This window comes from Flavobacterium sp. SORGH_AS_0622, assembly GCF_030818825.1.
Lineage (GTDB): Bacteria > Bacteroidota > Bacteroidia > Flavobacteriales > Flavobacteriaceae > Flavobacterium.
This window is the reverse complement of the sequence record NZ_JAUTAX010000001.1, coordinates 57,672-173,014: the sequence shown is the minus strand read 5'-3', so window position 1 is coordinate 173,014 and position 115,343 is coordinate 57,672. Positions and strand designations below refer to the sequence as shown.

At 33.4% G+C, this 115,343-nt stretch carries 98 protein-coding genes, 1 tRNA gene and 1 pseudogene (1 of these 100 only partly in view); 61 read left to right on the top strand and 39 right to left on the bottom strand.

The features are described from left to right. Positions 1–61 precede the first annotated feature (61 nt). From QE431_RS00770 to QE431_RS00755, 4 genes are all read right to left on the bottom strand, one after another. Positions 62–265 (bottom strand): hypothetical protein, encoded by a 204-nt coding sequence (locus tag QE431_RS00770; RefSeq protein ID WP_128414932.1) that lies wholly within the window; start codon positions 263–265, stop codon positions 62–64. 51 nt (positions 266–316) lie between these two features. Then, on the bottom strand, positions 317–451 hold the full coding sequence (locus QE431_RS00765) for a hypothetical protein (RefSeq protein ID WP_262487361.1): 135 nt from the start codon (positions 449–451) through the stop codon (positions 317–319). A gap of 68 nt (positions 452–519) precedes the next feature. Then, on the bottom strand, positions 520–702 hold the full coding sequence (locus tag QE431_RS00760; protein WP_057115824.1) for a hypothetical protein: 183 nt from the start codon (positions 700–702) through the stop codon (positions 520–522). A 58-nt stretch (positions 703–760) separates the two neighbouring features. Then, entirely contained in the window at positions 761–2,242 is a 1,482-nt protein-coding gene (locus tag QE431_RS00755; protein WP_241774322.1) for a vitamin K epoxide reductase family protein, read from the bottom strand. Positions 2,243–2,904: 662 nt separating this feature from the next. Between QE431_RS00755 and QE431_RS00750 the strand changes: the two genes are divergently transcribed. From QE431_RS00750 to QE431_RS00735, 4 genes are all read left to right on the top strand, one after another. Beyond that, on the top strand, positions 2,905–3,063 hold the full coding sequence (locus QE431_RS00750; protein ID WP_128414931.1) for an rSAM-modified peptide: 159 nt from the start codon (positions 2,905–2,907) through the stop codon (positions 3,061–3,063). A gap of 63 nt (positions 3,064–3,126) precedes the next feature. Next, positions 3,127–3,273: a hypothetical protein gene (locus QE431_RS00745; RefSeq protein WP_166669260.1), complete on the top strand. Its 147-nt coding sequence runs from the start codon at positions 3,127–3,129 to the stop codon at positions 3,271–3,273. Between the two features lie 44 nt (positions 3,274–3,317). Further along, the gene (locus QE431_RS00740) at positions 3,318–3,464 is read left to right on the top strand and encodes a hypothetical protein (protein WP_157848499.1); all 147 of its coding nucleotides are present in this window, start codon (positions 3,318–3,320) and stop codon (positions 3,462–3,464) included. 43 nt (positions 3,465–3,507) lie between these two features. Next, entirely contained in the window at positions 3,508–3,654 is a 147-nt protein-coding gene (locus tag QE431_RS00735; RefSeq protein ID WP_128414930.1) for an rSAM-modified peptide, read from the top strand. A gap of 10 nt (positions 3,655–3,664) precedes the next feature. Here the strand turns inward: QE431_RS00735 and QE431_RS00730 are convergent, their stop codons facing one another. Continuing rightward, positions 3,665–5,440: a helix-turn-helix domain-containing protein gene (locus QE431_RS00730; protein ID WP_307291673.1), complete on the bottom strand. Its 1,776-nt coding sequence runs from the start codon at positions 5,438–5,440 to the stop codon at positions 3,665–3,667. A 165-nt stretch (positions 5,441–5,605) separates the two neighbouring features. On the opposite strand from QE431_RS00730, the gene QE431_RS00725 reads away from it, so the two are divergent. The 6 genes from QE431_RS00725 (at position 5,606) to QE431_RS00700 (ending at position 11,135) form a co-directional block, all read left to right on the top strand. Further along, positions 5,606–6,784 carry an acyl-CoA dehydrogenase family protein gene (locus QE431_RS00725; RefSeq protein ID WP_057115817.1) on the top strand — a complete coding sequence of 393 codons (1,179 nt, stop codon included), beginning with the start codon at positions 5,606–5,608 and terminating at the stop codon, positions 6,782–6,784. Between the two features lie 91 nt (positions 6,785–6,875). Further along, on the top strand, positions 6,876–7,658 hold the full coding sequence (locus tag QE431_RS00720; RefSeq protein WP_307291671.1) for a DUF3050 domain-containing protein: 783 nt from the start codon (positions 6,876–6,878) through the stop codon (positions 7,656–7,658). Between the two features lie 71 nt (positions 7,659–7,729). Further along, entirely contained in the window at positions 7,730–8,485 is a 756-nt protein-coding gene (locus QE431_RS00715; RefSeq protein ID WP_134139022.1) for an SGNH/GDSL hydrolase family protein, read from the top strand. Between the two features lie 181 nt (positions 8,486–8,666). Continuing rightward, positions 8,667–9,521 (top strand): helix-turn-helix domain-containing protein, encoded by an 855-nt coding sequence (locus QE431_RS00710; RefSeq protein WP_307291669.1) that lies wholly within the window; start codon positions 8,667–8,669, stop codon positions 9,519–9,521. Positions 9,522–9,590: 69 nt separating this feature from the next. Then, complete coding sequence (locus tag QE431_RS00705) at positions 9,591–10,556, top strand: nitrilase family protein (RefSeq protein ID WP_307291667.1); 966 nt, start codon at positions 9,591–9,593, stop codon at positions 10,554–10,556. A gap of 72 nt (positions 10,557–10,628) precedes the next feature. Continuing rightward, a complete protein-coding gene (locus QE431_RS00700) occupies positions 10,629–11,135 on the top strand; it encodes a GNAT family N-acetyltransferase (protein ID WP_307291665.1) in 507 nt (168 codons plus the stop codon). 2 nt (positions 11,136–11,137) lie between these two features. Here the strand turns inward: QE431_RS00700 and QE431_RS00695 are convergent, their stop codons facing one another. The 8 genes from QE431_RS00695 to QE431_RS00660 form a co-directional block, all read right to left on the bottom strand. Beyond that, positions 11,138–12,157 (bottom strand): hypothetical protein, encoded by a 1,020-nt coding sequence (locus QE431_RS00695; protein ID WP_307291664.1) that lies wholly within the window; start codon positions 12,155–12,157, stop codon positions 11,138–11,140. Next, positions 12,135–13,763 (bottom strand): NAD(P)/FAD-dependent oxidoreductase, encoded by a 1,629-nt coding sequence (locus QE431_RS00690; RefSeq protein WP_307291663.1) that lies wholly within the window; start codon positions 13,761–13,763, stop codon positions 12,135–12,137. The genes QE431_RS00695 and QE431_RS00690 overlap by 23 nt, the downstream gene beginning before the upstream one ends. Beyond that, positions 13,738–15,258: a polyamine aminopropyltransferase gene (locus QE431_RS00685; RefSeq protein WP_307291661.1), complete on the bottom strand. Its 1,521-nt coding sequence runs from the start codon at positions 15,256–15,258 to the stop codon at positions 13,738–13,740. Before QE431_RS00685 ends, QE431_RS00690 begins: the two co-directional genes overlap by 26 nt. Further along, positions 15,251–15,466: a DUF350 domain-containing protein gene (locus tag QE431_RS00680; RefSeq protein WP_057115800.1), complete on the bottom strand. Its 216-nt coding sequence runs from the start codon at positions 15,464–15,466 to the stop codon at positions 15,251–15,253. The genes QE431_RS00685 and QE431_RS00680 overlap by 8 nt, the downstream gene beginning before the upstream one ends. A gap of 198 nt (positions 15,467–15,664) precedes the next feature. Further along, positions 15,665–16,894 carry a DUF4178 domain-containing protein gene (locus QE431_RS00675; RefSeq protein WP_307291657.1) on the bottom strand — a complete coding sequence of 410 codons (1,230 nt, stop codon included), beginning with the start codon at positions 16,892–16,894 and terminating at the stop codon, positions 15,665–15,667. A 3-nt stretch (positions 16,895–16,897) separates the two neighbouring features. Further along, the gene (locus tag QE431_RS00670) at positions 16,898–17,260 is read right to left on the bottom strand and encodes an S-adenosylmethionine decarboxylase family protein (RefSeq protein ID WP_307291656.1); all 363 of its coding nucleotides are present in this window, start codon (positions 17,258–17,260) and stop codon (positions 16,898–16,900) included. 200 nt (positions 17,261–17,460) lie between these two features. Continuing rightward, positions 17,461–17,547: transfer RNA gene (locus tag QE431_RS00665), tRNA-Ser, on the bottom strand. Between the two features lie 61 nt (positions 17,548–17,608). Then, on the bottom strand, positions 17,609–18,478 hold the full coding sequence (locus tag QE431_RS00660) for a LysR substrate-binding domain-containing protein (RefSeq protein ID WP_307291653.1): 870 nt from the start codon (positions 18,476–18,478) through the stop codon (positions 17,609–17,611). A gap of 91 nt (positions 18,479–18,569) precedes the next feature. On the opposite strand from QE431_RS00660, the gene QE431_RS00655 reads away from it, so the two are divergent. Next, positions 18,570–19,811: an MFS transporter gene (locus tag QE431_RS00655; protein WP_307291651.1), complete on the top strand. Its 1,242-nt coding sequence runs from the start codon at positions 18,570–18,572 to the stop codon at positions 19,809–19,811. 264 nt (positions 19,812–20,075) lie between these two features. Here the strand turns inward: QE431_RS00655 and QE431_RS00650 are convergent, their stop codons facing one another. The 6 genes from QE431_RS00650 to QE431_RS00625 form a co-directional block, all read right to left on the bottom strand. Next, the gene (locus tag QE431_RS00650; RefSeq protein ID WP_281867167.1) at positions 20,076–21,104 is read right to left on the bottom strand and encodes an asparaginase; all 1,029 of its coding nucleotides are present in this window, start codon (positions 21,102–21,104) and stop codon (positions 20,076–20,078) included. Further along, the gene (locus QE431_RS00645) at positions 21,094–22,230 is read right to left on the bottom strand and encodes a 1-acyl-sn-glycerol-3-phosphate acyltransferase (RefSeq protein WP_057115783.1); all 1,137 of its coding nucleotides are present in this window, start codon (positions 22,228–22,230) and stop codon (positions 21,094–21,096) included. The genes QE431_RS00650 and QE431_RS00645 overlap by 11 nt, the downstream gene beginning before the upstream one ends. Before the next feature lie 64 nt (positions 22,231–22,294). After that, positions 22,295–23,074 carry a TatD family hydrolase gene (locus tag QE431_RS00640; protein ID WP_307291648.1) on the bottom strand — a complete coding sequence of 260 codons (780 nt, stop codon included), beginning with the start codon at positions 23,072–23,074 and terminating at the stop codon, positions 22,295–22,297. 236 nt (positions 23,075–23,310) lie between these two features. Next, on the bottom strand, positions 23,311–24,975 hold the full coding sequence (locus QE431_RS00635) for a S41 family peptidase (RefSeq protein WP_307291647.1): 1,665 nt from the start codon (positions 24,973–24,975) through the stop codon (positions 23,311–23,313). Between the two features lie 150 nt (positions 24,976–25,125). After that, positions 25,126–25,851 carry a tetratricopeptide repeat protein gene (locus QE431_RS00630; protein ID WP_307291644.1) on the bottom strand — a complete coding sequence of 242 codons (726 nt, stop codon included), beginning with the start codon at positions 25,849–25,851 and terminating at the stop codon, positions 25,126–25,128. A gap of 2 nt (positions 25,852–25,853) precedes the next feature. Further along, positions 25,854–26,438: an RNA polymerase sigma factor gene (locus QE431_RS00625; RefSeq protein ID WP_281867162.1), complete on the bottom strand. Its 585-nt coding sequence runs from the start codon at positions 26,436–26,438 to the stop codon at positions 25,854–25,856. A 129-nt stretch (positions 26,439–26,567) separates the two neighbouring features. Here QE431_RS00625 and QE431_RS00620 point away from each other — a divergent pair, with 129 nt between their 5' ends. The 5 genes from QE431_RS00620 to QE431_RS00600 all read left to right on the top strand — a co-directional run bounded on the left by QE431_RS00620 (position 26,568) and on the right by QE431_RS00600 (position 33,265). Further along, positions 26,568–26,867 carry a hypothetical protein gene (locus tag QE431_RS00620; RefSeq protein WP_057115994.1) on the top strand — a complete coding sequence of 100 codons (300 nt, stop codon included), beginning with the start codon at positions 26,568–26,570 and terminating at the stop codon, positions 26,865–26,867. 182 nt (positions 26,868–27,049) lie between these two features. Further along, positions 27,050–28,033 carry a hypothetical protein gene (locus QE431_RS00615; protein WP_307291641.1) on the top strand — a complete coding sequence of 328 codons (984 nt, stop codon included), beginning with the start codon at positions 27,050–27,052 and terminating at the stop codon, positions 28,031–28,033. Between the two features lie 111 nt (positions 28,034–28,144). Continuing rightward, positions 28,145–30,097 carry a PKD domain-containing protein gene (locus QE431_RS00610; protein WP_281867160.1) on the top strand — a complete coding sequence of 651 codons (1,953 nt, stop codon included), beginning with the start codon at positions 28,145–28,147 and terminating at the stop codon, positions 30,095–30,097. A gap of 119 nt (positions 30,098–30,216) precedes the next feature. Then, a complete protein-coding gene (locus QE431_RS00605; RefSeq protein WP_307291638.1) occupies positions 30,217–32,892 on the top strand; it encodes a CHAT domain-containing protein in 2,676 nt (891 codons plus the stop codon). Continuing rightward, a complete protein-coding gene (locus QE431_RS00600) occupies positions 32,828–33,265 on the top strand; it encodes a retropepsin-like aspartic protease (protein WP_057115763.1) in 438 nt (145 codons plus the stop codon). Before QE431_RS00605 ends, QE431_RS00600 begins: the two co-directional genes overlap by 65 nt. Positions 33,266–33,349: 84 nt before the next feature. Here QE431_RS00600 and QE431_RS00595 read toward each other — a convergent pair whose 3' ends face one another. The 6 genes from QE431_RS00595 to QE431_RS00570 all read right to left on the bottom strand — a co-directional run bounded on the left by QE431_RS00595 (position 33,350) and on the right by QE431_RS00570 (position 41,867). Further along, the gene (locus QE431_RS00595; RefSeq protein WP_307291636.1) at positions 33,350–34,600 is read right to left on the bottom strand and encodes a TCR/Tet family MFS transporter; all 1,251 of its coding nucleotides are present in this window, start codon (positions 34,598–34,600) and stop codon (positions 33,350–33,352) included. Positions 34,601–34,861: 261 nt separating this feature from the next. Continuing rightward, entirely contained in the window at positions 34,862–38,038 is a 3,177-nt protein-coding gene (locus QE431_RS00590) for an efflux RND transporter permease subunit (protein ID WP_057115758.1), read from the bottom strand. 91 nt (positions 38,039–38,129) lie between these two features. Beyond that, a complete protein-coding gene (locus QE431_RS00585) occupies positions 38,130–39,197 on the bottom strand; it encodes an efflux RND transporter periplasmic adaptor subunit (RefSeq protein ID WP_057115756.1) in 1,068 nt (355 codons plus the stop codon). A 9-nt stretch (positions 39,198–39,206) separates the two neighbouring features. Further along, entirely contained in the window at positions 39,207–40,541 is a 1,335-nt protein-coding gene (locus QE431_RS00580) for a TolC family protein (protein ID WP_281867156.1), read from the bottom strand. Between the two features lie 95 nt (positions 40,542–40,636). Then, complete coding sequence (locus QE431_RS00575) at positions 40,637–41,236, bottom strand: TetR/AcrR family transcriptional regulator (protein ID WP_057115993.1); 600 nt, start codon at positions 41,234–41,236, stop codon at positions 40,637–40,639. 109 nt (positions 41,237–41,345) lie between these two features. Continuing rightward, positions 41,346–41,867, bottom strand: a complete 522-nt coding sequence (locus QE431_RS00570; protein WP_057115752.1) for a YceI family protein — start codon at positions 41,865–41,867, stop codon at positions 41,346–41,348. Positions 41,868–42,133: 266 nt separating this feature from the next. On the opposite strand from QE431_RS00570, the gene QE431_RS00565 reads away from it, so the two are divergent. Together QE431_RS00565 and QE431_RS00560 are read left to right on the top strand one after the other, a co-directional pair. After that, entirely contained in the window at positions 42,134–43,108 is a 975-nt protein-coding gene (locus tag QE431_RS00565; protein WP_307291627.1) for a polyprenyl synthetase family protein, read from the top strand. Positions 43,109–43,158: 50 nt separating this feature from the next. Then, positions 43,159–43,512 (top strand): hypothetical protein, encoded by a 354-nt coding sequence (locus tag QE431_RS00560; protein ID WP_281867154.1) that lies wholly within the window; start codon positions 43,159–43,161, stop codon positions 43,510–43,512. A 13-nt stretch (positions 43,513–43,525) separates the two neighbouring features. Here the strand turns inward: QE431_RS00560 and QE431_RS00555 are convergent, their stop codons facing one another. Together QE431_RS00555 and QE431_RS00550 are read right to left on the bottom strand one after the other, a co-directional pair. Beyond that, complete coding sequence (locus tag QE431_RS00555) at positions 43,526–44,011, bottom strand: hypothetical protein (protein ID WP_307291626.1); 486 nt, start codon at positions 44,009–44,011, stop codon at positions 43,526–43,528. 200 nt (positions 44,012–44,211) lie between these two features. Then, on the bottom strand, positions 44,212–44,763 hold the full coding sequence (locus tag QE431_RS00550) for a hypothetical protein (RefSeq protein WP_057115741.1): 552 nt from the start codon (positions 44,761–44,763) through the stop codon (positions 44,212–44,214). A 116-nt stretch (positions 44,764–44,879) separates the two neighbouring features. Between QE431_RS00550 and QE431_RS00545 the strand changes: the two genes are divergently transcribed. The 8 genes from QE431_RS00545 (at position 44,880) to QE431_RS00510 (ending at position 55,282) form a co-directional block, all read left to right on the top strand. Then, the gene (locus QE431_RS00545) at positions 44,880–47,654 is read left to right on the top strand and encodes a 2-oxoglutarate dehydrogenase E1 component (protein ID WP_057115738.1); all 2,775 of its coding nucleotides are present in this window, start codon (positions 44,880–44,882) and stop codon (positions 47,652–47,654) included. 72 nt (positions 47,655–47,726) lie between these two features. Beyond that, positions 47,727–48,974, top strand: coding sequence for a 2-oxoglutarate dehydrogenase complex dihydrolipoyllysine-residue succinyltransferase (gene odhB, locus QE431_RS00540; RefSeq protein ID WP_057115736.1), 1,248 nt, complete (start codon positions 47,727–47,729; stop codon positions 48,972–48,974). Between the two features lie 216 nt (positions 48,975–49,190). Beyond that, entirely contained in the window at positions 49,191–50,045 is an 855-nt protein-coding gene (locus QE431_RS00535) for a carboxypeptidase-like regulatory domain-containing protein (RefSeq protein WP_307291623.1), read from the top strand. Next, complete coding sequence (locus QE431_RS00530; RefSeq protein ID WP_307291621.1) at positions 50,008–51,675, top strand: TonB-dependent siderophore receptor; 1,668 nt, start codon at positions 50,008–50,010, stop codon at positions 51,673–51,675. The genes QE431_RS00535 and QE431_RS00530 overlap by 38 nt, the downstream gene beginning before the upstream one ends. Before the next feature lie 58 nt (positions 51,676–51,733). After that, positions 51,734–52,066, top strand: a complete 333-nt coding sequence (locus QE431_RS00525; protein ID WP_134138992.1) for a hypothetical protein — start codon at positions 51,734–51,736, stop codon at positions 52,064–52,066. A gap of 20 nt (positions 52,067–52,086) precedes the next feature. Continuing rightward, a complete protein-coding gene (locus tag QE431_RS00520) occupies positions 52,087–52,389 on the top strand; it encodes a hypothetical protein (RefSeq protein WP_307291619.1) in 303 nt (100 codons plus the stop codon). Between the two features lie 5 nt (positions 52,390–52,394). Continuing rightward, a complete protein-coding gene (locus QE431_RS00515) occupies positions 52,395–53,945 on the top strand; it encodes a PepSY domain-containing protein (protein ID WP_307291618.1) in 1,551 nt (516 codons plus the stop codon). 224 nt (positions 53,946–54,169) lie between these two features. Further along, positions 54,170–55,282 carry a PepSY domain-containing protein gene (locus QE431_RS00510; RefSeq protein ID WP_307291617.1) on the top strand — a complete coding sequence of 371 codons (1,113 nt, stop codon included), beginning with the start codon at positions 54,170–54,172 and terminating at the stop codon, positions 55,280–55,282. A gap of 51 nt (positions 55,283–55,333) precedes the next feature. Here QE431_RS00510 and QE431_RS00505 read toward each other — a convergent pair whose 3' ends face one another. Beyond that, positions 55,334–55,681 (bottom strand): toxin-antitoxin system YwqK family antitoxin, encoded by a 348-nt coding sequence (locus QE431_RS00505; RefSeq protein WP_057115722.1) that lies wholly within the window; start codon positions 55,679–55,681, stop codon positions 55,334–55,336. A 221-nt stretch (positions 55,682–55,902) separates the two neighbouring features. Beyond that, positions 55,903–56,898: a TlpA disulfide reductase family protein gene (locus QE431_RS00500; protein WP_307291615.1), complete on the bottom strand. Its 996-nt coding sequence runs from the start codon at positions 56,896–56,898 to the stop codon at positions 55,903–55,905. A gap of 157 nt (positions 56,899–57,055) precedes the next feature. Here QE431_RS00500 and aspS point away from each other — a divergent pair, with 157 nt between their 5' ends. From aspS to QE431_RS00410, 18 genes are all read left to right on the top strand, one after another. Next, positions 57,056–58,807, top strand: a complete 1,752-nt coding sequence (gene aspS, locus QE431_RS00495; protein WP_307291613.1) for an aspartate--tRNA ligase — start codon at positions 57,056–57,058, stop codon at positions 58,805–58,807. Positions 58,808–59,108: 301 nt separating this feature from the next. Continuing rightward, positions 59,109–59,303: a cold-shock protein gene (locus QE431_RS00490; protein WP_007137066.1), complete on the top strand. Its 195-nt coding sequence runs from the start codon at positions 59,109–59,111 to the stop codon at positions 59,301–59,303. Positions 59,304–59,546: 243 nt separating this feature from the next. Further along, the gene (locus QE431_RS00485) at positions 59,547–59,912 is read left to right on the top strand and encodes an NADH-quinone oxidoreductase subunit A (protein WP_057115716.1); all 366 of its coding nucleotides are present in this window, start codon (positions 59,547–59,549) and stop codon (positions 59,910–59,912) included. Between the two features lie 159 nt (positions 59,913–60,071). Further along, a complete protein-coding gene (locus tag QE431_RS00480) occupies positions 60,072–60,620 on the top strand; it encodes an NADH-quinone oxidoreductase subunit B (RefSeq protein WP_035646217.1) in 549 nt (182 codons plus the stop codon). Position 60,621: 1 nt separating this feature from the next. Next, on the top strand, positions 60,622–61,143 hold the full coding sequence (locus QE431_RS00475) for an NADH-quinone oxidoreductase subunit C (protein ID WP_057115713.1): 522 nt from the start codon (positions 60,622–60,624) through the stop codon (positions 61,141–61,143). Positions 61,144–61,168: 25 nt separating this feature from the next. Then, positions 61,169–62,407, top strand: a complete 1,239-nt coding sequence (locus QE431_RS00470; RefSeq protein ID WP_057115711.1) for an NADH-quinone oxidoreductase subunit D — start codon at positions 61,169–61,171, stop codon at positions 62,405–62,407. A 187-nt stretch (positions 62,408–62,594) separates the two neighbouring features. Then, positions 62,595–63,125, top strand: coding sequence for an NAD(P)H-dependent oxidoreductase subunit E (locus QE431_RS00465; protein WP_057115709.1), 531 nt, complete (start codon positions 62,595–62,597; stop codon positions 63,123–63,125). A 1-nt stretch (position 63,126) separates the two neighbouring features. Further along, entirely contained in the window at positions 63,127–64,494 is a 1,368-nt protein-coding gene (gene nuoF / locus QE431_RS00460) for an NADH-quinone oxidoreductase subunit NuoF (RefSeq protein WP_057115706.1), read from the top strand. Positions 64,495–64,576: 82 nt separating this feature from the next. Then, positions 64,577–65,608, top strand: coding sequence for a 2Fe-2S iron-sulfur cluster-binding protein (locus QE431_RS00455; RefSeq protein ID WP_281867149.1), 1,032 nt, complete (start codon positions 64,577–64,579; stop codon positions 65,606–65,608). Between the two features lie 2 nt (positions 65,609–65,610). Continuing rightward, a complete protein-coding gene (gene nuoH, locus QE431_RS00450) occupies positions 65,611–66,666 on the top strand; it encodes an NADH-quinone oxidoreductase subunit NuoH (protein WP_134138984.1) in 1,056 nt (351 codons plus the stop codon). A 152-nt stretch (positions 66,667–66,818) separates the two neighbouring features. Then, a complete protein-coding gene (locus tag QE431_RS00445; protein WP_057115699.1) occupies positions 66,819–67,364 on the top strand; it encodes an NADH-quinone oxidoreductase subunit I in 546 nt (181 codons plus the stop codon). A gap of 2 nt (positions 67,365–67,366) precedes the next feature. Next, entirely contained in the window at positions 67,367–67,909 is a 543-nt protein-coding gene (locus tag QE431_RS00440; RefSeq protein ID WP_307291550.1) for an NADH-quinone oxidoreductase subunit J, read from the top strand. Beyond that, complete coding sequence (gene nuoK / locus QE431_RS00435) at positions 67,909–68,229, top strand: NADH-quinone oxidoreductase subunit NuoK (RefSeq protein ID WP_008466103.1); 321 nt, start codon at positions 67,909–67,911, stop codon at positions 68,227–68,229. The genes QE431_RS00440 and nuoK overlap by 1 nt, the downstream gene beginning before the upstream one ends. 6 nt (positions 68,230–68,235) lie before the next feature. After that, complete coding sequence (gene nuoL, locus QE431_RS00430) at positions 68,236–70,119, top strand: NADH-quinone oxidoreductase subunit L (protein WP_307291548.1); 1,884 nt, start codon at positions 68,236–68,238, stop codon at positions 70,117–70,119. Between the two features lie 10 nt (positions 70,120–70,129). Then, positions 70,130–71,569, top strand: coding sequence for a NuoM family protein (locus QE431_RS00425; protein ID WP_307291546.1), 1,440 nt, complete (start codon positions 70,130–70,132; stop codon positions 71,567–71,569). A 66-nt stretch (positions 71,570–71,635) separates the two neighbouring features. After that, the gene (locus tag QE431_RS00420) at positions 71,636–73,027 is read left to right on the top strand and encodes an NADH-quinone oxidoreductase subunit N (RefSeq protein ID WP_281867144.1); all 1,392 of its coding nucleotides are present in this window, start codon (positions 71,636–71,638) and stop codon (positions 73,025–73,027) included. 168 nt (positions 73,028–73,195) lie between these two features. Beyond that, entirely contained in the window at positions 73,196–73,966 is a 771-nt protein-coding gene (locus tag QE431_RS00415; RefSeq protein WP_307291544.1) for a Bax inhibitor-1/YccA family protein, read from the top strand. Between the two features lie 483 nt (positions 73,967–74,449). Next, positions 74,450–77,305 carry a T9SS type A sorting domain-containing protein gene (locus QE431_RS00410; protein ID WP_307291542.1) on the top strand — a complete coding sequence of 952 codons (2,856 nt, stop codon included), beginning with the start codon at positions 74,450–74,452 and terminating at the stop codon, positions 77,303–77,305. A gap of 56 nt (positions 77,306–77,361) precedes the next feature. Here the strand turns inward: QE431_RS00410 and QE431_RS00405 are convergent, their stop codons facing one another. After that, positions 77,362–78,915, bottom strand: coding sequence for an aldehyde dehydrogenase family protein (locus QE431_RS00405; protein WP_307291541.1), 1,554 nt, complete (start codon positions 78,913–78,915; stop codon positions 77,362–77,364). A gap of 183 nt (positions 78,916–79,098) precedes the next feature. Here QE431_RS00405 and QE431_RS00400 point away from each other — a divergent pair, with 183 nt between their 5' ends. Next, positions 79,099–80,058, top strand: coding sequence for an MBL fold metallo-hydrolase (locus QE431_RS00400; protein ID WP_307291540.1), 960 nt, complete (start codon positions 79,099–79,101; stop codon positions 80,056–80,058). Positions 80,059–80,400: 342 nt separating this feature from the next. Here QE431_RS00400 and QE431_RS00395 read toward each other — a convergent pair whose 3' ends face one another. The 3 genes from QE431_RS00395 to QE431_RS00385 all read right to left on the bottom strand — a co-directional run bounded on the left by QE431_RS00395 (position 80,401) and on the right by QE431_RS00385 (position 82,554). After that, positions 80,401–80,712 carry a hypothetical protein gene (locus tag QE431_RS00395; protein WP_307291539.1) on the bottom strand — a complete coding sequence of 104 codons (312 nt, stop codon included), beginning with the start codon at positions 80,710–80,712 and terminating at the stop codon, positions 80,401–80,403. Between the two features lie 81 nt (positions 80,713–80,793). After that, positions 80,794–81,333, bottom strand: a complete 540-nt coding sequence (locus QE431_RS00390) for a 3-hydroxyanthranilate 3,4-dioxygenase (protein ID WP_057115670.1) — start codon at positions 81,331–81,333, stop codon at positions 80,794–80,796. Positions 81,334–81,456: 123 nt separating this feature from the next. Then, a complete protein-coding gene (locus QE431_RS00385; protein ID WP_307291536.1) occupies positions 81,457–82,554 on the bottom strand; it encodes an endonuclease/exonuclease/phosphatase family protein in 1,098 nt (365 codons plus the stop codon). Positions 82,555–82,690: 136 nt separating this feature from the next. On the opposite strand from QE431_RS00385, the gene QE431_RS00380 reads away from it, so the two are divergent. The 12 genes from QE431_RS00380 (at position 82,691) to QE431_RS00325 (ending at position 101,833) form a co-directional block, all read left to right on the top strand. Next, entirely contained in the window at positions 82,691–83,779 is a 1,089-nt protein-coding gene (locus tag QE431_RS00380) for a serine hydrolase (protein ID WP_307291535.1), read from the top strand. Positions 83,780–83,926: 147 nt separating this feature from the next. Beyond that, on the top strand, positions 83,927–84,826 hold the full coding sequence (locus QE431_RS00375; protein ID WP_307291532.1) for an LD-carboxypeptidase: 900 nt from the start codon (positions 83,927–83,929) through the stop codon (positions 84,824–84,826). A gap of 145 nt (positions 84,827–84,971) precedes the next feature. Continuing rightward, a complete protein-coding gene (locus QE431_RS00370; RefSeq protein ID WP_281867136.1) occupies positions 84,972–85,343 on the top strand; it encodes a YraN family protein in 372 nt (123 codons plus the stop codon). Positions 85,344–85,461: 118 nt separating this feature from the next. Continuing rightward, a complete protein-coding gene (locus QE431_RS00365) occupies positions 85,462–86,118 on the top strand; it encodes a hypothetical protein (protein WP_008466087.1) in 657 nt (218 codons plus the stop codon). A gap of 387 nt (positions 86,119–86,505) precedes the next feature. Then, a complete protein-coding gene (locus tag QE431_RS00360) occupies positions 86,506–87,069 on the top strand; it encodes an RNA polymerase sigma factor (RefSeq protein ID WP_281867135.1) in 564 nt (187 codons plus the stop codon). A gap of 497 nt (positions 87,070–87,566) precedes the next feature. Continuing rightward, positions 87,567–88,745 carry a FecR family protein gene (locus QE431_RS00355; protein WP_307291510.1) on the top strand — a complete coding sequence of 393 codons (1,179 nt, stop codon included), beginning with the start codon at positions 87,567–87,569 and terminating at the stop codon, positions 88,743–88,745. 190 nt (positions 88,746–88,935) lie between these two features. Beyond that, the gene (locus QE431_RS00350) at positions 88,936–92,148 is read left to right on the top strand and encodes a TonB-dependent receptor (protein WP_307291509.1); all 3,213 of its coding nucleotides are present in this window, start codon (positions 88,936–88,938) and stop codon (positions 92,146–92,148) included. 8 nt (positions 92,149–92,156) lie between these two features. Then, positions 92,157–93,665, top strand: coding sequence for a RagB/SusD family nutrient uptake outer membrane protein (locus QE431_RS00345; RefSeq protein ID WP_307291508.1), 1,509 nt, complete (start codon positions 92,157–92,159; stop codon positions 93,663–93,665). 14 nt (positions 93,666–93,679) lie between these two features. Then, positions 93,680–94,762 carry a SusE domain-containing protein gene (locus QE431_RS00340; protein WP_057115657.1) on the top strand — a complete coding sequence of 361 codons (1,083 nt, stop codon included), beginning with the start codon at positions 93,680–93,682 and terminating at the stop codon, positions 94,760–94,762. 95 nt (positions 94,763–94,857) lie between these two features. Then, positions 94,858–96,240 (top strand): alpha-amylase family glycosyl hydrolase, encoded by a 1,383-nt coding sequence (locus QE431_RS00335; RefSeq protein ID WP_307291506.1) that lies wholly within the window; start codon positions 94,858–94,860, stop codon positions 96,238–96,240. A gap of 47 nt (positions 96,241–96,287) precedes the next feature. Further along, the gene (locus tag QE431_RS00330) at positions 96,288–98,468 is read left to right on the top strand and encodes a glycoside hydrolase family 97 protein (protein WP_134138956.1); all 2,181 of its coding nucleotides are present in this window, start codon (positions 96,288–96,290) and stop codon (positions 98,466–98,468) included. 248 nt (positions 98,469–98,716) lie between these two features. Further along, complete coding sequence (locus tag QE431_RS00325) at positions 98,717–101,833, top strand: Ig-like domain-containing protein (protein ID WP_307291504.1); 3,117 nt, start codon at positions 98,717–98,719, stop codon at positions 101,831–101,833. Positions 101,834–101,896: 63 nt separating this feature from the next. On the opposite strand, the gene QE431_RS00320 is transcribed toward QE431_RS00325, so the two are convergent. After that, entirely contained in the window at positions 101,897–102,451 is a 555-nt protein-coding gene (locus QE431_RS00320) for a DUF5683 domain-containing protein (RefSeq protein WP_307291502.1), read from the bottom strand. Positions 102,452–102,630: 179 nt separating this feature from the next. Between QE431_RS00320 and QE431_RS00315 the strand changes: the two genes are divergently transcribed. Both QE431_RS00315 and QE431_RS00310 read left to right on the top strand, forming a co-directional pair. Further along, complete coding sequence (locus tag QE431_RS00315; protein ID WP_307291501.1) at positions 102,631–102,780, top strand: hypothetical protein; 150 nt, start codon at positions 102,631–102,633, stop codon at positions 102,778–102,780. Beyond that, the gene (locus QE431_RS00310) at positions 102,764–103,270 is read left to right on the top strand and encodes a DUF6169 family protein (protein ID WP_307291499.1); all 507 of its coding nucleotides are present in this window, start codon (positions 102,764–102,766) and stop codon (positions 103,268–103,270) included. The genes QE431_RS00315 and QE431_RS00310 overlap by 17 nt, the downstream gene beginning before the upstream one ends. 64 nt (positions 103,271–103,334) lie before the next feature. Here QE431_RS00310 and mfd read toward each other — a convergent pair whose 3' ends face one another. Then, entirely contained in the window at positions 103,335–106,700 is a 3,366-nt protein-coding gene (gene mfd / locus QE431_RS00305; protein WP_307291497.1) for a transcription-repair coupling factor, read from the bottom strand. After that, on the bottom strand, positions 106,693–107,301 hold the full coding sequence (locus tag QE431_RS00300; protein WP_307291494.1) for a hypothetical protein: 609 nt from the start codon (positions 107,299–107,301) through the stop codon (positions 106,693–106,695). The genes mfd and QE431_RS00300 overlap by 8 nt, the downstream gene beginning before the upstream one ends. Positions 107,302–107,613: 312 nt before the next feature. Here QE431_RS00300 and QE431_RS00295 point away from each other — a divergent pair, with 312 nt between their 5' ends. Then, positions 107,614–108,552, top strand: a complete 939-nt coding sequence (locus tag QE431_RS00295) for an L-threonine 3-dehydrogenase (protein WP_057115643.1) — start codon at positions 107,614–107,616, stop codon at positions 108,550–108,552. 73 nt (positions 108,553–108,625) lie between these two features. Here the strand turns inward: QE431_RS00295 and QE431_RS00290 are convergent, their stop codons facing one another. From QE431_RS00290 to QE431_RS00280, 3 genes and pseudogenes are all read right to left on the bottom strand, one after another. After that, a complete protein-coding gene (locus QE431_RS00290; RefSeq protein WP_134138945.1) occupies positions 108,626–110,506 on the bottom strand; it encodes a M1 family metallopeptidase in 1,881 nt (626 codons plus the stop codon). A 64-nt stretch (positions 110,507–110,570) separates the two neighbouring features. Continuing rightward, positions 110,571–112,208 (bottom strand): S8 family peptidase, encoded by a 1,638-nt coding sequence (locus QE431_RS00285; protein WP_307291491.1) that lies wholly within the window; start codon positions 112,206–112,208, stop codon positions 110,571–110,573. A gap of 307 nt (positions 112,209–112,515) precedes the next feature. After that, a pseudogene (locus QE431_RS00280) lies at positions 112,516–112,626 on the bottom strand (MBL fold metallo-hydrolase); the annotation flags it as partial. A gap of 219 nt (positions 112,627–112,845) precedes the next feature. Between QE431_RS00280 and QE431_RS00275 the strand changes: the two are divergent. After that, positions 112,846–115,343, top strand: partial view of a leucine-rich repeat domain-containing protein gene (locus QE431_RS00275; RefSeq protein ID WP_307291490.1) — the 5' portion only. Its footprint extends 109 nt past the window's final position; only the first 2,498 of its 2,607 coding nucleotides appear in the window; its start codon is at positions 112,846–112,848; its stop codon lies beyond the right edge, outside the window.

Sequence of the window (115,343 nt, the reverse complement as noted above, 5' to 3'; positions counted from 1 at the left end):
AAAAACATGACTAAATTCTAAATAAGGCTATATCGTATTACTTCTAAAAAAGTTAAAAAAATCAACAACAAAGACGACTTGTATCGCAAATACCTGATGTGGTATTTAAAGGACAAGTTTCGTCTGATGAAATTAAAATGCATCCAGCTTCTAAGGCATAAATCCAGCACTCAGGAATTCCTCCTCTCATGGTTTTCTGCTCATTTTTATTAATACTTTGAGCACCGTTCAGATTTAAAATTTTCTTTAACATCTTTAATCTCATTTTTAATAGTAACAGAGTTTTTTGGTCTCTGTTACTATTTAAATATTCAAATTAGCAAGCATAATATTTTTCGTCAGCAGGATTATTACAATTTGGTTCTAGTGCATATTCACCTGCCAAAATGTTTTTCTGCTCTTTTTTTGTCAGCTTTTTAGTTTCTTTACTTTTTAAAATTTTTTCTAACATAATTGGTTATTTACGTTTTCTGGGTATAAGCCTCAAATCTGTAAAAAACTTGATGCTTAAAAATTTCCTTAACAACTTCCGACATAATTATTTGGCACACAATCCCAATATGATGATACTGTTCCAAATTCTGTACATCTTTTAGCTTTAAATCCGTCATCACAAATAGGAGCGTTACTTCCGTTTATTGTTTTTTGCTCATTAGCAGATAATTCTACTGCACCTTTCAACTTCAAAATATTCTTTAACATAACTGCAGGTTTTAGGGGTTATTATTTCTATTTAAACAGTTTAAATTCTGTTTTCACTTTATGCTGTTTTTTCTAAAATTTGAACTTCATCGACAAAATCGTTCAAGAAGTATTTTAACTCATTCAGCTCATATTCATTTGGAAATAACCTTTCGTTTACAATTTTAACTGGTGTGTAATTAAAATTATTCATTGAACACCAATCATATTGTTTTTGAATTTCCTGACTAATCATCATACTCACTGACTCAACAGGCCATTTTTTAAGCCATTTTTTATGAACCATTCTCTTAATGTACCAATCAGAAATTGCCTCTACTGTTTTTCCAGGCGTTGTTCTATTAATAGTTAAAAGTCTTTCAACAACTGCCTTATAAGGATTGTCGTTGTTTTCTGGATTAATATTAAAAAGAACGTTCAAATATATTTTATCTGGAAACTTCAATACTAAATCAAAAGCTTCTTGAAAAGTTTTATAACAGTGTCCGCAGCTTGGGCTTAGTATAATAGAAAGCTTTACGGCTGCATTTTTATTTCCAAAGTTCAACCCTCTTAAATCTTCAAATCCTTTTGTGTATTTTACTTTCTTAGACAAGAAGTTTAATAAAGAATAATTTCTTTTGAACTTTTTAAGTTCTTTTAATGAACTTTCATTATCAAGCATTTTTCTAATCATCACTTTAACTGCTGCCCAAATCGGGATTAAAAGCAATAAAGAAAATACATAAGGAAAAATAGCACTTAAACTAAAGCTCAATGTAAATAGGTCTGATGAAAACCATAAAACACTTTGAACTACAATTAAAAATGATACTGCTAAACACATAACACACCATTTTTGAATTTCAAATTTCTGAATCCAAATAGAACAAACTACTACTGGAATTGCCAACAGACTTAAAAACCCAACAAAAACTGCTGAACTCAATGGCTGTACCAAAATTGCAATAATGCTTGAACTAAAGAAAAGCAATGGTAAATCTGAAAAGCTTAACCATCTATTTGCTATATCGTCATTAAAACTAATTACTGAGTGACAAGAAGAGTTAGAACTTAAATTACAAAATTTTGAAATTACAGTGTTTTTAACACCCCATTTCTCCTGAACAATAAATATGCTCACGATTAAACCCAAAATTGATGTTACTAAAAAAATAGTACTAAATAAATCAAAGCCGTTATAGAAAAAAGATAATCCTGTAAGAAGGGCAAGAGGCAGAAAATATTTTAACCAATTATATTCTACTTTTAAATTATCTCTCGAAACTACATTATTTGGCTCAATAGCAACAATTACTCCATTCCAGTCCAAAAGAAATTTATCATAAGATAACTTTTGAGTTCCTTTTTTGTTAGTCGTAATTCGAACACCACTTTTAGTCTTTTCAACCAATATCAATTCATCTTTAAAATACGCCAAAAAATTAGACGGTAAATCTACAATTTGCTCTTTCGAAACTCTTACTGCTGCATTCTCTACAGAAAGCAAATCAAATGAATCTGTAATCGCAAATAAACTCGGATAATTGGGATGAGACAAAAACAGATCCTTGAACTCATTTTTTATATCTGAGTATCGATTAATTTGTAGAAATTTTTGGACCAGTTTCAACATCGCTTTTGATCGTTTTTAAATCATAATTACACTGCAAATATTGTAGTTTTTATTGATAAAAATCGCATGCATATATACAATTTATTAATTATACCACATACAATTTATAAATTATACCAAGTATAGTACACAACATAAATTACTGTAAAACAATATATTATGATTGATTATCTAGTATAAAAAGCTCAGAAAGGCTATTTTCGATTAACGGCTTTACTTTTTGCCTAGTTTTGGAAAAGCAATAATCTAAATACCGAAAAACATGAAAAACATGGTATCAAAATCGAATGGTTTTGAAGAAGAAAAAACAAAATAGAAGAGATTAAAATGACTCAAAAAAAGTCTAAAATCAACCTCAAATTCGCAGCAAAAATCCCCCCAAAAAAGCAATGCTTAAAAATAATTTGACAAGATTTAACTTATAAATAAAGTTCAATTTTATTGCTTTTTTTAAGTAAAATAACAACCCAAAATTCTTAACGTAAACCAATTTTTAGCGCTTTTTCATCGCAATATGACAAAAATTGCTTAAAAATTTTATGAAAGATTAATCGTATTAAATTTAAATCCAAAAAAAATTAAAAGACATGAAAAATTCAGCATTCACATTAGAAAATTTTGAAACAGAAACAATTTCTAAACAACAACAGCAAGCTATTAAAGGCGGAGGTAATGACAGCCAAACACCACCACCTACTGACACAAACAATCCTGTAAAAGGTACTGGAGGAAACGGAAATGGTTAATTCTTTCTACAAAATTAAAATACATAGTAAATAGTATAAAAAGCAATCCAAAAAAAAAGAAACATGAAAAATAATTCACTGAAAATCAAAGATTTTGAAATAGAAAAAATAAGCACAGAAGCACAAAAAGTTATAAAAGGCGGTGATGGAGAATCTGTGGATCCGCAGAACAATCCAGCTAAAGGTACTGGAGGAAACGGAAATGGTTAACTCTCATTTATAATAGTGTAAATAATAATTAAAAAACATACGACATGAAAAATATAAAATTGGCAATTAAAGATTTTCAATTAGAAAAAATAAATAAAGAAGCTCAAAAAGTTATAAAAGGCGGTGATGGAGAAGATGTCGATCCGCAGAACAATCCAGCTAAAGGTACTGGAGGAAACGGAAATGGTTAACCTCATTTATAATAGTGTAAATAATAATTAAAAAACATACGACATGAAAAATATAAAATTGACATTTGAAGACTTTCAATTAGAAAAAATAAATAAAGAAGCTCAAAAAGTTATCCGAGGCGGTGATGGAGAAGATGTTGATCCAAAAAACAATCCTGCTAAAGGTACTGGAGGAAACGGAAATGGTTAATAGTACAGCTTTAAATATTGTTCGCAAATTGAGCTGGAGATACTCCAGTTCTTTTGCGAAACGATTTTGCAAATGAAACCGCATTCTTAAACCCAACACTTTCTGCAATTGCCTGTGTTGAATATTTACGATATAAGTGGTTTGTAATCATTTGATTAATAACATAATTAATTTTTAACTCATTAGAATATTCTCCAAAAGATTTACCAAATCGTTTATTTACAACATAAGACAAATAAGTTGTATTAGTTTTGATTTTTTTGGCAACATAAGACAATGTAAAATCAGGATTTAGGTATTCTAATTTTTCTTCTAATGCTAATAATTTTTCTACAATTTTATTTTCTTTAGCTTCATCAATACTAAGGTTTGCATTTTCCTTTTTAAGTAATGTATCTTCTAGTTCTGGAGTTTCAACAAGTATATTTTGTTCTGCAGCTGCTTTTTCGATTTCAGCTTTTTCAATTTCTTTTTTCTCCAGATTAGCTTTAAATTCTTCAATTAAAGCATTCATTTTTTTCTGTGCTTTATTTTTGTCCCGAATATTTTTAATTAGGAAAAACACAATTCCAACAACTAAAATAACATATAAAACTTTAAGGGCTTTATTCCATAAAACCTCGTACTTATACTTTTCTTGAATGCTTATCATCTCATCGCTAAGATTCGCCGTACCTAATTTGTAATTGACTTCTAAAGCTTCTTCTCTTAATTCTCCTTCGTACTTTTCATAAGAATCTAAATACATTTTAGAATATTTGAAAGCTAATTCGGGTTCATTTTTTGCACTATAAATTTTAGCCTGAAGATAATTGGACTGAAAAGAAATTCTATCTGTTTTTTTTTCTTTAACAGACATAGAATCAACCTTCTTTAAAAATACCAAAGCTTTATCATAATTTTTTAATGAATGATAAAGGTCTCCTAAATTATAATTTGCAATCCTATAATAATAATCATCATTATTTTGCTTAGCATACATCGAAATATCGAAGTAGGTTCTTTCTGCATTTTTAAAATCTTTTTTGTATAGATAAATATTTCCTAAACTAAGAGTAGAAGTAATTTTATTGTCTAAATAATTTTGCGAATAATTGATTGCTCTTTTATAAAAGTATTCGGCAGAATCTAATAAAAATAATTTACCTCGAGCTTTCATGAAATAGCCTTCATAGACATTTCCTAAATTGGTATAAATATTACTTTTACTATTTTGAAATTGATCTTTTTCGTATAGACTTTCATTTTTATCTAAAAAAATACTATTCTGCCTTAGATTTCTAATAGCAAGTTCATAATTCCCTACTTCTTCATTAACTAAAGCTATATTGCTTTTAAACTTAACGATCTGTATAACATCTAATGTTTTGGTAGAAAGTTTTATTCCTTCCTGGTAATTACTTAAAGCATTACTGAAATTTTTTCTTTTCCATTCCGTTAATCCTCTATAATTATATAAGTAGGCGCGAAGATTTATTTTTTGAACAGATTCGGGAATTCTATTATAATATTCTAGTGCTTTTTTATACCATTCATCACACTTAGCTCTATTGTTCTTTAGTTGATATAAATAAGATCCTGATCCATAAGCAAAAGCTAAATGTTCATTATTATTAGATTTTTGTAATTCAGCAGCATACTTAAGTCCCTCATCAAAATTACCGTTCATGCTGAAACGAATTTTATCCTGCAATTCTAAATACTCTTGTTCAGTAAGCTCTTTTTTAGGTTGAGCCACAGTAGTATTAAGTATCAATAAAAATAAAAAAGAGATGATCAGCCTCATTTAATTAGTTTTTGGTATTCAAAAATAGTCTATAAATTATCAATAAACTACAATTAATTTGCCAAATTCCTATTAATTTTATTTTTGCCTTAAAAAAATATAACAATTTAAGCGTTATTTGTTATATTTTTATTACGTAAATTTGTTTAAGTAAAATTAAAAAACATGAAACCAGACTTATTTCAATCTCCAGATTATTATAACCTAGATGATTTACTAACCGACGAACATAAATTAGTTCGAGAATCTGCTCGTGCATGGGTAAAAAAGGAAGTTTCTCCTATAATAGAAGAATATGCTCAAAAAGCAGAATTTCCTAAACAAATTATTAAAGGACTTGGAGAAATTGGCGGTTTCGGACCTTATATTCCTGTAGAATATGGCGGAGCGGGATTAGATCAAATCTCTTACGGCTTAATCATGCAGGAAATTGAAAGAGGCGATTCTGGCGTAAGATCTACCTCATCTGTTCAATCTTCTTTAGTAATGTATCCTATTTGGAAATATGGTAATGAAGAACAGCGAATGAAATATCTTCCGAAGCTAGCAACTGGTGAATTTATAGGATGTTTTGGTTTGACCGAACCAGATCACGGTTCTGATCCTGGAAGTATGATTACCAATTTTAAAGACATGGGAGATCATTATCTTTTAAATGGTGCCAAAATGTGGATTTCAAATGCTCCTTTTGCTGATATTGCTATTGTTTGGGCAAAAAATGAAGAAGGAAGAATTCATGGTTTAATTGTAGAACGAGGAATGGAAGGTTTTACAACTCCAGAAACGCATAATAAATGGTCGCTTCGTGCATCTGCAACTGGAGAGTTGATTTTTGATAACGTAAAAGTTCCTAAAGAAAATCTTTTACCTAATAAATCTGGTTTAGGAGCTCCGCTTGGCTGTTTAGATTCAGCTCGTTACGGAATTGCCTGGGGAGCAATCGGAGCAGCGATGGACTGTTACGATACGGCATTAAGATATTCTAAAGAAAGAATTCAGTTTGGAAAACCAATTGGAGGTACTCAATTACAGCAAAAGAAATTAGCCGAAATGATTACTGAAATCACAAAAGCGCAATTATTAACCTGGCGTTTAGGTGTTTTAAGAAATGAAGGAAAAGCTACTACAGCACAAATTTCGATGGCAAAACGTAATAATGTTAACATGGCAATTACCATTGCAAGAGAAGCTAGACAAATGCTTGGAGGTATGGGAATCACTGGTGAATACTCTATTATGCGTCACATGATGAATCTTGAAAGTGTAATTACTTATGAAGGAACTCATGACATCCATTTACTAATAACTGGAATGGATGTGACTGGAATTCCAGCATTTAAATAGTAGACAACTATTAAAATATATACAAAATCGATCTAAAAAGCTTCTTCTAACAAAGAAGCTTTTTATCTTTGCACCAAAATTTTTTCCAAAAATGAATATTGAAGCAATAAACAAAAGCATACAACCACAAAAAGACCAACTGTTAAAACATTCTTTATATAATAAGATTCAGAACATAGATGACTTACATAGTTTTTTAGAAAGTCATGTTTTTGCTGTTTGGGATTTTATGTCGTTATTGAAAGCTTTACAAGCCAAACTTACCTGCACAACAACGCCTTGGTTTGCTACTAAAAATCCAGAAGCTCGTTATTTAATCAATGAAATTGTTCTTGCCGAAGAAACAGATTTAACGCTTGACGGAAGAAGACAAAGTCACTACGAAATGTATTTGGAAGCAATGGAAGCTTGTGGCGCTGACACAACTGGTATTTTAAATTTCCTATCAGAAGTAAGTTCGCTTCACAATATATTTGTTGCTATTAAACAAAGTCAGCTGCAGCCGAATGTGAAAGCTTTCTTAGATTTTACTTTCAGAGTAATCGAAGAAGGAAAACCGCATGAAATTGCTGCTGCATTTACTTTTGGAAGAGAAGATTTAATTCCGAGTATGTTTACCGAAATCCTAAAAAATTTCCAAAAGAATCTTCCCGAAGTTGATTTGACTAAATTGCTTTACTATTTTGAAAGACATATCGAATTGGATGCCGACGAACACGGACCAATGGCCATGCAGATGATTACAGAATTATGCGAAGATGATGCTCAAAAATGGAAAGAAGTAGAAGAAGTTTCTATTCTAGCCTTAGAAAGACGTATCGGACTTTGGAATGCAATCGAAGAAGATATTGTGATGAAAACCGAAATGGTTTAATAAATCCAAACCCGCATATTTAACGTAACTATTTGTTTAAAACGACCTCAAGATTTAAATTTAAACAAATTATGAAACCACATTTTAAACAAATAGTTACCATTATACTTTCAGTATTTCTTCTAAGCTGCAGCTCATCAGAAGAATCTGCTCCTATCACAACTACACCGCCAGTTGTAACCCCTCCCAAAACCCCAGAGCCACCAATTGCGAGTTCGATCAATTATTTAGCATTAGGCGACAGTTACACAATCGGGCAGAGTGTTTGTGCTACATGTCGTTTTCCAGAACAATTAAAGACCAGTTTAAACGCGATGTATTCCAGTACAATTTCGCTAAAAATAATTGCTACAACAGGCTGGACAACATCCAATTTACTTTCAGCAATAAACACACAAAATCCAGAAGCCAATTACGATTTGGTGACGCTTTTAATTGGTGTAAACAATCAATATCAACACAGAAATTTTTCGGTTTACGAAAAAGAATTTCCAGAATTGGTAACCAAAGCAATCATGCTTGCCAAAGGTGACCGAAAAAATGTTGTAGTCATTTCTATTCCAGATTATGCATATACACCTTACGGAAAAAGTCTCGCCGGTGATCAAACCTCAACGATTTCTGCCGAAATTGACCAATACAATTCTTTTGCCGAGAAATATTGTGCCAATAATCAAGTGGCTTTTGTTTCCATTACAGACATTACACGACAAGGACTCAACAGTCCCAATCTTGTTGCTTCAGATGGTTTACACCCTTCAGAATCAGCCTATAAATTATTTGTGGACAAAATGATGCCGGAGGTAAAAAAAGCTTTGCAGAATTAATATTTTTATTTCCAGAAGCAGAAAATTCATTTTCATTACACCTTTAGTCCCGCTATTCACTATATCTTTTGCGGCGAACCCCGCCGCAAAAGGATATCGTTTCTATCGGGGCTAGATTAGATACTAAAAGTTTTTCAAGAAAAATATCCCTAATTTTGCTAAACTCATAATTACTTGCAAAATGACATTTCAATTTGCATTCAAATCAATTAGAGTTATGCAGATTTCGCCATCAAAAGAATTATCACCTTATATCAAACATTATCTGTTTTTAGATAATGCAGAAACTGCTGTCCAAAAGTTTCGTTTGTTTTCTGATGGTAATACTGGTATTGTATTTTCTGTAAAAAGTAAACTCATTTCTGAAATCGGCGAAGTAAAAGATTATTTACCAGCTTCATTTTTGTATGGACAGCTTAACGGTTTTAAAGATCTATATTCTGAGAATAAAATAACATTAATAATTGTCGTTTTCCAACCCAACGGAATTCATCAATTATTAGGAATTCCTGCCCATGAATTTCACGATTCTATTATTCCGGTAGAAGATGTGTTTGACCAAAAAATTATTGAGCTCCAAGAAAAATTATTAGAACAAAATAATCAGGCTCGTGTTAATCTTTTAAATCATTTCTTCAGATCAATCATTGCTTCTAAACCGTCTTCAAATCAGTTCCTAATAAATGATTCCCTAAATTTTATCATTGACAAAAAAGGTATCTTTTCTATAAAACAATTGGTTGAATATACTGGGTATACCGAAAGACATTTGGAAAGAAAATTCAAAGAATGCATTGGATTAAATCCGAAGAAATTTGGGAATGTTATACGAATCCATCATTTTTTGAAATTATTAAAAAACAAACCTGACGACACCAATCTAACCACAATTTGTTATGATGCTGGATTTTCAGATCAGTCGCATTTAATAAAAGAATTTAGAAAACATACTGGAATTACTCCAACGGAATATGTCTGCACCACGGGAAAACTAACCAATAATCTTATAAAAAGATTTCCCGCATCAACATTCTAAAATGTCGGTTTTATACAATTTATAACGTATTGCTCACACTAATTTTGACCCTAATTAATAGTGACCAATATGAAAAATCTAAAAATAGCTACAGCTCAATTTGAAAACAAAAGCGGCAATAAAAACTATAATTTATCTGTAATTGAAAAGCTTTCGAAAAAGGCATCTGAAGAAGGTTGCGATGTAATTTCGTTTCACGAATGTTCAATAACAGGATATACATTCGCAAGAAATCTATCCAAAGAGCAAATGCTAGACTTGGCAGAATTAATTCCGAGTGGAAAAAGCATTTTAAAATTGACTCAAATTGCTAAAAACAACAACATTGTAATATTGGCAGGGCTTTTTGAGAAAGATGAAAATGATAATTTATTCAAAGCCTATGCATGTGTTGATAAAAATGGTCTAGTTGCCAAATATCGAAAATTACATCCTTTTATAAATCCATATTTAACCGCTGGAGATCGTTATTGTGTTTTTGAAATTGCAGGATGGAAATGCGGTATCTTAATTTGTTACGACAATAATATTATAGAAAATGTCCGCGCCACAAAGCTTCTAGGAGCCGATATTATTTTTATGCCTCATGTAACAATGTGCACACCTTCTACCCGACCGGGCGCTGGTTTTGTTGCTCCGCAGCTTTGGGAAAACCGAGAAGCTGATCCAACATCGTTACGATTAGAATTTGATGGGATGAAAGGCCTTGACTGGCTTATGAAATGGCTTCCGGCAAGAGCTTATGACAATGCGGTTTATACCATATTTTCAAACCCGATTGGTATGGATGATGACCAGCTCAAAAATGGCTGTTCTATGATTATTGATCCGTTTGGAGATATATTGGCAGAATGCAGAACTTTTGATGATTCTTTTGCAACTGCTATAATTACTCCCGAAAAATGCATTCAAGCAGGAGGAAATCGTTATATAAAAGCTAGAAGACCAGAATTGTACAAAGATATTATTGGACAAGATCACAATTCTGAACAAAACGTCGTTTGGTTAAGCTCTGATAAAAAAAGCATAAATTAAACATTTCACCCGTGTAAAGCTGTTGAAAGATTTATCTTTGAAGATTCATTAATTTACAGAATTAGCCCAATAATGGAATTTTTTAAAACTACAACTCAAGATATCGACGCTGTTTTCGATATTTACAATCAAGCTACATCGTATCAAAAAACAGTCAATAATAAAAGCTGGAGAGGTTTTGAAAGAGCATTAATAGAAAAAGAAATTGCTGAGAATCGTCATTTTATAATCAAAGAAGGAGATGAAGTTGCTTGTACATTTGTAATTACTTTTAATGATGAAATTATTTGGAAAGAAGCCAGCAAAGATCCTGCGGTATATTTGCATCGTATTGCTACGAATCCAAAATTCAGAGGGCATTCTTACGTCAAAAAAATCATACAATGGACTAAAGAATATGCCAAAGAAAATGGTAAAGACTACATTCGGCTTGACACCCACAGCGGTAACGAAAGAATTAATAAATATTACACCAGCTGTGGTTTTACTTACAAAGGAATCAGCACCATAGAATGGACCAATGAATTGCCAGAGCATTATAAAGAAGGTTCTTTTAGTTTGTTTGAGATTAAGCTTTAGATTTATTTTTTAGATTTCCAGATAAAGCCATCCAGCAGATAATGTGTAAACTGTGGAACACTCAACAAAGGAACTAATAAAATCTGCCAGCTCGAAAAATCAAAATTGGTTATACTTATGTTTTCATTCCAAATAAAAAGTTCCCAAAGAAATTCTTCTGAAAAGGCAATTAAAACTAAGATACCAACGTAAACAAGAATGCCTTTATATTGTTTTAAAAAAGACAGACGACCCAATTCTGATTTCGATTTACCGTCAATTTCTTTAAAATAAATCAAAGCCATATATGGAATTCCGTGCGAAACGACGTTTAATAAAGTAAAAATCAAATCGTCATTAAAATACACTATTCCGAAATACCAAGAAAGTGCTGTTCCTAGAATAATGCTGTTTTTCGGAATATTAAAAAAGTGATTTCGAATTGATTTTATGGCAGTATAAAAGACATACAAAATCAAAATTCCGATATAAATCCAAAATAGGATTTCTAAGATTGTTTGGCTTTCAAACCTAAAAAATTCATTTTCTACAAACCAGTTGAACTTTCGCTTAGACGAAAAAAACCAATACAACATTGGATATCCAGTTGAAGCATAAATTGCCAGATTATCAATCCAAACCGATATTTTAGTTTTGGTTTCTTTTCTGGCGTACAATCTCATAAAACCATACTGCTGTCTGATAAAATGAAAGACAGCAACATAAGCCAAAAACGACCAGAAAACTAAACTGCCAAAAGAAAAAAGTACAATTCCTGTCAAAAAACAAATAATCGGTAAAAGAATCAATCTTTGTTTTTGTTTCTTGAATTCATCGGCAACAAAATAGGTTTTGAATAATGTTGCATAAACGTGTGCTACATCAATAAAAACAATTAAAAAAAGCCAACTATAAAAAGAATAATTTTCTTCAATTCTCGTAATATAACCTTGAAAAATAAAAATTATGGCCAGCACAAAAAATGACGGACCTATAATGAATGCTAAATCTGTTTTTGCCTTATGAATCCACGGTTGTTCCATCTAAAATCTCATTTACAACATTAATTCCTTGGTGAAAAGCTTCTTCAAAAATCGAAATTCCTGATAAATCGCTATGTGCAAAATAAACAGCATTCTGAATATTCTGTTTGGCTAGTTTCTTCGATTCTCCAAAAATAAACCCCGGCGCAGGCGAAATCATGCCGTGCCCTAATAGAAAAACTTCAATGTCTTCTGTATATTCTTCAATATCAGGATGTGCAATTTTTAAATCATTCAAAACAAACTGTTTCCAATATTCTTTGTCTTTTTTATACAGCTCTTTTCTCGTTTTTCTTAAATCTGCAGAAGAAAAACTAAAGTAATACGTAATTACTTTTTTCTCCTGAACCTGATTTAAATTCTGATGCTGATCGTAAACATAACCCAAACCTTTGGAACCGTAAATTACATTGTCCCAAGCCAGTGGAAAACTGAAATTATCAGGCAAATCCTCTACAACCAAAGTTGCCAAAAGCCAAGGTGTATAATGAAAATCTTGGGTAAACGTTTTTCTGTCTTTGATCAAATACTGATTTACAAATTGCGGAGAAGCTAATATCACTTTATCTGCAATGATTTCAACAGCTGTTTTGCTGACATCATCAAAAGCTTTTGCGATTACTTTATTATTCTCGATTTTGATTTCATAAACCAAATGATTTTTTAAAGCTTTGTCTTTTGTATACTTTTTTAAATGATTGGCAAGACGTGAATTTCCTTCGGGCCAAGTTAAAACGCTGTCGTGTTTTTCGGCTGTGCTGTCTTGTTTTCTACCTGCAAAATAATGAATTCCTGCCCAAGCCGAAACAAATTCAATTCCTAAACCAAAGTCATCTTTACAGCAGTAATCGATATAATTGAATAAAGGTTCAGAGGTAAAATGATTATCTCTAAACCATTTCTTCATTGTAATTTTATCTAAAGCTCTCGTCTTTTCATCTGACGATGAAAGATAAAGCGGAATATCAAATAAGTATTTCTGATCTTGTCCTTTTGCTGTTCTAAAAATATCCATTTCTTTGAAGAATTTCTGAAACTCCAAGTCATCATAAACCATGTTTCCCTCTTTTGGAACAACGCCTTCCTGCCAATTATTTTTATAAAACAAACGCTCATCTGGTGCAAAAGTCAATTGTAATTCGTCGAAAACAGGAAAACCTTTTGGATCGTAACCCAGAATTATTTTTTCTTCTTCGAGAAAACCAAGCAATTCTTTATCTTGAAAATTAGGGAGCGGCAGATAATGCGCACCCAAAGGATATTTGGAATATTTGTTTTCTCCGTTTGAAGAATTTCCTCCCAAATGATTATCTAATTCTACGATTAAAAAATCTGTTATTCCTCTTTTTTGAAATTGTCGTGCTGCACTTAAGCCAGCAATACCTCCTCCGACAATTAGATACGGAATCTCAATTTGTTTGGTTGGTTTAGGAAAATCTTTGATCCACAAACGATGTCCGAGCAAATGTTTGGTGCCGGATAAACGAATCATTAGTACCGCAATTTTATCAGAACAAAACTGCAGAAACGGAATCAGCAGCAACGAGGCGCCGACACCTTTTATAAAATTCCTTCTGGATTTATTGCAGTCTTCCCCACTCTTCATCAAAATAGCGTACTAAAATCTGGTTATCTAAACGATTGATTTCGATTTGATTTGAAATCATATCGTTGGTAAAATAATTAAAACGGTCAAACTGGTAATTGTAAAATTTTAGTCCGTCAGCTTTTCGGTTTACGGTATTAAAAGTTGTTCCAAAACCATTTATAGCGATGGTATAACCCCACTCTCCAAACGACGGAACATAGGCATGATACGCATCGACTTGCGGAAAAACCTGCATTACCGTTTTATTGATACACCAAAAAGATTTTGGCGCAAAATAAGGCGAAGTAGTTTGTATAACAACCGCAGCGTCTGGCTGCAAAATGGTTTTTATGGTTTGATAGAAATTAACCGAGTACAATTTCCCTAAACTATAATTGGACGGATCTGGAAAATCGATTATCACAGCATCGAATTTCTCTTTACAGCTTTTCGCCCAAATATAAGCATCGGTATTAATAACGGTAACTTTAGGGTTATTAAGCGAATTTTTATTGAAATTGGTCAATACCGTATTGGTTTTAAACAGTTTTGTCATTCCCTCATCTAAATCAACCAAAGTCACTTTTTGCACTTCTTTGTATTTCAATATCTCGCGAACTGCCAAACCGTCTCCGCCCCCCAAAACCAAAACGTTTTTTACACTTTTTGCCATCGACATAACCGGATGAACCAAAGCTTCGTGATAACGATATTCGTCTGCCGAACTGAATTGCAGGTTATTATTTAAATAAAGCCTATAATCGCTTTTATTGTGCGTTAAAACAATACGCTGATAAGGTGTCGAATTGGTATAAATAATATTTTCTCCGTACAATTTCCCTTCTGAATAAGCTAGAATATCATTCGAAAAAACAAAAACAGTCAGCAATAATAAAAATGAAAAAACGGCTTTTGCACGCAGTAAAGCGGGTTTCTTTAGTTCTCTTTTCAATAAAAAACATAAAGCAATAGCAATACTTACATTAATCATTCCGAAGAAAAGAGAGGTTCCCATAATTCCCAATTTTGGCACTAAAACCAACGGAAATAAAATTGAAGCCAATAATGCTCCGATATAATCAAATGTAAAAACATTCGAAACCAGATCTTTAAACTCAACTCTGTCTTTTAAAATATTCATTAAAAGTGGAATTTCTAAACCAACCAAAAAACCGGTTACGAAAACAAATAAATATAAGATGAATTGAAAAGAGCCCACACTTTCAAACAGTAAAAACAAAACTACCGAACTCAGACCTCCAATAAGTCCAACCAGTATTTCTATTTCTACAAAAGTGTTAAGCAGATTCTTGTGAAAAAACTTTGAAAAAAAAGAACCTATACCCATAGAAAACAGGTACACGCCAATAATAAATGAAAACTGTTTTACCGAATCGCCTAATAAATAACTCGCCAGAGTTCCTGCAACCAACTCATAAATAAGTCCGCAAGTGGCAATTATAAATACGGCAAAGAGTAAAAGAAATTCAAACCTAAGAAACTTTTTACCCATGAATTGCGGCGCTAATAATCATTGAAATTCCAATGATAAATGCTGCTAAAACAATGGCAACAGCAATATTATTCTTTTCTACAACTTCTTTCCAAGTATTTTCTGGAGTAAGTTTCTCAATAATATAATAACCGATTAATAAAATGATAATGCCTAAAAAAGAATAAATAATTGAATTTACTATTGGCTGCGCGTGAATTAATTCCATATTGTTTGAGTTTTTATTTGTGGTAAAAATGATTATAAGAGGAACGGCTTCCTGGTCGGTTTGTAATTTTCTGTGGTTTCACAATCGCAGATTCTGTTTCCTGCTAGAGCAAAATAAATATAAACTCCAAAGCAAAAGAATCCAATTGCTAATGGCGCCCAATTATTGACAAAGAAATCTGAAATTCTTTTCATATTATTATTCGTAAGTCGAGTAGGAACTGTCTGACCATCTCTGTTTTTCAAATTGATTTTTAAAATATCGTATTACGAAATAAATCACAACCATACCGATGATAACCAGCCATAGATTTCTATTCGAAGGCTGATTCCAAACCACATTAACATTCATTTCACTATTATTAGCATCTTCAGGAGCTTTCATTGGTGTTATTAGAAGATGGTATTTACCTGCTTTTACGCCACAGATATTAAACTTCTCAGACTGACTCCCTTCTGTCCAAGATTCTCCATCAGAATAACCGTAATAGTATTCTATATCTTTGTTGGCATAAATCTCGTCGCCATTATCTTCATTAATTAAAGCAACATTCAAATTTGCCCATGAATTATTAACCCCTGTTGAAACCTTAATCGTCATAGGAGCAGAAGCGCCATTGAGCACAAACGATGGACTGGTAATTTCTTTATTATCAAATTCGCTAAATTTAATAGCACTATTGAAAACGTTTTGCTCCACCTGATCTTTATAAATATACCAGTTTGCCATTATAATCAATAAGGCGAAAAGACAGAAAATAATGGCTGTATTTCTAAGGTCAAATCGAGATGGCTGAATCATATTAACACCAGACTGATATGGCATTGTTCTTTTTGGAAAAGCTTTCTGAATGACACTTTTGCTTACATATTCACCATAATATGCCGTTTGTACGTTATTCATCTTTTCAACAGAAATGATGTTAGGCGGATTTATAAATTCAGCAAGATGAATTAATTTGTTTTGAGGAAGTTCAAAATCAAAAAAACCTTGTGCATCTATAATCTCAGCATCCGAATGTTCAAACAGATCATAATCTACATCATCATGCTTTAGAACTTTAATACCTTTTTTTAGTTCTTTAATACTTTCCATTTCGGTAAGCATCATCCAATGTCCATTAGAAACAGAAAGATATAGAAATTCTTTAGCGTCATTCTGTAGAATAAACTCTGTCCATGTATAATTAGGATGTACATTTTTCCTTAATAAGCCTGTAACTTTGTATTCACTCCCTTTCAGAAATCCTACATCGCCAATTTCTAGCGGATAATCTCTGAGAACGTTTCTATATTTGGATCTTCTTCGAAACTTTCCCTCTTTGTCAATAGCATATAAACTCTGACATTTCGGACAGACAAAATTGATTACTTCAAAACCAACCTCTAATTCGGTTTCTGTATTACAATCGTAACAAGGAATCTTCATATCTTATCGGTTAATTTCAAAATCCTTAATAATTTCTGCATCAAAATAGGCAATATAGTCGGTCATGATAGCGCGTACTTTTTGCGAATTATCCTGAAGATAATTGCACAAATAAACATCCAAAGTTAACTGATTGTATTCTGGCCAAGTGTGTATACAAATATGCGATTCTTTAAGGCAGTACGAGATTGTAAAACTCTCATTATCGAAATCATGCACCACAACGCCAACTTTCTCAAGTTCATATTTTTCTAAAATGGAATTGGTAACTCCAACAAAGCCTTTGCTATTGGTAAGCTTAGAAATTTCGTCGACATGTAAAGTAACCAGTTTATGCAATCCTGGCGAATAAGGAGGTAAATCCATTAAGTTATTTATATTACACAGGGGCCAAATATATAATAATTTCTGTAATAAAATAATCTAAAGAAAAGCATTTTAAACACAACTTTTCAGGACTACATGTTTCTTTTTTTTGTTTTTTTTTTGAAAGGTGAAGTTTTGTTCTGTAAGACACAAAAAAATCCGCAATTTCATTTTATGAAACTACGGACCTTAACTTTTCGCAGAAAGGAAGGGATTCGAACCCTCGATACAGTTACCCATATACTAGCTTTCCAGGCTAGCTCCTTAAACCACTCGGACACCTTTCTATTATTCGTCTGCAAAGAACACAAAAAAATCTGAGTTACAAAAACAAAATGCAAGTTTACTTTAAATGCTTTTTCTAAATTCTTCCATAAATAGTTTTACAGCTTTCTTTTGGTAACTTCCAAGCGTAAGCATATACGAATCTCGTTTAGTGACAACTCCTGTAATTTGAATAGCTTTGAGATCGTCCCAATCTTTTAGAGCCATCTCGGCAACAATTGTTGCCCAATCGCTATTTTCTACCATTTGCAATAATGCGTGAATAGACTGGAGCTCTATTGAAATTTTAGGTTTCATATTAAACTTTTTAAATAGTTCTTCGACATATTCTCGCGAATTGGATCCTTTCCCTGGCAATATCAGCGGAATCTCTTCTATTTTCTTAAAAGCGATCTTATCCAAATTGGCTAAAGCATGATTTTTAGAAACCACCATAACCATATTTGAAGTAAATAATGGTACTTTCTGAATCGGCATTTCAATTTCGTGTGACGAAATAACGAATACTAAATCTAATTCGTTATCAAGTAATTTCTGTTCTAAAACCTCGGTAGTTCCATACTCGACAATAATTTTGAGATTTTGGTATTTCTTGGCAAATGCATTTACAACGGGCAATATTAAAAGACCAAAAATATAGGTTACGCCAATTCGAAGTTCGCCGCCAATCATTTCGTTTAAATCCTCAATTGCCTGTTTTCCGTTTTCTACATTTTCAACTACTTTTTTAGCATGAATTAAAAAAACCGAACCAGCTTCTGTCAATTGTACTTTTTTCCCAATTCGCTTAAACAAAGGCATTCCGAGCTCTTCTTCCAGCTTTTTAATTTGCTGCGAAAGTCCCGATTGGGTTACAAAACACAATTCGGCAGCTTTGGTAAAATGCAAAACCTCAGCTGTTTTGATAAAATACTGCAGTTGATAAATTTCCATATTGATAAGTTTTACTACTTATTATAAGTAAAATTATTAATTTTTCTAATGAAATCATAATACCGACCTTTGTATCAAATATTTCAAGGTTATGTTTAAAGCGTTAAAATCAAAAAATTTCAAGTTATTCTTTTATGGTCAATCTGTTTCTGTAATTGGAACCTGGCTGCAAAAAACCGCCGTAAGCTGGATGGTTTACAGTATAACAGGATCTGTTTTTCTATTGGGATTAGCGACTTTTTTAAGCATGATTCCGTCACTCTTTTTAGCTCCTTTGGCAGGAAGCATGATCGGACGTTACGATAAACACCGCGCCATGATTGTTTTACAGTCTCTTGCAATGCTTCAGGCTGGAACTTTAGCTTTGCTTATTTACCTGAAAATTTACAATATCAACTTTATTCTGGCTTTGAGTCTTATTCAGGGAATAATCAATGCTTTTGATATGACCTGCCGTCAAACGATGATGATCGATATTGTTGATAAAAGAGAAGATCTACCAAACGCAGTAGCGCTTAATTCAACAATGAACAATTTTGCTCGTATCGCAGGACCTGCACTTGCGGGAATTATTCTGCACCAATACGGAGAGGATATTTGTTTTATCGGGAACTTCATTAGTTATGTTCCGGTTTTGATTTCATTGCTGATGATGAAAATTACTCCGCACATTAAAGCCGAAAATAAGTTAAATATGCTCGAAGATCTTATTGAAGGTTTAGATTATGTAAAAAAAGAAACCGAAATGGCGAGAATGCTTCTTATGCTTACCTGCAGCAGTTTGTTTGTTATTTCTTTTAATACTTTGATGCCAGTTTTTGCTAAAGATATTTTTAGCGGAAATGCACAAACTTTCAGCTGGTTTGAAAGTGCTGCCGGAATTGGTTCTGTATTATCTGCCATCTATTTGGCCAATTTAAAATCTGCTGAAAATATGAGCAAATTAATGATCTCTGCAAGTTTACTTCTTGGTTTCAGCGTCATTATTCTAGCCCTTTCAAGCAGTATTACAATTGCTCTTATCTGTATGACTTTAAGCGGAATAGGAATGATGGGACAAACTTCTTCTATCAACATCTACATTCAGACTCATAGTACTATCAATATGCGCTCAAGAAGCATTAGCTACTACATGATGGCTTATCAAGGGATGATTCCTGTTGGAAGTTTAATTATTGGCTATGTTTCCCACTTTTTAGGTGTTAGAGCAACAGTGGCTATTCAGGGAATTATCTGTATTATTTCTGTAATTGTTTATTTGTATTACAAAAAACATAGAGCTATCGAAGATTTGGAAACTTGTCCGGTTCCTTATAAAAATTCCAAGTTTTAAATTGCTTCGTCTGTTCGCTGTCGCTAGAGTCCAATATTCTATAATGTTGTCATTTCGATCCCGAGGCTTCGGAAGAGAAATCTTCGCGAGAAGCTCGACAAAGTTTGGTATATATTGGAACGGAGTTACTTGAGAAGTTTTCTCTCCCGAAGCCTCGGGATCGAAATGACAAACTGCGCGGTTAAACGAAATTTTAAATAAAAAAAATCCCAAATTCCAACTTTAGATTTTGGAATTTGGGATTTTAAATATTGTAATTTAATTTTACGATATTTCCCCGCGCAAAGCAGTTTCAAAAATATCTTTAAATTCGTTTTGTGGAATATTATGACCAAGCAGATACATTAATTTTGTAATTGCTGCTTCGGTAGTAATGTCTTTTCCTGAAATAACTCCAAGAGATTTTAAGGCTGTACTGGTTTCGTATTGTCCCATGTTTACGCTTCCGCCAGAGCATTGCGTAACATTTACAATATGCAATCCTGATTGAATTGCTTTCTCAATTAAATTTAAAAACCAATCTTCTGTCGGAGCATTTCCTGAGCCGTAGGTTTCTAAAACAATTCCTCTTAAATCTGGAATAGCAAGAATTGAAGCCAAAACTACTTCGCTCATTCCTGGAAACATTTTGATTATCGCTACATGATTATTCAGATTTTTGTGAACGATCAAATCGGCGTTTTTATTTATAGGAAGAAATAAATGTCTGTTTAGTTTTAAGTGAACACCAGATTCTACTAATTCAGGATAATTTGGTGCTGTAAAAGCTCTAAAATGTTCTGCATTTACTTTAGAAGTTCGGTTGCCGCGGTACAATTTGTATTCAAAATACAAGCAGACTTCGGTAATAACTGGTTTTCCGTTTTCTTGAAGTGAAGCAATCTGAATCGCTGTAATCAGGTTTTCTTTTGCATCAGTACGTAAATCTCCAATAGGAAGCTGAGAACCTGTAAACACAACCGGTTTAGTTAAATTCTCGAGCATAAAACTCAATGCAGAAGCCGAATATGACATTGTATCTGATCCGTGAAGCACCACGAATCCGTCATAAGCAGCGTAATTTTCCTCGATAATTGTGGCAATTTTTGTCCACATTTCGGGATTCATATTAGAAGAATCAATTGGGTGTTCGAATGAAATAGATTCGATTTCACAGTCCAACTGCTTAATTTCTGGAATCTTTTGTATTAATTTACCAAAATTGAAGGCTTTAAGTGCCCCTGTTTCAAAGTCTTTGCTCATACCGATTGTTCCTCCGGTATAAATCAATAATATTTTTGCTTTAGATGACATCTTGGTATTTTAATTTATTGACAACAGGATTGGCATACATTGCCAAAAATCCTTGTCTGGTAACAGGATTATCGCTTCCGATACGCATTTCTAAACGACGCTCAAAAAGCGATTTTTCGCTCTCTTTGTACTTGTGAGCAAATTTATCGGTTTCGTTTAAAATATCGTATGCAATAAAATTGGTCGGCCATAATTGGTAGTTTTTCAAAACAACATCATCAATAGTTTGTGCCAAAGCCTGAACTTGCTTGTTAACATTGTCATTTTCAGCCACAATCTGATCGATTTCTTTGTCTAAAACATCTCCAACAGAAATATGGATTCTCTTTTTAGTTCCCATGATACCGCTTAAAATGGTCATGAAATCTTCGTTTTTATCTTTAACGTAAACTTCGTTATTTGCTTCTGCCATTAATTGCGGCATTTTCAAAACATCTGTTGGGTCGTATTCATAAGAGATCGAAACTGGAACGATTTTTAATTTCTTAAAATAATCCATCAAGTTTTCTTCATCAGAACCCATTCCGATCATTTTTAAAACTCCTGGATTGGTTTCGTCGTTTCCATCTTTAGTTCTTCCTTCTCTTTGGGCAATCCAAACCGAACGATTTTCGCGAAGCAGCAATTGTCCGATATATTCGGCTAATAATTTTGAACTTTGAAGCATTTCACGAGGTGTTAATCCTCTTAAAACTAAAAAGTTTCTATTCAGTTTTGCCAAAGTAGCTAAGAAAGCTTTTTTAACCAGATTATCTCCAATTGCCGATGCCGTCATGACCAAACCATGTTCGAAAAGGCAGACATTTAATAATGTTGTATCTAAAAGAATATCTCTGTGATTTGAGATAAACAAATAAGAAGTGTTTTTTTCCAGTTTCTCAAAACCCGAAGTTGTAAGTCCTTCAGAACTTTTTTCTAAAACCTTTTGTATCGTATTATAAATAAAGTTGCATTGAAAATCACGAATCGAATGTGTCTTCTTCAATTGATCCTTCCAAACCTCATCTTCTACTTCCGGAAAAGTAAAGTTCATCATGGTTTTCATCATCGGATGGTTTACCACATCATGAAGTGCTTCATTTATTTCGGAATCATAAAACGGTCGAATGGCGTCAAATTTCTGCATTATTTTTATCGATTTTAAGTGGGCAAAAGAACAAAAAAAAAATTAGATTAAAGTAACGATTATATTAAATCCCAAAAACGTCTTTGGAGTTTTGAGTTGTGACTGCTGCAATCTCTTCTTCAGAAACATCATATAACGCTGCCAGTTTAGAAATTACATTGACTAAATAGCTGCTTTCATTTCTTTTTCCTCTGTAAGGAATTGGCGCTAAATAAGGCGAATCTGTCTCCAAAACAATATGTTTTAAATCAATTTGATTTAAAAACTGATCAATTTTTCCGTTCTTGAATGTTACCACACCACCAATTCCTAATTTCATATTATAGGAAATTGCCTGCTGTGCTTGTACTAAAGTTCCGGAAAAACAATGAAAAATCCCAAACAAATCTTCAGATTTTTCTTCTTCTAAGATTTCGAAGATCTCGTCAAAAGCTTCTCGACAATGAATTACGATTGGAAGTTTGTATTGTTTTGCCAGTTGAATTTGCGTCTTAAAAGCGATTTGCTGTTCTTTAAGATGTGTGTTGTCCCAGTACAAATCGATCCCAATTTCACCAATTGCATAGAACTTTCTTTTAGCTAATTCAGTTTCTACATGTGCTAATTCGTCCAGATAATTATCTTTCACGTAAGTAGGATGCAGCCCCATCATCAGGAATATATTTTCAGGATAATTTTTCTCTAAATCGTACATAGACTGCGTCGCAGCCGCATCGATTGCCGGAATAAAAAAACGAGTAATGCCGGCATCAATAGCGCGCTGAATCATTTCGTCGCGATCCTGATCAAATTCTTCAGAATATAAATGCGTGTGTGTATCTGTAATTATAGGTTTCAAATTCAAGGGTATAATTTTAAAGCTGTCAAAATTACGACAATATTAAAAGAATAGCAATTTTGTAGAATTTGTATAGAAACACGAAGACCTTTGTCAAGTTGTGAGCTTTGACAAAGGTCTGCTGATTTTAATCTTTTATTTTGTCATACTGAGCGAAGTCGAAGTAAGCAAAGAAAAGCCCCCAATTCTTTTCGAAATGCTTATTGAGCCTTCGACTTCTCTCAAGATGACATTTATTTTAATTATTTTCCTGTTTCAATAAAAAGCAAAGCACGATCTAAAACCTCATCTTTTCCTTCCTGAATTCCTTTTATGGTTGGTTTTACTTCAATATCAGGAATGATGCCAATTCTTTGGGTTTCGCGGCCATCAGGATAATAAACTCCAATTCCTGAGAACTGTGTATTAAATCCTTCGAAATCAAATATTGAAACATTTCCGTCTGCACCAGAAGTCTGACTTCCAACAATTGTTGTATTTACGGCCGTTTGAAAACACATCGCAGTCCATTCTGCCTGACTTTGTGCTTTTTCATTCAGTAACAGAACCACTTTACCTTTATAATAATCCTTATTATCAAAACCTATTGAAGTTCCTTCGCTCCATTTATATCGTCCTGGATAGCTTAAATCTGGATGTGTGTAAATTGCAAATTTCTTTTCTTGTGGATTTAAAAAATTTCCTATTGCTTCAAAAGTTCCTTTAGGATAATTTCTCATATCAAAAACAATTGCTTTAGTGTTTTTTAGTGCTTCAATCATATCTGGAATATTTTTAACGCCAATAACCCCCATATCAACATAACCGATATTATGATCTAAGAGCTTAAATTTTTCCTTCTTTTTTCGTGCTCCCTTTTTAAATTCATTTCTGTGCGAATCATGATAATTATACCAAACCATTGTTTTTGTCTCATAATTATCGTTTTTAAAAAACTCTATTTTTATTTTCTCATCAGTATAACTTCTTAAAATTTTCTCTGCCAGTTTATCTAAATATTTAGGTTCATTTGAAGCACAAATCAAATCTCTATTCTCTGCAATAAGCTCCTTTATTGTTTTATCGTTTATTTTTGTAATTACGGTACCAACTTTTATATCATCTGCCTGAGCCAGACTATCAGCCAAAATTTCTATAACTATAAGTTTATCATCAATGATCTTACCGTTGCCTGGAAAGTAGTTTCTTATTTTTGGCGTTGCTGCATTTAGATAAGCATAAAACTCCGTATGACTGTCATTAATTTTTGATACCAATTTTCTCATTACTTCATAAAAATCATCCTGATTATCTGCTTTAATTACAATTGGTATGATTTTTTCTAAAGTAATATCCCATTTCTGATCCATTAAATATTTATCAGGAAAAAAATATTCTACTAAATTCCAATACATAAATACCATTCGAAGTTTTGAATTCTTATATGTAAAATCTGGATGCTTAAGATTTTCATTTCTCAAACCAACATTCCCAGCATTTTCTACTCCGTATATGTAAAATTGCTCGCCTTGAAATCTATTTTGCTCTATAAATCTCAATTTCTTCGAAAGCTTTTTCGATAGTAACTTATTGCTATTTATCCAAGATAAATCAAAGTTTTTATCAAAATAATCTACATCTTTTGGCACTGCAATGGGCGCTATTTCTTTTATTGGTCCGAGATCGTCGATCCAGTTTTCCAATATTAATGAAAACTCTTCTTTTGTTTTCGCGTTTTCTATTTTTGGCAGTTTTTCTAATAATTGATTGTCCCAATTAACTTCTCCTCCAGCAATTTTTGGATGATAATACTTTAAAAATCCCCAAACTTTGCAAGTGGCAAAAAGCTTTTCGGCTTCTGTAATTTTAGCAGCACTAAAAATGGTTTGAGAAAAAATGATAAAAAGAAACAATGTGATTTTTTTCATCGAATTGGGTTGGTTAGTTTTTGGTTGTTTTGGTGGCAATTCTTATAAAAACAAAATCGAATTTAGAACTAAAAATCTAAATTCGATTGAGGTTTCACGTAAAAGCAGGAAAATTTTTAATTTATTTTCAAATTTGCTTTTTATTTTAAATTAATTCAACTCATCTAAAAGCTGTTCTACTTCATCATAATCTTCATAATCCTGAGAAATAGTCTGAAGAATCTCTTTGCAGGCTTTATAGTCTTTTTGTTTTAATTTGGATAATGCCAGATTCCATTTTGCTTTTTCTTTGTAAGCAGAGTTCCCTGCTTGCAATTCTTTAAAAATAGTATCTGCTTTATCGTACTGACTTTCTTCAACCAAAGAAATACCATAAAAATATTGAATTTCCGGAGATGTATTTTCTTTTAAAATTGCTTCAAAAAGCGGAATTGCTTTTGCATATCTTTTTCCATTAAAATTATCTTCTGCTTGTTTTAAAGTTTCTTCAGAGACACCTCTTTCTGTAAAATAAGCGCTTTCTGGATGATTATAATCATCAAACGAAGGATTCTCGTTATAATCAAAGAAAAACAATCCGAATAAAATAACTGCCGACGCTGCCGCGACGTAATACCAAGGTTTAAGGGAAGCTACTTTTCCTTTATTTTTATTAAAATATTTATCTGAAATTCGGCTTAGGTTTTCTTTAAAAATTTCTCGATCCTGCTCTTGTCCGAATTTATTTTCCAATTGAAAATGCATTTCTTTGAAACTCTCCAATGCCGATGCCAATTCTGGATCTTCAGTCAATTGTTTCTCAAAATTAGCTCTTTCATCAACGGTCAGTTCGCCTTGAAGATATTGATCAAATAAGATATAGCGTTCTTCGTTCATGATTACTTGTTTTTTAAAGAGTTAAAATTTTTCGCTTCCTGAATCCATTGCGTTAACTGCCCAACACATAACGATTTCTTTTTCCGAACATAGCCGTAAGTTACATTGAGTTTTTCGGCCACTTCTTCCATTGATTTTAAAGTAAAACTGAGTTTTAAAACTTCTTGGCATTTTTCTCCCAATTTCTGAAACATGGTGTCAAAAAGCTTTTGTTTTTCGTCAAATTCTTCCGTTTGTGCAATCAAGTCATGCGCAGATTCATTGATAGATAAAACATCTTCTAGAATTGTTACCCCTTTATTCGATGATTTTTTCAGCTCGTTGAGCCAGCGTCTTTTGCATAATAAGAAAAAGTAAGCATCAAACGGACAAGTCAATTGAAGCGCATTGGCTTTCGCCTGATTAAAAAGCAGTATCATAATTTCCTGAATCACATCCTGCGCCTGATCCTTATCTCCAGAATTGTTGGTTATAAACAAAACTACTTTTGGAGCGAACTTTTTATATATCATTTCAATAACCACCGAATCATTTGCGGCAAGTCCATCGATATATTTTTGGTCAGGATGAATTTTATTTTGATCCATAGAAAGCTATTTTAATACTAATGTAAAAAAAGAATCTCATAAAACTTCAAAACAAAGGGTAACAATAATGCAATGAATTGTATTTATGAAAACAAAAGTCTTTTAAAAACCTTTAAAAAATTAAAAGAAATGGAAAGTTACCAATTTGTAAACGAAAAAAACACAGATCGATTCTACGAGATAATCGCAGCCAAAACTCGCAGCGGTTTTGTAATTACAGAACATAATGAGAAACTGCCTTATGTGGTTTTATCTAAAGAAAAAAAAGCCATAAATCATTCCCTTCATTTATTTATCAGTTGTATGACTTTAGGTTTCTGGATAATTGTCTGGATTTATCTCATATTAAATTTCTCTCAAAAGAAAGATATTCTCGTAGCTGTTGACGAAGACGGAAATCTATTTGAAGATAAATGCCTTTCTGCCTAAATAAAAAAACAAATAAATGGGTAACAAATTTTAAAGCCAATTGATATAACCATATAAGCTTAAAAAATAATTCAAAACTGAGGGTAACAAAATTAAACCCGAATTGATTTAACTATAAAATTAATAACCAGAATCTGAAAACCACTTGAAACAATCAAGCCAGATTTATAAAACTAGAAATTATGAAAACAAATTTTAAAAAAATCGGTCTTTTAATAATAGCAATGACAACTTTCGCCAGCTGCGATAACAGCGACGGAGATGATATTAAACTTTCACCTCCAACTTCGGCAGCGTTTAAAAGCATTAATGAAAAAGGTGTAAAAAGAAATACTCAAAATTTTACCATGACCGCGGGAAATGGAGTGGTAACTTTAACTTCCGCAAAGGGTGTGAAGCTTTACATTAACGGAGATTGTTTGACCAAAAACGGAAATCCCGTAACTGGACAAGTAGATATTGAATATATCGAACTCTTTGACAAAGGAAATATGCTGGTTACCAATAAACCAACAATGGGAATTACTTCTGATGGAAAGAAAAATTTATTAATCTCTGGCGGTGAATTCTTTATTAAAGCAACGCAGGGCGGTGTAGAACTTCAAACTTCTTGTTCATTAAATATGATTGTTCCAACAGCTTTAACTGACGGTTTTGACAATTTAATGACTTTGTGGACTGGTGTTATTGATGAAGCTGGAGAATTGGCTTGGAGAGAAGCTAAACCAAACGCTGACGGAACTGGAGGAAAAGGCGGCGTACAAGGCGAAGGAAACAATTATTATGTAACATTCGGAAACTTTGGATGGACAAACGTTGACCGTTTTTACAGCGATCCCAGACCAAAAACAACAATTTTAGCCCAAGCGCCAGATGGTTATGATAATAATAACAGTGCCATTTACCTTTCTTACGACGGCGAAGGAACAAATGCACTTGCCAAACTTGATACTTTTACTCCTGCAGGTTTATTTAGCGAACATTATGGACAAATTCCTATTGGATTAGCTTGTCATGTGATTTTTGTGACTGAAGACAATGGCCAATGGAGATATGCGATAAAACCCGTAACCGTTGCTGCCAATGACGTTTACACTTTTACCATTGCCGAAACAACAGTCGGTACCGAAGCTCAGCTGGTTGCTGCAATTAATGCCATTCAGTAACTTACAAATGCTTTTTTAAGAAAAAGTGGTGATTTGCTCATCACTTTTTTTTACATTTAATCCTGTTTTAAGATTGATTCTGATGATTTTAAGACCCAAAACTGTCTAGTTATGAAACCACAACTGTCTATTTTCTTTATTCTATTCAGCATTTATTCTATTGGACAAACAAAAGTTAAAGACACCATAACCCGAAGAGCCAATATTGGTTTTACACAAAACGGAAATCAGGTTATTTTTAAACCTGAAACACCGCCTTTGATTCCGATTGCTGGTGCACCAAAACCAAGTTATTCTTATTTATGGGAACTTGGCGACGGACATTACAGTAAAGAAGCAGAACCCAAACATGTGTACAAAAAGAAAGGAAATTACACCACAAGACTTGCTGTAACAAACAATTATGACAACGGGAAACCTCCTGCAACCCGCCCGAAAAAAGTCGCAGTAAATGATATTACGGATACGAATTTTAACGATATCGCTTCGATTGCCGATCAGAATGGGTTTGCGATTATTAAGAATTGTGATCCTATTCCAGATCAGGAAATGGTAGTCGTAGTAAGTTATCAAAATCTGGAAAATTATGTTTCTAACGGAAAGCTTTATTTATTTTATAATGAAAAGCAATTCAAACACAACAATTTCGAATTAAGCGACTTTAGAACTTATGCAGGCGAACGTGAAATAAAAGAAAACTTAGTTGCTGCGGTTGATGATCTTAACGATTCGAATAATTTTATGGCTTCCGCCGAAGGAAATTTCAAAACCAAAAAATACCGAAATACAACTACAGAAGAAGATTTGGATGCCTCGTTATTAGACGCCAATAAAACATATCATAATGTTTCTATTTTAGAATTTGATGATGCTAATCCAGGAGAAACGCGAAATGTTTTTTATACTTTCAAAACTACTCCTGAAATGATTAAGGACACGAGTGCAACGGTTACGATGCGAGGTATTTTTGTTCCGAATCGAAGTTATAAAAACCATAAAGTAAAAAATCTGGAAATGGAAATCGTAACTTCTCACGATCCAAACAAAATGGGATCTAACGGAAGGTTTATGAATTATAGATTGGTGCGTTTTAAAAGGGTAAATTTTAAAACCCGTTTTCAGAATAACGGAGAAGGTCCCGCTCGAAAAATTCGCTTGGAAACTGATATTCCTGATATGTTTGACAAGAAAACTTTTCAGATTGAAAGTATGTATCCCGAATGTCCAATTTGCCCTAAAGGCGAAGAACCAACTATAAGCTGTCTAGACACGATTATCAAACAGAAACAAATCATTTTTACCTTCAAAAACATTTATCTTCCAGGAAGCGAACAGAAAAATGTGCACGAAAAAGATTCTACAAAAGGTTTTGTAAAATATTCGATGAAGTTTGGAGAAGATTTTCATAAAGTAAAAACCAAAAGCAGAACCGCCATTATTTTTGACAAGAATGAACCGATAATTACCAATTATGCCACTACTCGATTTTTGCCTGGAATTTCGATTGGTGCCAAAGCGGGTTACAATTTATATCCAGATTTAGAAAATTCGACCAGTTATTTTGTTGGCGCTACAATTTCGCCTTTTAAATCGTATCGCTTTTATTGGCAGGTTGAGTGGGAAAATGCATTAAATAAATACGACAGCGACATTTCTGTACTAACTGAAACTGTATTGAATCCTAACGGACAAAAACAATTGCAGCGTGTTACGACCTCAACAGAAAACAAAAATGTCAATTGGGAAGTTCCTGTTTTAATTCGTTACAACATTAATAATTACTTTGGAGTCGGGGCTGGAATTCAGGCTAATTTTGATGTTTCATCCCAACAAAATTACAATCGAACAATAGATCTTTTTGAAGGCGACAGTGATAAATATATTATTAATACCCGTTCAGAATCGAGTTCGTCTAAAGAATCTTTTACCAATTTTAAAACTGGATTACTGCTTGATCTTACAGCTGGTTTTGCCAGAATTGGTCCGAGTTTGGGCGCGCGATATGTGATTAATTTTGAACAGAATTTCAATTATTTTCAGTTTTATGGAATTTGGAAGTTTTAGAGATTGTGCCGCAGAGATACGCAAAGTTTTTTCGCAAAGATTTACAAAGTAAATAAACGTATTTTGTGCCTCTCTGAGTTCTATTTGCGAATCTCTGTGAAATAAAAAAAAAGCTTAATATGAACTTATATCGCTTATATGGTTTTATTTTCCTTTTCCTGAGTCTAAATGTTTTTGGACAAAATCAGGCTGAGAAAATTTATAATGCGATTGATGGTTTTACGGCTCATCCATCCGCGGAAGCGTTACAAAATTTAAGAAATATTGAAAGTGATTTTTGGAAAAGCGCTAAACCTAAAACCAAAGATGAATTACTGGCCATAGTGATTTTAAACTGCAATAAAGCATATTATGAAAATCAGTTTGGGCAGACTCAAAATGCGATTTCGAGTTATGAAAAAGCGTGGCAAATCTATCAAAAATATAAACTAAGCGATTACGACATTATTGAGTTCTGCTTAAAACCTTTGGGAAATTTATATACCGTTTTAGGCGACTATGACAGTGCAGAAAATACCATAAAACAATACTTTTTTATCGTAAATTCTTCTAAAAATTATCCTGAAGCACAAAAACAAAAGTTTGCCGCAATTCTTAATTTATCAAATGTTTATCAGAGTTCAGGCAAAATTTCTTTGGCTATTGAACTTTTAGAAAAGACTTTAAAAACGGAGAAATTATCCAATTTGCAAAAGGGAATTTTATGGAATAATCTGGGGAATAATTATCTGCTAAATTCTACAGGAGATTTAATGAGACCAGAAACTCATCGAAACGCTACGAAAGCATTTGAATCTTCGATAAAATATCTTCAAACCGAAAAAAATCAATCGGAAACCTTATCGAATTCTTATCGAAATCTTGCTGCTCTTAATCGTCAAAGACAAAATTTTGATGCTGCAAAATCTTATTTAGAAAAAGCTGAAAAATTATTTTTGCAGACAGCAAATCAGCAGCCTAGAAAACTAGCTAAACTTTATTATGAAAAAGCTTTACTGCTTTTTGATGAAGAAAAATATGAAGAAAGTACAAAGCAAATTGCTGTCGTTTTTAAAACATTGATTCCAAATTACAATTCAAAAAATGTTCTTCCAGCGAAAAATCAATTGTATGCAGAAACAGTCTTGGTTGATGCGCTCGATCTTCAGGCCGAAATTTTAAGGATAAATCAGCCCAAAAAGGCACTTATAGCTTTTGATATGTCTTTTTATATCGAAGATTTAATGATGAATAGTTTGATTTATGAAAATTCTAAAATCCTGATGCAGCTGCGATCTCGAAATCGTACCGAAAAATGCATTTCTATTTGTAATGAATTGTTTAAAAAAGAAGGCAAAACTTCATATTTGGAAAAGGCTTTTCAATTGGCTGAAAATACAAAAGCTGGAATTTTAAAAAGTTATCACTCTACTATTAAAAATGCTTCGACAGAAGAAAAACAACTTTTATACAAACTTCAAAATCTAAATAATAATATTATAAAAGAACAGCAAAAAGGAGATTCTGCTGATATTTTGAAGATCAATCAATTTATAAAAAAGCAAAATGAATTGATGATTTCACTAAAAAAAATCCAATCTGAAAACCCAGATTACATTCCTGAAAAATGTGATTTGAAAGCATTATTTAAGAAATTGGAAAATGATAAAGCGATGATGGTTTATTATCTTATGGGATCCGAAAATCTCTATTTCTTCATTTTACAAAACAACCGAATTGCTTTAAACCATATTAATATTACTGATATTGCAATTCCAAAAATTGTTCAATTCATAAACTATTTTAATAGTCCTGAAGCAATTACAAATGATATTTCAGGTTATAATCATTATGCTAAAATAGCTTATGATGTATTGAAATTGCCTACGAATCATGTTAATCAAAACCTTATTATTGTTCCTGACGGAATCTTAAATTTTCTTCCTTTTGAAGCTTTAATTACTCGAGAATCAAATACGACGAATTTTAGCAAAATGAATTATTTATTGAACGATTTCAAGATCGCTTACAATACGTCGGCAAATATTTACCTCAACTCAAAACCAATTTCTAACTCGAAAAAAATGGTTTTAGGAATTTTTCCTGTTTTTGAGAAATCGGCTTTTGAACTTCGTTACTCCAAGAAAGAAATGGAATCCATTCGAAGTAATTTTAGCGGAAAATATTTAGAAAATTCAAATGCAAGTTTCACTAATTTTAAAAACAATGCCTCTCATTATTCCATGCTTCATTTGAGCACACATGCATCTTCTGGCGATATTGAAACTCCTGCAAGTATTAAATTTTCCGATCAGGAAATTCTGTATTCTGAATTGTATAATCTTCATATCAATCCAGATTTAGTGGTTTTAAGTGCCTGCGAAACCGGTATTGGTAAATTGTATAAAGCAGAGGGCGCAATGAGTATTGCTAGAGGTTTTCAATTTGCAGGAGCACAAAATTTATTATTTTCTTTATGGAAAGTAAATGATTTTACGACTTCGGTTTTTATGTCGGATTTTTATAAAAACATTCAAAAAGATGTTCCTTATTTTGAAGCGAATACCAATGCAAAACTGGATTATTTAAATAATAAATCAATTCCAAATGCGAAAAAATCGCCTTATTACTGGAGCGCTTTCGTGTATTATGGAACTATTGAAGAAGCAGAAAAACCAACAAATTATATCTTCTATATCATTAGTTTTTTGGCTGTAATTGGCTTATTTTTGGTTTTCAATCATTACAGAAATGGAAAATCTTCACGAAATTCTCAAAACAGAGAATTACAAAAAAATAAAATTCAAGATAACTAAAACGCAGCATTTACAGATAAAAGCCAAAATTAATGGTGTTTCTGGCAATTTCATTTTAGATACCGGCGCATCTAATACCTGCGTGGGTTTTGAAAGTATTGAACTTTTTGAATTGGCTGCAAAAAATTCAAAAACAAAAGCATCTGGAGCAGGCGGAAGCGGCATGAAAACGCAGATTTCGTCTCAAAATAAATTGCAGTTAGGATCTTGGAAAAACAAGGATTTCAGTATTGTTATTTTTGATCTTTCTCATGTAAACGAAGCTCTAGAATCTTTTAAAGCTAAACCTGTTCATGGTATTATTGGTGCCGATGTTTTATTGGAAGGAAAAGCTATAATTGATTATTTTAACCATTATTTGTACCTTAAATAGAAAAATTCCAAATTCCAAATTCCAAATTCCAAATTCCAAATTCCAAATAAAAAAGTCTCCATTAGAATGAAGACTTTTTTAGTTTTATATTGTTTCTTGATTATCAATTTCTATTTTGGGAACAGCATGTTTTTTCAACGAAAAATAAGCTACAACTGTACTTAGTAGCATTAAAGCTCCACCCAAAATAAATGGCGCTCCGGCAAATTTAAAAGGTGCATCACTATGTGTAAAAAAATAAAAGGTATTCGCCATCATAGGGGGACCAATGATTGAAGACGCGCTCATTAAACTGGTCAAAGTTCCTTGAATTCCTCCTTGTTCGCTTGGCGCAACTTTACTCGCCACAACAGATTGTAGAGCTGGACCAGCAATTCCGCCAAGACAATATGGAATTAAAAATACGAACATCATCCAGCTTTCTGTTGCAAAAGCAAACAACAGCATTCCAATTGTATATAACGCCAAACCAATGTAAATACTTTTTTCGTTTCCTATTCTCGGGTTGATAAAACGAACCAATCCACCTTGCACAACTCCAACTAAAAGACCAATTATTCCTAATGAAATTCCGATCATTCGTTCATCCCAATTGAACTGATAAATGGTGAAAAAACTCCAATTACTTTGTACGGCATGAGAACCAACGTATAATAAAAATATAGCTGCTATTAAGCCAATTAAAGTTGGATGTTTTCTTAAACCTAAAATAGCTCCAACAGGATTAGCACGTTTCCAGTCAAAAGGTCTGCGGTTTTCTTTTTTAAGTGATTCTGGTAAAATGAAAAATCCGTAAAGAAAATTGACCATACACAAAACTGCTGCTGCGTAGAAAGGAACTCTTGATCCGTATTGTCCTAATAATCCGCCAATAACGGGACCAATAATAAATCCTAGTCCAAAAGCGGCACCAATCAATCCAAAGTTTTTAGCTCTGTTTTCTGCCGTACTGACATCTGCAATATATGCGGAAGCAGTTGTAATACTGGCGCCCGTAATTCCTGCAATAATTCTTCCTATAAAAAGCCAGATAATTGTAGGCGAAAAAGCCAGTAAAATATAATCTAAAGAAAATCCGAAAAGTGAAATTAATATAATTGGTCTTCTTCCGAATTTATCACTTAAGTTTCCAATTACTGGAGCAAAAACAAATTGTGTGATCGCATACGCGAAAGTTAACCAGCCGCCAATTTTTGCGGCTTCGCTGATATCTCCATGAATCAATTCTTCAATCAATTTTGGAATTACAGGAATTATAATTCCCCATCCTGTAATATCAATTAACATGGTTATGAAAATAAAACCAATTGCTGCAGATTTATCTTTTTGTAGCATAGTAAGTTTAGTAAGGTGATGCAAATAAACATATTTTTAAATTAACAATAGAAAAATTCCAAATCTCAAGGTTAAAATTCCAATACTAAAATTCCAAATTCCAATTTGAATGAACTTGAATTTCATTATTGAATGATTTAAAATTATCTCTATATTTTTCAAGAATCAAAAAAATCCCAAATTCCTAATTGAAGGAACTTGGGATTTTAATGGGGAAATTCCAATTTCGGACTTTGGAATTTCTATTGAAAATCAAAACTATTAATGAGTATGTTTCGGATTAAAACCGTCTTCGCTTAATTCTGTATGCTCGTAATCGGCAACCATTTCAGCTTCGTAATCGATTTTTTCTCCTTTAGAGAATTTTCTAATGATTTTCTCCATGATATCATAGATTACAGGAACTACAATTAACGTTAGGAATAATGAAGAAATCAAACCTCCAATAATTACCCAAGCTAATCCGTTTTTCCATTCTGCTCCAGCTCCAGAGGCTAATGCAATTGGGAACATACCAAATACCATCGCAATTGTTGTCATCAAGATCGGACGTAAACGTGCGTGGTTTGCTTGGATTAATGCTGTTCTGATCGATTCTCCAGCAGCTCTTCGCTGATTGGTATAATCGACAAGCATGATCGCATTCTTACACACCAGACCAATCAACATGATGACCCCTAAGATTGTAAAGATATTTAATGTGTTGTTTGTTAATGCCAGTGCAAATAATACTCCAATAAATGAAAGCGGAATTGCAAACAATACAACAAACGGGTGAACGAAACTATCATATAAACCAACCATTACAAGGTAAACCAAAATAATAGCCGCTAATAATGCGATTCCTAATGTACCAAAACCTTCTGATTGGTTTTCTTGGTCACCACCCCAGATGTAGTTAACACCTGTTGGTTTTTGTAATTTATCTAATTTTTCCTGCCATTGTGTTACAATTGTTCCGGCTGGCACCCCAACGTTCTGACCTTGTACGGTTACAGAAGCTGTTTTATCTCTACGCTCTAATTTACTTGGTCCAGAGCCTTCTGTAATTGTAGCAAACTGATTTAATTTTATTTGCTGACCTGCGTTGTTTATAAAAATCAAATTACTAACATCGGTAATGTTTTTTCTATCAAATTCGTTGTATTTGATATTGATGTCGTATTCGTATTCACCTGCTCTAAATTTACCGTCAGTATTACCGCTGTAAGCTGTCTGCATTGTTAAACCTACCGTTTGAAGTGTAAGTCCTAAAGCAGCCATTTTATCTCTATCAACCTGAACGTTAATCTCTGGGTTTCCGTCTTCAACTGTTAATTTGATCTCAGTTGTTCCAGGAATTGTACGTAATTCAGCTTCAGCTAATTTTGCAAATTTCATGGCACTTTCTACGTTTGGACCTGTAACGATCAAACCTAAAGTTGCATCCTCAGCAGTACCTAAGATACCTACAGGAACTGTTTTTACTTTAGCTCCAACTAAGATTTTCTCCAGCTTACGTTTTGTTTTAGCAGCATAAACGTTTGCATCATCTGTACGATCTTTTTGCTCGATCATTTTAACATCGATCTCAGCTTTGTAAGCAGTTGCCTGAGCAGCTCCTAAACCTTCACTGGTTTGTCCTACAGTTGTAATTTGACTAAAAACATACTTCTCTCCTTTTAAGAAAGCTTCTGCTTTTTGCGTCATAAAGTTAGTCTGCTCTAACGAAGCATCTTTTGGCATCTCGATTTGTACTAAGAATTCACCACTATCAGATGATGCGAAGAACTCTCCTCCAATATATCCACCTCCCATTAACCAGAAGATAGAACCAAAGAACATTACTAATACAATTACAATTGTTTTAACATAATGATCTAAACACCAGTTTAGTAAGTTTGATACCCAGTTAGTAAAACGAGTTAAGTAGCTTTCAAATCCAAGGATAACTTTACCGAAAAGATTTTTACCTTCAATATGCTCTAATTTTCCAAAACGTGAAGATAACCACGGAATAATAGTAAATGAAGCCAACAATGAGAACATTGTAGATATAATTACCGTAACACAGAATTGCGTAATAATGTTTGATACCAATCCTGTACTCATTGCGATTGGCAAGAACACCACCACAATTACTAATGTAATCGAGGTTACTGTACCGCCAATTTCGGCAGTTCCGTCGTAAGACGCACGAATTCGGCTTTTACCCATCTCCATGTGTCGGTAAATATTCTCCAATACCACGATGGCGTCATCCACAAGAATACCAACAACAAGAGATAAACCAAGTAAACTCATTAAGTTAAGGGTATAACCTAATAAATAGATTCCAATAAATGTAGCGATCAAAGAGGCAGGAATAGATACCATTACAATCAATGAGTTTCTAATACTGTGCAAGAAGAACAACATTACAAATGCTACCAGAATAACCGCAATTAATAAATCGTGTACAACAGAATCTGCTGCTTCAAGTGTAAATATAGTACTGTCTTTTGCGACATCTAACTTCAATTGAGCTGATTTGTAATCGCTCTCTAAGGTTTTGATTGTTTTAACCAACTGCTCACTTACCGCAACGGCATTTGCATCTGATTGTTTTACAATTTGAAGTACAATTGCACTTTTTTGATCAACACGCGCAATTTTTTCCGCGATTTTTTGTGTATCCTGAACATCAGCAATATCTCCTAAACGAACTTGAATTCCGTTTTGTGAAGAAACTACTAAATTTCTTAATTCATCAACATTTTTATATTTACCCGCTAAACGAATTAATATTTTTTGGTTACGAGTTTGGATGTTACCTGTAGGGAAATCCAGATTCGAAGTTAAAATTGTCTGCTGTACTTGAGGAACAGAAAGTCCGTAACCCTGCATTTTAACAGCATCAAGATTTACCTGAATCTCACGTTCCTGCCCACCAATAATGTTTACCTGGGCAACACCTTGCACACGAGATAAAACTGGAGCAATCTTTTTATCAATCAAATCATAAAAAGCAGCTTCGTCCATTTTACCATTCGCACCAAGCGTCATAATTGGTAAATCACTCAAAGAGAATTTGGTTAACGACGGCGGATCAGCATCATCTGGTAAATCACTCAAAATCGCATTAATTTTTCGCTGCGCATCATTCATCGAAATATCAACATTTGCAGTAGAAAGCAATGTAATTGACACTACAGATAAACTCTCATAAGATTTCGAGTCAATTTTTTTGATATTTTCCAAAGATGCAATCGCGTCCTCAATTTTCTTTGTTACGGTATTTTCAACCTCACTTGGAGAAGCACCCGGATAAACAGTTGAAACCGTAATAACATTGGTTTCGAATTTTGGGATCAGCTCGTAGCCTAATTGGCTGTAACTGAACAATCCACCAAGAATCAGAATTGTAAACAATACAATTACTAACGACGGACGTTTTATGGATATTTCGGCTAATTTCATATATGTTGTTTTTTGCTGTAGGCTATACGCTGTAGGCTTTAGGCTTTTATTAAAGGCTTAAAGCTTATTGCTTACGGCTTAAAGCGTACAATTACTTAATAATTTCTACTGTATTTCCGTCTTGTAAATTGATTTGACCTGTAACAATTACAGTATCTCCGTCATTCAAACCATTGATGATTTCAACCTTGTCTCCTAAGATTCTTCCAGCAACCACTTTTTTCAATTTTGCCACGTTATTTTCAACTACGAAAATTTCGTTGCTGCTTACACTTCCAACAAATGCATTTCTAGGAACCACTTTCAAGTTTTGTTTTTGGTTGTTTGAACCAAAGTTTGCAGTTCCATACATACCTGCTTTTAAGTCGTTATTAGCATTGTTTGTGATTTCAATTTCAACTGGGAAGTTTAAAGAAGCATCTGCTTTTGAAGCAATGAAAGTGATTTTTCCAGAGAATGTTTTATCAGGATAAACACTTGCTGTAATGTTTACTGTATTTCCTAATTTTAAACTTGCTACTTGGCTTTCGTTTACTGTAACTGCCAATTTTAATTTAGAAACGTTTACGATATCAAACAAAGCAGTTGCAGGCATTCCAGCTAAAATAGAACCTGGCTCAATATATTTTTTATTGATGTAACCATTAATTGGTGCTTTTACTTTAGTATCTCCAACATTAATATTTGCTTGTGTCAAATTAGACTGAGCATTTGTCAAAGCCAATTTTGCCTGATCTAATTGTTGTTTTGTAACACCACCTGTTTTAAAAGCATTTTCGTATCTCGCATAATCAGATTTTGCATTTTGATAAACTGCCTGAGCTTGTTGCGCGTTTACATTAATAACATCACCTCTTACTGTTAAAAGTGTTTGTCCTACTCTTACGTAGTCACCTTCTTTTGCTAAAACACTAATTACTTTTCCAGATTTTTCTGCAGAGAAAGTTAATTCCTGAATTGGTGCAAAGTTTCCGTTTGCAGTAAAACCAAGATTAACATCTTCTGTTTTAACTGTTGCAACTTTTACAGAAACAGCAGCATTTTTCTCTGCTACGATTGCAGTTTTACCTTCGTTTTCTTTCTTATTTTTATTTAATATGTAGCTAATCCCGAAAAATGCTACGGCTATGATTACGATTGTTATAATTATTTTCTTCATTGTAATTAGTTATTTAATAAGAGATTTAAGTTCGCCTTTCGATTTGATTAGAGATATTTCGGCAATTTTATAATTTAAAACTGCTCTTGTATAATTGTTTTGAGCTTCAAGTGATGCATTTTCAGCGTCTAACAAATCGGTTAAAGATGCTAAACCTTGAAGGTAATTGTTTTTAGTATTGCTAAGGATCTCAGATGCCAAACGCATGTTTTCTTTTTGATTTTCGATTGTTACCAAATTATTATTGATTTGTGTAATGGCGTTTCTATAATCTAAATCAAGTGAAAGTTTGGTGTCTTTAATATCTTCCTGAAGTTCTCTAATTTGAACATCAGCTTGTCTTACTTTAGCACGAGTTCCAAAACCTGTAAAGATTGGCACATGCAGATTTAATCCAATTGCTGAGAAATCTGACCAGTAAACTCCTTTATCTGGTTTTGCAAACCAAGGAAATTCCGGACCTTGACCGATATAGTTGTACCCAGCAGTTAATGAAAGTGTTGGATAATATCCAGCTTCAACAGCTTTTTTATTATAGACTAAAAGCTCTTCTTGTTTTTTCAAAAGCAGATATTCTGTTCTGTTTTCGATATTTGGTTCTTCTGTTAATGCAGCAGGAACAACTTCAAATTCTTCTTTTGGCATCGCGATTTGAGTTTCAATAGGCATTCCCATATAAAACTTCAAAGCATTTTCCTGTAAAGCAATTTGGTTTTTAATCTGCTGACGTTCTGTATCGATATTTGACATTTTTACAATAATACGATCTAAGTCAATTTTCTTAGCCAAACCGTTATCAAATTGCCCTTTTACGATATCACGAACTTTAGTTGTGTTTACGTAATTGCTGTCTAACAAAACCAATCTTTCTTTTTGTACATAAACAGAATAGTAATTATTTGCAACTCTTTCTATAACTTGTTCTTCTGTTAACTGATCGTTTATTTGATAAAACTCACGTGTAGTTCTTGCTGCTTTTAATCCTGTAAAAACAGATTGATCAAATATTGCCTGAGTTAAAGAAAGCCCCGCAGTAGAAGTCCAAGTTTGTCCAAATGCTGCTTGGATTGTAGTTCCCGGTGCACCAAAACCTGCTCCGTCAATAACAGTTGTTTGAATTACCGGATTATAAGTTAGGTTTCCATTTGCGCTAATTTGAGGTAACGCTCTAGAACGTACTTCTTGAATTTGGTATTCACTGTTTTCAACCTGAAGTTTTGCTTTTTTAGCATCGGCTTTATTTACAAGCGCGTAGCTAACAGCGTCTTTTAAGGTTAAAGTGGTTACTTGTGCGTTGGCCGATAAGCCAATTGTGCACAAAACTATAAGAACTATTCGTTTCATATGTAGTTAAATATTTATTTTTAAATTTTGAGATAGTATCGCCATTATTATCTTCCCGCTCTCTAACAATAATGACAAATAGTTTTGAATAATAATTAATTGATAATTTTTTTAAGCTGTTTTTCTAATTCTTGCACTCCTTTTTCTGTTGCCATTGCACGAGTGTGATATTCTAATGCCTCTAACTCTATTCTTTGTGCTTCACTTTCAGAAACTGTATTTTCATTAATATGAAAGATTAACGTGTAATAAAATCTCACATAGATTTCTACATTTAAATCTGGTCTGTAAAGCTCTTCTCGTATTCCCTTTTCAATATTATCTCTAAAACATTGTGTGCATTGCTCAATTTCGTGAGATAAAATATTTTGATAAATCTCTGGATAATGTTTTTTTAACTGATAGATAGGCGAAGTATCCGTATTGTTTTTAAACATATCACGAAACATTTCTCTAATTTCAAAATTCTCGTGAATCGCATTATAATTTTTAGCAACAATGGTATCCATAATTTCATGAACCTGTCTGTGTACCATTGAAGTGCTCTCTTCAATCAAAACCTCTTTATTACAGAAATATTTGTAAATCGTTTTCTTCGAAATACACATTTCTCCTGCAATATCATCCATTGTAACACTTTTAAAGCCGAGCTTTAAAAAAAGCTCACTGGCTTTTGCTATGATTTTCTCTTTCATTTTAATTTTCCCAATTGCCATACAAATATAATTAGGAAACTAAAATTTAAAAAATAGTTTCCGTAATATTTGTAATAATTTTACATTAAATTATTCCTGCATGTAAGATTTATATGCTAAATTCAAGATTAGCTATTAGCTTAATGTCTTTTCCAAGAGCTAAGCCCCCATTATGATGAAAAGAGTTATAATCTAAGCCAAAGTCCTGACGCTTAATTTCACCTTTAATTTCAAAGGCTACTTTTTTTTCTCCATTATAAGTATTCACTCCTATAAATTCTGCATCAAGTTCTACAACTCTCGTAACATCTTTTATCGTTAAATCTCCCTTAAAGAAATTGATATTGTTATTTACTTTTTGGAATGAAGTCGATTTGAAACTAATGATTGGATGCTCATCTACATCAAAAAAATCCTGAAGCTGTAAATTGGTGTCAATTTGCTGAAAGCTTTCAGTTTTATTATTAATATCAAGTGAAAATTCAACCGATGCATCTTCAATTTCATTGTCTTCTAAGCTCACATAACCACCAAATTTGTTCGTAGTTCCTCCTAAATAGGCAATTATCGAATGTCTCATTTTAATTAAAACATCTGATTGAGTAGAATCTAAAGTCCATGTTGTTTTCATAAATAACTGATTTTAATGAGTTTATAAATTATCCAAACTCTTATGGAAACTTTCACAGTGTTTCGAGTTTCCATTTTGATGCTGCAAATATAGACAGGAAACTGTAAATACCAAAAAAGTTTCCAAGTTTTTTAAAAAATATTTTAACAAATTCATTCTTAGTCCTTTTTATTTTAAATTTTAATGTTTTCTCAGCAAATGAAATTTAGAAAGCGAAAATTCATAATTGAATTGTATCTTTGAGGCTCGTAAATCAGAATTTCATTATGCACGATATTAGCCAGTACCAGGATTTTTTTATTAGTTATCTTAAAAAACAAGACATACATAAAGAACCTAAAAACCTTTACGAACCTATTGAATATATTTTAGGACTTGGCGGAAAACGCATACGTCCTGTTTTAACTTTAATGGCTGCTGAAGTTTTTGATACCGAGTACGATGCTGCACTTCCAGCTGCAATGGCCGTCGAAGTTTTCCATAATTTTTCACTGGTTCATGATGATATTATGGATGATGCGCCTTTGCGAAGAGGACAAGTTACAGTTCATGAAAAATGGGATTTAAATACTGGAATACTTTCAGGAGATGCCATGCTTATTTTAGCTTATCAATATTTTGAACAATACGAACCGATAGTTTTTAGAAACCTGGCAAAATTATTTAGTAAAACTGCTCTTGAGGTTTGCGAAGGACAACAATGGGATGTTGATTTCGAAACTCGTAAAGATGTTACGATTCCCGAATATTTAAAAATGATTGAATACAAAACAGCTGTTTTGGTTGCCGCTGCCATGAAAATGGGTGCAATTGTTGCCAAAACTTCTGAAAAAGAAGCTGATTTAATCTATGATTTTGGGCTTAATTTAGGATTGGCTTTCCAATTACAGGATGATTATTTAGATGCTTTTGGTGACCCTGAAACTTTTGGAAAACAAGTTGGAGGCGATATTATTGAAAACAAAAAAACCTATTTATATCTAAAAGCTTTAGAGTTTTCTTCTACAGAAAAAGCTCAAGAATTAGAAAAATTATTCAGTTTACAATTAGAAGATAATTCAGAAAAAATAGAAACTGCAAAAGCCATTTTTAATGAATCTGGAGCTTCAAAAGCGACACAAGAAGCAATCGAAATGTATACGTTTAAAGCTTTTGAAACTTTAGAAAAAATGGAAATTAATTCTGAAAAGAAAAATGTTTTAAGAACTTTCGGCGAAAATTTAATGGGCCGTAAGGTTTAGTAATCAGTTTTCAATAAATCTAAAATCAACAATCTAATATCTAAAATCTCATGTTTGTAGCACCAACTAGTACAGAAGCACTTTTAGAGCAAGCTCAGGCAGAGACTTTATATTTAAACTTGATTGAGCAGATTAATAAAGATTTTAATTTGGCAAATGAAGGAATTGACTTTCCGTTAAGTATTTCGCCAGATGAATTAAAGATTCAGCTTCACGAAAAAATCTACAGAATGATTCAGTATAAATTTGCTGAATACTTAAATCTGCTTTATATAATTGATGTTTCTGAAATCGAAATCAAAAAACTTGACGGTTCAGATTTAGTCATTCTTGCTGAACAAGTTGCTTTCTTAATTTTAAAAAGAGAATGGCAGAAAGTTTGGTTTCGAAATTATTACAAATAAAGACTATAATTAATTAGCCTTTTAATGGTATTTCATAAAGCTTAATAAATAGCTCTAAAGAGGTGTTTAACTCAGAAATATCATTAAGGATAGGCTGCAATGTTTCTGGAGCATTTTCAATAAAATAATCTATATGAAACTTTAATGTATTTCCTAGTTGAAAATGATCAGAAACTTTTGGTGGCAGTGCAAATGTTCTTAATTGTATGAGATTCCCACCTCTTGCCTTATCGCGAATAAACCAAGAAAGAAACTCCAACGAAATTAAACTTTCAACAGATCGATCTAATGTAAATTCAAATTGCAACATTACTTCATCCTTTAAACCTCCATCAGTCCTTAAAAGTGTTGCTATAGGAAGATGTGAAAATGATAAACTTCCTAATTCAGAGCCTTTAATTCCTTCTAAATTATCAATTCCACTACAAACATTTTCTATTCCTTTTAAACTTTCAAGCGTTTTTTGAAATAATTCAATTTCTTTTGGCAACTGTCCCATCTTTAAGTTGATTCTTTTATATTTATAATTAAAACCCTCCAATCTATTAGTGGTTTTAATTTTTTTTCAATTACAAAGTTAATTATAAGAGCAACCAAAAGAAAGAAAAAACTTATTTTATTTTAAACTGTAATAATGTTACAAGCCAATAATAACCTTAGAATCTTAGCATCTCAGTCCCGAGACTTCGGGATAGCAACTTAAAAATAAACTCTCACAAAAGGCATAAATCCAGATCCGTAAAGACTTCTGTCTGGATCGTACAAAACATCGTATCGCGCACCAATAGTTACATTTCCAGTTCTGTAACCTGCACCTAGATAAAGAGCGGTGTTCCAAAAATTATCAGAATAACTTGGCCTGTATGGTGTAGAATCATAATCTGTGTTAACACGAACCTGCTCTAACTCTGCGGATAATTGAAGTTCAGGAATCGGGTTTACAAGCGTGATTACGCTTCCGCCATAAACATAAGATTCATAGTAATTTCTTGAGTTTAAGTAACCAAATTGTAAACCAAGACCAACGGCAACAATTTCGTTAACATTATAAATGGCACTTGGCATTACAGAAATATCAGTATAACCAGAACCAATTCCTAAACCTAATCCGCCGCCAAACTGTACTTTTTCCCAGAAATGATTACTGTTATCAATAACATATTTTTGTTGTGCAATAGAATAACTTGAGAATAAGGCTGTCAAAATCACAAATAAATATCTGCAATCGATTGAAAATTGAATTTTATTCATAGTTAACGTTTATTTTAACAAATTTTTACGTAAAAGTACGTAAAAAAAAGATTTAAATAAATGTGATTGTTGTACTTTTGCCTTTCTATATAACAAAAAGTATATTCACTCATATTATGGATAGGTTTTCATTTTTAAACGCAGCGCATACCGAGTTTTTTGCACAATTATACGATCAATATCTAGTAAACCCAGACAGCGTTGAGCCTAGCTGGAGAAGTTTCTTTCAAGGTTTTGACTTTGGAATGACTACTTATAACGACGAAAATCCAGTGCAGACTATAGTTGAGTACGTGACTAGCGACAACACAGATTACAGTCAGATTTCTGAAAAACTAAAGAAAGAATTCAACGTTCTTAAATTAATTGACGGATACCGTACGCGTGGGCATTTATTCACAAAAACAAATCCAGTTCGTGACCGTAGAACTTCATCTCCAACTTTGGATATCGAAAACTTCGGATTATCTACAGCAGATCTTTCGACTGTTTTTGATGCTGCACAAACAATTGGAATGGCACCATCTTCTTTACAAGATATCGTAAATCGCCTTAAGGCTATTTACTGCCAGCATATTGGTATTGAATACATGTACATTAGAAATCCTGGTGTTGTAAAATGGATTCAGGATAAATTAGCAGTTGATAATAATCAGCCTAATTTTTCTACAGAAGAAAAGAAAACGATCTTAAATAAATTAAACGAAGCTGTTTCTTTCGAGAACTTCCTTCATACTAAATATGTTGGACAAAAACGTTTTTCACTAGAAGGTGGAGAATCTATTATTCCAGCTTTAGATGCTTTAATTGAGCAGGCTGCAGAAAAAGGTGTTGAACAATTCGTAATGGGAATGGCTCACCGTGGCCGTTTGAACGTTTTGGCAAACATCTTCGGAAAATCTACTCAAGATATCTTTGGTGAGTTTGACGGAAAAGATTACGATCAAGAATACTTTGATGGTGACGTAAAATACCACTTAGGTCTTACTGCCGACAAAAAAACAAGATCTGGAAAAAGCATCAATATCAATTTAGCACCAAACCCTTCTCACTTAGAAACTGTTGGAGCTGTAATTGAAGGAATTACAAGAGCAAAACAAGATAAATATTTCCCAGAAGATTTTTCAAAAGTACTGCCAATCGCCGTTCACGGAGATGCTGCAATTGCAGGTCAGGGTATTTTGTATGAAATCATCCAAATGGCCCAGCTTGACGGTTATAAAACTGGAGGAACAATTCATATTGTAATTAACAACCAAGTTGGTTTTACGACTAACTATTTAGATGCTCGTTCTTCTACTTATTGTACAGACGTTGCTAAAGTTACACTTTCACCAGTTTTACACGTAAATGCTGATGATGCTGAAGCTGTTGTACATGCAGTATCTTTTGCATTAGATTACAGAATGCAGTTTGGACGTGACGTCTTTATCGACTTATTAGGATACAGAAAATACGGTCATAACGAAGGTGACGAACCTCGTTTCACGCAGCCGGTTTTATATAAAATCATCGCTAAACATAAGAATCCAAGAGATATCTATGCTGAAAAATTATTGTCTGACGGCGTAATCGATGCATCTTATGTAAATGCTTTAGAAAAAGAATACAAATCTGCTTTAGAAGAAAATTTAGAAGCTTCTCGTAAAAAAGATTTAACAATCATAACTCCATTCATGAAAAACGAATGGGATGGATTTGTTCAGGTAACTGATACACAAATGCTTCAAAAAGTAGATACTACCTTTAGTAAAGAAGGATTAGATTCTATCATCAATACAATCTCAACATTACCAGAAGACAAGAAATTCATTAACAAGATAACTAAAATTGTTACGGATAGAAAAGCAGGATACGACAACAACACTATCGATTGGGGAACTGCAGAAGCTCTAGCTTACGGTTCACTTTTAACAGAAGGATTTGACGTTCGTATTTCTGGTCAGGACGTAGAGCGTGGTACATTCTCTCACCGTCATGCTGTAGTTAAAGTTGAAGATTCTGAAGAAGAAGTAATTCTTTTAGACGCTATTGAAAACAAAAAAGGAAAATTTGGCGTTTTCAATTCTCTTTTATCTGAATATGGAGTTCTTGGTTTTGATTATGGATATGCATTGGCTAATCCAAAAGCATTAACTATTTGGGAAGCACAATTTGGAGATTTCTCTAACGGAGCCCAAATTATGATTGACCAATATATTTCATGTGGTGAAGACAAATGGAACAACCAAAACGGTATTGTTTTATTATTGCCTCACGGATACGAAGGACAAGGTGCAGAACACTCTTCTGCAAGAATGGAACGTTACTTACAGCTTTGTGCAAGACAAAATATGTATGTTGCAGATTGTACAACGCCAGCTAACTTCTTCCACTTGTTAAGAAGACAAATGAAAACTAATTTCCGTAAACCTTTGGTAGTTTTCTCTCCAAAAAGTTTACTAAGAGATCCAAGATGTGTCTCTACAGTTGAAGAATTGGCAAGCGGAAGCTTCCAAGAAACAATTGACGACAATACAGTAGATAAAAAAGCAGTAAAAACTTTAGTTTTTGTTACTGGTAAATTTTACTATGACATTACTGCAGAAAGAGAAAACAATGGTAGAAATGATGTTGCAGTTGTTCGTATCGAGCAATTGTTCCCTTTCCCTGTTGAGCAGATTAAAGAAATCATTGCAAAATATCCAAATGCTGATGATTATGTTTGGGCTCAGGAAGAACCTAAAAACATGGGAGCTTACAGTTTTATGTTAATGAACTTTGATCTAGTAAAATGGAGATTAGCTTCGTTAAAAGCTTACGCTGCGCCAGCATCTGGAAGTTATACACGTGCAAAACGTCGTCATGCAGATGCAATTAGAATGGTATTCGATAAAAATTTATTTAGATAAAAAAAATGTTTCAAGTTTCGGTCCCAATAGCTATCGGGATTAAAACCATAAAAACCTTAAACAAAAACAAAGATGATTTTAGAAATGAAAGTCCCATCACCAGGGGAGTCAATAAAAGAAGTTGAAATTGCAACTTGGTTAGTAAAAGACGGAGATTATGTAGAGAAAGATCAGGCTATTGCTGAAGTAGATTCAGATAAAGCTACTCTTGAATTGCCTGCTGAAATGAGCGGTGTAATTACACTAAAAGCTGAAGAAGGTGATACAGTTGCAGTAGGTGCTGTAGTTTGTTTAATTGATACAGATGCTGCAAAACCAGCAGGTGATGCAACAGCTCCAGCGGCTGAAGCTCCAAAAGCTGAGGCACCAAAAGCTGAAGCTCCAAAGGCTGAAGCGCCAAAAGCTGAAGCACCGAAAGCAGCTCCAGCAGCAACAAGTTATGCAGCCGGAACTCCATCTCCTGCGGCAAGAAAAATATTAGACGAAAAAAATATTGCTCCAGCAACAGTTTCTGGAACTGGTAAAGGCGGAAGAATCACTAAAGATGACGCTGTAAATGCAGTGCCTTCTATGGGAACTCCAACTGGTGGAAGCCGTGGAACTGAGCGTACAAAATTATCAATGTTACGTCGTAAAGTAGCAGAAAGATTAGTTTCAGCTAAAAATGAAACTGCTATGCTTACTACTTTCAACGAAGTAAACATGACGCCAATCAACCAAATTCGTAATGAATACAAAGATGCTTTCAAAGCGAAACATGGTGGTTTAGGTTTAGGCTTTATGTCATTCTTTACAAAAGCAGTTACAAGAGCTTTACAATTATACCCAGATGTGAACTCAATGATGGACGGTGATTACAAAATCGCTTATGATTTTGCTGATATCTCAATCGCAGTTTCTGGACCAAAAGGATTAATGGTTCCTGTGGTTCGTAATGCTGAATTATTGACTTTCCGTGGTATCGAAGCTGAAATCAAAAGATTAGCTTTAAGAGCTCGTGATGGTCAAATTACAGTTGACGATATGACTGGAGGAACTTTCACAATCACTAACGGTGGTGTTTTCGGAAGTATGTTAAGTACTCCAATCATCAACCCTCCTCAATCAGGAATTTTAGGAATGCACAACATCATCGAGCGTCCAATCGCTGTAAACGGTAAAGTTGAAATTCACCCAATGATGTACGTAGCACTTTCTTACGATCACAGAATTATCGACGGACGTGAGTCTGTTGGTTTCCTGGTTGCTGTAAAAGAGGCTTTAGAAAATCCAGTAGAATTATTAATGAATGGCGATGCTAAACGTGCTTTAGAATTGTAATTATAATAATTTTCTGCTATACAAAAAACCTGTTCATTAATACGAACAGGTTTTTTTTGCTTAATATTAGCTTAAAATCTCCTTAATTTGTTAATTTTTTAAACAAATGTAAATTTTACCCTTTAAAAATATTTTATTTAGAATAAATAAAAACAAACTTGCATGATTTATATTCAACATGTAAATTTGCGCTATTAAAATCAATTCTAAATAAAAATGAAATCTAAATTTACAATTTCTTTTTTGAGTTTTTGTTTTTTCTTATTAGCGGGCACAATAGCTTCTGCACAGGAAAAAGCAACTATTAAAGGTCAAATTAGTTTATCCAATGATGAAGCTGCTGATAATGTTTCGGTATCATTAAAAGGAACCAAAATAGGAACCAATACAGATAGCAATGGTTTTTATGAAATTAAAAATCTTAAACCAGGAAACTACGTAATTAGAGTTTCTGCTGTCGGGTACTCATCAAAAGAAAAAAGTATTACCTTAAATAACGGTGATGATTTAGTTGAGGATTTTATTATTAGCTCAAATTCAGAACAATTAGATGAAATTGTTTTAAATGGAAATGCTAAAAAAAACACATTTGCTCGTAAAGAAACACAACAAGTTTCAAGATTACCTCTTAAAAATCTTGAAAACCCACAAGTATATACTACAATTACAAGCGAACTTTTAAAAGAGCAAGTTGTTACAAATATTGATGACGCTTTAAAAAATGCTCCAGGATTAACACCGCTTTGGGCCTCTACGGGTCGTGGAGGTGACGGTGCAGGATATTTTTCGTTAAGAGGATTTGCTGTACAGCCAACTATGATTAATGGATTACCAGGATTATCAAACGGAGGTTTAGATCCTGCAAACATTGATAAAATTGAAGTAATCAAAGGACCATCTGGAACTTTATTTGGAAGCAGTTTAATCTCTTACGGAGGTTTAATTAACTTAACTACAAAAAAACCTTACGATCATTTTGGTGGAGAGGTTAGTTATACTGCTGGAAGTAATGGTTTAAACAGAGTTACTGCAGATGTTAATACTCCCAGTAGACGACGAGCACAAAATTAATTTCCGTGTAAATACAGCTTACCACACAGAAAATAGTTTTCAAGATGCAGGATTCAAAAAATCATTCTTTTTTGCACCATCATTATCATACCAAGTTAGTGACAAACTTTCGTTTTTCATCAATACAGAATTTATGAACAACAAACAGACTAACCCTACTATGTTATTTTTAGATAGAGGTGCTGTATTGAGAGTTCATAATATGGATGAATTAGGTTATGATAATAAACGTTCTTACACTAGTAATGAACTTGCAATTGAAACACCATCATACAACTTACAAGGTCAAATGATGTACAAATTTAATGATCAATGGACTTCGCAGACTGTAGTTTCAAGAGGTTCATCGTCATCTGAAGGATACTATTCTTACATCTACGAAGGCACGCAATATGCTCCTGATGAGATAAGTGAAGGAATTGTTTTATCACGTTATATGAATTACCAAAATTCAACAACACTTACGACTGACATTCAGCAAAACTTCATTGGCGATTTCAAAATTGGAAACATGAGAAACAGAATCGTTGCTGGTTTGGATTACTTTAATAGAGGATTAATTGACAATAGTTCAAATTATGTAACAAATGGTAATATTTACATTGGTAATCTAGATGTAGCAACTGTAAATCAGTATTTATACCAAATTACAGACCCCGCTAAATATATTACAAATGGAGATAATGGAAATCTAACTAAAGCAGGAACTGACGCTCTTATCGCTAATGCAGGAATTAGCATGAATAGAACAAAGCAAGAAGTTTACAGTGCTTATGTTTCTGATGTATTTAACTTTACTCCTGCTTTGTCTGCAATGGCAAGTTTACGCGTGGACCGTTTTATTACTGCTGGAAATGTGGCTACAAAAGATGATGATTTTAATCAAACTTCTTTTTCTCCTAAATTTGGTTTAGTGTACCAGCCAATTCTTGATAAAGTTTCGATTTTTGCAAACTATATGGATGGTTTCGCTAATTCTGCTCCAGTAACAGAAATTTTAGCTGACGGATCTACACGTCCAAGAACTTTTAAACCAGAGCATGCTAACCAATTCGAAATTGGAACAAAATTAAACGTGTTTCAAGATAAACTTTACGCAACATTCAGCTACTATGACATTCAAGTAAAAGATCAAGTTTACGTAATTTACGGTGCAACAACTCAAACAGCTTTCCAAGATGGAGCACAAAGAAACAAAGGTTTTGAAGCAGAATTCGTGGCAAATCCAGTTGCTGGTTTAAACATCGTTGCTGGTTACAGTTATGTTGATGCTATCTTAAACGCTGGAGATCCATCATTTGTAGGACAAAGACCAGAAAGTTCTGGACCAAGAAATTTAGCAAATTTTTGGGCAAGTTATAAATTCCCTCAAGGAGATTTACAAGGTTTTGGTTTAGGTTTTGGAGGAAACTATGCTGATAAAAACTTAATCATGAACAGAAATGTTATAGGTCAGTTTGCATTACCTTCTTATACAGTTTTAAATTCATCAGTATTCTACGGAACTGAAAAATATACCTTGACATTAAAATTAGACAATATTACTAATGTTGACACTTACGATGGTTGGTCTACAATTCATCCAAGAAATATGAGAACTGTTGCAGCAAACTTCTCATACAGATTTTAATAAAAACATTCAACCACCTTTCTTGCAAGAGAAAGGTGGTTTTTAAATTTCTAAGATTATGATAACAATTGCCAGCCTTATCGTTTTTCTAGCTTTTTATACGCTTTATTATACTTCAAAAAGAGCGGTTTTGTCTTATGATTTAGGTTTTGAAAAATGGATGCAGAAAAATCCAAAACAGACAAAAATCATCGGCCTAGCTCTTTTATTATCTGCTTATTTGATGTGGCTTTTTACTCAGTCTTTAGGCTGTGGTACTTTGATGTTTTTTGTTCAGCTAATGACAGTTGGAAGTTTAATCATCATACTTACACCATTAAAAAAAGTAAACAGTAAAGCACTTCTAGCAATCTTGATTATAGTTGCATTACTAGAACTTTATTATAATTAGAAACCTCATTAAATTAAAATATGCCAGCAAATCCAAAATATCTAAACCCTTCTTTTTGGCCTCGTTTTACCAAAATTACTGCTGCTATTTTAGGAGGATACTTTGTTTCTGTTACGTTTCATTTAGCTCTTGCTGCTTGGTTTAGTCGTGCAGATGTTTTAATAACAATGGCTTTTACTGGTTTTATTCTTTGGGTTGCTTTAATGGTAATTGCATTTTTAGCCAAAAGCGGCTGGAAAATCTGGGGAATTTACATCCTGCTGACTTTACTTTTTTGTCTTTTTATTTATCTGGGTCAAACTTATAACCATACGGCAAAATAATATTTATGAACAACCGTCATTACAATATCTATTTTCATACACATACTGTCAGCGGAATCGTTATCAGTGTAGTGCTTTTTGTTATTTTCTTTGCTGGATCTTTTTCTTTTTTTAGAGATGACATCATCAATTGGGAAAGAAGTGAATCTACAGCAATTACAAAAGAAATTCAGCTAGACTACAATAAAGCCCTGCAGCATCTTGATAAAAAATATATTTTGCATGGCAGAAATATTACGATCTCTAAGCCTTCTACAGAGGAGAGAGTAGCTATTTATATGGAAGGAACCAAAGATACTTTGGCTCCAGCGAAACAAAAAGAAGGACAGTTTTTCTATCTCAATCCTAAAAATTTTAAATCTTTCACTTACGAAGAATCATATTCTTTAGGAGAACTTTTATATCGCCTGCATTTCTTTGCCCAAATTCCGTACCCTATTGGGTATTATTTATCTGGTTTTACGGCTTTATTTTTCTTATTTGCGATTGTGACAGGAGTATTGCTTCATTGGAAAAAAATTGTATCTAACTTTTATATTTTCCGCCCAAAAGAAAAATTAAAAACACTTTGGACAGATGCTCACACGGCGCTTGGAATGATTGGTTTACCATTTCAATTCGTATATGCAGTTACAGGTGCTTTTTTTATGATCAAACTTTTGATCGTAGCTCCCGCAGTAATGGCTCTATATAATGGCGATCAAGATAAATTGTATAAAGAATTAGAATATAAAGATCCTGATTATAAATTTGAAAATAAGAAACTAGCAACTCCTTTTAACATTGATGAACTGGTTGCAAAAACAAAAAAGAATTGGTCTGATTTTGAAATCACACGCGTTTTTATCCAAAATTACGGCGATGCGAACATGCATGTTTTAGTTGAAGGAGAACTTTTAAGTCACAAAAAATTTACTGGAATTGGAAAGGTCATTTACCGAATTGCTGATGAAAAAGAAATTGCTAAAAAAGATCCGATCTCTCAAACGAGTTACTTAGATGTTGTAAAAAATGTTTTATACCGCATTCACTTTGGTGATTATGGCGGATATGCTTTAAAAATCGTGAGCTTTATTTTAGGAATCATTACCTGTTTTGTAATTATCTCTGGAGTTATGATTTGGCTGGTTGCAAGACAGAAAAATAATATGCCTGAAAAGAAAAGACGTTTCAACGCAGCTGTTGTTCGCATTTATCTGGCAATTTGTTTGAGCATGTATCCAATTACTGCTTTGGCTTTTATCGGAAGTAAAATTTTCTATCCTTTAAGCCAATCCAACCTGTTTACACTTTATTTTGGCGGGTGGTTGTTGCTTGCAATCTTCTTTATCATTAAAAAGAACGATGCTTTTACCAATAAATTCTGTTTAATTTCAGGAAGTGTTTTAGGATTTTTAATTCCAATTACAAACGGAATTGTTTCAGGAGATTGGTTTTGGACATCTTTCTTAAACAACAAAATTCAAATTTTCTTTATTGATGTTTTCTGGATTTTCCTGGCTTCGATTTCATTATACGTTGCCTACCATTTAAAATCTAAAAAAGCGGTTGCTTAATTATTTTTTTTTTGCCACAGATTATAAGAATTATAGTTTTTTTTTAATTAAAGTGAACAAAACAAAAATCTGCTTAGATCTGTAGAATCCGCGCAAAAAAACTTTGTGCCTTAGCGTCTTTGCGCTATCTAAATCTTTTGCATAAACATCCATAACAAATAAAATAATCTACAATAATTTGTCCCATATAAGTTTTGAGCCTACTTTTACGCTTTTAATCAAAAATGGGATTCAAAACCAAAATACGTTTTCTGCATAAATGGCTCGGATTAATTTCTGGGCTTATTGTTTTTATAATCAGTATTACAGGCTGTATTTTTTGCTTTCATGATGAAATAAAAGATGTTACAAGAAAAGAATGGCGATTGGTTGAACCTCAAAACAAACCATTTATACTGCCTTCTGTTTTAGAAAAAAAAGCAAAAGAGATTGTTCCGAAGAATAAAACGAGCATGGTTTCTTATTACGGCAAAAACCGTTCAGCGATTGTTTATACTTATTCTGAAACTGAAAATTTATACCTCTATTTCAATCCTTACACAGGTAAATATTTAAAAACCGAAAATCCAGAAACAGATTTTTTTATTATTGTTGAATACATTCATTTGTATTTACTCCTTCCCGATTATATTGGAAAACATATTATTGGCGGCGCGACCATTATTTTTATTCTGTTATTAATTTCTGGACTTATCCAATGGTGGCCTAAAAAGAGGTCTGACCTTAAAAGAAGTCTTACGGTAAAATGGTCTGCAAAATGGCGTCGGGTAAATTACGACTGGCATAATACTTCTGGTTTTTACATTTTGATTATAGCATTAATTTTAGCCATTACCGGACTTACCTTTACTTATGAATGGGTTGGCGACGGAATTTACAAAACATTTAATTTTGGCGGCGACAAAATACTCGAAACAAAACTTCCTGTAATTGACACAACTCAATTAAAAACCAATTCAATTACAGCAATAGACCGTGCATATCTTCAAACCACAAAACTACAGCCAGATGCCGAAATGTTTTTTGTATTAATCCCGCAGCAAAAAGGAGATATTATTAGTACAGGCGCTTATCCGCACACGTTAAGATACGATCATCAAAGCAATTATTACTTTCATCCAAATGATGGGAAATTAATTGAAAAACAACCTTTTGAAAACAAAACTCTGGGCTTACAGATTGTCGAAATGAATTACGGAATTCACACAGGCCAAATTTTAGATTTACCTGGAAAAATTATTGCTTTTATAGCAAGTTTATTTGCAGCTGCACTTCCTGTAAGTGGATTTGTAATTTGGTATGGAAGAAAATACAAAAGAAAAAAATCTAAGGCATAAAAAAACCGCTCTGAAAAGAACGGTTTTATTTATCTCAATAAATCTTTTTAATTAATTTCTATTGGCTACAGGGTTTTTCTGTAAATTCTTAACAGAACTAACTTTACTATCTACATAAGCTACTTCAGAAAGATTTTTTTCATTGAAAAACATCCATTTTCCAGTTTTTAATCCATCTGCATATTCACCTACTACAGTTTTATTTCCGTTTTCATCATAAGATACCCAAACACCGTCCAATTTTCCATCTTTAAAAAAGCCTTCCTGCTGTATTTTTCCATTGTCATAATAGTAAGTAGCTTTTACTTTATTTCCAACAGCTTCCAATTCAGGTTTTGTTTCTTGTGCTGTTAGAATTCCAGAGAATAACACAGCCGCTAAAATCACACACTTTTTCATATCTTTAGGTATTAAATGTTATTGAATGTTATCAAATTGTTATCAAATATAGTTAATACTTTACATTAAACAAACTTTTGCTTAACAATTTGGTAACATTGAATAAAAACTTAACATTGGAAAAGTATTAACAATAAAAAAACCAGCGCTCAAGCACTGGTTTTACTGGTATTTTAGAAAAAACTCTAATTTACGATAACGTTATAAATTTCGTAAATAATTTAGTTCAATAATGCACTTAGCTGTTTATCAAGTTCAGGATCAGATGGTCTAGGCGCTTCAGACTTCACAACATTTCCTTGTGGATCAATTAAGATAAATCTCGGAATTCCAGTTACACCATAATTAACGACAAACTCAGATTCCCAGTCTTTATCTGCAAAAAGCTGTGTTCCTCCCAGATGTTTATCTGTTACAAATTTTTTCCATTTTTCGTTGTCTTTCAATTTATCAATAGAGATACTTACAAATTCAATGTTTTTCCCGTGATATTTTTCCTCAATCCTTTGAAGATACGGAATTTCAGCTCTACAAGGCGCGCACCAAGTTGCCCAAAGGTCGATGTAAACATATTTCCCTTTTAAGTCAGACAGTTTTGTTTTTCCGCCTTTAAAGTTGTCGTAATTAAAATCTGGAGAAGCTTTTCCAACCATTTTATTAGCTTTTGCAGCTCTTTCATATTCTTCAGCAGCATATTGGTGGAAACCGTCAAAACTACGTTTTAGTGCTGTTTTAAATTCTGGGTCAAAATTTCCTTTTTCAAGACTTTCTGTATCTGCTTTTAATTTAGCATCAAGTAATGCTGTAAATTCCCCTGATTCTTTAGAAAAAGCATCTTTCTGAAAGTTTTCATCTTTTAAAGCTTGCTGCGCCAAAAAGTTACTTTCATCTACACCTTTACCTTTATATACAATAGTCTCATCAAATTCTTTAGCGTTCATGGTCAGATTAACTTCAGAATTTGGTTTTAAATATAAATTTGAAGATTCTGTTCCATCAGAAAACATATAAAATCCTTTTGGAGCATCAAAAGCTGCAGTAAAAACCTCTTTTTTATTGATTGGAATTACTTGCTTAAAATTATCTTTTCCTTTAATAACTAAAGTGTCACTGTTTCTATTTGATATTTTAGCCGTGAACTTAATCGAATTTTTACTTTGACCAATAACATTCAAAGCATTAAAAATTACCAACCCTGCAACAAAAAGTTTTTTCATAGGTATTTAAATTTGTTTTTAATGATTCAAAACTAAAGAATTTAAAGCTTCGTGATTTAAGAATTAACAAAATATTTAAAATTATTCTACATCAACTTATCACTTTACTATATTAATTTGAATTTTGTGTTTACTTTTGCAGTCTAAAATTTGCATCATGTATAGAAGTCATAATTGCGGCGAACTAAATGCCTCAAATATTAATACGGAAGTTACTCTAGCGGGCTGGGTACAAAAGTCACGCGATAAAGGATTTATGAATTGGGTTGACTTACGTGACCGTTACGGAATTACACAACTTATTTTTGATGAAAGCCGTACCGATAAAACAGTTTTTGAATTGGCTAAAACTCTAGGAAGAGAATTTGTTATTCAAGTAAAAGGAACTGTAATTGAGCGTGAAGCTAAAAACAAAAACATTCCAACTGGTGAAATCGAAATTTTAGTTTCTGAACTAACGATTTTAAATACTGCTTTAACTCCTCCATTTACAATTGAAGATGAAACTGACGGTGGAGAAGATATTAGAATGAAGTATCGCTATTTAGATATCAGAAGAAATCCTGTAAAAAACAGTTTATTATTCCGTCACAAAGTGGCAATGGAAGTTCGTAAATACTTATCAGATTTAGATTTCTGCGAAGTAGAGACTCCTTATTTAATTAAATCTACTCCAGAAGGAGCAAGAGATTTCGTTGTACCAAGCCGTATGAACGAAGGTCAGTTTTATGCTTTGCCTCAATCGCCACAAACTTTCAAACAACTTTTGATGGTTGGAGGAATGGATAAATATTTCCAAATCGTGAAATGTTTCCGTGATGAAGATTTACGCGCAGACCGTCAGCCGGAATTTACGCAAATCGACTGCGAAATGGCATTTGTAGAACAAGAAGACATTTTGAATGTTTTTGAAGGCTTGACAAGACATTTATTAAAAGAAATTAAAGGTATTGAAGTAGATAAATTCCCTAGAATTACTTACGACTATGCCATGAAAACATACGGAAATGATAAACCAGACATCCGTTTCGGAATGAAGTTTGGCGAATTAAACGAATTTGCACAGCATAAAGAATTTCCAGTTTTTAATAGTGCCGAATTAGTTGTCGGAATTGCAGTTCCTGGAGCAGGAAATTATACTCGTAAAGAAATTGACGGATTAATTGACTGGGTAAAGCGTCCGCAAGTTGGAGCATCAGGAATGGTGTATGTAAAATGCAACGAAGACGGAACGTTTAAATCATCTGTAGACAAATTCTACGACCAAGATGATTTGACAAACTGGGCAAAAGCTACAGAAGCAAACCCTGGAGATATGATTTTTGTACTTTCTGGTCCTGCAAACAAAACACGTGCACAGCTTTCTGCACTTCGTATGGAATTAGCAACTCGTTTGGGATTGCGTAAACCAGAAGAATTTGCACCACTATGGGTTGTAGATTTTCCATTATTAGAATTAGACGAAGAAAGCGGACGTTATCATGCTATGCACCATCCATTTACTTCTCCTAAACCAGAAGATATGGCTTTACTGGAAACAGAACCAGGAAAAGTTCGTGCAAATGCTTATGATATGGTTTTAAACGGAAACGAAATTGGCGGAGGATCTATTCGTATTCACGATAAAGCTACGCAGCAGTTAATGTTTAAATATTTAGGGTTTACCGAAGAAGAAGCAAAAGCGCAATTTGGTTTCTTAATGGACGCTTTCCAATTCGGAGCACCTCCTCACGGTGGTTTAGCTTTTGGATTGGATAGATTAGTTGCTATTTTAGGAGGTCAGGAAACTATTAGAGATTTTATTGCTTTCCCTAAAAACAATTCTGGACGTGATGTTATGATTGATGCACCTGCAGCAATTGACGATGCACAATTGAAAGAATTACATATTAAAATCGATTCTATCTAAATTATAGAAATTAAATACCTAAAAGCGCCTGAAAAATTTTCAGGCGCTTTTTTTATATGAAAACATCAAAATAATCTTAAAATAATCATTTTTCGAAATATGAAATTCTTACAAATGGCTTGTTTTTATATTCCTACAATAAATGATTCTCAAATTATGGTATTTCATATAAAATTTGATGCAATAAACTACGTAAAAACACTGGAAATCAATAATTTTTACAAAAAATTAACACCTTAGTGTCTTTTGTATGAATTTATATGTTACATTTGCTTTATTATAAATTATTATTACAATTACAATGCGTACAGGTACAGTAAAATTTTTCAATGAATCTAAAGGTTATGGATTCATTACAGACGAAGAAACAGGAAAGGATATCTTCGTTCACGCTTCAGGAATTAACGCGGAAGAATTACGCGAAGGAGACCGTGTAAGCTATGAAGAAGAAGAAGGAAGAAAAGGGAAAGTTGCTGCTAAAGTAGCAGTAATCTAAGAAAAATATAGCAATTTATTTTTTTTGCCTCTGAATGGTCTAGAAAACGTTTCGATTAATATCGAGACGTTTTTTTTTGCTCTTTTCTTAAAATAATATTAAAATAACGCCCTGTTATTTATAATCAATAAAAATTAGGCATAAACGCTATTTCGCACCTCACTTAAAACCTTTTTTAGCTTGTGTTTTACAGAGTTGAAAGTTATCTTTGTGGCTCATTTTTTAAGTAAAAAATCGAAGTTTATGCAATCTGATCAATACAGTTACATTCCTATTTTAATGCAGTTTATTCTAGCTGTTGGTTTTGTAGTAGGAACAATCATTATTTCTGGAAAATTAGGACCAAGAAGAACCTCTGAAGTTAAAGATAAAAACTTCGAATGCGGTGTCGAATCTGTTGGTAATGCCCGTATTCCGTTTTCTGTTAAATATTTCCTAGTTGCCATTTTATTTGTATTGTTCGACGTAGAGGTAATTTTCCTTTATCCTTGGGCGGTAAACTTCAAAGATTTAGGAATTGAAGGAATGCTGAAAATGTTAGTTTTCATGTCATTACTTTTAGTTGGTTTCTTTTATATCATCAAAAAGAAAGCACTAGAGTGGGAATAAGAAAATTTAGATTTCAGATTTTTGATTTTAGATTGTTTTGATTTAGAATTTTAGATTTGAAAGCTTAATTTCTCAAAATACAATAATGATTTTAAAAATATAGATCATAGACTAAGATTTGAAAAAATCTAAAATCTAAAATCTAAAATCTAAAATAAAATGAGCGATTCAAAAGTAAATATGGTTGCGCCACCGGAAGGAGTTGTAGGAGAAGGTTTCTTCGCTACAAAACTTAATGATGTTGTTGGTTTGGCACGCGCGAATTCTCTTTGGCCTTTACCTTTTGCAACATCTTGCTGCGGAATTGAGTTTATGGCAACAATGGCTTCACATTACGATTTGGCACGATTTGGATCTGAGCGTGTGAGTTTTTCTCCACGTCAAGCAGATATGTTATTAGTAATGGGGACTATTTCAAAAAAAATGGCACCTATCTTAAGACAAGTATACGAGCAGATGTCAGAACCTCGCTGGGTAATTGCAGTTGGAGCATGTGCTTCATCAGGAGGAATATTTGATACTTATTCTGTTCTTCAAGGAATTGACAAAGTAATCCCTGTTGATGTTTATGTACCAGGATGCCCACCAAGACCAGAACAAATCGTAGATGGAGTAATGAGACTTCAAGAATTGGTAAAAAGCGAATCTGTGAGACGCAGAAGCTCACCAGAATACCAAGAATTATTAGCTTCATATAATATCTCATAAGATGGCTTTAGAAAATACCCAGATTCAAGATAAACTTACAGAAACATTTAATAACGATGTTTTTAACTTTCAACAAGAAAGAGATATTTTTTCTTTAGAAGCTTCGGCTGATAAAATTACAGCGTTGATTTTATTCCTTAAAAACGATCCAGAATTACGTTTTCATTTCTTAACTGATTTATGTGGTATTCATTACCCAGACAATGAAGCAGAACGTCAATTTGCAGTTGTATATCACCTGCACAATTGGTACGAAAACAAAAGATTAAAGATCAAAGTTTTTCTAAATGGTGAAAAACCAGAAATCAAATCAATTTCAAATATCTTTTTAAGTTCAAACTGGATGGAAAGAGAAACATACGATTTCTTTGGTATCAATTTTATTGGTCACCCGCAATTGAAACGTATTTTGAATATGGACGAAATGGTGTCTTTCCCAATGAGAAAAGAATTCCCAATGGAAGACAGCGGAAGAACTGATAAAGACGACAGATTCTTTGGAAGAACAACAACAAATTGCTAAAAAATAAATAATTCAACATTATAAAATGTCAGAACTATTATTACCACCAGAGCATCGTTATGCTAAAATAATTAAGGAGAAACTAAATGAAGACGGAAGTGAACTTTCAGTTCTGAATTTAGGTCCGACACACCCTGCAACACACGGTATTTTTCAAAATATACTGTTGATGGATGGGGAAAGAATTCTTGAGGCTGAACCAACTATTGGTTACATCCACAGAGCTTTCGAAAAAATCGCCGAAAATCGTCCTTTTTATCAAATTACACCTCTTACAGACCGTATGAACTATTGCTCCTCTCCTATTAACAATATGGGATGGTGGATGACTTTAGAAAAATTATTAGGTATTGAAGTTCCTAAAAGAGCACAGTACTTAAGAGTTATCGTAATGGAATTGGCTCGTATTACAGACCACTTAATCTGTAACTCGATTTTGGGTGTAGATACTGGTGCGTATACTGGTTTCTTATACGTTTTTCAATTTAGAGAAAAAATCTACGAAATCTACGAAGAAATTTGTGGAGCTCGTTTAACTACAAATATGGGAAGAATTGGTGGTTTTGAAAGAGACTGGTCTCCAGAAGCTTTCAAAAAACTAGATACTTTCCTTGAAGAATTTCCAATTGCTTGGAAAGAATTCGAAAACTTATTTGAAAGAAATAGAATTTTCCTTGATAGAACTGTAAATGTAGGCGCAATTTCTGCTGAACAAGCAATGGCTTACGGATTTACAGGTCCAAACTTGCGTGCTGCGGGTGTTGATTATGATGTTCGTGTTGCACAGCCTTACTCATCTTACGAAGATTTCGATTTTATTGTTCCTGTTGGAAAATCAGGAGATACTTATGATCGTTTCTGTGTGCGTAATGCTGAAGTTTGGGAAAGTTTAAGCATTATTCGTCAGGCGTTAGAAAAAATGCCTCCAGGAAACGAATATCATGCTGAAGTTCCAGATTACTACCTTCCTCCAAAAGAAGATGTTTACACTTCTATGGAATCTTTAATTTATCACTTTAAGATTGTAATGGGAGAAGTTCCTGTACCAGTTGCAGAAATTTACCACCCAGTTGAAGGAGGAAACGGAGAAATCGGATTTTATTTAGTTACAGACGGAAGTAGAACTCCATATAGATTACATTTCAGAAGACCATGCTTTATTTATTACCAAGCATATCCAGAAATGATCAAAGGTGCTTTACTTTCTGATGCAATTGTTATTTTATCAAGTTTAAATGTAATTGCAGGTGAATTAGATGCCTAAAAATTGTAGAATTTAGATTTTAGATTGCTGATTGAGAATGCATTTAGAATTTAGATTTAAAATTATAATTAGGAATTGAAAAATTCAGATTGAAGAATCTAAAACTTAAACAATGATTGAAGAATCATGGATTGTAGAGAAAGATTGAAAAAATCTAAAATCTAAAATCTGAAATCTAAAATTAAAAATGGAACGTAAACATTACAAACAAGAAATAAACATGACCGAAGCATTGATGAACCGCATCAATGAATTGATCAGTCATTATCCTGAGGGCAAACAAAAATCGGCTTTACTGCCTGTTTTGCACGAAGTTCAGGATGCACACAACAACTGGCTTAGTATTGAACTTCAAGATAAGGTTGCTGAAATTCTTCAGATAAAACCGATTGAAGTTTATGAAGTGGTTACTTTTTACACCATGTTCAACCAAAAGCCAATTGGTAAGTATATGTTTGAGTTTTGCCAGACTTCTTGCTGCTGCCTGCGTGGTGCCGAAGATTTAATGGATTATACTTCTGAAAAATTAGGCATTAAAATGGGAGAAACAACTCCAGACGGAATGTTTACCATTGCTGGTGTAGAATGTTTAGGTGCCTGCGGATATGCTCCAATGATGCAGTTAGGTGATTTCTACAAAGAGAAATTGACAGAAGAAAAAATCGATCAGATTATTGCTGATTGTAGAGATGATAAAATAATATTACACGATAAATAAGATGTCACAAAAAATATTATTAGATAAAATCAATATTCCTGGAATTAAAACCTACGAAGTATATCGCCAAAATGGTGGTTATGCTTCTGTAGAAAAAGCTTTAAAAACGTTAACACCAGACGAAGTTACTGAAGAAGTAAAAAAATCGGGTCTTCGCGGCCGCGGTGGTGCGGGTTTCCCAGCTGGAATGAAATGGAGCTTTATTGATAAAAAATCAGGAAGACCAAGACATTTAGTTTGTAATGCTGACGAATCTGAACCTGGAACTTTTAAAGATCGCTTTTTGATGGAATATATTCCTCACTTATTGATCGAGGGAATGATTACTTCAAGCTACGCATTGGGAGCTAACCTTTCCTATATCTACATTCGTGGAGAATATATGTGGGTTTTCAAAATTTTAGAAAGAGCAATCGCCGAGGCTAAAGCTGCAGGCTGGTTAGGAAAAAATATATTAGGTTCAGGTTACGATCTTGAACTTCACGTTCACTGTGGAGCTGGAGCTTATATCTGCGGAGAAGAAACTGCACTTATTGAGTCTTTAGAAGGTAAAAGAGGAAATCCTCGTATTAAACCGCCTTTCCCAGCAGTTTCAGGACTTTGGGCAAATCCAACAGTGGTAAACAATGTTGAAACTATTGCAACTGTGCCATGGATTGTAAACAATTCTGGTGATGATTATGCTAAAATTGGAATCGGTCGTTCTACAGGAACTAAATTAATTTCTGCTTCTGGACACATCAAAAATCCTGGAGTTTACGAAATTGAATTAGGTTTAAGTGTAGACGAATTCATGAATTCTGATGAATATTTAGGAGGAATGTCTTCTAGCCGTCCATTAAAAGCATTTGTACCTGGAGGTTCATCTGTACCAATTTTACCAGCAGATTTGATTTTCAAAACAGCAAACGGTGAAGATCGTTTAATGACTTACGAATCTTTAAGTGATGGTGGCTTTGCAACTGGATCTATGTTAGGTTCTGGAGGATTCATTGTATATAACGATACTGCATGTGTGGTTAGAAACACTTGGAACTTTGCACGTTTTTACCACCACGAATCTTGCGGACAATGTACACCTTGTCGTGAAGGAACAGGATGGCTGGAGAAAATTTTATGGAGAATCGAAAACGGTCAAGGCCGTGAAGAAGATATCGAATTATTGTGGAGTATTCAAAGTAAAATCGAAGGAAACACAATTTGTCCTTTAGGAGACGCGGCTTCTTGGCCAGTAGCAGCTGCAATTCGTCACTTTAGAGATGAATTTGAATATCATGTTCGTTTCCCTGAAAAAATCAAAAATAGAGATCACTTTGTTGCTGAACCTTTTTCACAAGTGAAGCATTTAGTAGGCAAACAAACAGTTTAAAATAGTTTCAAGTTTCAAGTTTTTTTAGTTTCAAGTTCAACCTGAAACTTTAAACGGGAAACTAAAAAAACAAAATATAGAGATGAAAGTAACCATAGACGGTCAAAGTATAGACGTAGAGCCAGGAACAACGATCCTGCAGGCTGCACGTATGATTGGTGGAGATTTGGTACCGCCAGCCATGTGCTATTACTCAAAATTAAAAGGCAGCGGTGGAAAATGTCGTTGTTGTTTAGTTGAAGTTTCTAAAGGTAGTGAGGCTGACCCAAGACCAATGCCAAAATTGATGGCATCTTGTGTAACAGGATGTATGGACGGAATGGAAGTAAACAGTAAATCTTCTGCAAGAGTTACCGAAGCGCGTAAATCTGTGACAGAATTTTTATTGATCAACCACCCGTTAGACTGCCCTATCTGTGATCAGGCTGGAGAATGTGATCTTCAAAACTTAAGTTTTGAGCACGGGAATCCAAAATCACGTTATATTGAAGAAAAAAGAACATTTGAACCAGAAGATATTGGTCCAAATATTCAACTTCATATGAACCGTTGTATTCTATGCCAAAGATGTGTGCAAGTTGCAGATCAATTGACAGACAATAGAGTTCACGGAGTATTAGATCGTGGTGATCATGCTAATATTTCGACTTGTATTTCTAAAGCCATTACAAATGAGTTCTCTGGAAACATGATCGATGTTTGTCCGGTTGGAGCTTTAACAGATAAAACATTCCGTTTTAAATCAAGAGTTTGGTTTAACAAACCTTACAATGCACATAGAGAATGTACTACTCCAGGATGTTGTGGTAAAACTACTGTTTGGATGTTTGGTGGAGAAATTCAACGTGTAACTGGTCGTAAAGATGAGTACCATGAAGTTGAGGAATTCATTTGCAATAGCTGTCGTTTTGATCACAAGGATGTAAACGACTGGGTTATTGAAGGACCAAGAGAGTTTGAAAAAGATTCTGTTATCAATCAAAATAACTACACTCAAAAATTAGAAAAAGTACAAATCGATACTGAAAAGAATATTCTTATGGGTAGAGATGTTGACCGTAAAAAAATTAGTATGGCTGAAATTCCATTAAACACTAACAACAAAAATTCTTAACGATGGTAGATGGTGCGTTTATTATAGAAAAGAGTGTTGTAATTGTTGTGGTTTTTGCCGTAACAATGATTATGGCGATGTATTCTACTTGGGCTGAGCGTAAAGTTGCAGCTTTCTTACAAGACCGTGTTGGTCCAAACCGCGCAGGTTGGGGAGGTTTATTACAGCCGCTTGCCGATGGTATGAAATTATTCTCTAAAGAAGAATTTTTTCCAAATACCCCAAATAGATTTTTATTTGTTGTAGGTCCTGCAATTGCAATGAGTACAGCCTTAATGACAAGTGCTGTTATTCCGTGGGGAGACAGACTTCATGTTTTTGGAAGAGAAGTTATCCTTCAGGCAACAGATGTTAATATTGCTTTGTTATACATATTTGGAGTTCTTTCTGTTGGAGTTTACGGTATCATGATTGGTGGATGGGCTTCTAACAATAAATTCTCATTAATGGGGGCTGTTCGTGCGGCATCTCAAATGGTTTCTTACGAGATTGCGATGGGATTATCGATGATTGCATTATTGATGATGACTGGAACAATGAGCTTAAAAGAAATGTCACTACAACAGCAAGGTATGAACTGGAATGTTTTCTACCAGCCTTTGTCTTTTTTGATTTTCTTAATTTGTTCATTTGCAGAAACTAACAGAACACCTTTTGACTTAGCAGAATGCGAATCAGAGTTAATTGGAGGTTACCATACAGAATATTCATCAATGAAAATGGGATTCTATTTATTTGCTGAATATGCGAGTATGTTTACTTCTGCAACTATTATCTCTGTATTATTCTTTGGAGGATATAATTACCCAGGAATGGAGTGGATGGTAGAAAATGTTGGCGTTAATGCTGGTAACTTATTAGGAATCGCGGTATTGTTTGCTAAAATATGTTTCTTCATATTTTTCTACATGTGGGTTCGTTGGACAATTCCAAGATTTAGATATGACCAATTAATGAACTTAGGCTGGAGAATTTTAATTCCGCTTTCGATTATTAATATTATGATTACGGGCGCTGTTATCTTAAGACACGATATCGCAGCTGCTTTAGGATTCTAAGAACCGTAATGCTCGAGACCTTCTATAAGCAATATCCTTTTATGTGAATAATAAAAGATACAGCGGACAGTAGGATTAAGCTTCAAATAAAAACAAAATAGATTTTGAATTTGATTACCTCAAATTATAAAATCACAAAATATAATAGTAAAATGTCAATAGAAACTATATCATTATCGGGTAGAAAAAAGATGGTCTCTAATAAAGAGATGACTTTTTTAGAGCGAATGTATCTTGTGGCGATTGTAAAAGGATTGTTTATCACGTTGAAACACTTATTCAGAAAAAAAGTGACTATTCACTATCCTGAGCAAGTGCGTACAATGAGTCCAGTTTATCGTGGTCAGCATATGTTGAAACGCGATGAGCAAGGTCGTGAAAACTGTACTGCCTGCGGATTATGTGCCTTGTCATGTCCTGCAGAAGCCATTACAATGAAAGCTGCTGAGCGTAAACCGGATGAAAAACATTTGTATAGAGAAGAAAAATATGCTGAGATTTATGAGATAAATATGCTTCGTTGTATTTTTTGTGGTTTGTGTGAAGAAGCTTGTCCAAAAGACGCTATTTACTTAACTACTTCTAAAGTTTTAGTTCCTGCAAGTTACGAAAGAGAAGATTTCATTTTCGGAAAAGACAAATTAGTGATGCCTTTAGAAATGGCTATGAAAAATGCTCAACTTAAAAACGCGAACTAAAAATGATACATATTCCTGATTTTGCACACGCAACTACTGTTCAAGTTATCTTTTGCTTTTTAGCGTTTATTACCGTTATTACTGCTTTCTTGACAATTTTCAGCAGAAATCCAATTCACTCCGCTATTTATTTAGTGATCTGTTTCTTTTCAATTGCTGGTCATTATTTATTATTAAATTCTCAGTTCTTAGCAGTTGTACATATAATAGTCTACTCCGGAGCTATTATGATTCTGTTCCTGTTTACCATTATGTTGATGAACCTGAACGAACAGCGAGAAGTACACCGTCCTAGAATTACACGTTTAGGTGCAATTGTATCTTTCTGTTTAATATTAATCGTTTTGATTACGCTTTTCATCAATTCTAAACCAATTGTTGGTGAATACGATTCTACTGGAGAAGATTTCCAATCGATTAAAGTTTTAGGTAAAATATTATTGAACGAGTATATGGTTCCGTTCGAATTTGCTTCGATCTTACTTTTAGTCGCAATGATTGGAACAGTTTTATTGTCTAAAAAAGAAAAATTAAATAATAAATAATGGGTAATATATTAAATCAAATAGGTATTGAAAACTACATCTTTTTAAGTGTTGTACTTTTCTGTATTGGTATTTTTGGTGTATTGTACAGACGAAATGCTATTATCGTTTTCATGTCTATCGAAATTATGTTGAATGCGGTAAACCTTTTATTTGTTGCTTTTTCAACTTATCATCAAGACGCACAAGGACAAGTGTTTGTGTTCTTCTCGATGGCAGTTGCTGCAGCCGAAGTTGCGGTAGGATTGGCCATTTTAGTTTCTATTTTTAGAAATATCGGCTCAATTAGTATCGATAATTTAAAAAATTTAAAAGGATAATCAGAAATGGATACCAATTTAGCTTTAATTTTAGTTTTAACTCCTTTACTAGGTTTTCTAGTAAATGTCTTTTTTGGAAAAAGCTTAGGCAAAACAGTTTCTGGTGCAATCGGAACTATTGCCGTAGCAATTTCTTTTGTAGTTTCTCTTTTACTTTTTAATCAAATAACAGCAACTGGAAAAGGAATTCAGGTTACTTTATTTGATTGGATTCAAATTAGCAACTTAAAAATCAATCTTGGATTTTTATTAGATCAATTATCTGTTCTTTGGTTACTTTTCGTAACTGGAATCGGATCTTTGATTCATTTATACTCTATTAGTTACATGCATGATGACGAAAACATGCACAAGTTTTTTGCTTACTTAAACTTGTTCGTTTTCTTCATGATTACACTTGTAATTGGAAGCAACTTATTAGTTCTTTTCATCGGATGGGAAGGTGTTGGACTTTGTTCTTACCTATTAATTGGATTCTGGCATAAAAACCAAGATTACAATGATGCTGCTAAAAAAGCTTTCATCATGAACAGAATTGGAGATTTAGGTCTTTTAATCGGTATGTTCATCATTGGTTCGATGTTCTCTACATTAGATTATGCAACTTTAAAAACGGCAATTGCTGGAGCTTCTAATTTAAATTTACCATTACTTTCTCTAGCAGCTTTATGCTTGTTTATTGGAGCTTGTGGTAAATCTGCTCAAATTCCGTTATACACTTGGTTACCTGATGCGATGGCTGGACCAACTCCAGTTTCTGCATTAATCCACGCTGCTACAATGGTTACTGCGGGTATCTTTATGGTAACGAGATTAAACTTTGTTTTTAACCTTGCAACAGACGTTCAAAGTGTAATTGCAATTATTGGAGCTATCACATCATTAGTTGCGGCTACAATAGGATTAGTTCAAACTGATATTAAAAAAGTACTAGCTTACTCTACAGTTTCACAATTAGGATTAATGTTTTTAGCATTAGGATTTGGAGCTTACGAAGTAGCAGTATTTCACGTAATCACGCACGCTTTCTTTAAAGCTTGTTTATTCTTAGGTTCTGGATCTGTAATTCACGGATTACACGGAGAGCAAGATATGCGTAAAATGGGGGGACTGCGTAAAGCAATGCCAATTACTTTCTGGACCATGTTAATTTCTTCTTTAGCAATCTCAGGAGTTCCATTTTTCTCAGGATTCTTTTCTAAAGACGAAATTTTATTGACAGCTTTCCACCACAGTATTCCATTATACGTTGTTGGCTCTATTGCTTCAATTATGACAGCTTTCTATATGTTTAGATTAATGTTCTTGACTTTCTTCAAAGAATTTAGAGGAACTGAAGAGCAAAAACATCATTTACACGAAAGTGGTTCATTAATTACAATTCCACTTATCATCTTAGCTATTCTAGCAACTTTTGGCGGATTAATCAGTTTACCTGGAAACAGCTGGTTGAATGAATATCTTGCTCCTCTTTTCACAAAAGTGGCTGGTGAAGAACATCATTTAGGCACAACAGAATATACTCTAATGGGTGTCGCTGTTTTAGGCGGAGTACTTGGAATTTTAATTGCTTACGTAAAATACTTTAAACAAGATAATGTTCCAGAATCTGATGAAAATATTACTGGTTTAAGTAAAGTGTTATACAACAAATATTATGTAGACGAAATTTACGATGCTGTATTTGTAGCACCTGTTAATAGTTTATCTAAATTCTTTAGAGATTACATCGAAACAGTATTATCTGCTCTTGTTTTTGGATTAGGCAAAATAGCAAACGAAATTGCTTTTCAAGGAAAAAAATTACAAACCGGAAGTATAGGATTATATCTATTTGTTTTTGTTTTAGGACTTTGTGCAATTGTTTCCTATATATTTTTAGCTCAATAATATTATTACTATGAACGTTTCTACTATATTAATTATACTTTTAATTGGTGCATTTGCCACTTATTTTTCTGGTGACAAACTAGCTTCGAAAGTTGCTTTACTTTTTAGTTTAGCCGCTTTAGGATGTTCAATTGTATTATTGAATAATTTTTCTGCTGGTGAAAATATCAGCGTAATCAACAGCTGGATTACACAGCCAAAAATTTCATTTGCTTTAAATGCTGACGGACTTGGGCTTGCAATGGTTTTACTAACTGCAGCTTTAACTCCGATTATCATATTTTCTTCTTTCGGAAATGAATATAAAAATGCTAAAGGTTTTTATGCATTGATCTTATTTATGGCTTTTGCAATGACTGGAACTTTCTTAGCTGCTGATGGTCTTTTATATTATATTTTCTGGGAGTTAGCACTTATTCCAATCTACTTTATTGCTTTAATTTGGGGTAATGGCGATGCTGAGGAACGCAGAAAAGCTGTGGTTAAATTCTTTATTTACACGCTTGCTGGTTCATTATTCATGTTAACTGCCTTCATTTATTTATATCAAAAAGCTGGTTCTTTCTTAATTGAAGATTTATATAAAGTAGAGTTATCTGCTTGCGAACAGTTCTGGATTTTCTTGGCTTTCTTCTTAGCTTATGCTATTAAAATTCCAATTATTCCTTTCCACACTTGGCAGGCAAATGTTTACCAAAAAGCACCAACTGCTGGAACAATGCTTTTATCTGGTATCATGCTAAAAATGGGATTGTACAGTGTAATTCGCTGGCAATTGCCTCTTGCGCCGATTGTTGCTAAAGAATACATGTATATCTTTATTGGTTTAGGAATTGCAGGTGTAATCTACGGTTCGATCGTTGCATTGAGACAAAAAGATTTGAAGAAATTATTAGCTTATTCTTCTCTTGCTCACGTTGGACTAATTGCTGCAGGATCTTACACTTTAACTCTTGATGGTTTAAGAGGTGCTGTTTTGCAAATGATCGCTCACGGTTTTGTGGTAGTTGGATTATTCTTTGCTGCTGAAGTAATCTACAGAAGATTTGAAACTAGAGAAATTGGAGAAATGGGCGGTATCCGCACGCAGTCTCCAAAATTTACTTCAATGTTTTTAATCTTAGTATTAGCTTCTGTTGCATTGCCGAGTACTTTTAACTTTGTTGGAGAATTTACAGTTTTATACAGTTTATCTCAAATCAATATTTGGTTTGCAATTCTGGGCGGAACTACAATTATTTTGGGAGCTTACTATATGTTGAGAATGTTCCAGCATGTAATGTTAGGCGAAACCAATTCTAAAACTTTTGCAGATGTTTCTTTGAACGAAGGAATTTCATTTGCAGTAATAATTGCTGTTTTATTGTTCTTCGGATTTTATCCAAAACCAATTACAGATTTGATTACACCAAGCTTGGAAACGATTTTACAAGTTATCAATAAGAACTAATATTTTAAACAAAAAATAAATTAGGATTACAATCATAATTTGAAATCCTAACTCAAAAAGACAAAAATGAATACATTAATAGCTATAACAGGATTGGGTATTTTCTGCCTATTGTTTGAAATTCTTAATTTAAGAAAAGCCATCGTTCCTATTACCATTGTTGGTTTATTAGGTGTATTGGCTCTTAATTTCTACGAATTTGGAACTGAACAAAGTTATTACAACAATATGATAGCAGTGTCAAAGTTTTCTACAGCTTTTTCATCGTTGTTCATCGTTTTGACGATTTTCCTTGTAGCATTAAGCCATAATTTTTATCACAAGCATCCATCAAAAATTTCAGATTTCGTGGCAATTAAAGTATTCTTACTTGCTGGAGCTGTTGCAATGGTTTCTTTTGGAAACTTAGCAATGTTCTTTCTAGGTATTGAAATCTTATCAATCGCTTTATATGTTTTAGCGGCCAGCGAACGTTTAAATTTAAAAAGTAACGAAGCGGGAATGAAATATTTCTTAATGGGATCATTTGCTTCAGGTATTATTTTATTTGGAATTTGTTTGATTTATGGAGCAATGGGAAGTTTTGACATCAGTGAAATACACGAAAGTGCATTGTCTGCAGAATTACCAATCTGGTTTCCTATCGGAATGATTTTAATGGTAGTTGGAATGTTGTTTAAGGTTGCTGCAGTTCCTTTCCATTTCTGGGCTCCAGATGTTTACGAAGGTTCTCCAGCTTTAACAACAGCTTTGATGAGTACATTGGCAAAAGTGGTCGCAATTGCAACCTTATTCAAATTAATTGCTGGTATGAATTTCATTTCTTCATTAGAAAACCAAGATCTTTTACATACGTTTGAAGTTATAGTGGTTATCATTTCAATCGCTTCAATGTCTGTTGGTAACATTATGGCACTGAGACAAGTGAACGTTAAACGTATGCTTGCTTTTTCTGGAATTTCTCATGCTGGTTTTATGTTAATGACGTTATTAACTGTTTCTGCTTCTGCTGGTGTTTTATTATATTACACTGCTGCTTATGCTTTGGCTGGGATCGCTGCGTTCAGTGTTATCTTATACGTATGCAGAGATCATGACAATGAAGACATTACAAATTTTCATGGTTTAGGAAAAACAAATCCGTTATTGGCTGCTATTCTTACAGCTTCATTATTATCAATGGCTGGAATTCCTATTTTCTCAGGATTCTTTGCGAAGCTGTTCTTATTCAATCAAACTATCCAAGCAGGATATATTGGTCTAGTAATTGTTGCCGTAATCAATTCTATTATAAGTGTTGGATATTATTTCAAACTAATTATAGCAATGTATTCTAAAGAACCAAATCAAGAAAGAACTGGAAAACCATTTCTTATTTATGCCGTTGCAGTAGTGTCTATTGTATTAAATATTGCATTAGGTTTATTCCCTTCATTAGTTTTAGATCTTTTGAATTAAATAAGATTTCTTCTTAAATTAAAATATAAAAAGAATCCATCAATTTAGTTTTGGTGGATTTTTTTTATACGGTAAATAAGGAAGAGAAATTCATGTTAAAAATTTCTCTCATTCAATTGCACTTCAAAAAATCTCCATATATTTGAGTTCAATTAAATGTATTAAATTATGAACTTTAATTCAAAAAATCCGTTTTTAAACAGTAAGCGTTTTTCTAGTGCAACTTCAAAAGCTGAAGAAGTACACCAAGCTCAAATTATTGATTACAATCAAGAAATGACTTTGTCTGGAACAATTAATAAAACGGCAATCTTATTTCTAATTTTATGTGGTGCCGCTATGGTAACATGGTGGATGGCTTTTAATGGAATGAACCCGATGCTGCCAACAATTGGAGGAGCAATAGTTGCTTTTATTCTGGTACTTGTTTCTGCTTTTAAACCTCAGGCTTCACCTTATTTAGCTTCAGGATATGCATTGTTTGAAGGTTTATTTATTGGAGGGATTTCTGCCATATTTGAATTGAAATTTCCTGGAATTGTAATTAATGCAGTTGGAGCAACTCTAGTAACTTTCTTAGTTTGTTTAGGTTTATACAAATTCAAAATTGTTAAAGTTACCGAACAATTTAAATCTGTTGTGATTGCAGCTACGTTGGCCATTGCAACTTATTATTTAATTTCTTGGCTTATATCAATGTTTACAAGCTTTACTCCTGTTCATTATGAAAATTCAATGATGAGCATTGGTATCAGCGTTTTTGTGATTATTGTAGCCGCTCTTAATCTATTCTTAGATTTTGATTTAATTGAAAAAGGTGTTCAAGAAAGAATGCCAAAGTTTATGGAATGGTATGGTGCAATGGGGCTAATGATCACATTAGTTTGGTTGTATATTGAATTCTTAAGACTTCTAGCTAAACTATCAAGCAAAGACTAATAATCTATTTTAATATTATTAAGAGCCTTTTTGAGTAAAATCAGAAAGGCTTTTTTGTTGCAATCAATTCAAATCTATTTTTCCCTATTTCTAAAACGGAATTAACTTCTTCATTTTTAAAACTATTTCTGATATTTTAAAAGACAAACAAAGTGTATTCTTACAAAATTTTATAATGTAATAAATGTAATTAAAAAAAATGCATTTTTATTATTAAATCACATATTAGAAAATGAAATTCACAAAATACTAATAAAATTAAGCATTTTGCCAATATTCAAAATATGTAATAAATTACAATCAATGCAATTTATTACATTTTTAATATTTTTAACGCTAATATTTTTTGTAATTATCTTTTTTTCGATAAAACAATTATTGATTTAAGAATTAATATATATTTTTGTGTAATCGATTACAATTAACCACTTGTAACGGTAGTAAAACCACTTACTATTATTAACATTCTTAAACCACACAATTATGAAAAAAAACCTACTCTTATTGGTTGTCTTTCTCATGACAGCTCAGTTATGGGCTCAATCACTAACAATTACCGAAGCTTCAGGCTGGTTAGAAACAGCATTTGTTAAATGGCAGCCTGTTAGTGGTGCGCAGTCTTACAATGTTTATTACACTGGAAACGGATTTACAGACAAAAAAATAGACGATCAGCTTATTAGAAGTTATGGATCTTATTTTCGTGCTGACATTCCAGGCTTGAAAGCCGGGACTTATACTGTAAAAGTAAAACCTGTCGTGAATGGCACAGAAGGAACTGGAGCTACTACAGGTAATTTAACTGTTACTGCTCACGATAGAAATGGATTTGCTTTTGAAGGCGGCCGTGTTCCCGGTGGTTATAAAGCAGACGGTACTCCGAAGGATAATGCCGTTATTCTTTACATTACACAAAATACCAAAAACACGATTTCAATGAATATTACCGGAGCAAGTACAAATCCTTGCATTGGTTTACAAAATATTCTTTATGCGATTAAGAAAGGAAAAGACACTCGTCCGTTTATCATTCGTTTGATCGGAAATATTACTGATATGACTGTTATGGAAGGTGGCGATGTTGTAATTGAAAATGCTAACAATGCTTCAAGTTATGTAACTTTTGAAGGAATTGGTAATGATGCTGTAGCTAATGGATGGGGAGTTCGTTTAAAATCGGCATCCAACATTGAAGTGAATAATCTTGGTTTCATGAATTGCAACAGTACAGCTGGAGATAATGTTGGAATGCAGCAAGATAATGATCATGTCTGGGTTCACAATTGTGATTTATTTTATGGAAATGCAGGAAGTGATGCCGATCAAATAAAAGGAGATGGCGCATTAGACAATAAAACTTCAACTTATATTACATTGTCTTACAATCACTTTTGGGATAATGGAAAAGCCAGTCTTTTAGGATTAAGTGAAGGAACAACATCTGGTTTGTACATAACATATCATCACAACTGGTTCGATCATTCTGATTCTCGTCATCCAAGAGTACGTTATTATTCTGCTCACATTTATAACAATTATTTTGATGGGGTTGCAAAATATGGCTCAGGATCTACATTGGGATCTTCCTTATTTGTAGAAGGAAATTATTTTAGAAATAGTAAACATCCAATGTTGACTTCTCTTCAAGGAACTGATATTTGGGACGAGGCCAATCAAGTGAACAATGCTGGTACAATGGGAACATTTTCTGGCGAAGCTGGAGGAAGCATCAAAGCTTTCAACAATACTTTTGATGCTTCAAATGGAACAAACAATATGCGTTTCGTAGCTTACAATGATCCAAATCCTTTATACAATATAGCAGGAAAAATCAGCTCTACAACAGATTTTGATGCTTACGTAGCTACAACAAGAGGTGAAGTTGTAAGCAGTTCTGTGAAATCTAAATCGGGAGCGAATACCTATAATAATTTTGATACTGATGCTGCTTTATACGTGAAAAACCTTGTAATCGATCAGCCATCAACAGCAAAAACGAAAACAACGCAATATGCCGGACGTGTTTCAGGAGGTGATTTACAGTGGGTATTTAATAATGCAACTGACGATACTTCATCATTAGTAATTACTGCATTAAAAACGGCACTGACAAATTATACAGGGACTTTAGTTTCGGTACAAGGAGAAGGTAATCCGCCTGCAGGAACTCAGACTTTAACATTAACTTCATCTGCAAATAATAATCAAACTGTTGCAAGTGGAACAGCTATAAGTTCGATCGTATTTACTTGGGGCGGTGATGCAACAGATGCGACTGTAACAGGACTACCAGCTTCTGGATTAACTTTTGTAAAAAATACAACTGCAAGAACAATAACTATTACTGGTACACCAACTGCAACTGTTTCTTACTCAATTGCAACTTCTGGAACTAGCGGCTCGCCAGCAACTGGATCTGGAACTATAACCGTGACTGCGGCAGGAAACCAAACTTTAACTTCTTCTGGAAACAATAGTCAAACTGTCGCTTCTGGAATCGCAATTAGCGCAATCGTATTTACTTGGGGTGGAAATGCCACAGACGCTGCCGTTACTGGAATACCAGCTTCTGGATTAATCTTTGTAAAAAACACAACCGCAAAAACAATAACTATTACAGGAACACCAACAGCAAATGTATCGTATTCTGTAACTACTTCTGGAACAGCAGGATCTCCAGTAACAGCATCTGGAACGATTACTGTTTCGACAGGTTCTTCTGGAAGTGAAATTCATAACTTTACTACATCTGGAAAAACGAGTTCATTTTATACAATTACAGGAAATATGAATTCTACGCCTGGATCTGTAACCTACAACGGTTTAACATTAACAGAACGTTTAAAAATAGAATCTAGTACTACTATTACCTATACAACTACAAGTACGTCGACATTAACTTTGGTTTTTGACTCCAATTTTACGGGAACAATTAAAGTAGATAATGTTTCTTATACTGCATCTGCAGGTATTGTAACAGCATCAATCGCTGCAGGTTCACATACTATAACAAAAGGTTCTGTTGCAAATTTGTTTTACATCAGTACAGTTTATGGAGGCAGTACATTAAAAGTTGCACCAGCAAGCGATGCTTTAGTAGCTGAAAGCACTAATTCGAAAATAATATTATATCCAAATCCAGTTTCAAGTACTTTATATTTGTCAGATCCAAATCAAAAAGTCGAGAAAGTTATTATTTATAATATTTCTGGAAATTTAGTTATTACCTCTGGAAAACAAACTGAAAGTATTGATACAAGCAGTTTAATTCCTGGAACTTATCTAGCCAAAATTTACACAACCGACGGTTCATTTAATCAAACACTATTAAAAAAATAAAACTAAACAAAAAGGCTTCCAAATCTGGAAGCCTTTTTTATTTTTTAATTAAAATATTACAAGTCAAATTTAATCCCCTGTGCCAAAGGAAGATTTGTGGTGTAATTAATTGTATTCGTCTGGCGTCTCATGTAGATTTTCCAAGCATCAGAACCCGATTCGCGCCCGCCTCCAGTTTCTTTTTCACCGCCAAAAGCACCGCCAATCTCTGCTCCTGAAGTTCCGATATTCACATTTGCAATCCCACAGTCAGAACCTGTAACAGACAAAAATCTTTCGGCTTCACGCAAATTATTGGTCATAATCGCTGATGATAATCCTTGAGCAACTCCATTTTGAATTTCAATGGCATTCTCTACTTCTCCAGAATATTTAATTAAATATAAAACAGGAGCAAAAGTTTCGTGCTGTACAATTTCAAATGAATTTTCTGCTTCTGCAATCGCAGGTTTTACATAGCAGCCACTTTCGTAACCTTCTCCAGAAAGCACTCCGCCTTCAACTATAATTTTTCCACCTTCGGCCACTACTCTATTTAAAGCTGCTGCGTATAATTCCACAGCGTGCATATCAATTAAAGGTCCAACATGATTGTTTTCGTCAAGCGGATTTCCGATTCGTAATTGTTTATAAGCAGCTACTAATGCGTCTTTTACTTTATCATAAATACTTTCGTGAATAATCAATCTTCGAGTTGAAGTACAACGCTGTCCAGCAGTTCCCACAGCTCCAAAAACAGCTCCAATAACGGTCATTTTTATATCTGCATCTGGAGTAACTATAATAGCATTATTTCCGCCTAATTCTAACAATGATTTACCTAATCTTCCTGCCACAGCTTGTGCAACAATTTTACCCATTCTTGTAGAACCAGTAGCAGAAATTAATGGAATACGAGTGTCTTTTGTCAATAACTCCCCTATAGTGTAATCTCCCGTTAGTAAACATGAAATTCCTTCTGGAAGATTATTTTCTTTAATAACTTGAGCAATAATATTTTGGCAGGCAATTCCACAAAGTGGAGTTTTTTCAGAAGGTTTCCAAACACATACATCACCAGAAATCCAAGCTAAAGCAGTATTCCAAGACCAAACTGCAACGGGAAAGTTAAATGCAGAAATAATTCCAACAATACCTAAAGGATGATATTGCTCGTACATACGATGTCCTGGTCTTTCAGAATGCATCGTTAATCCGTGCAACTGACGGGACAAACCAACTGCAAAATCGCATATATCGATCATTTCCTGAACCTCACCAAAACCTTCCTGCAATGATTTTCCCATTTCATACGAAACCAATTTTCCAAGTGCTTCTTTATTTTGTCTCAATTTTTCCCCAAATTTACGCACAATTTCACCACGCTGCGGCGCAGGAATCAACCGAAAAGTTTTAAAAGCTTCTGTAGCGGAACGCATTACTTTTTCATAATCTTCAAGAGTTGAAGTTTTAACCGAAGCAATTAATTTTCCATCTACTGGAGAAAAACTATCCAAAACTTCGCCCGATGCAAAATTTTCTGTTCCTGTTGAAGTCCCTTCGTTCACTAGTTTTATTCCCAGCTTTTCCAAAGCTTCATTCATGCCAAATTGTGATGCTATTGTTGTCATTGTAACTTTTTTAGTTAAAATTGTTATATTTTTTATGTAAAGATATCGTTTTAGAATTAATTTCTAGTTGTAGTTAATTTATAAAGAGAAGTAAATTTAAGGTTATTTAATAGTATTAACAGAAATGAAACAGCATTAATTGAATTTATTTAATGAAATTTGCATTAAATAAAATAAAAAAACATGAATGTTTTCAGTCGGCTTTTAGTTTGCTTTCTTTTAATTTCAACCAATATATTTTCTCAGAAAGAACAAAAATCTTCTTTTCAAATTGTGCCTTTAGGCGTGAAAGGTGGTATCGATGAAAAAAATCTTTCGGCTTATTTAGTAGCACCATCCAACACAAAAGATTTTATTTGTTTAGATGCAGGAACTATAAACGCAGGAATTGAAAAAGCGATTGAAAAGAAATCATTCAAAGTTTCAACTAATGAAGTCTTACGAAAATACATTAAAGGTTATCTAATTTCGCACGCGCATTTAGATCACGTTTCGGGATTAATTATTAACTCTCCTGCTGATTCTTCTAAAACAGTTTACGCAACTAATAAATGTATGGAAATGATGGAAAATCATTATTTCAATGATCAAACTTGGGCCAATTTTGGAGATGCAGGTCCTGGATTTCCTTTAAAAAAATACCATTTTCAAACTTTAAATTTGAATGAAGAAACTGCTCTAACCAATACAAAAATGACGGTTAAAGCATTTTCTTTAAGTCATGTTAATCCTTTTGAAAGCACTGCTTTTTTAGTTAAAAATGAAAATAATTATGTGCTTTATTTAGGAGATACCGGACCAGATGAAGTTGAAAAAAGCAATAATCTCCGTGATTTATGGACAGCAGTTGCGCCTTTGCTAAAAGCCAAACAATTAAAGGGAATTTTTATTGAAGTTTCTTTTCCGAACGAACAGCCTGATAGATTTTTATTTGGTCATTTGACTCCCAATTATTTAATGAAAGAACTTCACATTTTGGAAGAATTAGCTGGAAAAGATTCCTTAAAAAATTTAAAGATCATTATTACACATTTAAAACCGCCTGCTAAAAATATTACCAAGATTAAACAGCAGTTAAAGAATCCAAATGATTTGGGATTGAAGATAATCTATCCCGAACAAGGAAAAAGATTTGAGTTGTAAAAGCGATAAATTTGTAAGTTATTTTTTATAATTTAGCCAAATAAATTTTTATTAAATGGAAATTGTTTGGTCTTCAAGAGCTACTTGCACGTTTTATGCAACAAGAAATTATCTATCGCAATTTCAGAATGATAAAATTGCACAAAGATTTGTGAATGAGGTTCTACACCTTATTAATTTGATTAAAATAAATCCCTATTTAGGTAAATTTAGACAAGATTTAGAATGTAATGAAATAGTAATTACAAGAAACATTTCTCTTTATTACATTTTAAATCGGGATTTTATTCATTTAATAGAATTCCATGATAATCGTCAAAAACCCTTAATCACTTTAAATTATTAAATTATATTTTTTCTTTTTAACTCAATTAGCATTTGCTCATGAGTCATAAAATTCCCTTCATCATATTCGCGTTTAGCATTTTCGATTTCAGCCTTTAATTGTAATCTGAAATTCTCTTCTGGAGAAAGTATTTTAGCAATAGATAATACTTCATCAGCAGTAAAAGTCCGGCTTTTTAATTTTCTGTAAAATGTGGGGCTAGGAATACCAACTTTTTCAATAATATAATTTTTCTTATACGGAGATTTATCCATTAAATCTTCAATATTGTCTATTATATTCTTATATGCGATTACTTCTTGTATCATAATTGATCCTTTTTTATCTCATTTTTAATACAAACATACAAAAAAACCACATAAATATATGATTTCTGTGGTTTTTCATTATTATTTCTTCGCCGTAAACCTAGGATCAGTTTCCATTACTGTTCCACATTTATCGCATGTTCTTAATTCTTCTGAATTGTAGAAATGCTCAAAATGAGGAAGGAAATCCTTCTCGATATTGTGCAATTCAAAATATACTTCGTAAAGTTTGTGGTTGCATTTATCGCAATGCCACAGCAACCCATCTGTATACCCTTTTCCAGCACGTTTACGTTCAATAACTAATCCTATAGAGCCTTCTGAGCGCACTGGAGAATGCGGCACTTTAGCAGGATGCAAATACATATCACCGGCATTTAATTCCATTTCTTTGCGTTCACCATCTTCTTGAATAACGACTTTTATATTGCCTTCTAACTGATAAAAAAGTTCTTCTGTTTCATTATAATGATAATCTTTTCGAGCATTTGGCCCCGCAACAATCATTACAATATAATCTCCAGAATCAACATATAAATTTTTATTTCCAACAGGCGGTTTTAATAAATGACGGTTTTCGTCAATCCATTGTGTCAGGTTAAAAGGTTTTGCTATAGCCATTTTTTAAATACTAAATTATGAAAAGCTAAGTTAGTGAAAAGTTTTCAGTCGTTAGTTAGTATTCAGTCACAGTCTCGGTTTTCAGTTAAAACTGTGACTGAAAACTGCGACTACGACTGAAAATTATTGAACCTCTTTTATCAAATAAATATATACTGGAAAATGATCACTAAAACCTGCTTCTGCCAATGTATTTCGAAGCGGATAACCTTTATATTGTCCTGAAGTCTGAATAAGATACGGTGCTTTAAAAATTCCCGCTTTCCAAAAATTAAATGTTGAAAAATCATTTTTGAGAAAAGATTCCGTCATGATAATCTGGTCGAATATATTCCAAGAATCTCTAAAAGCAATTGTTCCCATTCCTTTATTTACCATTTCTTCAAACGGATTAAAAACGCCAAATTCTGGAACATCAGCTTTTTTTCCTTTTGCTCCTAAACCAGTTTTTACACTATTATTCAATGGTCCATCATTAAGATCTCCCATTGTCAAAACTTTTGCTCTCGGATTAATACGCTGTAAGGAATCGATAATTTTTCGGTTTAATTTTCCTGCTGCTTCCCGAAATAAACTAGTAGCTTTTTCACCGCCAGAGCGTGACGGCCAGTGGTTCACTATAATATGTATTTCTTCATCTTCTAAAAAACCTGAAACCAAAAGCTGGTCTCTAGTAAAAACACGATTATTGTTTTCTTTTTTTACTTCTACTTCATCATCCAAATCTTCCGAGAGTTCTTCTTTCTTTGCGATATTCTTTTTATAAATAATTAAAGGAATGTTTGAAAAAGAAACTGGCCGAAAATATTTTTTCTGATAAAGTAAGGCAACGTCAATACCTCGCTTATCTGGCGAATCGAAATGAACAATTCCCAAATCGAACTGCTGTAGTTTTGGCTCCTTAATTAAATCTTCTAAAACACCACGATTTTCGATTTCAGAGCCTCCAATTATAATCGGAGCATTTGAATTTTCTGGTGTACCAATTTCCGATAAAACTCTCGCCAGATTTTTTAATTTTTGCTGATACTTTTCTGTTGTCCAATGCTGTGCTCCATTTGGTGTCCATTCATCATCATTTGTAAATGCATCGTCTATTGTGTCGTAAAAATTCTCAAAATTGTAAAATGCTATAGTGTGTATTTTATATTTTTTGGATTGAGAATTTGAAATATTACAAAAGAAAAATAGGAAACAAAAATTGAAAACAATAAGACGCATAAGTTGAATAATTTAAAAAGTCCAAATTAGAAAAATAAATTATTTGTAAGAAATTTCTAAAAATTATTTTTTTTATTTGCTTTTTTTATATTCAAATTCTCGTGTAACTTGCTAATTCAATTTGGTATTCTTTAAAATGAAAAAAATTCTGGTATTCTTTATTTTGTTTTTATGCAGCAGTTTATGTTATACACAACAGAACCATCAATTTATTGATAGTGTAAGGATAAAATATAATATTCCAGAAATTGCTTATGCCGTAGTTTCTTCTGATTCAGTTTTAGAAATAAATGTTTTAGGATATAAAAAAATCAACAGCAATCTTAAAGCAGATTTATCAGATAGATTTCGCTTAGGTTCTCTTACCAAAACCATTACAAGTTATTTAGCGGCAGCATTAGTTAAAGAGGGTAAAATAAAATGGGAAACTAATTTTTTTGATTTGTATCCAGAATTAAAAGCCAAAAGCAATCCAGCCACTTACAACTTTACTTTAAAAGATTTTATAACATTAAGAGCGCATCTTCCTATTTGGTCGTATGGAAATAAAAGACCAACTCAAAAAGAAATTAAAGGAAATGCACAAGAACAACGTTATGAATTTATTTCTTGGTTTTTTAAACAAAATAAAACTATTTCTGAAAAACAAGATGTTTATTGGTCTAATCCGAGTTACGTTGCCGCAGGACTAATGCTCGAAAAAGCAACTGGAAAAAGCTATGAAGCTTTAATAGCAGAATTAGGAAAAAATCTCAATATTGATTTTCAATTTGGCCAGCCAAATTTAAAAGATGAAAATCAAACTTGGGGACATGACGAAAATATGAATCCCGAAAAACCAGCCTTGAATTACAAGTTAAACTGGCTTTCATCAGCAGGAAATATAAATGTAAATTTACCTGATTATTGTAAGTTCATTCAAATACATCTTCAGGGTTTACAAGGAAAATCAAAACTTTTTACTGCAGAAGAGTTTGATTATATGCATTTTGGCTTACCTGAATTTTCTTTTGGATGGAATTCTGAAATTAACAAAAATGATGAAATTCAGTATTCATTTCATAACGGAAATCCAGGAACATTTTTAACCAAAGTGTATATTTGTAAAACAATCGATAAAGCTTTTATTCTATTTGCGAATGTTCAATCTGAAGAAGCTGATAAAGGATTAATTTTAATTTTAAAAGAACTAGAAATAAAATATGGAGTACAACCGTTTAATTAGAACTAGAATTAAAATAATTTATAATTTTAAGCAAAAAGAAATATGAAGATGAAAAGCTTACAATACCTCAAAAAACACTTTGTTCTTTATAAAATCGCATTTCTTACTTTTGCTTTTCAATCATTCACTTGTCAATCTCAACAAAACATGATAACACCACCTTATTTACAAAAAGGAGATACTGTAGCTCTTTTGGCGACAGCCAGAAAAAATATCGACGACAATTTAAAACCCACTATAGATTTACTCCACAGCTGGGGCTTAGAAGCCGTAGTTGGAAGCACAATCGGATTAGACTATCATCAATTGGCAGGAACGGATGAGCAGAGAGCAGCCGATTTTCAAAAACAATTAGATAATCCGAATATTAAAGCTATTTGGTGTGTTCGCGGTGGCTACGGAACTGTTAGGATGTTAGATTTATTAGATTTTACCAAATTCAAACAACATCCAAAATGGGTTATTGGTTTTAGTGACGTTACTGTTTTGCACAATCATTTAAATACAATGGGCTATAAATCTATTCATGGTATTATGCCCGTAACTGTTCCTAGAGCAACTCCAGACGCGGTGAGTTCATTAAAAGCAAGCTTGTTTGGCGAACCAATTTCATATTCTATCAGTCCAACTCCAATGAATCGTCTAGGAAGTGCTACCGGAGAATTAGTTGGCGGTAATCTTTCTATTTTATATAGTTTATCAGGTTCTCCGTCTGCGATTGACTGCAGGGATAAAATTTTATTTATCGAAGATCTAGATGAATATCTTTATCATATCGATCGTATGATGATGAACTTGAAGCGAAACGGATGTATCGAAAATCTAAAAGGAATAATCATTGGAGGCATGACAAGTATGAAAGACAATGAAGTTCCGTGGGGGAAAAATGCATTAGAGATTATTGACGACGTCACAAAGAAATATAATATTCCAGTAATTTTCAATTTCCCAGCCGGTCACATTAGAGACAACAGAGCTTTAATTATGGGAAATACCGTTTCTATGGAAGTTACTGCTTCTGGAAGTAGTGTTACTTTTAAAAAATAATACCACCGCATCCTACTAAGGAAACTCAAGAATACCACATAAAACATCTCGCAAAGACGCGAAGCCGCCAAGTTAAATACTCTTAGCGACTTCGCGTCTTTGCATGCAAATAACCTGAAACCTGAAACTTGAAACAAAAAAAAACATGGCAGAACATAATGATTTAGGAAAATTAGGAGAAGATCTCGCAGCTGCACATCTCGAGGAAAATGGTTATAAAATTATAGAGCGAAATTATGTTTTTCAAAAAGCCGAAATAGATATAATTGCTCAAAAAGATTCCATTTTAGCAATTATCGAAGTAAAGACGCGCTCAAGTTTAGATTTTGGATCGCCGCAGGATTTTGTCAAGCCAAAAAAGATTCAATTACTCATTAAAGCAGTAAATGCCTACATAAACGATAGGGAAAAGGATTTTGGTGAAGATATTGAAATCCGTTTTGACATCGTTGCCATCCATAAAAACGGCGAATCATTTGCAATTGAACATCTTACCGACGCATTTTATCATTTTTAACATAATTTTTTATTGTTATAATTGTAACAATTTGTTTTTTTATTTATATTTGCAAAGATTTATAACATCGCAATGTTAAATTAACAACCAACCGAATACAAAAAAAAAAAAAAGAATTATGAAAACTGTTTCTTCTATTGTAGAAAACTACATTAAAACAAAACCATTTTTATTAAATGCCCTATCGCTCGGAATTATTAACCTAACTTCACTTTCGCGAAATATTATGACCGAATTAGAAAGTGAGTTTGGAAAAGAAGTAAAACAAGGCGCTGTTGTAATGTCTTTAAAACGACTTACGGAAGAACTAGATTTTAAACTAAACCACAAAATCAATAAAGTAATTAAAAACATAGGTGAAATTACGGTTCGTTCTGAACTTACAGATTACACTTTTGCAGCTTCTGAAACTGTTCTAAACAAACAAGCCGATTTAATTTCTGATATTAATGCGTTATCTGATATTTTCTATACCTCATCTCGTGGTGTAAACGAAACCAATATCGTTGTCAGCAGCAGTGTAAATCACTTAGTTGAAAAACACTTTATGAGAGAAAAATTAATTCAAAAATTAGATAATTTAGCTTCAATTACTGTAAAATTACCCAAAGAAAATATTGTAGTTCCTGGTATTTATTACTTCATTTTCCAGCGTTTAGCTTGGGAAGGAATTATTATTAATGAGGTAATTTCTACTTCAAATGAATTTACAATTTTAGTTGGAGAAGATCAGGTTGATGTTGCTTTTAAAGTAATTAAAGATTTGAAAAACTAATCCAATTTATAATATTTAAGAATCATTTTTGATTCTCTTACTCATAATCCTTTTGTCTTTTTATTTAAAGATAAAAGGATTTTTTTTGAAATGAAATTATCATTTTCGACTAAATTTCATTTTTCGCAAATAAGAATATTCTCAAAAGTCAAATTCTAAATTAAATTTTATTTTACAAAAGCGTTAATCTGACACTTACTTGCGTGAAAGCGACTTGCCAGTACTTTTTGCCTGTTTTATTTAAAAAACTACTTGAAAATAAGAATTAAGTTTTTTTATATATAATTTGTTGCGAATAATATTTTTATATATTTGCCATGAAGTCAGATCTCCGACCTCTTATTTTGATAGTTTAATACCATTAGAATTAAATAAAAGCGAATTAAATTGTTAGAAGCTGCCAACCATAGTGAAAAATTATTGGTAAGTGAACTCAAAAACGGGAACGAAAAAGCTTTTCGCCAACTTTTTGATTTATTCCACCAAGATATTTATGGATACAGCATCAGTCTTCTAAAATCAAAAGAGGCAGCGGAGGAAAATGTGCAGGATGTTTTTTTAAAGGTTTGGCTCAACCGTGAGAATTTAGATATTGAACAGTCTTTTAAATCTTACATTTTTACAATCGCAAGAAATCAGGCTTTTAATGTTTTGAATAAAGCTGCGAATGAAATTATATTGAAAGAAGCCGTTTTCTACGAAAGTCAGAAAACACATGAATACGGTGACTATGCAGTTCGCGAAGCCGATTGCAAAAAACTCCGAAAACAAGCCATAAAGCAGCTTCCACCCAAACGACGGCAGATTTTTAAAATGTCTCGGAAAAAAGGAATGAGCTATGAAGAAATAAGTCAGGAACTCGGAATCTCGATAAACACGGTCCGGAACCAAATGAGTAAAGCGCTCGAATCGATGCGCGGTTTTTTTCAACTTCACGATGAAATTATCTAACCAAAACCACAATAATGCCATTAAATCACTCTTCGGAGTGATTTTTTTTGATCTTTTTTTAGCCACAGATTAAAGGATTTCCACTGATTAAAATCCCTTTTTAATATTTTAAAACTGTGGCTAAAATTCAATTGCCTCCTGCTTTAGCTGGAGGTTTATAATGAAACCGTACGAAAGGCTTTAGCCAAACTATTTATTATGGCTAAAGCCTAGTATCATGAAGCATTTTATGACCTCCAGTTAAAACTGGAGGCAATTGAACAAACTTTAGCATTTCTAAGCTTGGCTATAAATTTTATTCTTTGTGGAAATTCTTGTAGATGACAAACTGGTTAATCATTAATTATTTTAAAAAAAAAATCAAAAGACTAAAAATCAACTACATAAAAAATTAAAAACTGTTTCAAATGTTAAAATTTAAAAATTTACAACGTTTGAGTAGTACTCGCCTTCTCTTCAACTGTATTATATAAACACAGAACCTAAAAACATTCTTAATGAATTCAAATTCTGAAATAAAAACGCTTTTACAAAAGTTTATTCTCAATCAATGTACTGCCGAAGAAACAGAACAAGTAATTGCCTATTGCCGTAATAACAAACTTACAGAAGATTTCCCGACAGTTGAAGATGTACAAAAGCTCTTAAACGAAATGCCAAAAATGAAGGCTGAAAAAGCAGACTCTATCTTCAACAATATTTTAGCTGCAGGAAAAGAAGAAGAAAACGTAATAGAACTTCATTCTAAAAAATCAAATCGTAGAATATATATTTCTATTGCTGCATCTCTTTTGGTATTGCTTGGAATTGGTTTTGCCTACAAACAAATTTTTTCTAATAAAGTTGCTGAAGTTCCTTTCGATTTTAAAAGCACAGATATCGTTTTGCAAATGGAAGACGGAAGTGTTCAGATTATTTCAGAAAATGGAAAAGTGCAGGTTCATGATAAAAATGGAAATATTGTTGGAAATCAAGACGGAGACAAACTGGTTTATGAAAAAGAAACAGATTCTGAGAAGTTAACCTACAATACTCTTAAAATTCCATTTGGTAAAAAATTCCGTTTAGAATTATCAGACGGAACTTTGATACATTTAAATTCTGGAACAACTTTGAGATATCCAGTAAAATTTATTGCCGGTCAAAATCGTCAGGTATATCTTGACGGTGAGGCATTTTTTGATGTAGCAAAAGACAAAAAACATCCTTTTATTGTAAATGCCGACGAACTAAACGTGCGCGTTTTAGGAACTCACTTTAATGTCTCTAATTACCCTGAAGATGCTCTTACCGATGTTGTCCTAGTAGAAGGTTCTGTTGGAATGTATCGTTCTAATGAAGATTTTGATGCGAGTAAAAACACTATTCTAAAACCAGGATTCAAAGGAAGTTTCAATAAACAAAACGCTTCAATTTTCACAAAACCCGTTATAACAGAAATTTATACTTCTTGGATAGAGGGCGGATTGACTTTTAGAAACATGACTTTCAAAAACATTATTACGAAACTGGAAAGACGCTATAACGTAACAATCATTAATAAAAATGAAAAACTGGCGAACGAGAAATTTAATGCAAGTTTTAAAGAAGAATCTATAGAAAATGTAATGAGTTATTTTAATGAAATTCATGGCATTAATTACACCATAAAAAACAATCAAATACTAATTAAATAACCACTAAACCAATGAAAATTTATGAGGAAAAAAACATACTAGAATAAAAAAATCGGAAAGAGCTGCGAACAATTTCCGATTTACTAAGTGATTGAATATAACGAATTAACTACAATCAATTAACAAAATTATGAAAAAAAAATCTAAGAATAATGGGTTTCTATACTCATTGTTCCAAAATGACCTAAAATTGAAACTAACTACACTACTTATTTTGGTCGCCATGTTTAATATTAGAGGGAATACTTATGCCCAAAAGACAAAAGTTACCCTTGAATTAAACAATTCAACAATCGAAAAGGTTATTGAGACCATTGAACAAAAAACAGATTTTAGATTTATTTACAAATTGAGCGACATCGACTTAGATCGAACCGTTTCAATTTCTGTAAAAGATCAATCTATATATGTGGTTTTAGACAAACTTTTTAAAGGAACTCCAACCGAATTTAAAATTCGTGATACGCAAATTATACTTAAGAAGCCAGAACTTAAAACACAGGTAATTGAATTTCAAAAGCAAACCGTTTCAGGTATAATTACCGATGAAAATGGCCTGCCTTTACCAGGCGCTTCTGTTATTGAAGAGGGAACAAAAAACGGAATGGTAACTGATTTTGACGGAAAATACAAGCTTACGGTTGAAAGTAGCCAATCGGTAATTATTGTGTCTTTTGTTGGATATAAAGAGAAAAAAGTAGTTGCCAGCCAAAGCGTTATCAATATTCAGCTTCTTCCAGATGCAACTGATTTGCAAGAAATTGTAGTTGTGGGTTATGGTACAACATCCAAAAGAGATGTAACTGGTGCCGTTTCGTCTATTGGTGCTAAAGATATGAATCAAGGTGCGATTGTAAATCCGTTACAATTAATTGCGGGAAAAGCTGCAGGTGTTAATATTACACAGTTAGGAAGCGAGCCAGGTTCTGGTCCAAGTGTTCGTATTCGTGGAATTTCTTCTTTAATTGGCGGAAGTGATCCTTTGGTAGTTGTTGATGGAATTCAGGGAAATATGGATTTGCTGAGCCAAGTTCCCCCTAGCGAAATTGAAAGTTATGATATTCTAAAAGATGCTTCTGCAACTGCCATTTATGGTTCTCGCGGTGCGCCTGGTGTACTTATAATTACCACTAAAAAGAATAAAGCAGGTAAAACTACTATGGAATATACTGGTTCTACATCTTTAGATTTTATTCCAAAAAAATTAGACATGTTAAATGCTGACGAGTGGTGGGCTGCTGCACAAAGTGTTGGCGTACCTGCATCTGCAAATCATGGTTCTAATACAGATTGGTACGGCCTTTTGACACAAACTGGTTTAACACAAACTCATACACTTTCTTTTGGTGGAGGAACGGACAAATTTAATTATAGAGCTTCTTTAACCGCGATTTTGCAAGATGGAGTTGTAATTAATTCAAGTAATCAAAAATACATTGGGCGTATTCAAGCAACTCAACTGGCACTTGATGATAAATTAAGTTTAACTTTTAACTTAAACACGGGAATTAATAATACAACCAGCATTATTCAAAGTATTGGAACTGCAGCGTATACTTCAAACTTAATTACTAACGCATATTTGGTGAGACCAACAGATCCAGTTTTCAATACTGATGGAACTTATTTTACAGATCCTAATGTATTTCAATATTTAAATCCTTATGCAACGGCTCAATCTGTTTCAAATAATGCAGAAAATGACAACTTATTTGCAAGTTTAAAAGCTGATTTAGATTTGGCTAGAGGTCTAAAGGCTAGCTGGTTTGGAAGCTGGAGAAAAACAAATACAACCGAAGGTTATTATCTTCCTGTAGTTTCAACAAGTGCTTATGCCATTGATCAAAATGGTTATGGAAATGTTAGAAACCGCAGACAAAATGAGAAACTTACGAACTTTAGTTTGAATTACAAGAGAACATTTGGCGTACACAATATAAACGTATTAGGTTTATACGAATGGCAAAATCAGATGTATCAGGGAAGTTTTGCCCAAGTAAGAGGTTTTATTAATGATAAAGCCACTTATAATGCACTTCAGCTAGGAGATTTGACAAAAATTCGTCCTGGCGATATTGAAACCTATAAAAACGACAGAACTTTAGCTTCATTTTTGGCGAGAGTAAACTATTCGTTATTAGATCGATATTTAGTTACAGCCAGTATCCGTCGTGATGGTTCTTCAGTGTTTGGTGTTAATAATAAATGGGGAAATTTCCCTTCTGCATCTGTTGCATGGCAAATTGAAAAAGAACCATTTATGCGTAACCAACGTTTGTTTGACGAATTAAAACTTCGAGTAGGATATGGAGAAACGGGTAACCAGCAAGGACTTTATCCGCAAAACTCAATTTCATTAGTAGGCAGCAGCGGAACGACTTATTTTGGAGGTTCGCCAATTACAAACTACATAATCACCCAAAATGCAAATGCCGATTTGAAGTGGGAAACCAAAAAACAAACCAATTTAGGTCTTGATTTCGCACTCTTAAATAACAGATTAAGGGGAACTGTCGATGTCTATGATTCTAAAACAGAAAATTTATTATTTGATTATACAGTACCTCAACCTCCTTATCCTTATCCTACTATTAAGGCAAACGTGGGAAGTATTTCAAACAAAGGTATTGAGGTTTCTCTTGCTTACGACGTTATTAAAACACAAAACAGCACACTGACTTTGGCAGGAAACGCTTCATTTATGAAAAATGAAGTCCTAAATTTAGATGGAAGCATTAATGGCGTTCCTTTAAACACTGATTATGTGGGTTGGGGAGCCGCAAACTCTTATCTAGTAAAAGGAAAACCAATTGGAGCATTTTATATTCTAGAACATACCGGCAAAAACGAAAACAATGTTGAAACTGTTTTAGACCGCGACGGAAATGGTATAATTGATCAAGGTGTAAAAAGTCCGGATCGTTACTACGCTGGTTCTGCTTTACCAACTTATACTTTTGCATTTAATCCATCTTACAGATATAAAAACTTTGACGCTTCTCTTTTATTAAGAGGTTCTGGAGGAAATAAAATCTATAACGGATTACGTTCTAACTTAAGCAGATTAGAAAACATTGGTAAATCGAATGTCTTGGCAAGTGCCGTAGATCAAGGAATTTATACTTCTCCTTATGGTTCAGATTTATGGTTAGAAGATGGTTCTTTCATTCGTTTAGAAAATCTTACAGCGGGATATACTTTCCGTTTCACAGATAAATACATTGATACTATTAGACTTTCACTTACAGGAAACAACTTATTCCTGATCACGGATTATTCAGGTATTGATCCAGAATTGAACGTAAGCGGAAGTGGCAGACCTGAAGATAACTTTGGAGGCGATAGAGGAATTTATCCTCGTACCAGAAGCGTGGCGTTTGGTTTGACTGTAAAATTTAAATAGTAAAAGACATGAAAATTAAAAATATATTGATAACAGGAAGCTTGTGTTTCCTGACACTTTTTAGTTGTACAGATATAGACGAAAATGTGTACGATAAATACCCTGCAGAAGATTTTTACGGAACTCCAGAAGGGGCTGATATAGCGCTTGCAAGCGTTTACGCCCAAGTTCCTGGTGATTTCGTAAGAGATAATGCCTCTGGCGTTGGTTATGCAGGTGCAGACAACGGATGGTATGATATGAACTGTATGTCTTCTGATGAGCAGGTTATTCCACACAGAAATACAGGTGACTGGCAGCAGGATTTCGCCCGTCTGCACAAACACGAATGGCTGCCAACAGATTTCATTATCAACAATACTTGGAACTGGCTTTATAAATCTATTTTCAATGCCAATTTAGCGGTTAGTTTATTAGAAAAATCAAATGCCGAAGCTTCTAAAATTGCTGAAGCTAAAACATTGAGAGCTTTCTTTTACTATTTATTAATTGATGACTATGGCGATGTTCCCTTCTTTACTGATAATAATATTACTGTTGATAAAATTCCGCAGTCAAGCCGTAAAGAAGTTTATGATTTTATCGTAAAAGAATTAACCGAAAATGTAGAACTGCTTTCTGGAACAAGAGGCGGCAATTATTATGGAAGATTCAATAAATGGGCGGGTTATACTTTACTGGCAAAAGTATATCTGAACGCTCAAGTATACACAGGAACTCCAAAATGGAGCGAATGTTTAGCCGCTTGTAACAAAGTTGCTGAAGGCGGATTTTCACTTCACTCAGGAGCGGCAGATGTTACAAATCCTTTAGGAAGTAAATATTATGAATTATTTGGAGATGTACTTCCTGAAGATGAAACCATTTTACCAATTTACGCAACCTTAGATGTTGTATCTCGTAACGTTTATGCGGTTCGCAGTTTATATGGTCCGCACGCACAAGCTCTATTTGGTTTCAGCGGATGGAACGGTACAATTGTTCCTAAAGAATTTTTCTTAAAGTACGATGTAAATGATATTCGCAGAAAACAGTTTTTATTTGGAGAACAGCCAGGCGGTTTCAATTACACACTTGATGTTGCTTCATTAGACAATCCAGGAGCAGATCCGCAAGCCGGAGTTAGAAACGTGAAATTTTATCCTGTAGCGCCAAGAACGGGCGGAGGAGCTTCTAACGACTTCCCTATTTTCAGATATGCAGATGTTATTTTAATGATGGCTGAATGTAATGCACGCTTAGGAAATCCAAGCGCTGCAAAACCTTTCATAGACCAAATCAGACAGCGTGCCGGGTTAAATGCTTTAGATCACGACCCAACTCTTGATGATATTTATAATGAAAGAGGATTCGAACTAAACTGGGAAGGACACAGAAGACAAGACATGATTCGTTTTGACAAATTTTTATTGGCAAATGAATTTAGACCTGCATCTCCTGCTTTCAGAAAATTGTTCCCAATTCCAACCTCAGCTCTAGATGCCAATCGTGGATTAAAACAAAACCCAGGTTATTAAAAACAAAGACTATCATGAAAAAATATATCAATAAAATATTCATATTAGGCAGCTTGCTTTTCTTGGGTTCATCCTGCGAAAGCGACGCCGAATTAACAACATTAAAATCTGTTAGTTTTCCATCAGAAATCAGCGTTTCATCCAATACAATAGTATTAACAGAAGACACTGCAGAAGATCAGGCATTACTAGTTTCTTGGCCATCCGTTTCTTTTCCTATTGAAGCTCCAGTAACTTACGCCCTTCAATTTGATTTAGTTGGAGATACAAGCGGCTCTAACGCTTGGTTAAAAGCAAAACGAATTGAAGTTGGCACCGATGTTTTAAGCAAAACTTTAATTGGTCAGGATCTAAATAAAATTGCTGTCGATTTAGGACTTCCAATTGATACTCAAGGAAAATTAGTCGTTCGCGTAGAAGCAACAATGGATCGCAAAGTCTATTCAGATCCAGTTACTTTGACTGTTACTCCTTATGAAAAAAGTGTTGTTTTCGGCGAAATTTATATGCCTGGAGCCTATCAGGGAGAATGGAATGTAGACACTGCTCTTGCTTTAACGGCTATCGCAAAAGGTGTTTATCAAGGTTATGTTACGGTACAACCAGGTTATGGCCCTGTATTTAAATTAAATCAGGGAAGAAATTGGGAACAGTACTATGGTGCAGGTGCTACTAACAGCGACCTACAAAACATGAGTACGAAAGATTTTGCGCTTCCGGGCGAAGGTTCGTATCAGGTTAAAGTAAATCTAAATACTTTAAAATGGACAGCTACACCTTATTCTTGGGGTATTGTTGGTGATGGAACTTCTGGAGGCTGGGATAACAGTACACCAATGAATTATGATTACCAGACAAAAACATGGAAAATAACCGCAGTTTTGGTTCCAGGAAATGTAAAATTCAGATTAAATAATAACTGGACAATCAATTACGGACCTAAGAATACAACAGATGGAATTGTGTATTTAGATGATCCAGGCGCTCATTATGTTGGCGAAGGCGGTACGTATGAAATCACATTCAAAATAAATGATGTTGATCCTGCAACTACTGGATATCCTCCAACAGCAACTTATACAATCACAAAAAAATAGATAAAAATTAAGTTTAGTTTGGTTTGAGTTTACCTGTCTTTTTACTTCGAAAGGCAGGTTACTTCTCAACCATTTAAAATATAAAAAGTAAAATCATGAAATTTAACATAAAAATCGTGTACGCATTACTGCTTACATTGGCATTTGTTTCGTGCAGTTCATCTGACGACGATACAAAAACACCAGAATCTCCGTATACACAATATGGAGCTCCTTTTGAAAAAATGCCAAAGAAAGAAGATGCTATAATCTATCAGGTAAATATTCGTGCCTTTAGTCAGGCAGGAACGTTAAAAGGCGTTCAGGAGAGATTAACACAAATTCAGGAACTGGGAGCAAATGTTATTTATTTAATGCCCATTTATCCTGTTGGAAAAGAAAGAGCTTCAGGCGAATTAGGATCTCCTTACGCGGTAAAAGATTATAAAGCCGTAAATCCAGATTTCGGAACGTTACAAGATTTACAGACTTTAGTCGAAGAAGCGCATAAAAAAAACATGGCAGTTGTTTTAGACTGGGTTGCCAATCATACTGCTTGGGATAATACTTGGATTACACAACATCCAGACTGGTACCAAAAAGATGCAAGCGGAAACATTATTATTCCGCCAGGAACAAATTACAATGATGTAGCTCAATTAAATTTTAATAGTACTGAAATGAAAGATGCGATGATCGACGCCATGTCATACTGGGTTTACAACGCAAATATTGATGGTTTCAGATGCGATTATGCTGATTTTGTTCCTCAAAATTTCTGGTCTGATGCTATTTTAAAATTGAGAAAAATCAAGAAAAATCAAACCATTTTAATGCTTGCCGAAGGTTCTAAAGTAAATCATTTCGCATCAGGTTTTGATTATACGTTTGGATTCAATTTCTTCAGAACGTTAGAACAGCTTTTCAAAAACAACAAACCTGCTACAACTATTCAGGATTCGAATGCAACTGAATATGCAAATAATTACAATTCAGAAAATAGAGTTGTTCGTTACACAAGCAACCATGACGTAAATCTTTCAGACGGAACTCCATTAGAACTTTTTGGAGGTAAAAAAGGATCAATTGCAACTTTTGTCGTAGCTGCTTATTTAAAATCTGTTCCAATGATTTACAATGGTCAGGAAATTGGTTACGATAAAAGATTAAATTACTTTGCCAAAACACCAATCGACTGGAGTACTGCTGATACTGAAATGCTGGCAGAATACAAAAAAATCATTGCCTTTAGAAATACAAGTAATGCCATTAAAAAAGGAACTTTTACAGGTTATAGCAGTGATGCCGTAAGTGCATTTACGATGGAAAAAGATGCAGAAAAAGTTTTTGTACTTTCTAACTTAACCAATTCAACAGTAAAACATCTTATTCCAAATACTTTAAAAGGAAACTGGAAAGACGCTTTTACTGGAGCTGCCGTAACTGTAGGTTCTGAAATAACACTTCAACCCTTTCAATATTTAGTATTGAAAAATTAATATTCTTATGCAGCTTTAAAACCTAAATTTGCAAAAAACTTAATAACATGAATTTTCAATCCCAAAAATCATTGCTTCAAATTTGTTTGAGCAAAAAAACAGCGTTTTTATTTTTTCTACTTGTCCACACAATATGGATTCACGCACAAGAAATAACTTCGCCAGACAAAAATCTTTCTTTAAAATTTGAATTAAAAGAAGGCGGTGTTCCGTCTTACCAATTATCATATAAACAAAAAGCAGTTATAAAACCAAGTTCTTTGGGCTTAGAACTGCAAAACCTGCCTTCGTTTTTGGATGGTTTTACCATTACAAATACAGCACAATCTTCTGTTGATGAAAATTGGAATCCAGTTTTAGGCGAAGAAAAAACAATTCGCAATCATTACAACGAATTGGTTGTCACTTTAGCTCAGGCAAAAAACAACAATAGATTTATTCGCATCCGTTTTCGTTTATTTAACGACGGATTGGGATTTAGATATGAATTTCCGAAACAAAATGATCTAAGTTATTTTGTAATAAAAGAAGAACGTTCTCAATTTAATTTGGCTGGAAATCATAAAATTTTCTGGATTCCAGGAGATTATGATACCAACGAATATGCGTATACAACCTCAAAAATTTCAGAGATTCCTTCGTTGATGAAAAAGGCGACGATCGAAATCAATTCGCAGTGGCCCATAAAAGAACTTTCTGTTCAAACGCCGTCAATGATGAAATCTGATGATGGTTTGTACATCAACATTCACGAAGCTGGATTAATCAATTATCCGGCAATGTACCTTGAAGTTGATGCAGTAAACAACAAAATGATCAGTCATTTAGCACCAGATGCAGTTGGCGCAAAAGGTTATATGCAGACAGATGCACAATCGCCTTGGAGAACTATTGTAGTAAGCGATAAAGCAACAGATATTTTAGCTTCAAAATTAATTCTGAATTTGAACGAACCAACAAGTTATAAAGATGTTTCGTGGATTAAACCCGTAAAATACATCGGAATTTGGTGGGAATATTTCGTAGCTGGAAAAAGTACGTGGGCTTTTGGAAAAGAAAACAATGTGAAATTAACAGATGATTTTACGAAACTTACTCCAAACGGAAAACACGGTGCTACAACAGAACGCGCCAAAGAATATATTGATTTTGCTTCTAAAAATGGTTTTGATGCGATCCTTATCGAAGGCTGGAACATTGGCTGGGAAGACTGGATTGGCAACTGGAAAGAAGAAGTTTTTGATTACGTAACGGCATATCCAGATTTTGATGTAAAAGCAGTTCATGAATATGCAGCTTCAAAAGGAGTAAAAATTATCATGCACCACGAAACTTCAGGATCAGCAACCAATTACGAAAGACGTTTAGATCGTGCTTTTCAATTTATGAATGACAACGGTTATGATGCTGTAAAAACCGGTTATGTTGGAAAAATTATTCCGCGTGGCGAACACCATGACGGACAATGGATGGTCAATCATTACATCAATGTAGCCAAACGTGCTGCTGATTATAAAATTATGATTGACAGTCACGAAGCCGTTCGTCCAACAGGTTTACACCGAACTTTTCCAAACTGGATTGCTCAAGAATCTGCTCGCGGAACGGAGTTTGAATCTATGGGAGGTTTAGCACCTGATCATACTACGATTTTACCATTTACAAGATTAATGGGAGGTCCAATGGATTATACACCTGGGATTTTTCAAACCGATCTTTCTTATTACGGAACAGGAAGTTCACAGCGTGTTAATACCACTTTGGTAAAACAATTGGCATACTATGTAACTATGTACAGTCCGTTGCAAATGGCAGCAGATATTCCGGGGAATTATGAGCGTTTTCCAGATGCTTTTCAGTTCATCAAGGATGTTGCTGTAGATTGGGACAATAGTTATATTCTAGAAGCTGAACCTGGAGATTACATTACAATTGCACGTAAAGCAAAAGGCAAAAACGAGTGGTTTATTGGTGGTATTACAGATGAAAATGCAAGAACTGCCAGCATTTCATTTGACTATTTACCCGCTGGAAAAAATTTCATCGCCACAATTTATGCTGATGCCAAAGAAGCCAACTGGAATGTAAATCCTCAGAAATATACCGTTACTAAAGTTATCGTAAACTCAAAAAGCAAACTGAAGCAATATTTAGCTCCAGGCGGAGGTACAGCTATTAGCATCAAAGAAGGAAATTCTACAGAATTAAAAGGATTGAAAAAGTTATAATTTAAGAAACTAAGGTTCTAAGTTTTTTGCCACAAATTTCACGAATTGACACGAGAATTAGCTGCAGATTAAATTTGTGCTAACTCGTGAAATTCGTGGCAGAAACTTATGCTCATTAATGAGCAAAAAATTAAAAATTTTACTACTTGAAAACTATTAACCACAAAATGTTTGTCGAATTTAAAAACAATGCGAGTGAGAATGAATTTTAGTTAGAAATGCCGACAAGCATTCAAAAAACTATTATTATGAAAATCAAAATTACCACTAGATTATTTCATATTACCAAAGCATTAGTTTGCTTTCTATTATTATTTGCAAGCTCCGTTTATGCGCAGGATCCTCCGCAATACGGAACACCTTTTGCCGGTGTGCCCGATCCGAGAGATGTCAATATGTATCAAGTGCATATACGTCCGTTTAGTGCTAACGGAAATTTAGCAGGAGTAACCGCCCGATTAGACAATATAAAAGCACTCGGCACAAATGTTATTTATTTAATGCCGATTTTTCCTCATGGCACCGATTCCCGAAGTTCGGCTTCGCCTTATTGCATTAAAGATTTTAAAGCTGTAGGATCAGAATATGGTTCTCTTGCAGATTTAAGAACTTTAGTCGATGGCGCTCACAGCCGCGGAATGGCCGTAATTCTAGATATTGCTATCAATGGAACTTCATGGGATCATGGATGGACAACTTCTCATCCAGAATATTATAAGCGAACTGGAACAACTATTCAGCAATTAGGAAACTTCTCCGATATTGCTGCGCTTGACCTTAATAGTTCGGCTACACGAGCAGCCATCAAAGATGCAATGCGTTACTGGATTTTCGCTGCTAACATTGATGGTTATCGCTGCGATTATGCCAATAATCCTCCTTTAGATTTCTGGTCTGAAGTCAACTCAAACCTTCGAGGTATTTCTTCTCATAATTTATTAATGTTAGCCGAAGGAGACAGACAAGAAAATTTTCAGGTTGGTTTCGACATGAATTATGGCGACAGATGGTTTCACAGCGGTTTATATGATATTGCTAATGGAGGACCAGTTTCTCAAAGACTTCAAGACCAATCTACTTATGAATATGCTAAAGCAACTGGAAATCAGCAAATCGTTCGATATACTGGTAATCATGATACGTACACCAATGATGATGGCGTAAGAAGACCGTTCGTAGCCTTCAAAAATCATAACGGAATTGTTGCCAACTTTTTAGTTTCAGCTTATATGAGAGGTGTTCCCTTCTTAATGAGCGGACAGGAAATCGACTACGAACCCAAAACTGATTGGCCGTGGACAAACTTCAAATTCAACTGGTCTCAAAACCCGACAGCTGCTGCAGATTTCGCCAAAATCTTAAATTTCAGAACTACTAGTACTGCCATCAGACGTGGTGATTTAACCACGTATGCAAATGATGATATCAGTATTTTTACTAAGACATTAGGTACAGAAAAAGTAATCGTAATGTCGAATTTAAGAAATGCTTCAAAATCGTATGTAATCCCAGCGGCTTTAGCAGGAACTTATGTAAATCCATATAATAACAATGCCTCGGTAATTTTAACAACAGGCGCTACAAGAACATTTGCTGCTTTTGAATATTTGGTTTTAACGAATACCAATGCTCCAGTTGTAGCCGTAACAAATGTTTCTGTAAATCCAGCAACGGCAACTGTCGGTTTAGGATCTACACAGCAGCTTAACGCAACGATAGCTCCTGCAAATGCCACAAACCAAAATGTAACCTGGACATCCAGCAATACCGCAGTTGCTACTGTAAATGCATCTGGATTGGTTACAGCCGTTGCAGCAGGAACAACAACGATTACAGTAAAAACCGTTGATGGCAATAAAACAGCAACCTCAGCTATAACAGTAGCGGCAATTCCAGTTGCATCTGTAAGTGTTTCACCAACAACGGCAAGTTTATATGCAGGAAATACACAACAGCTTTCTCCAACAATTGCTCCAGCAAATGCCACGAACAAAAATGTAACATGGAGTTCAAGCAACAACGCAATTGCAACGGTAAACTCAAGCGGACTTGTAACGGCAGTTGCTGCAGGAACAGCAACGATTACAGCAACAACACAAGACGGAAATAAAACAGCGTCGGCAACAATTACAGTAAATCCGAATACGAATTTTACGGTTTATTTCTATAAACCATCAAACTGGGGAACTGGGATTAAAATCTATTATTGGAGTGCTTTACCAACAGGAGTTTTAGCAAATGCAACCTGGCCGGGCGTAAACATGAGCGATGCGGGAAGCGGATGGTACAGTTATACATTTACCAATGTAACCTCAACAAATTTAATTTTCAACGACGGAACCAATCAAACTGCCGATTTAAGCAGAAACAAAACCGGCTGGTATATGAACAACACTTGGTACGATTCTAATCCAGGAACGGGCGTTGCCGTTACAGGTGTAACTTTATCTCCAACCACTGCGGCTTTATCGGTTGGTGCAACACAGCAATTAACGCCAACAGTTTCGCCATCAACAGCGACAAACAAAGCCGTAACTTACAGTTCAAACAATACTGCTGTGGCAACAGTAAATACTTCCGGATTAGTAACTGCTGTAGCAAATGGAACAGCTACAATTACCGTTACAACTGTTGACGGAAATAAAACGAGTACTTGTGTCGTAACAGTTTCTACAACTTCTACGGGAGGAACATATTATACAATTAAAAACAGATGGACAGGAGCTTATTTATCTGATGCCGGGACAAATGTTGGCTACGGAACAACGGTTTCTGGAAACAACTACAAATGGCAGAAAATCGCTATTGATGCCACTTACTTCGTTCTTAAAAATGCAGCAACTGGAGAGTTAATTAATATTGAAGGTCAAACAGGAACTGTTCAATGTAATATAACAGATACTACTTTCTGGAGTGCACAATGGTCAAGCGATTATATTGACGGAACCTGGGTAAGATTAAGAAATAGATGGCAGACAGGAAATATTATTCATGTTGAAAATCAAACAGGATCTGCTCAATATGGAAATTCACAAGACGGCTGGTTCAGCGCACAATGGCAGTTGGAACCAACTACTGTTGGTACATCAAAAATGGCACTAAATGTTGAAGAAGTTTCAACAGCAGAACCTGTAATTGGTATTTATCCAAATCCTGCAATAAACAATGAATTTCATATTCTAATGCCAGAATTAGCAAATGGCGATACTGCCGAAATTTTCGTTTCTGATTTGAATGGAAGAAGTCTTTTAACCGAAAAACTTTCTTCTTCAGGACAAGTTAATCATCATTTATCTTCAGGCATTTACATTGTAAACATTATTTCTAAAGATTTTAATGTGATTAAAAAACTAATTGTTAAATAATTTTTTTCGCCGCGAATTCACGAATTTAATTTAACCTAATTTGTGAATTCGTGGCGAATATTTTTAAAAAGAATAATTTAAAGCAAACCCAAAATTATTATTTAATGTAATATCATTATTGATTACGGAAGGTTTAAATACTAATCTCTCGCTTACATTAAACTGCGATAATGCCGCATCGATATTAGCATCAATAATATTCAAGACGTAAAAACCAACCATAAACAGGGCGGATAAATCTCTGTTTCTTTGAAATTGTTTTTGAGCAGAAATCAATTGACTTTCGCTTAATCCAGCTAAATAATCTGAGTTACTCGTATTTCCTTCCAATCTGCTTTTATATTCATCTCTGTAGATATTGTACTTTTTTTGATTGTCAATATATAGATAAGTGCTTGTGCCGATTGCTCCATAAACTAAAGGAACTTTCCAGTATTTCTTATTGTAAATCTGACCTAAACCTGGTAAAATAGCTGAATAAAATGCTGCTTTAGCTGGACGAAGCGGATCAATTGTTTCAGATCTAAGAGTGTCATTTAAAACAATTTTAGTTTTTTCCTGAGCAAAAAGAGAAGTTAATCCAAAAAATAAAAATAGGAGAATGAATTGATTCTGCATATAAAGTTATATTTGAAAAATTTGATCAAAGAAAACTTTTTAGTTCTAAGATTTTTCTTAAATAAAAGATAAAGAAAACTTAATTTTTAAATCAATTGATAATCAGAGACATATATTTAAAAAGTAAAAACAATACTACAAGTTTTGCTATATTCAACTTAAAACTGTTACTTTGCAACATGAAAACTACAACAGTAAATAAGGAAGCGATTAAACAAGCCATTATCAAGATGAGAGATGATAAGGTTGCTGTACGCTCTTTTTTACAAGGAAAAACTTCTGCAGAAACCTTAACTTCAAAAGGTATAAAACTTGTTAAAACAATATAATTATACTTTTAATTCTGATTCTGGTTATTATTGTTTCTTTACAAAAAGACAAATTGAATACAGAGTTGCTTTCTACGAAGATTTCACGTTAGCATCTTGCGTTGGGAACGATATAGAACTTGGAAATGTTTATCAAATTACTATAGACAAAATTAGCTCTAGGCCTGAACAATTTGATGTATTGATTTCAAAAACAATCAAAAACATTATTGCCACATTTTTTGAAAATATTCATGATGCATTAATTTATATTTGTGATGATAATGATAAAAAGGCATTTCAAAGATTTTCTGTTTTTGATAGATGGTACAAAAAAAGTTCCATGACCAATTATATCACAAAGCTTGATAATATTATTGAATTTGATTCTGATACAGAAACTATTAAACTTTATACCTCTTTAATGTTTCATACAGAAAATACGAATTTTAAAACTATAACAGAAGCTTTTAATAATATCAGCAATGTTTTAAATGGAGCAAAACCATAGCTAGTTCTAGCAATAAAAAAACCGACATATTTCTATATCGGTTTTTTTATTTATTAATATCACTTTACTCCTCAAACAATTCCATCAATTCCAGCGCCCGTTTTATCGACTTCACATTTTCGAAAGTCAATAATAAACGTAATCCGTTTACGGTTTGTTTTTCTTTCATTTTGCAAAGATTACTATGCTTCTGAACAAAATTTAAAACATTTCTAAACTTCACCGACTGATAATAATCAGATTGCTGGTCTGAAACGAAATAGCCTATCATTTTGCCTTGTTTCAAAACTAATTTCTCGATTCCAACACGCGTTGCAATCCATTTTATGCGGATGCTGTTTAGTAAGGCAGTTGCTTGTTTTGGCAAAGGTCCGAAACGGTCAATTAGCTTTCTTTCGAATTCCTGTAAGCCAGCTTCGTCTTTTATAGCGCCTAATTCGTTGTATAAAACCAAACGTTCCGAAACGTTATTTATATATTCATCTGGAAATAATAACTCAAAATCGGCATCGATTTGAATATCTTTTACATATTCCTTAGTATCAATATTATTTTCTTCCGGATATAAATCTTTGAACTCGTTTTCTTTCAATTCTTCAATCGCTTCATTCATGATTTTTTGGTACGTATCAAAACCAATTTCATTGATGAAGCCGCTTTGTTCTCCACCTAATAAATCTCCTGCTCCACGAATTTCCAGATCTTTCATTGCAATATTGAAACCGCTTCCCAGTTCGCTGAATTGTTCCAAAGCCTGAATACGTTTTCTTGCATCTTCTGTCATAGATGAATATGGCGGACAAATGAAATAACAGAATGCTTTTTTGTTGCTTCGCCCTACTCGACCGCGCATTTGATGCAAATCTGATAATCCGAAATTATTGGCGTTATTAATGAAAATTGTGTTCGCATTTGGAACGTCCAAACCACTTTCGATAATTGTTGTCGCCACCAAAACGTCGAAATCTCCGTTCATGAAACCTAACATCAATTCCTCAAGTTTTGCTCCGTCCATTTGTCCGTGACCAATTCCCACTCTTGCATTTGGAACCAAACGCTGAATCATTCCAGCCACTTCTTTTATATTTTCGATTCTATTATTGATAAAGAAAACCTGTCCGTTTCGCTGGATTTCATACGAAATCGCATCACGAATGATCTCTTCATTAAAACCAACAACATTTGTTTCAATAGGATAACGATTTGGCGGAGGCGTTGTAATTACAGACAAATCTCTCGCCGCCATTAAAGAGAATTGTAAAGTTCTTGGAATTGGCGTTGCTGTTAATGTCAACGTATCAACATTTGCTGCAATAGTTTTTAATTTATCTTTTACGTTAACTCCAAACTTTTGTTCCTCATCAACAATCAACAAACCTAAGTCTTTAAAAACTACATTTTTGTTGACCAATTGATGCGTTCCAATTACAATATCCAATTTACCTTCGGCTAAATCTTTTAAAGTTTGTGCTTTTTGTTTTGCCGTTCTAAATCGGTTTAAATAACCAATAGAAACTGGCATATCTTTCAATCGTTCCGAAAAAGTTCTATAATGCTGATAAGCCAAAATAGTCGTCGGAACCAAAACGGCAACTTGTTTGCTATTGTCAACCGCTTTAAAAGCAGCGCGAATAGCAACCTCTGTTTTTCCGAAACCTACATCACCGCAAACCAAACGATCCATTGGGCGATCGCTTTCCATGTCGGCTTTTACTTCTTGTGTCGATTTAGTTTGATCTGGCGTATCTTCATAAATAAACGAACTTTCTAATTCGTTCTGAAGATAACTGTCCGGCGCAAACTGAAAACCTTTTTCTAAACGACGTTTTGCATACAGCTGAATCAAATTGAATGCAATATGTTTGACACGCGCTTTGGTTTTTTGTTTTAAAACTTTCCAGGCGTTAGACCCTAATTTGTATATTTTCGGCGGCGTTCCGTCTTTTCCGTTGTATTTGGAAATTTTATGAAGCGAGTGAATGCTCACATACACAATGTCATTATCCGCATAAACCAATTTTATGGCTTCTTGCGTTTTGCCTTCTACTTGAATTTTCTGCAAGCCGCCAAACTTCCCAATTCCGTGATCGATGTGCGTTACATAATCACCAACAGAAAGTGCTGTTAATTCCTTAAGCGTAATATTCTGCTTTTTAGAATAACCGTTTTTGATGTTGAATTTATGATAACGTTCAAAAATCTGGTGATCGGTATAAGCCGTTATCTGATTTTCTTCATCAATAAAACCTTGGTATAAAGGCAGTACAATAGTGTTGTATTGTTTTCTGATATTCTCAGAATTCGCTTCGTCCAGCGATTCAAAAATATCATGAAAACGTTTGGCCTGCGTTTCATTCGAACAGAACAAATAATTTTTGTATCCGTTAAAATGATTATCGCTCAGATTATTCAGCAGCAAATCAAATTGTTTATTGAACGAGGGCTGAGGTTGAATATGAAATTCGAATTTTTTAGTGGTTTTGAAAATTGGTTTTGAAGCCAATTCTACTATCGAAAAATCTAAAGCTCGTTTGATAAACGAAGCCTGATTTAAAAATAATTGTTCTGGTTCGGCGTGTTTTATTTCTCCTGAAAGTTTTGAAAAAGCTTCTTCTGCCCTCGCAAATTGTTTGTCTAACTGACTAAAAAGTCCATCAGTATTTTGAATAAAAAGTACTGTTTTCTCAGCAATATAATCTAAAAAGCTTTCACGGTTTTCCTGAAATATCTTGTTTTCGACATTCGGAATAATGGTGATTTTTTTATGCGTTTCAACAGACAATTGTGTTTCTACATCAAAACTTCTGATACTGTCTACTTCATTTCCGAAAAATTCAATTCGATACGGATGATCGTTTGAAAAAGAAAATACATCGACAATACCTCCACGAACCGAAAATTCTCCGGGTTCTGTAATAAAATCGACTCTTTTGAATTCATATTCAAACAAAACTTCATTAATGAAATCAATTGAAATTTTATCGTTTAAAGAAACTTTTAAAGTGTTTTTATCCAATTGCTGGCGCGTAACTACTTTTTCAAAAAGTGCTTCTGGATACGTAACAATTATGGCCGGTTTTTTTCGGGAATTTATTCGGTTTAAAACCTCAGCGCGAAGCAAAACATTTGCATTGTCTGTTTCATCAACTTGATAGGGACGACGGAATGAAGCGGGATAAAACAATACATCCTGCTCGCCAATCATCTGCTCTAAATCGTTTAGGTAATACGCAGCCTCTTCTTTATTGTCTAAAACAATTAAAAAAGGCAGTTCGGTTTTTTTAAAAACAGAGCGGACAACAAATGAAACTGCAGATCCCAGCAATCCGCTGAGATGCATTTTTATCTGATTTCCTTCCAGTAAATTTGATGCAATCTGTTGTGCTTTTGGCAGATTGTCGTATATCGTATATAGTGCGTTTTTACTCAATTCTAGGTTTATTTTGATCTAATGGCGGCGTAGAACTCGGTATCGCACGCGTGGTGTCTAACATTCTAAGGAAATCTGCTTCTCCTTCTTCTTTCGGAATTTTGGCTTTTTCGACAATTTTATCCATTTGTCTTTCCAGCGAAATTAATTCTTTGTTGATTTCTTGTATCAAAAAAACCACTTTATCATCTGGAACTTTATTTAAATGAATAAATAAATCCATCATTTTTATTTTGGTAATTAAAATAGAAATACGGCTTTTTATTTGAGGCACATTAAATTCTGGCGGAATATTGTTATTTAAAGCCATCGCTTTTTTAGAAATAGCAGCCGATTTTTTCTGAAATGCTCCAATTGTTTTTCTTGGCTTATCTCCAATCTCTTTCATAAACTCTCGCCATTCTGTCCAAGAATTTAATTTTTGTTCTGAGATTTCATTGATCGGTTCATCAATAAACATCCAGCCTTTATTTATATTATTAAAAATAGCTTCTTTCTTTTTTGCTTCTTTTTCATTTTCAGCAAGACGTTTTTCATCTTGATTTTGACATGAATTCAACACAAAAACAAAAAGCAGAAAAAGAGATATCTTATATTTCATTTGGTAAAACATTAAGCTACAAAGTTACAAAGTAAATTTACAATTACGAATTCTGATTTTTGCCTTTGATTCACATAAATTACTATCTTTTTTTTACGACAGATTATGCAGATTTAAAATAATTTTCTTTGGTTTTATTATCAATAAAAATGATCTTTTACATAGATTTTTGAAAGGCACAAAGACACACCCTTGTAAAAGAGAATTATCCAACAAACAAACTTTTTAATTGTTGAATTTATAATTTATTCTTCAAAAAAGCGCAAGTAATTGCGAAAACGTTATATTTGTATCTCTAAAAATCATCGAAAAATGAATCCTAAAATATTGATCATTGGTGCCTGCGGTCAGATTGGAACAGAGCTGACGCAAAAACTGCGCAAATTATACGGAACCGAAAATGTAATCGCTTCTGATATTCGAAAATTAAATACTGATGTTGTAAATTCGGGACCTTTTGAAGTGGTCAATGCTTTAGATTTTAATCAAATTGAACATTTAGTAGAAGTTCATCAAATAACTGATATCTATTTAATGGCGGCACTTTTATCTGCTACTGCTGAAAAAAATCCAGCGTTTGCCTGGGATTTAAATATGAATTCTCTTTTTCATGTTTTAAATTTAGCGAAAGCAAAAAAGATTCAGAAAATTTTCTGGCCTTCGAGTATTGCAGTTTTCGGACCAACGACTCCAAAAGAAAACACGCCTCAGTATACTGTAATGGAACCTTCAACAGTTTACGGAATCAGCAAGCAAGCTGGAGAAAGATGGTGCGAGTATTATCATAATATTTATGGTGTTGATGTTCGAAGTATTCGTTATCCTGGTTTAATCAGCTGGTCTACTCCTCCAGGCGGCGGAACTACAGATTATGCTGTTGATATCTTTTACAAAGCGATTGCTGATAAAAAATACGAATGCTTTTTATCATCTGAAACCAAAATGCCGATGATGTATATGGATGACGCTATTGATGCAACGATTAATATTATGAAAGCTCCTGCTGAGCAGATTAAAATACATTCTTCTTATAATTTGGCTGCAATGAGTTTTACTCCGACAGAAATTGCAAATGAAATTAAGAAACATATTCCTGATTTTGAAATCACTTATAACCCCGATTTCCGTCAAAAAATTGCTGACAGCTGGCCGGCAAGTATTGACGACAGTTCTGCCAGAGAAGACTGGAACTGGAATCATAAATTTGATCTGGAATCTATGACAAAAGATATGATCGAGCATTTGAGTTAAACCTTAATGATCTAAAAATAAAAAGTCCCGTTTATTAAATTAAACGGGACTTTTTTTATTCTTTAAATGAAGATTATTTCACGTCAAAAACATTGTTTGCAGCTTTTACATCAGCCATTAATCCGCTTGGGTCAATAGTGATTTTTTTGATTGCAGTTTTGTTTTTATCGATTGTAAAACTATAGTTTTGCTGTGCCCAAGCCCAGTCTTCTAAAACAGTTCTTTTTTGATTTGGATTTGGATTCGGTTTAATAAAATTCATCATTCTTAACGGAATGTAGAAGTTCTCAGAGGTTCCGTCAGTATAATCTACTTTTAAGTCGATTGGCATTGGCATTCTTCCAATTCTCTCCAAAGTTACAGTTGTTTTTCCTGCATTATCAGCAACGTCTTTAATTCCGTAATCAATCGTATTTAATGTTTGCGTCCAATCTGTTAAATACCAATCTAGCTCAGCTCCAGAAACTCTTTCTGCTGTTCTTTTGATGTCATTTGGAGTTGGATGTTTGAATTTAAAATCGTTGAAATATCTTTTTAAAGTAGCATCAACATTTTCTTTTCCAATTACATATTCTAATTGAGAAAGAAAAATACTTCCTTTTACGTAAGAAGAAATACTGTAAGGACGGTTTTCGTCATAGCGATCTCCGTGTGTACTTTGCGGCTGTTCTTTTCCAGAATTTACTAAACTGTAATAAGCAGCATAATTGCCCTTAAATGGATTTACTTCTTTTTTATCTCCCTTTAATTCGTTCAAAGCGCTGTCTTCGATGTAAGTTGTAAAACCTTCATCCATCCAAGGATGTTTGGACTCGTTTGATGCCAAAATATGCTGAAACCAAGAGTGTCCTAATTCGTGTGTTGCAGTTCCAAGAATTCCTTCCAGTTTTCCGTTTCCTAGCATTAAAGTACACATTGCATACTCCATTCCACCGTCTCCACCTTGAATAAATGAATATTGTTTGTACGGGTAAGCTCCAACTCTTTGGTTGTAATAATCCATTACTTTTACCATTAATGGCTCTAATTGTTTCCAGTTTTCTGCCACTTTTGGAGTGTTTTTATAGAAGAAATGCAAATCAACATCATTTGGTCCTTTTACAATATCATGTGCATATTCTTTGTCTGCTGCCCATGTAAAATCGTGAACATTTGGAGCAATAAAATGCCATGTCAACGTTTTTGCTTTTTTAGGATAAGTAACCGTCACACCAGCATCTTCGTAACCGTGTCCAATTGAATTTTTGTCTTGTAAATATCCAGAACCTCCAATTGTGTATTCTTTATCGATTGTAATTTTTACATCAAAATTTCCCCAAACACCGTGAAATTCTCTCGCAATATACGGATCTGCGTGCCAGCCTTCGAAATCAAATTCAGCTAATTTTGGATACCATTGTGACATCGAAAGTTCAATTCCCTCCGAATTATTTCTTCCCGAACGACGAATTTGCACTGGAACTTGTCCGTCAAAATCTAATGTGAAAGTAGTTTTTGAATTTGGTAAAATTGGTTTAGCCAAAGTAACTTCTAGAATAGTTCCTGAAACTCTTGTTTGAGCTGCAGTACCATCCTGCTTAAAATTTGTGATTTTTAAAAATCCAATTTCATTTGGTTTTAAAGTTTCAATTCGGCTTTGTTTTACATCTTTTCCGTCTGCACCTTTTACTTTATTTACCATTCTTCCGTCTGGATCTTTGATAAAATGAAGACGCGCATCCATTTCACTTCCTGGCTGAAAAGCATTTGGAAACAAATGATAGAATACTTTTCTTAAAGTATCAGGAGAATTATTGGTGTAAACCAATTCTTGTTTTCCTTTATACTGATAGTTTTTTACATCCATTGAAACCTCCATTTTGTAATCGGCGTGTTGCTGCCAATATGAGGTGTTTTGAGCAAAAGCTGTGTTTAATCCAAAGCTCAGGAAAGAAAGTAAAATAATTTTTCGCATGTTTATATGTAATAGAAAATGGAAGAGCGCGAACTCTTCCATTAGATTAATAGTGTATTATTCTTTATTTTTTAGACATCTTCTCTGCCATTAATAAAGCGTTGTAAGCATTTACCATTTTTGCAGTTTTTGATGATTCTGCAGAAGAAACCGCTACTGGTTTTTCATTTGGATTTGGATTTTCTCCCAAAATAACTTTAGAAGGAAGTGCAACTCCAGAGTCCATCAAAATCTTCTTAACTTGGGCAGCTTTTAATTTTGGGTAGTAAGAACGAATTAAAGCCGCAACACCCGCTGCATTTGGAGATGCCATCGAAGTTCCTTGTAAATATTTGTATTTATTGTTTGGAACTGTTGCGTAGATTTCTTCACCTGGAGCAAAAACGTCAACATTAATTTTTCCGAAGTTAGAAAATGGTGCAACAACCGTTTCTCCGTATTCTTTATTAATTGCTCCAATTGTGATTACATTATCAGCAAATTCTTTTACGTTGTCTTCAGAATCATTTGGATAATTGATGTTTTTTGTCTCATCAATATTATATCCGTCGTTTCCAGCAGCATGTACAATTAAAACGTCTTTTTTAGCTGCATATTTAATAGCATCGTAAACCCATTGTTTGTGTGGAGAAAAGCTTTTTCCGAAACTTCCGTTAATTACTTTTGCACCATTATCTACTGCATAACGAATTGCTAAAGCGATATCTTTATCATACTCATCACCGTCTGGCACAGCTCTCACAGTTAAAATCTCAACGTTTGGCGAAGCAACTCCGTCTCCTCCTAAATTGTTTCCACGGATTTGTGCAATGATTCCAGCAACGTGAGTTCCGTGAAGTGCTTTTTCTTTATCTGGACCAAAAACAACATTATTTCCATAATGATTGTCTTTAATATCTTCTGGATTATCGCCTACGACTTTTCTTCCGTCAAATTCTTTATTTAAATTATAATTCAATTGATCGTAAACTTGCTCTTTATATTCTCCAAAATCAGCTTCTGGGTTAAAAGTTGGACCAGCATTTGTAAAAATTTGAGTCATTATTGCTTTTGCTCTAGCAATTTTTGAATCTGTTGACGTAATAGATGCTAAATCCTCAACTTTATAATCTGTTTTATTTAGTTCTTTTTTGATAGTATTATGAATATCTAATAAAAAATCAACTTGTTCTTTATCTTTTAGAGCTTTTTCGTATTTCTCGTTGTATTGGGCTAAAGCTTCTTTGTATTGAGCAGAACCATCGTCTCCTTTTTTGACAATACGTGTCATTTCAAGATTTTCATTAACAGCATTTCCAAGGAAATTCCATCCGTGAACATCATCAATAAATCCGTTTTTATCATCATCGATTCCGTTTCCAGGAATTTCTTTTGCATTAGTCCAGATCATTCCCTGCAGATCTTCATGTTCGATATCTACACCAGAGTCTACAATACCAACAATAACTTTATTGCCTTTTTTACCTTGAAGCAATTCAGTTAAAGCTCTATCAACACTCATTCCTGGGATAGAATCTTTTACTAAATCAAGATGACTCCATCTTTTTAGTTCGTTTTCACTAACTGGTGCTTTTTTAACAACTGCTAAAGGAGCAACAATTGGTTGTTTTGGCACTGATTTTTGCGCTTGCAAACTTGCACTGCATCCTGCTAAAACAAGTAATGCAAAAGCAGATAATTTAAGAGGTTTTATATGACTCATGTATCTATTATATAAGTAAAGTTAAAAGATGGGTCTAAATTATGCTTTTTTGTTACAAAAAACTAACTGTTAACAATGTGTTATGAAATTTTAATTAAAATTTACCATCATGAAAATTAGCATAAACAATTAAAATTCAAATCATTGTAAAGCATCTACATATTAAAAACTCTATATTAAAAAAAGAATAACGTGAATAATTGTCCACTTATCAAAAAAGCTTACAACTATATTAAATGATTTAGAGAATCATATTTAAAAAAATGAATGAATATAAAACTTAATCTATTAGTAAATAAACCTCCGCTTAAAAAATCTCCTCGCAGGTAAAAACCTCTTTTAATCGAACTCCTTTATCCGTATGTTCAACTGTTATTATTTGGTTGTGTGCATCATGTTCAAGAAACAAATAATATGATATGAGTTGATATAATGGAATTTGAATCAGATACTTATTGAATGGACCGTAGTATCTTTAGATTGAAACATCAATTCTTTTTTAAAACTTAATCAGTTTAAGATAATAAATTATTCTAAATTTTAACATGTAAAAACTTATAATTATGGTCGTTTTTATTTATTTTTGCAGATAAAATATTATTTTATTTATAAATCTGATTATTGTAAACAAATTTTTATGAAAATAAAATTACTCTTATTATTGCTATTGGCAAATTTTTGTATTTATGGACAGTATACTACTATCTCAGATGTTAATTTTGAAAACAAATTAATCAGCTTGGGTATTGATTCAGGTGCTCCAGACGGTCAGGTTTTGACTTCCAATGTAGCTACTTTGACTTTTTTGAATGTTAGCAACAGTTCTATTACTGACATTACAGGAATTGAAGATTTTACTGCGTTAAGATACTTCAATTGTAATAATAATAGATTGACTCAATTAAACTTATCTCAAAACACCGCATTAACCAATTTAGAGTGTGGTAATAATCTGTTAACAACATTAAATCTTACTAATAATCCTCTCTTAAGTAGCCTGCAATGTGCAAATAATAACTTAGCATCGCTTGATTTTTCTAACAATACAGCAATAAAAATTATTGACTGTAACCACAATCAGCTTACAAGCATAGATGTTTCTCAACAGTTATTGCTGGAAGGCTTAGATTGTAGATATAATAACATCAAAATTCTCGACGTCTCCACTAATTTGAAACTTGATCGCTTATGGTGTAATAATAATTTACTAAAAAGTCTCGATCTGAGTAAAAATAATAAACTGAGTGTGATGACAGCGCACTCAAATTTGTTAACTTATTTAAATATAAAAAACGGAGCCAATTATTTATTCAATCCTAATGCTTCTTATGCAACATTTTATGGTAATCGCCTGGAATGCATTCAGGTGGATAACGTAGAAGATGCTAATAAAATCTGGTCTCAAGTAAAAGATCCCATGACAAGCTTCAGCACAGACTGCGGAGCGTACACATTAATTCCAGATGTCAATTTTGAGAACAAACTCATTACACTTGGAATTGACCGAGATGGTGTTAACGGAAAAGTTTTGACTTCAAATGTTGCTTCAATAACTACATTAAATATTTATGGGAATTCAATTGCTGACTTGACAGGAATTCAGGATTTTACCAGTTTGACAACCCTAGATTGTTCTAATAATCAAATTACCACTTTAGATCTTTCAAAAAATATACAATTAATTAATTTGAGATGTACTCAGAATAAATTAACGACTATCGATATATCAAGGAATATAGAATTACAAGATTTGTCTTTGTCTTCCAATAAATTGATTACAATTGATGTTTCTAAGAATTTAGCACTAAATACGTTAGGACTTTACAACAATAACCTCACGAGTCTAGATATATCGAATAATTTGGCGTTGAAAAACTTATATTGTAATGAAAATCAAATAACATCAATTGATTTATCTAAAAATTTAGCATTAAATACATTATGGATTTCTTCAAATAAATTGACAAATTTAGATTTATACTCTAATTTAAATTTAACTTCATTAAATTGTGATCGAAATCTATTAACTAGTTTAGATCTTACCAATAACACTACATTAACATCGTTAAACTGTGCCTCTAATAATCTGAACTGTATTCTGGTTGATGATGTAGCTTATGCCTTCAAAAACTGGAGCATTACAAAAGATGCCACAGCGAGTCTCACTAAAGACTGTAACGCTGTTACATTAATTCCAGATATCAATTTTGAAACTAAATTAATTAGTTTAGGCCTAGATTCTGGAATTCCCGATGGAAAAGTGCTAACTATCAATATTGCACCTATTAAAGAATTAGATGTAAAAGGATCTGAAATTACCGATTTAACAGGAATTGAAGCATTTAAAGAATTAGTCAACTTAAATGTGGACGATAATCAATTGCTGTCATTAAACCTTTCCTCAAATACAAAGCTGCTGTCATTAAGTGCAGAAGAATGTCAGTTAAAAAATATAGATCTTAGAGCAAACACTTTATTAGAATTTTTATTACTTAATAAAAACCAATTAACAACACTAGATGTTTCTTCCAATTCAAAATTGACTGGATTGCATGCTTCTGGAAATAAATTAAAAAATATAAATATTAATACAAATACTTTATTACAACATTTATCACTTAGTGACAACGAATTAGCAACATTGGATATTTCTTCAAATACAAAATTGATTGGAATATTAGCTTCTAAAAATAAATTACAAAATATAGATCTAAAATCGCAAACTTTACTCCAATATTTAATACTTAATGAAAACGAATTAACAACATTAGACCTTCCTTTAAATGCAAAATTATATTGGTTAAATATCAATAGTAATCAATTGACTTCATTAAATATAAAAAATGGAAACAACACTTTATTGGCCGATATCTCAATTTTAGACAACCCAGAATTAAAATGCATTCAGGTCGATGATGAAAATTATTCAAATACAAACTGGGCAGAAAGAAAAGACCCAACAACCGTTTATTCAACAAACTGTACTACTTTAGGTGTTGAAGATTCTGTTTTCGACAAAGTAGTAGTTCATCCAAACCCAACAAAAGGAGAAATAACTATTGATAATACTTCATTAGACAAAGCAACAGTTTACAATTCATTGGGCCAATTGGTAAAATCTTTTACTTTAAATAA

Coding starts and splice junctions, on each gene's coding strand:
- QE431_RS00770 (WP_128414932.1), bottom strand. CDS start 265: ATGAGATTAAAGATGTTAAAGAAAATTTTAAATCTGAACGGTGCTCAA.
- QE431_RS00765 (WP_262487361.1), bottom strand. CDS start 451: ATGTTAGAAAAAATTTTAAAAAGTAAAGAAACTAAAAAGCTGACAAAA.
- QE431_RS00760 (WP_057115824.1), bottom strand. CDS start 702: ATGTTAAAGAATATTTTGAAGTTGAAAGGTGCAGTAGAATTATCTGCT.
- QE431_RS00750 (WP_128414931.1), top strand. CDS start 2,905: ATGAAAAATTCAGCATTCACATTAGAAAATTTTGAAACAGAAACAATT.
- QE431_RS00745 (WP_166669260.1), top strand. CDS start 3,127: ATGAAAAATAATTCACTGAAAATCAAAGATTTTGAAATAGAAAAAATA.
- QE431_RS00740 (WP_157848499.1), top strand. CDS start 3,318: ATGAAAAATATAAAATTGGCAATTAAAGATTTTCAATTAGAAAAAATA.
- QE431_RS00735 (WP_128414930.1), top strand. CDS start 3,508: ATGAAAAATATAAAATTGACATTTGAAGACTTTCAATTAGAAAAAATA.
- QE431_RS00730 (WP_307291673.1), bottom strand. CDS start 5,440: ATGAGGCTGATCATCTCTTTTTTATTTTTATTGATACTTAATACTACT.
- QE431_RS00725 (WP_057115817.1), top strand. CDS start 5,606: ATGAAACCAGACTTATTTCAATCTCCAGATTATTATAACCTAGATGAT.
- QE431_RS00720 (WP_307291671.1), top strand. CDS start 6,876: ATGAATATTGAAGCAATAAACAAAAGCATACAACCACAAAAAGACCAA.
- QE431_RS00715 (WP_134139022.1), top strand. CDS start 7,730: ATGAAACCACATTTTAAACAAATAGTTACCATTATACTTTCAGTATTT.
- QE431_RS00710 (WP_307291669.1), top strand. CDS start 8,667: ATGACATTTCAATTTGCATTCAAATCAATTAGAGTTATGCAGATTTCG.
- QE431_RS00705 (WP_307291667.1), top strand. CDS start 9,591: ATGAAAAATCTAAAAATAGCTACAGCTCAATTTGAAAACAAAAGCGGC.
- QE431_RS00700 (WP_307291665.1), top strand. CDS start 10,629: ATGGAATTTTTTAAAACTACAACTCAAGATATCGACGCTGTTTTCGAT.
- QE431_RS00695 (WP_307291664.1), bottom strand. CDS start 12,157: ATGGAACAACCGTGGATTCATAAGGCAAAAACAGATTTAGCATTCATT.
- QE431_RS00690 (WP_307291663.1), bottom strand. CDS start 13,763: ATGAAGAGTGGGGAAGACTGCAATAAATCCAGAAGGAATTTTATAAAA.
- QE431_RS00685 (WP_307291661.1), bottom strand. CDS start 15,258: ATGGGTAAAAAGTTTCTTAGGTTTGAATTTCTTTTACTCTTTGCCGTA.
- QE431_RS00680 (WP_057115800.1), bottom strand. CDS start 15,466: ATGGAATTAATTCACGCGCAGCCAATAGTAAATTCAATTATTTATTCT.
- QE431_RS00675 (WP_307291657.1), bottom strand. CDS start 16,894: ATGAAGATTCCTTGTTACGATTGTAATACAGAAACCGAATTAGAGGTT.
- QE431_RS00670 (WP_307291656.1), bottom strand. CDS start 17,260: ATGGATTTACCTCCTTATTCGCCAGGATTGCATAAACTGGTTACTTTA.
- QE431_RS00660 (WP_307291653.1), bottom strand. CDS start 18,478: ATGGAAATTTATCAACTGCAGTATTTTATCAAAACAGCTGAGGTTTTG.
- QE431_RS00655 (WP_307291651.1), top strand. CDS start 18,570: ATGTTTAAAGCGTTAAAATCAAAAAATTTCAAGTTATTCTTTTATGGT.
- QE431_RS00650 (WP_281867167.1), bottom strand. CDS start 21,104: ATGTCATCTAAAGCAAAAATATTATTGATTTATACCGGAGGAACAATC.
- QE431_RS00645 (WP_057115783.1), bottom strand. CDS start 22,230: ATGCAGAAATTTGACGCCATTCGACCGTTTTATGATTCCGAAATAAAT.
- QE431_RS00635 (WP_307291647.1), bottom strand. CDS start 24,975: ATGAAAAAAATCACATTGTTTCTTTTTATCATTTTTTCTCAAACCATT.
- QE431_RS00630 (WP_307291644.1), bottom strand. CDS start 25,851: ATGAACGAAGAACGCTATATCTTATTTGATCAATATCTTCAAGGCGAA.
- QE431_RS00625 (WP_281867162.1), bottom strand. CDS start 26,438: ATGGATCAAAATAAAATTCATCCTGACCAAAAATATATCGATGGACTT.
- QE431_RS00620 (WP_057115994.1), top strand. CDS start 26,568: ATGGAAAGTTACCAATTTGTAAACGAAAAAAACACAGATCGATTCTAC.
- QE431_RS00615 (WP_307291641.1), top strand. CDS start 27,050: ATGAAAACAAATTTTAAAAAAATCGGTCTTTTAATAATAGCAATGACA.
- QE431_RS00610 (WP_281867160.1), top strand. CDS start 28,145: ATGAAACCACAACTGTCTATTTTCTTTATTCTATTCAGCATTTATTCT.
- QE431_RS00605 (WP_307291638.1), top strand. CDS start 30,217: ATGAACTTATATCGCTTATATGGTTTTATTTTCCTTTTCCTGAGTCTA.
- QE431_RS00600 (WP_057115763.1), top strand. CDS start 32,828: ATGGAAAATCTTCACGAAATTCTCAAAACAGAGAATTACAAAAAAATA.
- QE431_RS00595 (WP_307291636.1), bottom strand. CDS start 34,600: ATGCTACAAAAAGATAAATCTGCAGCAATTGGTTTTATTTTCATAACC.
- QE431_RS00590 (WP_057115758.1), bottom strand. CDS start 38,038: ATGAAATTAGCCGAAATATCCATAAAACGTCCGTCGTTAGTAATTGTA.
- QE431_RS00585 (WP_057115756.1), bottom strand. CDS start 39,197: ATGAAGAAAATAATTATAACAATCGTAATCATAGCCGTAGCATTTTTC.
- QE431_RS00580 (WP_281867156.1), bottom strand. CDS start 40,541: ATGAAACGAATAGTTCTTATAGTTTTGTGCACAATTGGCTTATCGGCC.
- QE431_RS00575 (WP_057115993.1), bottom strand. CDS start 41,236: ATGAAAGAGAAAATCATAGCAAAAGCCAGTGAGCTTTTTTTAAAGCTC.
- QE431_RS00570 (WP_057115752.1), bottom strand. CDS start 41,867: ATGAAAACAACATGGACTTTAGATTCTACTCAATCAGATGTTTTAATT.
- QE431_RS00565 (WP_307291627.1), top strand. CDS start 42,134: ATGCACGATATTAGCCAGTACCAGGATTTTTTTATTAGTTATCTTAAA.
- QE431_RS00560 (WP_281867154.1), top strand. CDS start 43,159: ATGTTTGTAGCACCAACTAGTACAGAAGCACTTTTAGAGCAAGCTCAG.
- QE431_RS00555 (WP_307291626.1), bottom strand. CDS start 44,011: ATGGGACAGTTGCCAAAAGAAATTGAATTATTTCAAAAAACGCTTGAA.
- QE431_RS00550 (WP_057115741.1), bottom strand. CDS start 44,763: ATGAATAAAATTCAATTTTCAATCGATTGCAGATATTTATTTGTGATT.
- QE431_RS00545 (WP_057115738.1), top strand. CDS start 44,880: ATGGATAGGTTTTCATTTTTAAACGCAGCGCATACCGAGTTTTTTGCA.
- odhB (WP_057115736.1), top strand. CDS start 47,727: ATGATTTTAGAAATGAAAGTCCCATCACCAGGGGAGTCAATAAAAGAA.
- QE431_RS00535 (WP_307291623.1), top strand. CDS start 49,191: ATGAAATCTAAATTTACAATTTCTTTTTTGAGTTTTTGTTTTTTCTTA.
- QE431_RS00530 (WP_307291621.1), top strand. CDS start 50,008: ATGTTAATACTCCCAGTAGACGACGAGCACAAAATTAATTTCCGTGTA.
- QE431_RS00525 (WP_134138992.1), top strand. CDS start 51,734: ATGATAACAATTGCCAGCCTTATCGTTTTTCTAGCTTTTTATACGCTT.
- QE431_RS00520 (WP_307291619.1), top strand. CDS start 52,087: ATGCCAGCAAATCCAAAATATCTAAACCCTTCTTTTTGGCCTCGTTTT.
- QE431_RS00515 (WP_307291618.1), top strand. CDS start 52,395: ATGAACAACCGTCATTACAATATCTATTTTCATACACATACTGTCAGC.
- QE431_RS00510 (WP_307291617.1), top strand. CDS start 54,170: ATGGGATTCAAAACCAAAATACGTTTTCTGCATAAATGGCTCGGATTA.
- QE431_RS00505 (WP_057115722.1), bottom strand. CDS start 55,681: ATGAAAAAGTGTGTGATTTTAGCGGCTGTGTTATTCTCTGGAATTCTA.
- QE431_RS00500 (WP_307291615.1), bottom strand. CDS start 56,898: ATGAAAAAACTTTTTGTTGCAGGGTTGGTAATTTTTAATGCTTTGAAT.
- aspS (WP_307291613.1), top strand. CDS start 57,056: ATGTATAGAAGTCATAATTGCGGCGAACTAAATGCCTCAAATATTAAT.
- QE431_RS00490 (WP_007137066.1), top strand. CDS start 59,109: ATGCGTACAGGTACAGTAAAATTTTTCAATGAATCTAAAGGTTATGGA.
- QE431_RS00485 (WP_057115716.1), top strand. CDS start 59,547: ATGCAATCTGATCAATACAGTTACATTCCTATTTTAATGCAGTTTATT.
- QE431_RS00480 (WP_035646217.1), top strand. CDS start 60,072: ATGAGCGATTCAAAAGTAAATATGGTTGCGCCACCGGAAGGAGTTGTA.
- QE431_RS00475 (WP_057115713.1), top strand. CDS start 60,622: ATGGCTTTAGAAAATACCCAGATTCAAGATAAACTTACAGAAACATTT.
- QE431_RS00470 (WP_057115711.1), top strand. CDS start 61,169: ATGTCAGAACTATTATTACCACCAGAGCATCGTTATGCTAAAATAATT.
- QE431_RS00465 (WP_057115709.1), top strand. CDS start 62,595: ATGGAACGTAAACATTACAAACAAGAAATAAACATGACCGAAGCATTG.
- nuoF (WP_057115706.1), top strand. CDS start 63,127: ATGTCACAAAAAATATTATTAGATAAAATCAATATTCCTGGAATTAAA.
- QE431_RS00455 (WP_281867149.1), top strand. CDS start 64,577: ATGAAAGTAACCATAGACGGTCAAAGTATAGACGTAGAGCCAGGAACA.
- nuoH (WP_134138984.1), top strand. CDS start 65,611: ATGGTAGATGGTGCGTTTATTATAGAAAAGAGTGTTGTAATTGTTGTG.
- QE431_RS00445 (WP_057115699.1), top strand. CDS start 66,819: ATGTCAATAGAAACTATATCATTATCGGGTAGAAAAAAGATGGTCTCT.
- QE431_RS00440 (WP_307291550.1), top strand. CDS start 67,367: ATGATACATATTCCTGATTTTGCACACGCAACTACTGTTCAAGTTATC.
- nuoK (WP_008466103.1), top strand. CDS start 67,909: ATGGGTAATATATTAAATCAAATAGGTATTGAAAACTACATCTTTTTA.
- nuoL (WP_307291548.1), top strand. CDS start 68,236: ATGGATACCAATTTAGCTTTAATTTTAGTTTTAACTCCTTTACTAGGT.
- QE431_RS00425 (WP_307291546.1), top strand. CDS start 70,130: ATGAACGTTTCTACTATATTAATTATACTTTTAATTGGTGCATTTGCC.
- QE431_RS00420 (WP_281867144.1), top strand. CDS start 71,636: ATGAATACATTAATAGCTATAACAGGATTGGGTATTTTCTGCCTATTG.
- QE431_RS00415 (WP_307291544.1), top strand. CDS start 73,196: ATGAACTTTAATTCAAAAAATCCGTTTTTAAACAGTAAGCGTTTTTCT.
- QE431_RS00410 (WP_307291542.1), top strand. CDS start 74,450: ATGAAAAAAAACCTACTCTTATTGGTTGTCTTTCTCATGACAGCTCAG.
- QE431_RS00405 (WP_307291541.1), bottom strand. CDS start 78,915: ATGACAACAATAGCATCACAATTTGGCATGAATGAAGCTTTGGAAAAG.
- QE431_RS00400 (WP_307291540.1), top strand. CDS start 79,099: ATGAATGTTTTCAGTCGGCTTTTAGTTTGCTTTCTTTTAATTTCAACC.
- QE431_RS00395 (WP_307291539.1), bottom strand. CDS start 80,712: ATGATACAAGAAGTAATCGCATATAAGAATATAATAGACAATATTGAA.
- QE431_RS00390 (WP_057115670.1), bottom strand. CDS start 81,333: ATGGCTATAGCAAAACCTTTTAACCTGACACAATGGATTGACGAAAAC.
- QE431_RS00385 (WP_307291536.1), bottom strand. CDS start 82,554: ATGCGTCTTATTGTTTTCAATTTTTGTTTCCTATTTTTCTTTTGTAAT.
- QE431_RS00380 (WP_307291535.1), top strand. CDS start 82,691: ATGAAAAAAATTCTGGTATTCTTTATTTTGTTTTTATGCAGCAGTTTA.
- QE431_RS00375 (WP_307291532.1), top strand. CDS start 83,927: ATGATAACACCACCTTATTTACAAAAAGGAGATACTGTAGCTCTTTTG.
- QE431_RS00370 (WP_281867136.1), top strand. CDS start 84,972: ATGGCAGAACATAATGATTTAGGAAAATTAGGAGAAGATCTCGCAGCT.
- QE431_RS00365 (WP_008466087.1), top strand. CDS start 85,462: ATGAAAACTGTTTCTTCTATTGTAGAAAACTACATTAAAACAAAACCA.
- QE431_RS00355 (WP_307291510.1), top strand. CDS start 87,567: ATGAATTCAAATTCTGAAATAAAAACGCTTTTACAAAAGTTTATTCTC.
- QE431_RS00345 (WP_307291508.1), top strand. CDS start 92,157: ATGAAAATTAAAAATATATTGATAACAGGAAGCTTGTGTTTCCTGACA.
- QE431_RS00340 (WP_057115657.1), top strand. CDS start 93,680: ATGAAAAAATATATCAATAAAATATTCATATTAGGCAGCTTGCTTTTC.
- QE431_RS00335 (WP_307291506.1), top strand. CDS start 94,858: ATGAAATTTAACATAAAAATCGTGTACGCATTACTGCTTACATTGGCA.
- QE431_RS00330 (WP_134138956.1), top strand. CDS start 96,288: ATGAATTTTCAATCCCAAAAATCATTGCTTCAAATTTGTTTGAGCAAA.
- QE431_RS00325 (WP_307291504.1), top strand. CDS start 98,717: ATGAAAATCAAAATTACCACTAGATTATTTCATATTACCAAAGCATTA.
- QE431_RS00320 (WP_307291502.1), bottom strand. CDS start 102,451: ATGCAGAATCAATTCATTCTCCTATTTTTATTTTTTGGATTAACTTCT.
- QE431_RS00315 (WP_307291501.1), top strand. CDS start 102,631: ATGAAAACTACAACAGTAAATAAGGAAGCGATTAAACAAGCCATTATC.
- QE431_RS00300 (WP_307291494.1), bottom strand. CDS start 107,301: ATGAAATATAAGATATCTCTTTTTCTGCTTTTTGTTTTTGTGTTGAAT.
- QE431_RS00295 (WP_057115643.1), top strand. CDS start 107,614: ATGAATCCTAAAATATTGATCATTGGTGCCTGCGGTCAGATTGGAACA.
- QE431_RS00290 (WP_134138945.1), bottom strand. CDS start 110,506: ATGCGAAAAATTATTTTACTTTCTTTCCTGAGCTTTGGATTAAACACA.
- QE431_RS00285 (WP_307291491.1), bottom strand. CDS start 112,208: ATGAGTCATATAAAACCTCTTAAATTATCTGCTTTTGCATTACTTGTT.